The organism is Sulfitobacter profundi, from assembly GCF_042661425.1.
In the GTDB taxonomy this organism is placed as follows: Bacteria; Pseudomonadota; Alphaproteobacteria; order Rhodobacterales; family Rhodobacteraceae; genus Sulfitobacter; species Sulfitobacter profundi.
Genome location: NZ_JBHSWA010000001.1, coordinates 1,895,001 through 2,008,767 on the forward strand (window position 1 = coordinate 1,895,001; position 113,767 = coordinate 2,008,767).

The 113,767-nt window shown below is 60.4% G+C and carries 105 protein-coding genes, 1 tRNA gene, 2 rRNA genes and 15 pseudogenes (2 of these 123 only partly in view); 89 read left to right on the plus strand and 34 right to left on the minus strand.

Going from position 1 to position 113,767, the window contains the following annotated elements; genetic code table 11:
* The 13 genes and pseudogenes from ACFQAU_RS09870 to ACFQAU_RS09930 form a co-directional block, all read left to right on the plus strand.
* Positions 1-1,869: ribosomal RNA gene (locus ACFQAU_RS09870) — 23S ribosomal RNA — on the plus strand; it begins 962 nt to the left of the window's first position.
* Between the two features lie 119 nt (positions 1,870-1,988).
* Positions 1,989-2,103: ribosomal RNA gene (gene rrf, locus ACFQAU_RS09875) — 5S ribosomal RNA — on the plus strand.
* Between the two features lie 448 nt (positions 2,104-2,551).
* Complete coding sequence (locus ACFQAU_RS09880) at positions 2,552-2,908, plus strand: hypothetical protein (protein ID WP_386281963.1); 357 nt, start codon at positions 2,552-2,554, stop codon at positions 2,906-2,908.
* Positions 2,909-2,984: 76 nt separating this feature from the next.
* Positions 2,985-3,182: a preprotein translocase subunit SecE gene (gene secE / locus ACFQAU_RS09885; protein ID WP_007118815.1), complete on the plus strand. Its 198-nt coding sequence runs from the start codon at positions 2,985-2,987 to the stop codon at positions 3,180-3,182.
* Between the two features lie 208 nt (positions 3,183-3,390).
* Entirely contained in the window at positions 3,391-3,924 is a 534-nt protein-coding gene (nusG, locus tag ACFQAU_RS09890; protein ID WP_132446970.1) for a transcription termination/antitermination protein NusG, read from the plus strand.
* 146 nt (positions 3,925-4,070) lie between these two features.
* Positions 4,071-4,496, plus strand: coding sequence for a 50S ribosomal protein L11 (rplK, locus tag ACFQAU_RS09895; protein WP_067622128.1), 426 nt, complete (start codon positions 4,071-4,073; stop codon positions 4,494-4,496).
* Position 4,497: 1 nt separating this feature from the next.
* Positions 4,498-5,196, plus strand: a complete 699-nt coding sequence (rplA, locus tag ACFQAU_RS09900) for a 50S ribosomal protein L1 (RefSeq protein ID WP_067622131.1) — start codon at positions 4,498-4,500, stop codon at positions 5,194-5,196.
* 272 nt (positions 5,197-5,468) lie between these two features.
* On the plus strand, positions 5,469-5,984 hold the full coding sequence (gene rplJ / locus ACFQAU_RS09905) for a 50S ribosomal protein L10 (RefSeq protein ID WP_007118819.1): 516 nt from the start codon (positions 5,469-5,471) through the stop codon (positions 5,982-5,984).
* A 74-nt stretch (positions 5,985-6,058) separates the two neighbouring features.
* A complete protein-coding gene (gene rplL / locus ACFQAU_RS09910) occupies positions 6,059-6,430 on the plus strand; it encodes a 50S ribosomal protein L7/L12 (protein ID WP_007118820.1) in 372 nt (123 codons plus the stop codon).
* A gap of 245 nt (positions 6,431-6,675) precedes the next feature.
* Positions 6,676-10,812, plus strand: coding sequence for a DNA-directed RNA polymerase subunit beta (rpoB, locus tag ACFQAU_RS09915; protein WP_132446968.1), 4,137 nt, complete (start codon positions 6,676-6,678; stop codon positions 10,810-10,812).
* A gap of 94 nt (positions 10,813-10,906) precedes the next feature.
* Positions 10,907-15,157: a DNA-directed RNA polymerase subunit beta' gene (gene rpoC, locus ACFQAU_RS09920; protein WP_067938323.1), complete on the plus strand. Its 4,251-nt coding sequence runs from the start codon at positions 10,907-10,909 to the stop codon at positions 15,155-15,157.
* Positions 15,158-15,342: 185 nt separating this feature from the next.
* Entirely contained in the window at positions 15,343-15,747 is a 405-nt protein-coding gene (locus ACFQAU_RS09925) for a response regulator (RefSeq protein WP_067622145.1), read from the plus strand.
* 168 nt (positions 15,748-15,915) lie between these two features.
* Positions 15,916-16,802 (plus strand): annotated as a pseudogene (locus tag ACFQAU_RS09930) (DMT family transporter).
* Here the strand turns inward: ACFQAU_RS09930 and ACFQAU_RS09935 are convergent.
* Positions 16,775-17,578, minus strand: coding sequence for a putative rhamnosyl transferase (locus ACFQAU_RS09935; RefSeq protein WP_132446966.1), 804 nt, complete (start codon positions 17,576-17,578; stop codon positions 16,775-16,777). The pseudogene ACFQAU_RS09930 and the gene ACFQAU_RS09935 overlap by 28 nt on opposite strands.
* Before the next feature lie 399 nt (positions 17,579-17,977).
* On the opposite strand from ACFQAU_RS09935, the gene rpsL reads away from it, so the two are divergent.
* From rpsL to ACFQAU_RS09975, 8 genes and pseudogenes are all read left to right on the plus strand, one after another.
* On the plus strand, positions 17,978-18,349 hold the full coding sequence (gene rpsL / locus ACFQAU_RS09940; RefSeq protein ID WP_007118826.1) for a 30S ribosomal protein S12: 372 nt from the start codon (positions 17,978-17,980) through the stop codon (positions 18,347-18,349).
* An 87-nt stretch (positions 18,350-18,436) separates the two neighbouring features.
* Complete coding sequence (gene rpsG, locus ACFQAU_RS09945; RefSeq protein ID WP_007118827.1) at positions 18,437-18,907, plus strand: 30S ribosomal protein S7; 471 nt, start codon at positions 18,437-18,439, stop codon at positions 18,905-18,907.
* A 65-nt stretch (positions 18,908-18,972) separates the two neighbouring features.
* A complete protein-coding gene (gene fusA / locus ACFQAU_RS09950) occupies positions 18,973-21,099 on the plus strand; it encodes an elongation factor G (RefSeq protein WP_120351871.1) in 2,127 nt (708 codons plus the stop codon).
* 86 nt (positions 21,100-21,185) lie between these two features.
* Positions 21,186-22,361 carry an elongation factor Tu gene (gene tuf, locus ACFQAU_RS09955; protein ID WP_132446964.1) on the plus strand — a complete coding sequence of 392 codons (1,176 nt, stop codon included), beginning with the start codon at positions 21,186-21,188 and terminating at the stop codon, positions 22,359-22,361.
* 379 nt (positions 22,362-22,740) lie between these two features.
* Positions 22,741-23,060 (plus strand): annotated as a pseudogene (gene rpsJ, locus ACFQAU_RS09960) (30S ribosomal protein S10).
* Between the two features lie 17 nt (positions 23,061-23,077).
* Positions 23,078-23,955, plus strand: a pseudogene (rplC, locus tag ACFQAU_RS09965) (50S ribosomal protein L3).
* The gene (gene rplD, locus ACFQAU_RS09970) at positions 23,952-24,569 is read left to right on the plus strand and encodes a 50S ribosomal protein L4 (protein ID WP_067622160.1); all 618 of its coding nucleotides are present in this window, start codon (positions 23,952-23,954) and stop codon (positions 24,567-24,569) included. Before rplC ends, rplD begins: the two are co-directional and overlap by 4 nt.
* Entirely contained in the window at positions 24,566-24,862 is a 297-nt protein-coding gene (locus ACFQAU_RS09975) for a 50S ribosomal protein L23 (RefSeq protein WP_007118833.1), read from the plus strand. Before rplD ends, ACFQAU_RS09975 begins: the two co-directional genes overlap by 4 nt.
* Positions 24,863-24,896: 34 nt before the next feature.
* On the opposite strand, the gene ACFQAU_RS09980 is transcribed toward ACFQAU_RS09975, so the two are convergent.
* On the minus strand, positions 24,897-25,322 hold the full coding sequence (locus ACFQAU_RS09980; protein WP_120351870.1) for a DUF1801 domain-containing protein: 426 nt from the start codon (positions 25,320-25,322) through the stop codon (positions 24,897-24,899).
* A gap of 173 nt (positions 25,323-25,495) precedes the next feature.
* On the opposite strand from ACFQAU_RS09980, the gene ACFQAU_RS09985 reads away from it, so the two are divergent.
* From ACFQAU_RS09985 to rplP, 9 genes and pseudogenes are all read left to right on the plus strand, one after another.
* Entirely contained in the window at positions 25,496-26,527 is a 1,032-nt protein-coding gene (locus ACFQAU_RS09985; protein WP_120351869.1) for a fatty acid desaturase family protein, read from the plus strand.
* 240 nt (positions 26,528-26,767) lie between these two features.
* Positions 26,768-27,916, plus strand: coding sequence for a PRC-barrel domain-containing protein (locus ACFQAU_RS09990; protein WP_132446962.1), 1,149 nt, complete (start codon positions 26,768-26,770; stop codon positions 27,914-27,916).
* Between the two features lie 202 nt (positions 27,917-28,118).
* Complete coding sequence (gene istA, locus ACFQAU_RS09995) at positions 28,119-29,648, plus strand: IS21 family transposase (RefSeq protein WP_132447149.1); 1,530 nt, start codon at positions 28,119-28,121, stop codon at positions 29,646-29,648.
* Entirely contained in the window at positions 29,638-30,429 is a 792-nt protein-coding gene (istB, locus tag ACFQAU_RS10000; protein ID WP_386279912.1) for an IS21-like element helper ATPase IstB, read from the plus strand. Before istA ends, istB begins: the two co-directional genes overlap by 11 nt.
* Positions 30,430-30,734: 305 nt before the next feature.
* A pseudogene (gene rplB, locus ACFQAU_RS10005) lies at positions 30,735-31,576 on the plus strand (50S ribosomal protein L2).
* A 3-nt stretch (positions 31,577-31,579) separates the two neighbouring features.
* On the plus strand, positions 31,580-31,858 hold the full coding sequence (gene rpsS / locus ACFQAU_RS10010) for a 30S ribosomal protein S19 (RefSeq protein ID WP_007118838.1): 279 nt from the start codon (positions 31,580-31,582) through the stop codon (positions 31,856-31,858).
* A 3-nt stretch (positions 31,859-31,861) separates the two neighbouring features.
* Positions 31,862-32,242, plus strand: a complete 381-nt coding sequence (gene rplV / locus ACFQAU_RS10015) for a 50S ribosomal protein L22 (protein ID WP_067267968.1) — start codon at positions 31,862-31,864, stop codon at positions 32,240-32,242.
* The gene (gene rpsC / locus ACFQAU_RS10020) at positions 32,242-32,949 is read left to right on the plus strand and encodes a 30S ribosomal protein S3 (RefSeq protein ID WP_067936359.1); all 708 of its coding nucleotides are present in this window, start codon (positions 32,242-32,244) and stop codon (positions 32,947-32,949) included. The genes rplV and rpsC overlap by 1 nt, the downstream gene beginning before the upstream one ends.
* 13 nt (positions 32,950-32,962) lie before the next feature.
* Complete coding sequence (gene rplP / locus ACFQAU_RS10025; protein WP_007118841.1) at positions 32,963-33,376, plus strand: 50S ribosomal protein L16; 414 nt, start codon at positions 32,963-32,965, stop codon at positions 33,374-33,376.
* An 84-nt stretch (positions 33,377-33,460) separates the two neighbouring features.
* Here rplP and ACFQAU_RS10030 read toward each other — a convergent pair whose 3' ends face one another.
* Positions 33,461-33,826, minus strand: a complete 366-nt coding sequence (locus ACFQAU_RS10030) for a hypothetical protein (protein ID WP_386281994.1) — start codon at positions 33,824-33,826, stop codon at positions 33,461-33,463.
* An 80-nt stretch (positions 33,827-33,906) separates the two neighbouring features.
* Entirely contained in the window at positions 33,907-34,392 is a 486-nt protein-coding gene (locus tag ACFQAU_RS10035) for a DUF2806 domain-containing protein (RefSeq protein WP_386281997.1), read from the minus strand.
* A gap of 132 nt (positions 34,393-34,524) precedes the next feature.
* Here ACFQAU_RS10035 and ACFQAU_RS10040 point away from each other — a divergent pair, with 132 nt between their 5' ends.
* Positions 34,525-34,725 (plus strand): hypothetical protein, encoded by a 201-nt coding sequence (locus tag ACFQAU_RS10040; protein WP_132444193.1) that lies wholly within the window; start codon positions 34,525-34,527, stop codon positions 34,723-34,725.
* A gap of 15 nt (positions 34,726-34,740) precedes the next feature.
* On the opposite strand, the gene ACFQAU_RS10045 is transcribed toward ACFQAU_RS10040, so the two are convergent.
* Together ACFQAU_RS10045 and ACFQAU_RS10050 are read right to left on the minus strand one after the other, a co-directional pair.
* Entirely contained in the window at positions 34,741-35,250 is a 510-nt protein-coding gene (locus ACFQAU_RS10045) for a hemerythrin domain-containing protein (protein WP_386282001.1), read from the minus strand.
* A 77-nt stretch (positions 35,251-35,327) separates the two neighbouring features.
* On the minus strand, positions 35,328-35,948 hold the full coding sequence (locus ACFQAU_RS10050; protein ID WP_132444195.1) for a TIGR02466 family protein: 621 nt from the start codon (positions 35,946-35,948) through the stop codon (positions 35,328-35,330).
* 183 nt (positions 35,949-36,131) lie between these two features.
* Between ACFQAU_RS10050 and rpmC the strand changes: the two are divergent.
* From rpmC to ACFQAU_RS10195, 29 genes and pseudogenes are all read left to right on the plus strand, one after another.
* Positions 36,132-36,334: pseudogene (gene rpmC / locus ACFQAU_RS10055) on the plus strand (50S ribosomal protein L29).
* Positions 36,335-36,348: 14 nt separating this feature from the next.
* A complete protein-coding gene (gene rpsQ / locus ACFQAU_RS10060) occupies positions 36,349-36,594 on the plus strand; it encodes a 30S ribosomal protein S17 (protein WP_093927143.1) in 246 nt (81 codons plus the stop codon).
* A 63-nt stretch (positions 36,595-36,657) separates the two neighbouring features.
* Positions 36,658-37,026: a 50S ribosomal protein L14 gene (gene rplN / locus ACFQAU_RS10065; protein ID WP_005621870.1), complete on the plus strand. Its 369-nt coding sequence runs from the start codon at positions 36,658-36,660 to the stop codon at positions 37,024-37,026.
* A gap of 2 nt (positions 37,027-37,028) precedes the next feature.
* Positions 37,029-37,340, plus strand: a complete 312-nt coding sequence (gene rplX, locus ACFQAU_RS10070; RefSeq protein WP_067267981.1) for a 50S ribosomal protein L24 — start codon at positions 37,029-37,031, stop codon at positions 37,338-37,340.
* A complete protein-coding gene (gene rplE / locus ACFQAU_RS10075; protein WP_067622246.1) occupies positions 37,333-37,896 on the plus strand; it encodes a 50S ribosomal protein L5 in 564 nt (187 codons plus the stop codon). The genes rplX and rplE overlap by 8 nt, the downstream gene beginning before the upstream one ends.
* An 18-nt stretch (positions 37,897-37,914) precedes the next feature.
* The gene (gene rpsN / locus ACFQAU_RS10080; RefSeq protein ID WP_007118851.1) at positions 37,915-38,220 is read left to right on the plus strand and encodes a 30S ribosomal protein S14; all 306 of its coding nucleotides are present in this window, start codon (positions 37,915-37,917) and stop codon (positions 38,218-38,220) included.
* Positions 38,221-38,232: 12 nt separating this feature from the next.
* On the plus strand, positions 38,233-38,625 hold the full coding sequence (gene rpsH / locus ACFQAU_RS10085; RefSeq protein WP_067622243.1) for a 30S ribosomal protein S8: 393 nt from the start codon (positions 38,233-38,235) through the stop codon (positions 38,623-38,625).
* A 10-nt stretch (positions 38,626-38,635) separates the two neighbouring features.
* A complete protein-coding gene (rplF, locus tag ACFQAU_RS10090) occupies positions 38,636-39,169 on the plus strand; it encodes a 50S ribosomal protein L6 (protein WP_067622240.1) in 534 nt (177 codons plus the stop codon).
* An 11-nt stretch (positions 39,170-39,180) separates the two neighbouring features.
* Positions 39,181-39,540 carry a 50S ribosomal protein L18 gene (gene rplR / locus ACFQAU_RS10095; protein ID WP_067622237.1) on the plus strand — a complete coding sequence of 120 codons (360 nt, stop codon included), beginning with the start codon at positions 39,181-39,183 and terminating at the stop codon, positions 39,538-39,540.
* 168 nt (positions 39,541-39,708) lie between these two features.
* Positions 39,709-40,289, plus strand: a pseudogene (gene rpsE, locus ACFQAU_RS10100) (30S ribosomal protein S5).
* Positions 40,290-40,291: 2 nt separating this feature from the next.
* Positions 40,292-40,480: a 50S ribosomal protein L30 gene (rpmD, locus tag ACFQAU_RS10105; protein ID WP_007118856.1), complete on the plus strand. Its 189-nt coding sequence runs from the start codon at positions 40,292-40,294 to the stop codon at positions 40,478-40,480.
* A gap of 634 nt (positions 40,481-41,114) precedes the next feature.
* Positions 41,115-41,597: a 50S ribosomal protein L15 gene (gene rplO / locus ACFQAU_RS10110; protein ID WP_067622231.1), complete on the plus strand. Its 483-nt coding sequence runs from the start codon at positions 41,115-41,117 to the stop codon at positions 41,595-41,597.
* A gap of 119 nt (positions 41,598-41,716) precedes the next feature.
* Positions 41,717-43,099, plus strand: coding sequence for a preprotein translocase subunit SecY (gene secY, locus ACFQAU_RS10115; RefSeq protein WP_120351861.1), 1,383 nt, complete (start codon positions 41,717-41,719; stop codon positions 43,097-43,099).
* Positions 43,096-43,743, plus strand: coding sequence for an adenylate kinase (locus ACFQAU_RS10120; RefSeq protein ID WP_132444197.1), 648 nt, complete (start codon positions 43,096-43,098; stop codon positions 43,741-43,743). The genes secY and ACFQAU_RS10120 overlap by 4 nt, the downstream gene beginning before the upstream one ends.
* A 260-nt stretch (positions 43,744-44,003) precedes the next feature.
* The gene (rpsM, locus tag ACFQAU_RS10125) at positions 44,004-44,372 is read left to right on the plus strand and encodes a 30S ribosomal protein S13 (protein WP_007118860.1); all 369 of its coding nucleotides are present in this window, start codon (positions 44,004-44,006) and stop codon (positions 44,370-44,372) included.
* A gap of 15 nt (positions 44,373-44,387) precedes the next feature.
* Positions 44,388-44,777 (plus strand): 30S ribosomal protein S11, encoded by a 390-nt coding sequence (gene rpsK, locus ACFQAU_RS10130; protein ID WP_067622222.1) that lies wholly within the window; start codon positions 44,388-44,390, stop codon positions 44,775-44,777.
* 114 nt (positions 44,778-44,891) lie between these two features.
* A complete protein-coding gene (locus ACFQAU_RS10135; RefSeq protein ID WP_386282017.1) occupies positions 44,892-45,932 on the plus strand; it encodes a DNA-directed RNA polymerase subunit alpha in 1,041 nt (346 codons plus the stop codon).
* Positions 45,933-46,070: 138 nt separating this feature from the next.
* Positions 46,071-46,487 carry a 50S ribosomal protein L17 gene (gene rplQ / locus ACFQAU_RS10140; RefSeq protein ID WP_132444198.1) on the plus strand — a complete coding sequence of 139 codons (417 nt, stop codon included), beginning with the start codon at positions 46,071-46,073 and terminating at the stop codon, positions 46,485-46,487.
* Positions 46,488-46,671: 184 nt separating this feature from the next.
* The gene (locus ACFQAU_RS10145; protein WP_386282021.1) at positions 46,672-47,988 is read left to right on the plus strand and encodes a trypsin-like peptidase domain-containing protein; all 1,317 of its coding nucleotides are present in this window, start codon (positions 46,672-46,674) and stop codon (positions 47,986-47,988) included.
* Between the two features lies 1 nt (position 47,989).
* Positions 47,990-49,295 (plus strand): annotated as a pseudogene (locus tag ACFQAU_RS10150) (replication-associated recombination protein A).
* 31 nt (positions 49,296-49,326) lie between these two features.
* Positions 49,327-49,680, plus strand: a complete 354-nt coding sequence (locus ACFQAU_RS10155) for a fluoride efflux transporter FluC (RefSeq protein ID WP_120351821.1) — start codon at positions 49,327-49,329, stop codon at positions 49,678-49,680.
* Positions 49,677-50,722 (plus strand): annotated as a pseudogene (locus ACFQAU_RS10160) (RluA family pseudouridine synthase). The gene ACFQAU_RS10155 and the pseudogene ACFQAU_RS10160 overlap by 4 nt, the downstream one beginning before the upstream one ends.
* A pseudogene (locus ACFQAU_RS10165) lies at positions 50,719-51,401 on the plus strand (HAD-IA family hydrolase). The pseudogenes ACFQAU_RS10160 and ACFQAU_RS10165 overlap by 4 nt, the downstream one beginning before the upstream one ends.
* Positions 51,398-52,110 (plus strand): annotated as a pseudogene (locus ACFQAU_RS10170) (ATP12 family chaperone protein). Before ACFQAU_RS10165 ends, ACFQAU_RS10170 begins: the two co-directional pseudogenes overlap by 4 nt.
* 192 nt (positions 52,111-52,302) lie before the next feature.
* Positions 52,303-53,319 carry an amino acid ABC transporter substrate-binding protein gene (locus ACFQAU_RS10175; protein ID WP_067622203.1) on the plus strand — a complete coding sequence of 339 codons (1,017 nt, stop codon included), beginning with the start codon at positions 52,303-52,305 and terminating at the stop codon, positions 53,317-53,319.
* A 217-nt stretch (positions 53,320-53,536) separates the two neighbouring features.
* Positions 53,537-54,118 carry an ABC transporter permease subunit gene (locus ACFQAU_RS10180; protein ID WP_386282026.1) on the plus strand — a complete coding sequence of 194 codons (582 nt, stop codon included), beginning with the start codon at positions 53,537-53,539 and terminating at the stop codon, positions 54,116-54,118.
* Positions 54,115-54,750 carry an ABC transporter permease subunit gene (locus ACFQAU_RS10185; RefSeq protein WP_386282029.1) on the plus strand — a complete coding sequence of 212 codons (636 nt, stop codon included), beginning with the start codon at positions 54,115-54,117 and terminating at the stop codon, positions 54,748-54,750. The genes ACFQAU_RS10180 and ACFQAU_RS10185 overlap by 4 nt, the downstream gene beginning before the upstream one ends.
* A 3-nt stretch (positions 54,751-54,753) precedes the next feature.
* Positions 54,754-56,052 (plus strand): amino acid ABC transporter permease, encoded by a 1,299-nt coding sequence (locus ACFQAU_RS10190; protein ID WP_120351817.1) that lies wholly within the window; start codon positions 54,754-54,756, stop codon positions 56,050-56,052.
* 14 nt (positions 56,053-56,066) lie between these two features.
* A pseudogene (locus ACFQAU_RS10195) lies at positions 56,067-56,833 on the plus strand (amino acid ABC transporter ATP-binding protein).
* Between the two features lie 62 nt (positions 56,834-56,895).
* Here ACFQAU_RS10195 and ACFQAU_RS10200 read toward each other — a convergent pair.
* From ACFQAU_RS10200 to rpmH, 11 genes and pseudogenes are all read right to left on the minus strand, one after another.
* A complete protein-coding gene (locus ACFQAU_RS10200) occupies positions 56,896-57,390 on the minus strand; it encodes a SixA phosphatase family protein (RefSeq protein ID WP_132444202.1) in 495 nt (164 codons plus the stop codon).
* Between the two features lie 65 nt (positions 57,391-57,455).
* Positions 57,456-58,318, minus strand: a pseudogene (gene argB / locus ACFQAU_RS10205) (acetylglutamate kinase).
* A 37-nt stretch (positions 58,319-58,355) separates the two neighbouring features.
* Positions 58,356-59,006, minus strand: a complete 651-nt coding sequence (gene yihA / locus ACFQAU_RS10210) for a ribosome biogenesis GTP-binding protein YihA/YsxC (protein ID WP_120351813.1) — start codon at positions 59,004-59,006, stop codon at positions 58,356-58,358.
* Positions 59,006-59,587, minus strand: a complete 582-nt coding sequence (locus tag ACFQAU_RS10215) for an MOSC domain-containing protein (RefSeq protein WP_386282035.1) — start codon at positions 59,585-59,587, stop codon at positions 59,006-59,008. The genes yihA and ACFQAU_RS10215 overlap by 1 nt, the downstream gene beginning before the upstream one ends.
* Before the next feature lie 154 nt (positions 59,588-59,741).
* Positions 59,742-61,611 (minus strand): annotated as a pseudogene (gene yidC / locus ACFQAU_RS10220) (membrane protein insertase YidC).
* A gap of 284 nt (positions 61,612-61,895) precedes the next feature.
* Positions 61,896-63,212 (minus strand): putative bifunctional diguanylate cyclase/phosphodiesterase, encoded by a 1,317-nt coding sequence (locus ACFQAU_RS10225; RefSeq protein WP_386283868.1) that lies wholly within the window; start codon positions 63,210-63,212, stop codon positions 61,896-61,898.
* Entirely contained in the window at positions 63,182-63,436 is a 255-nt protein-coding gene (locus ACFQAU_RS10230; RefSeq protein ID WP_386282037.1) for a hypothetical protein, read from the minus strand. The genes ACFQAU_RS10225 and ACFQAU_RS10230 overlap by 31 nt, the downstream gene beginning before the upstream one ends.
* A gap of 107 nt (positions 63,437-63,543) precedes the next feature.
* A complete protein-coding gene (gene ttcA / locus ACFQAU_RS10235) occupies positions 63,544-64,323 on the minus strand; it encodes a tRNA 2-thiocytidine(32) synthetase TtcA (RefSeq protein WP_386282040.1) in 780 nt (259 codons plus the stop codon).
* Between the two features lie 155 nt (positions 64,324-64,478).
* Positions 64,479-64,691, minus strand: a complete 213-nt coding sequence (gene yidD / locus ACFQAU_RS10240; RefSeq protein ID WP_386282044.1) for a membrane protein insertion efficiency factor YidD — start codon at positions 64,689-64,691, stop codon at positions 64,479-64,481.
* A gap of 4 nt (positions 64,692-64,695) precedes the next feature.
* Entirely contained in the window at positions 64,696-65,118 is a 423-nt protein-coding gene (gene rnpA, locus ACFQAU_RS10245; RefSeq protein ID WP_132444207.1) for a ribonuclease P protein component, read from the minus strand.
* A gap of 26 nt (positions 65,119-65,144) precedes the next feature.
* Entirely contained in the window at positions 65,145-65,279 is a 135-nt protein-coding gene (rpmH, locus tag ACFQAU_RS10250; protein WP_007118882.1) for a 50S ribosomal protein L34, read from the minus strand.
* A 318-nt stretch (positions 65,280-65,597) separates the two neighbouring features.
* On the opposite strand from rpmH, the gene ACFQAU_RS10255 reads away from it, so the two are divergent.
* From ACFQAU_RS10255 to ACFQAU_RS10270, 4 genes are all read left to right on the plus strand, one after another.
* On the plus strand, positions 65,598-66,332 hold the full coding sequence (locus tag ACFQAU_RS10255) for a TVP38/TMEM64 family protein (RefSeq protein WP_132444208.1): 735 nt from the start codon (positions 65,598-65,600) through the stop codon (positions 66,330-66,332).
* Complete coding sequence (locus ACFQAU_RS10260) at positions 66,329-67,750, plus strand: dihydrolipoyl dehydrogenase family protein (RefSeq protein ID WP_132444209.1); 1,422 nt, start codon at positions 66,329-66,331, stop codon at positions 67,748-67,750. Before ACFQAU_RS10255 ends, ACFQAU_RS10260 begins: the two co-directional genes overlap by 4 nt.
* An 8-nt stretch (positions 67,751-67,758) precedes the next feature.
* Entirely contained in the window at positions 67,759-69,144 is a 1,386-nt protein-coding gene (locus ACFQAU_RS10265) for a sensor histidine kinase (RefSeq protein ID WP_132444210.1), read from the plus strand.
* 76 nt (positions 69,145-69,220) lie between these two features.
* Positions 69,221-69,297, plus strand: a tRNA-Arg gene (locus ACFQAU_RS10270).
* Positions 69,298-69,446: 149 nt separating this feature from the next.
* Here the strand turns inward: ACFQAU_RS10270 and ACFQAU_RS10275 are convergent.
* A pseudogene (locus tag ACFQAU_RS10275) lies at positions 69,447-69,976 on the minus strand (DsbA family protein); the annotation flags it as partial.
* A gap of 439 nt (positions 69,977-70,415) precedes the next feature.
* Here ACFQAU_RS10275 and ACFQAU_RS10280 point away from each other — a divergent pair.
* Together ACFQAU_RS10280 and ACFQAU_RS10285 are read left to right on the plus strand one after the other, a co-directional pair.
* On the plus strand, positions 70,416-70,589 hold the full coding sequence (locus ACFQAU_RS10280) for a M24 family metallopeptidase (RefSeq protein WP_132444211.1): 174 nt from the start codon (positions 70,416-70,418) through the stop codon (positions 70,587-70,589).
* A complete protein-coding gene (locus ACFQAU_RS10285; RefSeq protein ID WP_260010321.1) occupies positions 70,586-70,711 on the plus strand; it encodes a hypothetical protein in 126 nt (41 codons plus the stop codon). Before ACFQAU_RS10280 ends, ACFQAU_RS10285 begins: the two co-directional genes overlap by 4 nt.
* A 92-nt stretch (positions 70,712-70,803) precedes the next feature.
* Here ACFQAU_RS10285 and ACFQAU_RS10290 read toward each other — a convergent pair whose 3' ends face one another.
* Positions 70,804-71,283, minus strand: coding sequence for a hypothetical protein (locus ACFQAU_RS10290; RefSeq protein WP_386282055.1), 480 nt, complete (start codon positions 71,281-71,283; stop codon positions 70,804-70,806).
* 87 nt (positions 71,284-71,370) lie between these two features.
* Between ACFQAU_RS10290 and ACFQAU_RS10295 the strand changes: the two genes are divergently transcribed.
* Positions 71,371-71,565, plus strand: a complete 195-nt coding sequence (locus tag ACFQAU_RS10295; RefSeq protein ID WP_386282060.1) for a hypothetical protein — start codon at positions 71,371-71,373, stop codon at positions 71,563-71,565.
* A 1,573-nt stretch (positions 71,566-73,138) separates the two neighbouring features.
* Here the strand turns inward: ACFQAU_RS10295 and ACFQAU_RS10300 are convergent.
* From ACFQAU_RS10300 to ACFQAU_RS10320, 5 genes are all read right to left on the minus strand, one after another.
* A complete protein-coding gene (locus tag ACFQAU_RS10300) occupies positions 73,139-76,660 on the minus strand; it encodes a hypothetical protein (RefSeq protein WP_386282064.1) in 3,522 nt (1,173 codons plus the stop codon).
* Positions 76,657-77,490 (minus strand): hypothetical protein, encoded by an 834-nt coding sequence (locus tag ACFQAU_RS10305; protein ID WP_386282067.1) that lies wholly within the window; start codon positions 77,488-77,490, stop codon positions 76,657-76,659. Before ACFQAU_RS10305 ends, ACFQAU_RS10300 begins: the two co-directional genes overlap by 4 nt.
* Before the next feature lie 118 nt (positions 77,491-77,608).
* On the minus strand, positions 77,609-80,242 hold the full coding sequence (locus ACFQAU_RS10310; RefSeq protein WP_132444214.1) for a beta strand repeat-containing protein: 2,634 nt from the start codon (positions 80,240-80,242) through the stop codon (positions 77,609-77,611).
* A 58-nt stretch (positions 80,243-80,300) separates the two neighbouring features.
* Positions 80,301-80,813 (minus strand): hypothetical protein, encoded by a 513-nt coding sequence (locus ACFQAU_RS10315; RefSeq protein WP_132444215.1) that lies wholly within the window; start codon positions 80,811-80,813, stop codon positions 80,301-80,303.
* 418 nt (positions 80,814-81,231) lie between these two features.
* Positions 81,232-81,852 carry a response regulator transcription factor gene (locus ACFQAU_RS10320; protein WP_067624320.1) on the minus strand — a complete coding sequence of 207 codons (621 nt, stop codon included), beginning with the start codon at positions 81,850-81,852 and terminating at the stop codon, positions 81,232-81,234.
* 251 nt (positions 81,853-82,103) lie between these two features.
* Here ACFQAU_RS10320 and ACFQAU_RS10325 point away from each other — a divergent pair, with 251 nt between their 5' ends.
* From ACFQAU_RS10325 to ACFQAU_RS10370, 10 genes are all read left to right on the plus strand, one after another.
* Positions 82,104-82,586: a putative pterin-binding protein gene (locus ACFQAU_RS10325; protein ID WP_132444216.1), complete on the plus strand. Its 483-nt coding sequence runs from the start codon at positions 82,104-82,106 to the stop codon at positions 82,584-82,586.
* A 75-nt stretch (positions 82,587-82,661) separates the two neighbouring features.
* Positions 82,662-83,072 carry a hypothetical protein gene (locus ACFQAU_RS10330; RefSeq protein ID WP_386282085.1) on the plus strand — a complete coding sequence of 137 codons (411 nt, stop codon included), beginning with the start codon at positions 82,662-82,664 and terminating at the stop codon, positions 83,070-83,072.
* Positions 83,030-85,201, plus strand: coding sequence for an ATP-binding protein (locus ACFQAU_RS10335; protein WP_386282088.1), 2,172 nt, complete (start codon positions 83,030-83,032; stop codon positions 85,199-85,201). Before ACFQAU_RS10330 ends, ACFQAU_RS10335 begins: the two co-directional genes overlap by 43 nt.
* A gap of 533 nt (positions 85,202-85,734) precedes the next feature.
* Positions 85,735-86,703, plus strand: a complete 969-nt coding sequence (locus ACFQAU_RS10340; RefSeq protein WP_132444218.1) for an iron-siderophore ABC transporter substrate-binding protein — start codon at positions 85,735-85,737, stop codon at positions 86,701-86,703.
* A 5-nt stretch (positions 86,704-86,708) separates the two neighbouring features.
* A complete protein-coding gene (locus ACFQAU_RS10345; RefSeq protein WP_386282093.1) occupies positions 86,709-86,936 on the plus strand; it encodes an iron chelate uptake ABC transporter family permease subunit in 228 nt (75 codons plus the stop codon).
* Positions 86,936-87,703: a FecCD family ABC transporter permease gene (locus ACFQAU_RS10350; RefSeq protein ID WP_386282096.1), complete on the plus strand. Its 768-nt coding sequence runs from the start codon at positions 86,936-86,938 to the stop codon at positions 87,701-87,703. Before ACFQAU_RS10345 ends, ACFQAU_RS10350 begins: the two co-directional genes overlap by 1 nt.
* On the plus strand, positions 87,700-88,731 hold the full coding sequence (locus tag ACFQAU_RS10355) for a FecCD family ABC transporter permease (protein ID WP_132444220.1): 1,032 nt from the start codon (positions 87,700-87,702) through the stop codon (positions 88,729-88,731). The genes ACFQAU_RS10350 and ACFQAU_RS10355 overlap by 4 nt, the downstream gene beginning before the upstream one ends.
* Positions 88,728-89,552, plus strand: coding sequence for an ABC transporter ATP-binding protein (locus ACFQAU_RS10360; RefSeq protein WP_132444221.1), 825 nt, complete (start codon positions 88,728-88,730; stop codon positions 89,550-89,552). The genes ACFQAU_RS10355 and ACFQAU_RS10360 overlap by 4 nt, the downstream gene beginning before the upstream one ends.
* A 97-nt stretch (positions 89,553-89,649) precedes the next feature.
* Positions 89,650-91,746 carry a TonB-dependent siderophore receptor gene (locus ACFQAU_RS10365; protein WP_132444222.1) on the plus strand — a complete coding sequence of 699 codons (2,097 nt, stop codon included), beginning with the start codon at positions 89,650-89,652 and terminating at the stop codon, positions 91,744-91,746.
* A gap of 60 nt (positions 91,747-91,806) precedes the next feature.
* Complete coding sequence (locus ACFQAU_RS10370) at positions 91,807-92,850, plus strand: siderophore-interacting protein (RefSeq protein ID WP_132444223.1); 1,044 nt, start codon at positions 91,807-91,809, stop codon at positions 92,848-92,850.
* A 7-nt stretch (positions 92,851-92,857) separates the two neighbouring features.
* Here the strand turns inward: ACFQAU_RS10370 and htpX are convergent.
* The 3 genes and pseudogenes from htpX to ACFQAU_RS10385 form a co-directional block, all read right to left on the minus strand.
* Positions 92,858-93,779 (minus strand): annotated as a pseudogene (htpX, locus tag ACFQAU_RS10375) (zinc metalloprotease HtpX).
* A gap of 175 nt (positions 93,780-93,954) precedes the next feature.
* Positions 93,955-94,203 carry a DUF6552 family protein gene (locus ACFQAU_RS10380; protein ID WP_132444225.1) on the minus strand — a complete coding sequence of 83 codons (249 nt, stop codon included), beginning with the start codon at positions 94,201-94,203 and terminating at the stop codon, positions 93,955-93,957.
* Complete coding sequence (locus ACFQAU_RS10385) at positions 94,193-94,897, minus strand: SDR family oxidoreductase (protein ID WP_120351790.1); 705 nt, start codon at positions 94,895-94,897, stop codon at positions 94,193-94,195. Before ACFQAU_RS10385 ends, ACFQAU_RS10380 begins: the two co-directional genes overlap by 11 nt.
* Positions 94,898-95,015: 118 nt before the next feature.
* Here ACFQAU_RS10385 and ACFQAU_RS10390 point away from each other — a divergent pair, with 118 nt between their 5' ends.
* Positions 95,016-95,903, plus strand: a complete 888-nt coding sequence (locus ACFQAU_RS10390; RefSeq protein WP_132444226.1) for a LysR substrate-binding domain-containing protein — start codon at positions 95,016-95,018, stop codon at positions 95,901-95,903.
* Positions 95,904-96,386: 483 nt separating this feature from the next.
* On the opposite strand, the gene ACFQAU_RS10395 is transcribed toward ACFQAU_RS10390, so the two are convergent.
* Positions 96,387-97,976: an ATP-binding protein gene (locus tag ACFQAU_RS10395; RefSeq protein ID WP_132444227.1), complete on the minus strand. Its 1,590-nt coding sequence runs from the start codon at positions 97,974-97,976 to the stop codon at positions 96,387-96,389.
* A 293-nt stretch (positions 97,977-98,269) separates the two neighbouring features.
* Here ACFQAU_RS10395 and ACFQAU_RS10400 point away from each other — a divergent pair, with 293 nt between their 5' ends.
* On the plus strand, positions 98,270-99,124 hold the full coding sequence (locus ACFQAU_RS10400; RefSeq protein WP_067622831.1) for a fumarylacetoacetate hydrolase family protein: 855 nt from the start codon (positions 98,270-98,272) through the stop codon (positions 99,122-99,124).
* Positions 99,125-99,184: 60 nt separating this feature from the next.
* Here the strand turns inward: ACFQAU_RS10400 and ACFQAU_RS10405 are convergent, their stop codons facing one another.
* The 4 genes from ACFQAU_RS10405 to ACFQAU_RS10420 form a co-directional block, all read right to left on the minus strand.
* Positions 99,185-101,257: a sensor histidine kinase gene (locus tag ACFQAU_RS10405; RefSeq protein ID WP_132444228.1), complete on the minus strand. Its 2,073-nt coding sequence runs from the start codon at positions 101,255-101,257 to the stop codon at positions 99,185-99,187.
* Positions 101,258-101,426: 169 nt separating this feature from the next.
* Positions 101,427-101,765, minus strand: coding sequence for an alpha/beta fold hydrolase (locus ACFQAU_RS10410; RefSeq protein WP_386282108.1), 339 nt, complete (start codon positions 101,763-101,765; stop codon positions 101,427-101,429).
* Entirely contained in the window at positions 101,714-102,256 is a 543-nt protein-coding gene (locus ACFQAU_RS10415; protein WP_386282111.1) for an alpha/beta fold hydrolase, read from the minus strand. The genes ACFQAU_RS10410 and ACFQAU_RS10415 overlap by 52 nt, the downstream gene beginning before the upstream one ends.
* Before the next feature lie 28 nt (positions 102,257-102,284).
* The gene (locus ACFQAU_RS10420) at positions 102,285-102,422 is read right to left on the minus strand and encodes a hypothetical protein (protein WP_162931873.1); all 138 of its coding nucleotides are present in this window, start codon (positions 102,420-102,422) and stop codon (positions 102,285-102,287) included.
* A 110-nt stretch (positions 102,423-102,532) separates the two neighbouring features.
* Here ACFQAU_RS10420 and ACFQAU_RS10425 point away from each other — a divergent pair, with 110 nt between their 5' ends.
* The gene (locus ACFQAU_RS10425; RefSeq protein ID WP_067622839.1) at positions 102,533-103,138 is read left to right on the plus strand and encodes a helix-turn-helix domain-containing protein; all 606 of its coding nucleotides are present in this window, start codon (positions 102,533-102,535) and stop codon (positions 103,136-103,138) included.
* Between the two features lie 12 nt (positions 103,139-103,150).
* On the opposite strand, the gene ACFQAU_RS10430 is transcribed toward ACFQAU_RS10425, so the two are convergent.
* Positions 103,151-103,372: a hypothetical protein gene (locus ACFQAU_RS10430; RefSeq protein ID WP_132444230.1), complete on the minus strand. Its 222-nt coding sequence runs from the start codon at positions 103,370-103,372 to the stop codon at positions 103,151-103,153.
* Positions 103,373-103,656: 284 nt separating this feature from the next.
* Between ACFQAU_RS10430 and ACFQAU_RS10435 the strand changes: the two genes are divergently transcribed.
* Genes ACFQAU_RS10435 through ACFQAU_RS10445 form a run of 3 tightly spaced genes read left to right on the plus strand, consistent with a single transcriptional unit; the run spans position 103,657 to position 106,812 of the window.
* The gene (locus tag ACFQAU_RS10435) at positions 103,657-104,559 is read left to right on the plus strand and encodes a PAS domain-containing protein (protein WP_386282118.1); all 903 of its coding nucleotides are present in this window, start codon (positions 103,657-103,659) and stop codon (positions 104,557-104,559) included.
* Entirely contained in the window at positions 104,544-106,172 is a 1,629-nt protein-coding gene (locus ACFQAU_RS10440) for a PAS domain-containing sensor histidine kinase (RefSeq protein WP_386282120.1), read from the plus strand. The genes ACFQAU_RS10435 and ACFQAU_RS10440 overlap by 16 nt, the downstream gene beginning before the upstream one ends.
* A gap of 1 nt (position 106,173) precedes the next feature.
* Positions 106,174-106,812 carry a response regulator transcription factor gene (locus tag ACFQAU_RS10445; RefSeq protein WP_120351783.1) on the plus strand — a complete coding sequence of 213 codons (639 nt, stop codon included), beginning with the start codon at positions 106,174-106,176 and terminating at the stop codon, positions 106,810-106,812.
* 103 nt (positions 106,813-106,915) lie between these two features.
* Here the strand turns inward: ACFQAU_RS10445 and ACFQAU_RS10450 are convergent, their stop codons facing one another.
* Positions 106,916-107,818, minus strand: a complete 903-nt coding sequence (locus ACFQAU_RS10450) for a S1C family serine protease (protein ID WP_386282124.1) — start codon at positions 107,816-107,818, stop codon at positions 106,916-106,918.
* Between the two features lie 379 nt (positions 107,819-108,197).
* Here ACFQAU_RS10450 and ACFQAU_RS10455 point away from each other — a divergent pair, with 379 nt between their 5' ends.
* The 6 genes from ACFQAU_RS10455 to ACFQAU_RS10480 all read left to right on the plus strand — a co-directional run.
* Positions 108,198-108,869: a winged helix-turn-helix domain-containing protein gene (locus tag ACFQAU_RS10455; protein ID WP_120351781.1), complete on the plus strand. Its 672-nt coding sequence runs from the start codon at positions 108,198-108,200 to the stop codon at positions 108,867-108,869.
* Complete coding sequence (locus ACFQAU_RS10460) at positions 108,866-110,215, plus strand: HAMP domain-containing sensor histidine kinase (protein WP_120351780.1); 1,350 nt, start codon at positions 108,866-108,868, stop codon at positions 110,213-110,215. Before ACFQAU_RS10455 ends, ACFQAU_RS10460 begins: the two co-directional genes overlap by 4 nt.
* An 87-nt stretch (positions 110,216-110,302) precedes the next feature.
* Positions 110,303-111,751, plus strand: coding sequence for a cytochrome ubiquinol oxidase subunit I (locus ACFQAU_RS10465; protein ID WP_132444233.1), 1,449 nt, complete (start codon positions 110,303-110,305; stop codon positions 111,749-111,751).
* Between the two features lies 1 nt (position 111,752).
* Positions 111,753-112,760 carry a cytochrome d ubiquinol oxidase subunit II gene (gene cydB / locus ACFQAU_RS10470; RefSeq protein ID WP_067629754.1) on the plus strand — a complete coding sequence of 336 codons (1,008 nt, stop codon included), beginning with the start codon at positions 111,753-111,755 and terminating at the stop codon, positions 112,758-112,760.
* A complete protein-coding gene (locus ACFQAU_RS10475) occupies positions 112,760-112,870 on the plus strand; it encodes a DUF2474 family protein (protein WP_082849496.1) in 111 nt (36 codons plus the stop codon). Before cydB ends, ACFQAU_RS10475 begins: the two co-directional genes overlap by 1 nt.
* A gap of 83 nt (positions 112,871-112,953) precedes the next feature.
* Positions 112,954-113,767, plus strand: the 5' portion of a protein-coding gene (locus ACFQAU_RS10480) for an NADPH:quinone oxidoreductase family protein (RefSeq protein WP_132444234.1). It continues 152 nt past the right edge of the window; 814 of the gene's 966 nt are visible here — the first part of the coding sequence; the start codon lies at positions 112,954-112,956; its stop codon lies beyond the right edge, outside the window.

A 113,767-nucleotide genomic window follows, 5' to 3' on the forward strand; every position in this document is an offset into this window, starting at 1 on the left:
GCAGACACACGGCGAATGCTAACGTCCGTCGTGAAGAGGGAAACAACCCTAACCTCCAGCTAAGGCCCCTAATTCATGGCTAAGTGGGAAAGCAGGTGAGACGACCAAAACAACCAGGAGGTTGGCTTAGAAGCAGCCATCCTTTAAAGATAGCGTAACAGCTCACTGGTCTAAATAAGTTGTCTTGCGGCGAAGATGTAACGGGGCTCAAGCCATGAGCCGAAGCTGAGGATGCATTTATTGCATGGTAGCAGAGCGTAGTGTGACATAGTTCCATGTGTCCTTACCTACTTAGGTAGGATTGGACACAAGGAGCTTTCTGTGAAGCTGGCGCGTGAGCGATCCGGTGGAGAGATCACTAGTGAGAATGATGACATGAGTAGCGACAAAGAGTGTGAGAGACACTCTCGCCGAAAGTCCAAGGGTTCCTGCTTAAAGCTAATCTGAGCAGGGTAAGCCGACCCCTAAGGCGAGGCCGAAAGGCGTAGTCGATGGGAACCAGGTTAATATTCCTGGGCCAGATGGAAGTGACGGATCTCGAGGGTAGTTCATCCTTATCGGATTGAATGGGCTGCTTAGAGGTCCCTGGAAATAGCTCCATCGCTAGATCGTACCCTAAACCGACACAGGTGGACAGGTAGAGAATACCAAGGCGCTTGAGAGAACTATGTTGAAGGAACTCGGCAAAATACCTCCGTAAGTTCGCGAGAAGGAGGCCCGGTTTCTAGGCAACTAGAGGCTGGGGGCACAAACCAGGGGGTGGCGACTGTTTATTAAAAACACAGGGCTCTGCGAAGTCGTAAGACGACGTATAGGGTCTGACGCCTGCCCGGTGCCTGAAGGTTAAAAGGAGGGGTGAGAGCTCTGAATTGAAGCCCAGGTAAACGGCGGCCGTAACTATAACGGTCCTAAGGTAGCGAAATTCCTTGTCGGGTAAGTTCCGACCTGCACGAATGGCGTAACGACTTCCCCGCTGTCTCCAACATAGACTCAGCGAAATTGAATTACCGGTCAAGATGCCGGTTACCCGCGGTTAGACGGAAAGACCCCGTGCACCTTTACTACAGCTTCACACTGGCATTAGGCCGAACATGTGCAGGATAGGTGGTGGGCTTTGAAACCGAGACGCCAGTCTCGGTGGAGCCTCCCTTGAGATACCACCCTTGTTCTGCTTGATGTCTAACCGCGGACCGTTATCCGGTTCCGGGACCCTGTGTGGCGGGTAGTTTGACTGGGGCGGTCGCCTCCTAAATCGTAACGGAGGCGCGCGAAGGTTGGCTCAGAGCGGTCGGAAATCGCTCGTTGAGTGCAATGGCAGAAGCCAGCCTGACTGCGAGACTGACAAGTCGAGCAGAGTCGAAAGACGGCCATAGTGATCCGGTGGTCCCAAGTGGGAGGGCCATCGCTCAACGGATAAAAGGTACGCCGGGGATAACAGGCTGATACTGCCCAAGAGTCCATATCGACGGCAGTGTTTGGCACCTCGATGTCGGCTCATCTCATCCTGGGGCTGGAGCAGGTCCCAAGGGTACGGCTGTTCGCCGTTTAAAGAGGTACGTGAGCTGGGTTTAGAACGTCGTGAGACAGTTCGGTCCCTATCTTCCGTGGGTGTAGGATACTTGAGAGGAGTTGCCCCTAGTACGAGAGGACCGGGGTGAACGATCCACTGGTGGACCAGTTGTTATGCCAATAGCAGTGCTGGGTAGCTATGATCGGACAGGATAACCGCTGAAGGCATCTAAGCGGGAAGCCCCCTCAAAACAAGGTATCCCTGAGAGCCGAGGTAGACCACCTCGTCGATAGGCCAGAGATGTAAGCGTGGTAACACGTTCAGTTGACTGGTACTAATTGCTCGATAGGCTTGATTTGATCCAGTAGAAGCAAGACTGCTTAACTGGGCAAAAGCATACACATACAATCAGTTGTACATGACTTGGAACACGCTCTGCGTCGCAACGCGCAGAGCGCTTTATCAGGAATTTATTTGGTTTGGTGATCATAGCGCGAGCAAAACACCTGGTCCCATCCCGAACCCAGCCGTTAAGTGCCGTAGCGCCGATGGTACTGCGTCTTAAGACGTGGGAGAGTAGGTCATCGCCAAACCTAATAAGTTCCTGATAAAAAAAGTATCTCTCGACGATCAACAGAATAACAAAACCGCCGCAGCTATAAAGCTGCGGCGGTTTTGTCTTTGGGGGCGGGGCGCAAAACCACTATGCCCAAGAACTGTCCATTTTCCGCCCTGCAGGGGGCGCAATAGATCGGTAACTCTTTCGCAACTGTCTAAAGAGATCGATAAGATGACCCCCACAGATAAGGTTGCCCCTTCGTCAGCATCTGAATTGGACCCCACCGCGCTGTCTGCGATCCGAAACGTGATGGCGGAGGGGCATGCGGGCACCGGGATGGACACACCGGAGCCCCCGCCAAACATCGGCAGTCCGGACGCAATGCCTTTCCCGAGCTGCCGGAGCCGGAGGTTGCCAAAGCCAAATCCGAAAAACGTTTGCCGCTCAAGATACCTAAGAAACGACCGTCGCCTCGGGCGGTGATGCTGAGCCTGCTTGCGCTCGCTGTGATTCTGCGGCCTTGGTTAGTACTGGGCGTGGTTTTCATCGCGGTGTTTGTCACGCTGGGGGTCTTTCTCGCCCTTGGTTATGACGGGTTTTGGGGGCGGGCATTGACGCTTGGGCGCTGGTATGCCGCGCGGCGGCCGGACCGGGCGGCGGCGCTTCATGCACGTTTGGATGCTTTCGCGATGAAATGGGATGCGGTGCTTGATCGCTTTCCCGAAGGGACGGTCGACGGGCTTTATCTGCCGGACTTTGGCGAAATGGCAGCGGCTGACACCCGCCATGATGAGGCCCTCGATCGCCGGTTTGACAGTCTGCGCAACTCCGAAGCCTAGGCCGGACGCGATGGTGTCTTGAAACTAGGGGGCGGACCCGTTACATCCGCCCAATCGGGCAACAAGGAAAGATGTCATGGCCACCACCAATCCGCTTCAGTTCATCCAGCAGGTTCGTACCGAAGTTGCCAAGGTTGTTTGGCCGACCAAGCGCGAAGTGATGCTGACCACTGTGATGGTCTTTATCCTTGCCGCGCTGACGGCGGTTTTCTTTGCGATCGTAGATATCCTGATCCGCGGCGGTCTACAGCAGATCCTTGGGATGTTCGGCTAAGCATCGCCCGCTCGGGTGAATTTATCTTTACACCCTTGAAACCTGCGTCTGCGCGGGCTATTGCGCAGACCTGACCTGAAAAGGGGCGTGCGGCGATTCGAGTTGCGCGCCGATTTTTTGTTCAGATGTTGCGGGGCCGAGGCTCCGTGTGATTGACGAATTTACATGCCGGGGCAGCCCGCATGGCAAGACAGGGACCAGAGTTCAGATGGCAAAACGGTGGTATTCGGTCAGTGTCCTGTCGAACTTCGAAAAGAAGATCGCCGAGCAGATCCGCGCATCCGTGGCCGAGCAGGAACTTGAAGACCAGATTGACGAAGTGCTGGTGCCCACCGAAGAGGTGATCGAGGTCCGGCGCGGCAAGAAGGTGACAACCGAGCGTCGCTTCATGCCCGGCTATGTGCTGGTGCATATGGAAATGTCCGACGCGGGCTATCACCTGATCAACTCGATCAACCGCGTCACCGGTTTCTTGGGCCCGCAAGGCCGTCCGATGCCGATGCGCGATGCCGAGGTTCAGGCGATCTTGGGCCGTGTGCAGGAAGGCGAAGAAGCCCCACGCACGCTGATTCACTTCGAGATCGGCGAGAAGGTCAAGGTTGCCGACGGTCCGTTCGAGGATTTCGACGGCATGATCGAAGAGGTCGACGAGGACAATCAGCGCCTCAAGGTGTCGGTGTCGATCTTTGGCCGGGAAACGCCGGTCGAATTGGAATTCACTCAGGTCAACAAGCAGGTCTGAGTGCGCGGCGGGCTCAGGTCCGCCATCCCGGCGCCTCAAGGGTGTCGGTCATTGTGGGAGGCGAGGGCGCCGCGGCGCCCAATCCGGACCACGCAACGAAGATCCCGCGGGGCGCGCCCCAAGGGTGTTGAAAGGAGAATGGTCAGATGGCCAAGAAACTCGTCGGTACGATGAAGTTGCAAGTTAAAGCGGGTCAAGCAAACCCGTCCCCGCCCGTTGGTCCGGCCCTCGGTCAGCGCGGCATCAACATCATGGAATTCTGCAAGGCGTTCAACGCCAAGACCGCAGACATGGAGCCGGGCGCACCGTGCCCCACCGTGATCAGCTACTATCAGGACAAGTCCTTCACCATGGACATCAAGACGCCCCCGGCGTCCTACTACCTGAAAAAAGCTGCCAAGGTGAACTCCGGCGCGAAAACGCCGAGCCGTGAAACCGTCGGCACAGTGACCACCAAGCAGCTGCGCGAGATCGCAGAAGCAAAAGCCGCCGACCTGTCCGCGAACGACGTGGAAGCGGCGATGAAAATCATTCTGGGCTCTGCCCGGTCCATGGGCATCGAGGTGAAGTAAGATGGCAAAACTTGGTAAACGCACCCGCGCCGCCCGTGAAGCCTTTGCTGGTAAAGAAGAGATCACCGTTGAAGAAGCGGTAAGCCTCATCAAAGCAAACGCAAACGCAAAGTTCGACGAAACCATCGAGATCGCGATGAACCTCGGTGTTGACCCACGCCACGCAGACCAGATGGTCCGCGGTGTTGTCGGCCTGCCCAACGGCACCGGCAAAACCATGCGCGTTGCTGTCTTCGCCCGTGGCGCGAAAGCTGAAGAAGCCGAAAAGGCTGGCGCAGATATCGTTGGTGCAGAAGACCTGATGGAAACCGTGCAGTCCGGCAAGATCGACTTTGATCGTTGCATCGCGACACCCGACATGATGCCGATCGTTGGCCGTCTGGGTAAAGTGCTTGGCCCCCGTAACCTGATGCCGAACCCCAAGGTTGGCACCGTGACCATGGATGTCGCCGACGCCGTGAAAGCGGCCAAGGGCGGTGAAGTTCAGTTCAAAGCCGAAAAGGGCGGTGTCGTCCACGCAGGCGTTGGCAAACTGTCCTTCGACGAAGCCAAGCTGGCCGAAAACATCCGTGCTTTTGTTGGCGCGGTGTCCAAAGCCAAGCCTGCCGGTGCCAAAGGCACATATATGAAAAAGATCAACCTGAGCTCCACAATGGGCCCGGGCGTGTCGGTCGCTGTCGAGAACGCAACCGCCGAGTGATCCAGTGGGGTGGGGGCCAGCCTCCCACCTTACGACCCGAGATTTGGCGGCTTCGGCCGTCAGATACGCAAGGACCAAAAGATCGGTCCGCGCGTCTGTCCGAGACGGAGGGTTTGGGCCTTGGCCTGAATAATTCCTTCCTGAGATGGGAAACCGGAAAAATTCTGCCCTCGGGCGGTTTTGGCCGGGACCCTGACATTGGACCCGAATGGGATGCAAAAGATCGCATCCTGAACTGAGCCGGGGGCAACCCCCAAATTTGGAGTGAAACTGTGGATAGAGCACAAAAAGAACAGCTGGTCGACGAACTCGGCCAGATCTTTGAAAGCTCTGGCGTCGTTGTGGTTAGCCACTACGTCGGTTTGACAGTTGCCGAAATGCAGGACCTTCGGGCGCGCGCACGCGCTGCCGGTGGGGCCGTGCGTGTTGCCAAAAACAGGCTCGCCAAGATCGCCCTTGAGGGCAAGCCATGCGAAAGCATCGCTGACCTTCTGACGGGTATGACCGTTCTGACCTATTCTGAGGATCCTGTGGCTGCGGCCAAGGTTGCTCAGGAGTTCTCCAAGGAAAACCCAAAGCTGGTGATCCTTGGTGGTTCCATGGGTGAGAACGCGTTGGACGCCGCTGGTGTCGAAGCCGTGTCGAAAATGCCTTCGCGGGAGGAGCTTATCTCCACCATCGCGGGCATGCTCGGCGCACCTGCTTCGAACATCGCCGGGGCCATTGGCGCACCTGCAAGCAACATCGCATCCATCTTGTCCACGATCGAGGACAAGGCGGCTGCGTAAGGCATATCGTCAAGCCGGCGCTCGGGTTGAACACGCGCGTTGGAACACACATATCGTAACGGAAAGAGCTAAACATGGCTGATCTGAAAAAACTGGCAGAAGACATCGTTGGTCTGACTCTGCTTGAAGCACAAGAACTGAAAACCATCCTCAAAGACGAGTACGGCATCGAGCCCGCCGCTGGCGGCGCAGTGATGATGGCTGGTCCTGCTGATGGCGGCGCTGCCGAAGAAGAAAAGACCGAATTCGACGTCGTTCTGAAGAACGCCGGCGCATCCAAGATCAACGTGATCAAGGAAGTCCGCGGCATCACAGGTCTCGGCCTGAAAGAAGCCAAAGACCTGGTCGAAGCCGGTGGCAAGATCAAAGAAGGCGTCGACAAAGCCGAAGCCGAAGAGATCAAAGGCAAGCTGGAAGCAGCTGGCGCCGAAGTCGAGCTGGCCTAAGCCAGAGGTGCGCGGCAACGTGCACCACGCATGAACAAGGGCTGGACGGGAGTTTTCCTGTCCAGCCTGACCTGTTTTGACGAATGTTCCGTCCGGCGGAGTATTTCTCTGGAGAGGTCCATGGTCGGAAGGGATGCAGTGGGACGCATTCCAAGAATTGACCCGGATTTTCCGCTCTTATGGGCGCGCACCACGGCCCCGGTGGTTGATGCGCTCGGCAAGAGACACGAAAGGTGACACGACACATGGCACAATCCTTCCTTGGCCAGAAACGTCTGCGTAAATATTACGGCAAAATCCGCGAAGTGCTGGAGATGCCGAACCTCATCGAGGTTCAGAAATCCTCTTACGATCTGTTCTTGAATTCCGGCGACGCCGAGACCCCCACCGATGGTGAAGGTATCACAGGCGTTTTCCAGTCGGTCTTCCCGATCAAAGATTTTAACGAGACCTCCGTGCTTGAATACGTCAAGTACGAGCTGGAAAAGCCGAAATACGATGTTGAGGAATGTCAGCAGCGTGACATGACCTACAGCGCGCCCCTCAAGGTGACGCTGCGCCTCATCGTGTTTGATGTAGACGAAGACACCGGCGCCAAGTCGGTCAAAGACATCAAAGAACAAGACGTGTTCATGGGCGACATGCCCCTGATGACGCCGAACGGCACTTTCGTCGTGAACGGCACCGAGCGTGTGATCGTATCCCAGATGCACCGCTCCCCGGGCGTGTTCTTTGACCACGACAAGGGCAAAACCCACTCTTCGGGTAAGCTCCTCTTCGCCTGCCGCATCATCCCCTACCGCGGTTCCTGGCTGGACTTTGAATTCGACGCCAAAGACATCGTCTTTGCCCGGATTGACCGCCGCCGCAAACTGCCTGTGACGACCTTGCTCTATGCCCTCGGGCTGGACCAAGAGGCGATCATGAACGCCTACTACAAGACGGTCACCTACACGCTTGAGAAGAACAAGGGCTGGGTTGCACCCTTCTTCCCCGACCGCGTGCGCGGCACCCGTCCGACCTATGATCTGGTGGATGCAGCGACAGGTGAAATCCTGTTCGAAGCGACCAAAAAGGTCACCCCTCGCGCCGTCAAAAAACTGCTCGACGAAGGCAAGGTCAAAGACCTGCTGCTGCCTTTCGATCACATCGTTGGCAAGTTCGTCGCGCGTGACATCATCAACGAAGAAACCGGTGCGATCTACGTCGAAGCCGGTGACGAGTTGACGCTGGAATACGACAAAGACGGCACCCTGATCGGCGGCACCGCGAAAGAGCTGATCGACGCGGGCATCACCGAGATTCCGCTGCTGGACATCGACAACGTCAACGTCGGCCCCTACATGCGCAACACCATGGCGATGGACAAGAACATGAACCGCGACACCGCGCTCATGGACATCTACCGCGTCATGCGTCCGGGCGAACCGCCCACCGTCGAGGCCGCGTCTGCGCTCTTTGACACGTTGTTCTTTGATAGCGAACGCTATGACCTCTCGGCTGTTGGCCGCGTGAAAATGAACATGCGTTTGGCGCTTGATAAGCCCGACACACAGCGCACGCTCGACCGTGACGACATTGTCGCTTGTATCAAAGCGCTGGTTGACCTGCGCGATGGCCGTGGCGACATCGACGACATTGACCACCTCGGCAACCGTCGTGTGCGTTCCGTCGGCGAATTGATGGAAAACCAGTACCGCGTTGGCCTGCTGCGCATGGAGCGTGCGATCAAAGAGCGGATGTCCTCCGTCGAGATCGATACGGTGATGCCGCAAGACCTGATCAACGCCAAGCCGGCCGCGGCTGCGGTGCGTGAATTCTTCGGCTCGTCGCAGCTGTCGCAGTTTATGGACCAAACCAACCCGCTGTCCGAAGTGACGCACAAGCGTCGTCTCTCGGCGCTTGGGCCTGGCGGTTTGACACGTGAGCGTGCGGGCTTTGAAGTGCGCGACGTTCACCCGACCCACTATGGTCGGATGTGCCCGATTGAAACGCCGGAAGGGCCGAACATTGGTCTGATCAACTCGCTGGCCACTTTTGCCCGCGTGAACAAATACGGCTTCATCGAAACGCCTTACCGCGTGGTCAAGGACAGCACCGTCACCGACGAAGTGCACTACATGTCCGCAACCGAGGAAATGCGCCACACCGTGGCTCAGGCGAACGCCAACCTCGACGAGAACATGAAGTTCGTCAACGAACTGGTCTCGACCCGTCAGTCCGGTGACTACACGTTGGCCCCGACGGAAAACGTGGACCTGATCGACGTTTCGCCCAAGCAGTTGGTCTCGGTCGCTGCTTCGTTGATCCCGTTCCTCGAAAACGACGACGCCAACCGCGCTCTCATGGGCTCGAACATGCAACGTCAGGCGGTTCCGCTTCTGCAAGCCGAGGCGCCGCTCGTCGGCACCGGCATCGAAGAAGTTGTGGCACGCGATTCCGGGGCGGCCTACACGGCACGCCGCGCGGGTATCATCGACCAAGTCGATGCTTCCCGTATCGTGATCCGGGCCACCGAAGACCTTGAGCTGGGCGACGCGGGTGTGGACATCTACCGCATGCGCAAATTCCAGCGCTCGAACCAGAACACCTGCATCAACCAGCGCCCGCTGGTGAAAGTGGGCGAGAAGGTCACGAAAGGTCAGGTCATCGCAGATGGCCCGTCGACCGATATGGGGGAACTGGCGCTCGGCAAGAACGTCGTCGTCGCCTTCATGCCGTGGAATGGCTACAACTACGAAGACTCCATCCTGATCTCCGAGCGGATTTCCCGTGATGACGTCTTCACCTCGATCCACATCGAGGAATTCGAAGTTGCCGCGCGTGACACGAAGCTTGGGCCAGAAGAAATCACCCGCGACATTCCCAACGTCGGCGAGGAAGCTCTGCGAAACCTCGACGAAGCCGGTATCGTGTACATCGGTGCGGACGTAGAGCCGGGCGACATCCTTGTGGGTAAGATCACCCCGAAGGGCGAAAGCCCGATGACGCCGGAAGAAAAGCTTCTGCGCGCCATCTTTGGTGAGAAAGCCTCTGACGTGCGCGACACCTCGTTGCGTGTGAAGCCAGGCGATTTCGGCACGGTTGTCGAAGTGCGTGTCTTCAACCGTCACGGTGTCGAGAAAGACGAGCGTGCGCTGCAGATCGAGCGTGAGGAAGTCGAACGTCTGGCCCGTGACCGGGACGACGAGCTGGCAATCCTCGACCGCAACATCTATGCGCGTCTCAAGGACATGATCCTTGGCAAAATCGCCGTCAAAGGCCCGAAAGGCGTGAAGGCGAACAGCCAGATCACCGAGGAACTGCTGGAAACCCTGACCCGTGGTCAGTGGTGGCAGCTGGCCCTCGAGGACGAGGATGACGCGAAGATCGTCGAAGCCCTGAACGAGCAGTACGAGATCCAGAAACGGACCTTGGATGCACGTTTCGAGGATAAGGTCGAAAAAGTACGTCGTGGTGACGATCTGCCCCCGGGTGTGATGAAGATGGTCAAAGTGTTCGTGGCGGTGAAGCGTAAGCTGCAGCCGGGCGACAAGATGGCCGGTCGTCACGGGAACAAGGGTGTGATCTCGAAAGTGGTGCCAATGGAGGACATGCCGTTCCTCGCCGATGGTACCCCGGTCGACTTCTGCCTTAACCCTCTGGGCGTGCCTAGCCGGATGAACGTTGGTCAGATTCTTGAGACGCATATGGGTTGGGCCGCGCGCGGTCTGGGCCTGAATGTCGACGAGGCGCTGCAAGAGTATAAGCGTTCCGGCGATCTGACACCTGTGCGTGAAGCAATGCAGCTGGCTTATGGCGATGATGTCTACGAAGAGGGCATCACCGGCATGGACGAGGACACGCTTCTTGAAGTGGCCGACAACGTGCGCCGCGGCGTGCCAATTGCCACGCCGGTCTTTGACGGTGCCAAGGAAGCGGACGTGAACGACAGCCTCAAGCGTGCTGGGTTCGACACCTCCGGTCAGTCGGTGCTGTTCGATGGTCGTACAGGTGAGCAGTTTGCCCGCCCCGTGACTGTCGGCGTCAAGTACCTGCTCAAGCTGCACCACCTGGTGGACGACAAAATCCACGCACGTTCGACAGGGCCGTACTCCCTCGTCACACAGCAGCCGCTGGGTGGTAAGGCACAGTTCGGTGGCCAGCGCTTTGGTGAGATGGAAGTCTGGGCTCTTGAAGCTTACGGCGCCGCTTACACATTGCAGGAAATGCTGACCGTCAAGTCGGACGACGTCGCGGGCCGGACCAAGGTCTATGAAAGCATCGTCAAGGGCGAGGATAACTTCGAAGCGGGCATTCCAGAGAGCTTTAACGTTCTCGTCAAAGAAGTGCGCGGCCTCGGCCTGAATATGGAACTCCTGGATGCGGAGGAGGATGAGTGACGCGGTAAACGGGATTTTTAAAAATCCCGGCCCGTTTTCTTCATAAGAAAACGGGTCCGGTCCCTCCCAACGCACCCCTTTCAAGGATTTGAAAATGAACCAGGAACTGACAAACAACCCGTTCAACCCGCTGACGCCGCAAAAAGCGTTTGACGAAATCAAGGTCTCTTTGGCCTCGCCCGAGCGGATCCTCAGCTGGTCCTTCGGTGAGATCAAAAAGCCGGAAACCATCAACTACCGGACGTTCAAGCCCGAGCGTGACGGCCTGTTCTGCGCGCGTATCTTTGGCCCGATCAAAGACTACGAATGCCTTTGCGGTAAATATAAGCGGATGAAGTATCGCGGCGTTGTCTGCGAGAAATGTGGTGTCGAAGTGACGCTGCAAAAGGTCCGCCGTGAGCGCATGGGCCACATCGAACTGGCATCGCCAGTTGCGCATATCTGGTTCCTCAAGTCGCTGCCTTCGCGCATCGGCCTGATGCTGGACATGACACTGCGTGATCTGGAACGTGTTCTCTACTTCGAGAACTACGTGGTGATCGAGCCGGGCCTTACCGATCTTCAATACGGTCAGATGATGACCGAAGAAGAATACATGGACGCCCAAGACGCCTATGGCATGGACGCTTTCACCGCCAACATCGGTGCCGAAGCGATCCGCGAAATGCTGGCCGCCATCGATCTGGAAGCCGAAGCCGAGACCCTGCGCGCCGATCTGAAAGAGGCGACAGGCGAGCTGAAGCCTAAGAAGATCATCAAGCGTCTGAAAGTGGTTGAGTCCTTCCTCGAGTCGGGCAACCGTCCTGAGTGGATGGTCATGACCGTGATCCCGGTGATCCCGCCAGAACTGCGCCCGCTGGTGCCGCTGGATGGTGGCCGTTTCGCGACCTCTGACCTCAACGACCTGTACCGCCGCGTGATCAACCGGAACAACCGTTTGAAGCGTCTCATTGAGCTGCGCGCGCCTGACATCATCGTCCGCAACGAAAAGCGGATGCTGCAGGAATCCGTCGACGCTCTGTTCGACAACGGCCGCCGTGGCCGCGTCATCACCGGTGCCAACAAGCGCCCGCTGAAGTCGCTCTCAGACATGCTGAAAGGCAAGCAGGGTCGCTTCCGTCAGAACCTTTTGGGTAAGCGCGTCGACTTCTCGGGCCGTTCGGTCATTGTGACCGGTCCTGAGTTGAAGCTGCACCAATGTGGTCTGCCCAAGAAGATGGCCTTGGAGCTGTTCAAGCCGTTCATCTACTCGCGTCTGGAGGCCAAAGGTCTGTCCTCCACCGTGAAACAGGCGAAGAAACTGGTCGAAAAAGAGCGTCCCGAAGTTTGGGACATCCTTGATGAGGTGATCCGTGAACACCCCGTCATGCTCAACCGCGCGCCGACGCTTCACCGTCTTGGCATTCAGGCGTTCGAGCCCGTGTTGATCGAAGGTAAAGCGATCCAGCTTCACCCGCTGGTCTGCTCGGCCTTTAACGCTGACTTCGACGGTGACCAGATGGCCGTTCACGTGCCGCTCTCGCTGGAAGCCCAGTTGGAAGCGCGTGTTCTGATGATGTCCACGAACAACGTTCTGTCGCCTGCAAACGGCGCCCCGATCATCGTGCCATCGCAGGATATGATCTTGGGTCTCTACTACACGACCCTTGAGCGTAAAGGCATGGTTGGCGAAGGCATGGTCTTTGGTTCGGTTGATGAGGTGCAGCACGCCCTCGACGCCGGTGCGGTTCACCTGCACACCAAGATTAAAGCCCGGATCAAACAGATCGACGCCGAAGGCAACGAAGTGATGATGCGCTTTGACACGACCCCCGGTCGTGTACGTCTTGGCGCCTTGCTACCGCTGAACGCCAAAGCACCGTTTGACCTAGTCAACCGTCTGCTGCGGAAGAAAGAAGTGCAGCAGGTCATCGACACCGTCTACCGTTATTGCGGTCAGAAAGAGTCGGTTATCTTCTGTGACCAGATCATGACGATGGGTTTCCGCGAAGCTTTCAAAGCGGGCATCTCCTTCGGCAAAGACGACATGCTGATCCCAGACTCCAAATGGCCGCTGGTTGAAGAGACCCGCGAGCAGGTGAAGGACTTTGAACAGCAGTACATGGACGGCCTGATCACTCAGGGCGAAAAGTACAACAAAGTCGTCGATGCATGGTCGAAGTGTAACGACAAGGTCACGGACGCGATGATGGGCTCCATCTCGGCCACCACGTACCACGAGAATGGTTCCGAAAAAGAGCCGAACTCGGTTTACATGATGGCCCACTCCGGTGCCCGTGGCTCGGTCACGCAGATGAAACAGTTGGGCGGGATGCGCGGCCTGATGGCGAAGCCGAATGGCGACATCATCGAGACGCCGATCATCTCGAACTTTAAAGAAGGTCTGACCGTTCTTGAGTACTTCAACTCGACACACGGTGCGCGGAAAGGTCTGTCGGATACTGCTTTGAAAACAGCGAACTCCGGCTACCTGACACGCCGTCTGGTGGACGTGGCGCAAGACTGCATCGTGCGTCAGCATGACTGTGGTACTGAGACTGCGATCACTGCCGAAGCCGCGGTTAACGACGGCGAAGTCGTCTCCTCGCTGGCCGAGCGTTTGCTGGGCCGTGTTGCGGCGGATGATATTCTGGTGCCCGGCACCGAGGATGTTCTGGTGCCCGCAGGCTCGTTGATCGACGAGCGCATGTCGGATGCCATCGACGAAGCCGGGGTGCAGTCCGCACGGATCCGCAGCCCACTTACCTGTGATGCCGAAGAGGGTGTCTGCGCCATGTGCTATGGCCGTGACCTTGCACGCGGTACGCTGGTTAACCAAGGTGAGGCTGTCGGCATCATCGCGGCCCAGTCGATTGGTGAACCCGGTACTCAGCTGACGATGCGGACCTTCCACATCGGCGGCGTTGCTCAGGGTGGTCAGCAGTCCTTCCTCGAGGCCAGCCAGTCCGGCAAAATCGTGTTCGACAATGCGCAGACGCTTGAAAACAGCGCCGGTGAAATGCTCGTCATGGGCCGGAACATGAAACTGTCGATCGTCGATGAGAACGGCGATGAGCGCGCCAGCCACAAGATCGGCTACGGCACCAAGCTTCACGTCAAGGAAGGCGACAGCGTGGCACGCGGCGACAAGCTGTTCGAATGGGATCCCTACACCCTGCCGATCATCGCCGAAAAACCTGGTATGACCAAATACGTCGACCTTGTTTCGGGCATCGCGGTCAAAGAAGACACCGACGAAGCAACCGGCATGACTCAGAAGATCGTGATCGACTGGCGCGCGGCCCCCAAGGGCAACGAGCTTAAGCCCGAGATCATCTTGGTGGGTGAAGATGGCGAACCGGTCCGCAACGATGCGGGCAACCCGGTGACCTATCCGATGTCGGTGGATGCGGTTCTGTCCGTTGAGGACCAGACCGAGGTTCAGGCCGGTGACATCATCGCGCGTATCCCGCGTGAAGGTGCCAAGACCAAGGACATTACCGGTGGTCTGCCGCGTGTTGCCGAACTCTTTGAGGCACGTCGCCCCAAAGACCACGCCATCATCGCGGAAATCGACGGCTATGTGCGCTTCGGCAAGGACTACAAGAACAAGCGCCGCATCGCGATCGAAAGCTCGGATGATCCGGACGTGAAGGTTGAATACATGGTACCCAAGGGGAAACACATCCCCGTTGCCGAAGGCGACTTCGTGCAGAAGGGTGACTACATCATGGACGGCAACCCCGCGCCGCATGACATTCTGGCGATCATGGGCGTTGAGGCCTTGGCCGAATACATGATTGACGAAGTGCAGGACGTTTACCGCCTGCAGGGTGTGAAGATTAACGACAAACACATCGAAGTCATCGTGCGTCAAATGCTGCAGAAGTGGGAAATCCAGGAAAGCGGCGACACCACGCTGCTCAAGGGTGAACACGTCGACAAGCAGGAATTCGATCAGGCCAACGAAAAGGCCCTGTCGAAGGGTGGCCGTCCTGCCAAGGGCGAACCGATCCTGCTGGGCATCACCAAGGCGTCGCTGCAGACCCGCAGCTTCATCTCTGCCGCGTCCTTCCAGGAAACAACGCGCGTGCTGACCGAAGCTTCGGTTCAGGGCAAGCGGGACAAACTGGTCGGTCTGAAAGAGAACGTCATCGTGGGCCGTCTGATCCCGGCGGGCACTGGTGGGGCGACCCAGCAGATGCGCAAAGTGGCGACAGACCGCGACAACGTCGTGATCGAAGCGCGCCGCGAAGAGGCCGAAGCCGCTGCCGCCTTGGCAGCACCTGCGGCCTCTGCGGATGACGACATCGTCGGTGGCGATGTGTTCAACACGCCGGTCGGTGACGACGAGAGCCGCGATTGATCGCCGCTCTGACCTGACAATCAAAAGCCCCCGCAGTGAAAGCTGCGGGGGCTTTTTAATGCGCGGTGCCGCAGCATCGATTGCACATTGCCAGCGAGATGGCCGGGAATTTGCCGCCGTAGCCTTACATCCGCCACATAGTGGCAATAGGTTTGCGAAAGCTTAACCGTCGTAAGGTTCTTCAGATGACGTCTCGCATTCTACATATCGACGATGATCCGATCATTCTGGAATTGGTAAAGATGATCTTTTCCGACGACAGATCGCTGACCTTTGTCTCTTGCCTGAACGCCCGCGATGCGCTGGCGGTGGTGAATGACCTGAAGCCCGATTTGATCATCAGTGATATCTCCATGCCCGATATGGGCGGTTTGGAATTGGCGCACCGCTTTGGCGAAAACCCCGCCATCGCCGGAACGCCTATTATCTTCCTCAGCGGCCGCACCCGCGATCTTGAGGTTTATGACGCCTTTCGCAATCTGGCCGCGACGGTGATGCAAAAGCCTGTCGAGCCGGGGTTGCTGCGCAGCACGGTTCGGAACCTGTTGGCCAGTCAGCAACAGCCGGTGGCGCAGGCGTCCAACCAGTAAGGCCGGGCAACTGCTGGGCACCCGTCTTACGCAGCCGCCATGCCGCATTTGAGGGGCGCAAGCCGCTGTCCTGCATAGCCGCCCGTTCTTGACAGCTCCCGCGCCCGCTGCCAGTCATTCGGGAGCGGCATCGATATAAGCCGCGCGGTTTTTTCCCGGAGCGCTTTCATGTCCCCCAATACCATCGGCGCGCTGCTGATGATTGCCTCGATGGCCTGTTTCACGTTTAACGACACGCTGCTGAAAATGACCGACGGGGCCCTGCCGCTGTTTCAGCTTTTGTTCCTGCGGGGGTGACGACCTCGGTCCTGATCTTGGCCCTCAGCCGCCAGCTTGGCCGGATTGATTTCCGGCTCCAGCCGCGGGATTGGCGGGTGATTGGCCTGCGCTCGGTGGCCGAGATTGCAGCGGCTTATTTCTTTCTCACCGCGCTGTTCAACATGCCTTTGGCCAATGTGACCGCCATCCTTCAGGTGGTGCCGCTTTCGGTGACGCTGGCCGCCGCGTTGGTGTTTCGGCAGGCGGTGGGCTGGCGGCGGTTGGTGGCGATCGGGATCGGTTTCTGCGGTGTCCTGCTGATCGTGAAGCCGGGCGCGGAAGGGTTCAACATTTGGTCGATCTACGTCTTGATAGCTGTGCTTTGCGTGACGGTCCGTGACCTGTCGACCCGCGCCTTGTCGCCTGCGGTGCCTTCCATGACCGTCACCTTGGTGACCGCGCTGTCGGTGATGACGGCGGCGGGGCTGGCATCCCTCAGCGGACCATGGGCGCCGGTGACCCCGTCGGTGGCGGCGCTGATCGGCGGCTCCGGGGTCTTTGTGTTGGGCGGCTATTTCTTTTCGATCCAAGTCATGCGGGTCGGCGATATCGGATTTGTCGCGCCGTTTCGCTATACTGGCCTGCTTTGGGCGCTGCTGCTGGGCTGGGCGGTCTTTGGGGAATGGCCGGGTGTCTTGACGCTGGTCGGCGCCGGCATTGTCGTGGCCACAGGGGTCTTTACCCTCTACCGCGAGCGGAAGCTGAAGGTTCAGGCGGAGAAGACCCGCCGTACTTGATCGTTGTCGATGGCAAAGCGCGTTCGAAACAGCGCTTCGCCTTCGGCATCCAGCGGGGCCACGTCCACATGCCGTGCAAGCCCTTGGCGCGAATCGTTCGATCCGTTGTGGCTGCGCACGAACATCGCCGAGTCGGGCAGGCTGACGCAGGGCATGAAACGCGGCAGTTTCTCATGGGCGAAGTTCATGATCGTGACCGGGCTGCCGCCCTTCACATACATCGCCAAGGCCGCCACATTGAGGGGGCGAAACACTTCCGCCGCGCGGATGCCGCCCTGCCCAAACTCCGCGATATACCCTTTGGGCCAGTCGAAAGCGACCGAGCGTTGACCCGCCAAAAGCCCCGCGCTGTCCTCAACCGTACGCCGCAGCCGGGCAATGAAGTCGACCGAGACCGCATCGTCATCGTCATAGCGGAATTGCAGGCAGGGTTCTTTGGGGTTGATCCGCGCGGCGTTCAGCACCTCTTTCATCACCTCGCGGTGCTGGCGGGGCGGCTCGCGGTGGATCACCGCTTGCGGCAGGTCGGCGAGGAGCGATTCGAGGCGGCGTGCGTGGTGGTCCGGGAACTGGTCGCCGATCACGAAGATCATTGAGAAATCCGGGTCTGACTGTGCTTTGAGGCAGGGCAGGGCGACGGCCTCAAGCAAGCGGAAGCGCTCCTCAAGCCGGGCGTCGTCATAGAGGTAGGCGATACGTTCCTCGGTGGTGTCGTGCCCCACCTGAAATCCACCAAGGGCGGGGTAAGAAAAACGGCACAGGCCGATGGCTTGCATGGTATTGCCCCTCAAGGAAAACTTCGACGAATATGGCGACAGGGGAGAGCCGCTGGCAAGGGGGCTCTGCGAGGGAGGGGGCCACATGGCGCATCCAGAGCACGCGATCTACTGCTCTGGCCGGCGCCGGGACGGGCCCTGCTGTTGACAGCCCCCGCGCAACGTCCTATACGCCCGCTATCTCGGAGGTGGAGGCCGCTCTGCCAATCCGAACTCATAACTCAAGTGGTCACGATCCGGCCTACTACTGGCCCGATCCTCTGTTAACCCACCGCGTCGTTTTCCTCGGTACGGGAACGTTGCGGTCATTTTGCTTTGTGGACGCATGAAGTAACCGAAATTAGCCGCATGGGGGATCCCCCGTGTACAAAATCTGAGCGATACGGGGATATATCCGGAATGCCAACGATCCAACAGCTGATCCGCAAGCCGCGGCAGCCGAAAGTCAAACGTTCGAAATCCATGCACCTGCAGGAGTGCCCGCAAAAGCGTGGCGTCTGCACACGGGTTTACACAACAACACCCAAGAAGCCGAACTCGGCCATGCGTAAGGTTGCCAAAGTGCGCCTGACCAATGGTTTCGAAGTCATCTCCTACATCCCGGGTGAGAGCCACAACCTTCAGGAACACTCTGTGGTTCTGATCCGCGGCGGTCGTGTAAAAGACCTTCCCGGTGTGCGTTACCACATTCTGCGCGGTGTTCTCGATACCCAAGGTGTCAAGGACCGGAAGCAGCGCCGCTCCAAGTACGGCGCGAAGCGTCCGAAGTAATCTCGCAGTGGTGGGGCATGCCCCCACCAATCCATCCGATGTTGGGTGGGGCATGGCCCCACCACCCGCCAAGAGGAAGACACTGACATGTCACGCCGCCACGCCGCTGAAAAACGCGAAGTCCTGCCAGACGCCAAATACGGCGATCTGGTTCTCACCAAATTCATGAACAACCTGATGATCGACGGCAAAAAATCTGTCGCCGAGCGTATCGTCTACAACGCGATGACCCGCGTCGAAGACAAGATCAAGCGCGCCCCGATCGAAGTGTTCCACGAAGCACTTGAAAACATCCAGCCGTCCGTCGAAGTCCGTTCGCGTCGCGTTGGTGGTGCCACCTATCAGGTGCCAGTCGAAGTGCGCCCCGAGCGCCGTCAGGCGCTGGCGATCCGCTGGTTGATCAAAGCCGCGCGCGCCCGCAACGAAAACACCATGGAAGAGCGTCTTGCAGGCGAACTGATGGACGCTGTCCAGTCCCGTGGTACTGCCGTTAAAAAGCGCGAAGATACGCACAAGATGGCCGACGCCAACAAAGCGTTCAGCCACTACCGCTGGTAATTTCAACGTCGCGCCCGGTTTCGGGCGCGATCTGTTCGTACTGATATTTTCGAGGAAGCAGCCCCATGGCACGCGACTATCCGCTCCAACGCTACCGCAACTTCGGCATCATGGCTCACATCGATGCCGGCAAAACCACATGTTCCGAACGCATCCTGTTCTACACCGGCAAAAGCCACAACATCGGTGAGGTGCATGACGGCGCCGCAACGATGGACTGGATGGAGCAAGAGCAGGAACGCGGGATCACCATTACATCCGCCGCGACCACCACGTTCTGGCAGCGCCAGGAAGAGCCCACAGCCGATGCGACATCTGACACCAAGTTCCGGATGAACATCATCGACACCCCCGGCCACGTTGACTTCACCATCGAAGTTGAGCGTTCGCTGGCCGTTCTCGACGGCGCGGTTGCCGTTCTTGACGCCAACGCCGGTGTTGAGCCGCAGACCGAAACCGTGTGGCGTCAGGCTGACCGCTACAAGGTGCCGCGCATCGTGTTCGTCAACAAGATGGACAAAATCGGCGCTGACTTCTTCAACTGCGTGAAGATGATCAAAGACCGTACAGGTGCCACACCTGCTCCGATCCAGATCCCAATTGGCGCCGAGAACGAGCTTGAAGGTCTCGTTGACCTCGTCACAATGAAGGAATGGGTCTGGTCCGGTGAAGATCTGGGTGCCGGCTGGGAACAGCGCGAGATCCGTGACAGCCTGAAAGAGTCCGCTGATGAATGGCGTGCCAAGCTCATCGAGACCGCGGTCGAGATGGACGATGAGGCGATGGAAAACTACCTGATGGACGGCGCCGAGCCGGACGTCGACACCCTGCGCGCGCTGATCCGTAAGGGCACTCTGGCGATCAAATTCATCCCTGTTCTTTGCGGCTCTGCCTTCAAGAACAAGGGTGTTCAGCCGCTGCTTAACGCCGTGATCGACTATCTGCCCAGCCCGCTGGACGTTGTCGATTACATGGGCTTCAAGCCGGGCGATGAGACAGAAACACGTAACATCCCGCGTCGTGCGGATGATGACATGGCGTTCTCTGGCCTTGCGTTCAAAATCATGAACGACCCCTTTGTTGGCTCGCTGACTTTCACCCGCGTTTATTCGGGCGTGCTCAAGAAGGGCGATACCCTCTTGAACTCGACCAAAGGTAAGAAAGAGCGCGTCGGTCGTATGATGATGATGCACTCGATCAACCGCGAAGAGATCGAAGAAGCCTTTGCGGGTGACATCATCGCGCTTGCCGGTCTGAAAGACACCACCACAGGTGACACGCTTTGTGCTGCCAATGATCCGGTGGTTCTGGAAACCATGACCTTCCCCGATCCGGTCATCGAGATCGCGGTTGAGCCAAAGACCAAGGCCGACCAAGAGAAAATGTCTGCAGGTCTGGCCCGTTTGGCCGCCGAAGACCCCTCTTTCCGCGTCGAAACCGATCTGGAATCCGGTCAGACCATCATGAAGGGCATGGGCGAACTTCACCTCGACATTCTGGTGGACCGTCTGAAGCGCGAATTCAAAGTTGAAGCGAACATCGGTGCACCGCAGGTGGCATACCGTGAGACGATCAGCCGCGAAGCCGAGATCACCTACACCCACAAGAAACAGTCGGGTGGTTCGGGTCAGTTCGGTGAAGTTAAGATGATCCTGATGCCGACCGAGCCGGGCGAAGGTTACTCCTTTGAGAGCCGCATCGTCGGTGGTGCCATTCCCAAGGAATACATCCCGGGCGTGGAAAAGGGTATCAAATCGGTTCTGGACTCCGGTCCGCTGGCGGGCTTCCCGGTCATCGACTTCAAGGTTGCTCTGATCGACGGTAAGTTCCACGACGTTGACTCCAGCGTTCTGGCCTTCGAAATCGCCGCCCGTATGGGTATGCGCGAAGGCATGAAGAAAGCTGGCGCAAAGCTGCTGGAACCGATCATGAAGGTCGAAGTTGTGACACCGGAAGAGTACACCGGTGGCATCATCGGTGACCTGACATCCCGTCGGGGTCAGGTGCAGGGTCAAGACACGCGCGGCAACGCCATCGCGATCGACGCCTTCGTGCCGCTGGCCAACATGTTCGGCTACATCAACACTCTGCGTTCGATGTCTTCCGGTCGTGCGAACTTCACCATGCAGTTCGACCACTACGAGCCTGTGCCGCAGAACATCTCCGACGAGATTCAGGCCAAATTTGCATAACCGGGATGGCGGGGTGAACCCCGCCCTACCCAATCTGTAGGGTGGGTTTTTAAGCCCACCACCCAACATCTAAAGGAGCCAACACCATGGCAAAGGCAAAGTTTGAACGTAACAAGCCACACGTCAACATCGGCACAATCGGCCACGTTGACCACGGTAAAACCACGCTGACCGCGGCGATCACCAAATACTTCGGTGACTTCCAAGCGTACGACCAGATCGACGGCGCGCCCGAAGAAAAGGCCCGCGGCATCACCATCTCGACCGCGCACGTTGAGTATGAGACCGAAGCACGTCACTACGCCCACGTCGACTGCCCCGGCCACGCTGACTATGTGAAAAACATGATCACCGGTGCCGCTCAGATGGACGGCGCGATCTTGGTTGTGAACGCCGCCGATGGCCCAATGCCCCAGACTCGTGAGCACATCCTGCTCGGCCGTCAGGTTGGCATCCCCGCCATGGTCGTCTTCATGAACAAAGTTGACCAGGTCGACGACGACGAGCTGCTTGAGCTGGTTGAGATGGAAATCCGCGAGCTGCTGTCTTCCTACGACTACCCCGGCGACGACATCCCCGTTGTGCCCGGTTCCGCTCTGGCAGCCATGGAAGGCCGTGATGAGGCCATCGGCGAAAACGCGATCCGCAAGCTGATGGAAGAAGTCGACAACTACATCCCGACACCAGAGCGTGCGGTTGACCAGCCGTTCCTGATGCCCGTCGAAGACGTGTTCTCGATCTCTGGTCGTGGTACCGTTGTGACTGGCCGTGTTGAGCGTGGCGTGATCAACGTTGGCGACGAGATTGAAATCGTCGGCATCCGCGACACCAAGAAAACCACCTGCACCGGTGTGGAAATGTTCCGCAAGCTGCTGGACCGTGGTGAAGCTGGCGACAACATCGGCGCGCTGCTGCGTGGCGTTGAGCGTGACGGCGTTGAGCGCGGTCAGGTTCTCTGCAAGCCCGGTTCCGTGAACCCGCACACCAAGTTCGAAGCCGAAGCCTACATCCTCACCAAAGAGGAAGGTGGCCGTCACACGCCGTTCTTCGCGAACTACCGTCCACAGTTCTACTTCCGTACAACTGACGTGACCGGCACCGTTCAGCTGGCAGAAGGCACCGAGATGGTTATGCCCGGTGACAACGTGTCCTTCGGCGTTGAGCTGATCGCACCGATCGCCATGGAAAACGGTCTGCGCTTCGCGATCCGCGAAGGTGGCCGTACGGTTGGCGCCGGTGTTGTTTCCAAAATCACTGAGTGATTTTGGGCGGGGCCTTCGGGCCTGACGTCTGAGAGATTCGAAAGGCCGCAGCGTTTGCTGCGGCCTTTTGCTTTTGTGGGGGAGGGGGCTTTTGGGGACGCTTCGGTGAAACGGGAAAGCTAAGTGTGGTTTTCGGTGGTGATTGAACGTTGGCGGGGTGCGCTGTCACGCCGTGGCCGGCGTGACTTTGCGCACTGGTTCTAAAAACACGGGGGTTTTTAGAACCCTCTTGCCACCTGTTGCGATTCCCCTATAGGACGCCCATTGAACCGGGGTGCGTTAGACGCGCCCCGTTTGATTTAATACCAAGGCGCGATGAGGGGGCCGGATGAGCCTGCTTCCTCCAATCCGTTAGAATCCCAAAACAAGGGATATGCATATGGCCGTTCAAAGCCAGAACATCCGCATTCGCCTCAAGGCGTTTGACTACCGGGTGCTCGATGCCTCCACTCAGGAAATCGTCAGCACCGCCAAGCGCACAGGCGCTTCGGTTCGCGGTCCCATTCCGCTGCCGAACAAAATCGAGAAATTCACCGTTCTTCGTGGTCCCCACGTTGACAAGAAATCCCGTGACCAGTTCGAAATCCGCACGCACAAGCGTCTGCTGGATATCATTGATCCGACCCCCAGACCGTAGACGCGCTGATGAAGCTCGACCTCGCTGCTGGCGTGGATGTCGAGATCAAGCTGCAATCGTAAGCCGGGAGGGTAATCATATGTTGCGCTCAGGCGTTATTGCAAAAAAGTCGGCATGACCCGGCTGTTCATGGAAGACGGCAAGCAGATTCCTGTGACCGTTCTTCAGTTGGACAAGCTTCAGGTTGTCGCACAGCGCACCGCAGACCGTGACGGCTACACCGCCGTTCAGCTGGGTGCCGGTTCGGCGAAAGCCAAACGCACAAGCCAAGCCATGCGTGGCCATTTCGCAGCTGCGAAAGTGGAACCCAAGCGCAAGGTTGCTGAGTTCCGCGTCGATGCGGACGCGATGCTGGACGTTGGTGAGGAAATCATCGCGGACCATTACTTCGCGGGTCAGTACGTTGACGTTGCAGGCACTTCGATCGGTAAAGGTTTTGCCGGTGCGATGAAGCGTCACAACTTCGGCGGTCTGCGGGCGACACACGGTGTCTCCATCAGCCACCGTTCGCACGGCTCCACAGGCCAGTGTCAGGATCCCGGCAAGGTTTTCAAAGGTAAGAAAATGGCCGGTCACATGGGCGCTGCCCGTGTTACCACGCAGAACCTCGAAGTCGTCAAGACCGACAGTGCGCGTGGCCTGATCATGGTCAAAGGCGCCGTTCCTGGCTCCAAAGGTGGCTGGGTCACCGTCAAGGATGCGGTCAAAAAGCCGTTCCCCGAAGACGCGATTCTGCCCGCCGCTCTGAAATCCGCCGCTGAAGAAGCCGCGAAAGCCGCCGAAGAGGCAGCCGCCGCAGCCGCAGCAGAGGCAGAAGCCGAAGCCAAGCGTTTGGCCGAAGAGCAAGCCGCACAGGAAGCCGAAGCGCTGAAGGCCGCTGAAGCTGAAATCGCAGCTGAAGGTTCGGATGCCGATAATTCCGATGCCGACGCTGACAAGAAAGAAGGTGACGCATGAAACTCGATGTCATCAAACTCGACGGTGGCAAAGCCGGGTCCGTAGACCTGGACGAAGCACTGTTCGGCCTTGAGCCGCGTGCCGACATCCTGCACCGCGTCGTGCGCTGGCAGCGTAACAACGCGCAGCAGGGTACGCACAAGGTCAAGACCCGGTCCGAGACCAGCTACTCGACCAAGAAGATCTATCGCCAAAAAGGCACCGGCGGCGCACGCCACGGTGACCGTAACGCGCCGATCTTCCGTAAGGGTGGTATCTACAAGGGTCCGACCCCGCGTAGCCACGGCCACGAGCTGACCAAAAAGTTCCGCAAGCTGGGCCTGCGCCACGCGCTGTCCGCCAAAGCAAAAGCCGGTTCCTTGGTCATCATCGACGAAGCCACATCCGAAGGCAAAACAGCCGCTCTGGCCAAACAGGTGTCGAACCTGGGCTGGAAGCGCGCGCTGGTCATCGATGGCGCTTCGGTCAACGAGAACTTCGCACAGGCCGCGCGCAACATCGAAGGGCTGGATGTCCTGCCGTCGATGGGCGCAAACGTCTATGACATCCTCAAGCGTGACACTCTGGTGATCACCAAAGCGGGGATCGAAGCATTGGAGGCACGCCTGAAATGAGCGCCAAGCATGAACACTACGACGTGATCCGCAAGCCGATCATCACCGAGAAAGCAACCATGGCGTCCGAACAGAACGCTGTCGTTTTCGAAGTGGCGATCGAAAGCAACAAGCCGATGATCAAAGAGGCCGTTGAGGCGCTCTTTAACGTCAAGGTGAAGGCCGTGAACACGTCCATCACCAAAGGCAAGGTCAAGCGTTTCCGGGGCCAGATGGGCCGCCGTAAAGACGTGAAAAAGGCTTATGTGACGCTCGAAGAGGGCAACACAATCGACGTATCCACCGGGCTGTAAGCTTTCGGTACCGACATTTAGAAAAGGCCTCCGCTCAGCGGGGGCCTTTTTCGTTTCGACGGTGGTAGGTCAGCGCCTGGGCGATCAAAAGGGCCAGGGGCGTATTGGCGACCTCGGTCTCTGCATCAAAGAGGACAGCGCGATTGCCGTCATAGGTGAAGGCATCTCCGAAGACCGCACGGGCGTCTGAAATTATGGTTGTCTGGCAGTGCACGAAGACCGCGTAACCGCCAGACTTTGGCGCCCCAATGCGCAGGGTCGTGCCGGATTTGCTTTCGGATGTGAGATAGGCGGGCTGACCCCATTTCAGGGTTTCATCGATGGGTCCCACATTCTCGGTCGCCGCGACTTCGAAGATGAGGTGCCGTACTTCCAAGAGGCCGGGGCGTACCTTATCTGGAAAGTCGGCGAAGGCGCGGGTTACGGCGTCGGTTTGAAAGGGCAGGTCGGGCAAAGTCATGCGCAAGCGTAGGCGTGGAGACCGATAGGATCAATCACTCGGGGCCAGCAAGGCGACCTATCTCGACAGTTATTTGCCGCGTGAGCGGAAACCCCGCGTTAATACTCAACGGATAAGTTGCTTGCTGCGCGCTTTCCTTTACAAGGCATGAAGCAACGATAAAAAGCAGCTCTATGTCCCACGAAAAATCTACCTCCGGCGCGTCTGCGGACGTGTCGAACGCGCGCGACTGGGTGCGCGTGCTGGCCCGCTACCGCGAGCCAAGCACTTGGCGAAGCAGTTTTGAACTGGCGATCACGCTTGGGCCGTTTGTCCTTCTCTGGGCACTGGCTTGGTGGGCGTTGTCGATCAGTGGCTGGCTGACGCTCGGCATTTCGCTGGTGAATGCAGGCTTCCTGCTGCGCCTCTTTGCGATTCAGCATGACTGCGGCCATGCGGCCTTTTTCAGCAGCCGTCGCACCAGCGATTGGGTGGGCCGCGTCCTGGGGGTGCTGACACTGACGCCCTATGACGTTTGGCGCCGAACCCATTCGATTCACCATTCCTCGGCCGGGAACCTTGGCCGTCGCGGGATTGGCGACATTCACACGCTCACCGTTGCAGAGTATCGCGAGCTTGGGCTGCTTGGGCGGTTGCAGTACCGTCTCTACCGCAATCCGGTCGTGCTTTTTGGTCTTGGGCCGAGCTACCTGTTTTTCGTGCAGAACCGCGTCCCGCTGGGGCTGATGGCGCAAACCCGTTATTGGCTGAGCGCGATGGGCACCAACCTGACGATCCTCGCAGCACTTGCGGTGATCTTCTATTTTGGGGGGATCATGCCCATTCTGCTTATCTTCGTCCCCAGCACCCTGTTGGCGGCCACGGCGGGCATGTGGCTGTTCTATGTGCAGCACCAGTTCGAGACGACCCATTGGGAGGAGAACGAAGCCTGGGATTTGCATGACGCGGCCTTTCACGGCTCGTCGCATTACATCCTGCCCCGGCCCTTGCAGTGGCTGAGTGCCAATATTGGCATTCACCATGTGCACCACCTTTACAGCCGCATCCCGTTCTATCGCCTGCCGGAAGTGCTGCGTGACCATGTGGCCTTGGCCGAGGGGAACCGCATGACCATTCGCGAAAGCCTCGCCAATGCGCGGCTGCATCTGTGGGATGAAAAGAGCAAGCGCCTGTTATCCTTCGCACAGGCGCGCCGCGCCGCTTAAGCCCTAACATATCGCTGATGCAAGACCCCCGCTCCGGCGGGGTTTTTGCGTTTTTAGGGGGAGGCATTACCCATGCGCGATCCCGTCGAGGCCTGCCTCAATCATGTGGCGACCCATAAAAAGTTCCGAAAAAAGGCTATCAATTTTCTTGGAACAGAGCAGAAAGCTGCCGGTTGTCTCACCGTGGAAGACGGGGTGCTGGGCGCCCCAACTATCTTAAACGAATACGGGAGAGACCTAATGATCTATACCAAAACACTCATGGCCGGCGTATCCGCCGTTGCCCTTTTCGCAGCCGCTCCGGTTCTGGCGCAGAACGCGACAGACAAAGTCGAAGAGACCATTGAGCGCAACGCCGAAGCCGAGATGGAAGCAGAAGCTGAAGTCGAAGTTGAAGGTGACGCAGCCGCGACCGCCAATGTGGCCGGCGGCCAAGTGGTTGTCGAGCAGGAAGACGCCGAAGTTGACGTGACCGTGCCCGAGCCCGACGTAAACGTTTCGCAGGACGCCCCCGTGGTAACGGTTGAGCAGGGCCAGCCCGAAGTGACCGTCGCTGTGCCCGAGCCGACTGTTCGCGTGCAGCAGCAGGCGCCGATCATCACCGTTGAGCAGGCACAGCCGCAGGTGACCGTGCGCATCCCTGAGCCGGTCGTGACCGTGCAGGTTCCCAAGCCGCAGGTCGATGTGGAAACAGGTGAGCCAATCGTTGACCTGGAGCAGCCCGAACCCGTCGTGAAATTCGTTCGTCCCGAGCCGAAAGTGACCATCGAAGAAGCCGAGCCGCGCGTGACGGTTGAGCAGGCCGAAGCCAATGTGAACGTGGCTGAATCCGAAGAGGCCCGCGTCGCTGTTGAGCAGGAAGAAGCCAACGTGAACGTGCAGCAGGGTGAAGACGCGAATGTCGTCGTCGAAGAAGCCGAAGCGCCGCAGGTCAACGTTGAAGGTGCCGAAGGCGCCGAGATCAACGTCGAGCAAGAGCAAGCCCGCGTGCTGATGGAAGACTTCAACGCTGACGAGCAAGGCAATATGGCCGAAGAAGACCGCACCCGCTATCAGGAGAACGTGCAGCGTCTGCCGATCTTTAACCTGACCGCCGAAGAACTGACCGGCCGCAGCGTCGCCACCGAAACCGGTGAAGACGTTGGCGAGATCGACTTTATCGGCGTCCGTGGCGACACCGTTGTTGCGATCATCGGCGTTGGCGGTTTCCTTGGGATGGGCGAAAACGAAGTCGCCATTCCGGTTGAGAAGCTGATCATGCGTGAAGACGAAGTGATCGTCCCCGGCGTCACCGAAGAGCGTCTGGAAAGCATGCCGGAATTCAACGAAGCAGAAGTTGAAATCCTTGACCCCGGTATGCGTCTGGCCGAGAGCATTGGCCTTGACTAATACCCGCTTTGGGTAATCGGTAAACCTACGGAAGAAGGCGCTTCGGCGCCTTCTTTTCTTTTGTGCGGGCAGTGGGAGAGGAATTTCGCTGTTGATTGTCACCGAGAACTGACCCGGCAACTGCAGAAATTGTCATTGAGAATTGACCCATGTGTAACCTTGCCCCTGCTTGAATCAGCTGGGAGCTATTGGAGTGTTAGACATGGGATTTCTGAGGATTATTCGGAAATGGGCTCTGCGAGACAAGATGCCCATCCGCGAGATTGCGCGCCGGACAGGGGTGTCTCGCAACACGATCAAGAAGTATCTGCGGACAGGGATAGTTGAGCCCGAGTTCCAAATTTTGGACCGACCGAGCAAGTTAGACCCTTATGCTGAGAAGCTGACAGGCTGGTTGCTGTCTGAGCAGCGTAAATCACGCAAGGAACGGCGAACGGCCAAACAGATGCATGCAGATCTGGTTCAGCTCGGCTTTGATGGTTCATATGAGCGTGTCGCGGCCTTCGTGCGGAACTGGAAGGGCGAACGCCAGCGTGCTCAACATACGACTGACCGGGGTGTTTTCGTGCCCTTGGTCTTTCAGCCGGGCGAGGCGTTCCAATTCGATTGGAGCGAGGACTGGGCCTATGTCGGCGGCGAGCGCCTCAAGCTTCAGGTCGCTCATATCAAGCTGTCGCACAGCCGCGCATTTCTGGTGCGGGCCTATCTACTGCAAACGCATGAGATGCTGTTTGATGCCCACTGGCATGGCTTTCGGGTGTTTGAGGGTGTTCCGGGGCGTGGCGTCTATGACAACATGAAGACAGCCGTTGACCGGATTGGTGTCGGCAAGAAGCGCGATGTAAACGCACGGTTCCTTGCGATGACCAGCCATTATGTCTTTGACCCTGAGTTCTGCAATCCTGCGGCAGGGTGGGAGAAAGGTCAGGTTGAGAAGAATGTGCGCGACGCCCGCCATCGGCTTTGGCAACTCATGCCCGCCTTTCCGGACCTCAATGCGCTGAATGAATGGCTGGAGGAGCGCTGCAAGCTTCTCTGGGCCGAGACACCGCATGGCAGATTGCCTGGCAATATTGCGGATATCTGGGACGCCGAGAAGGCCGCGCTGATGCCACTGCCCACAATGTTTGACGGCTTTGTCGAGCAGAGCAAGCGGGTATCCCCCACTTGTCTGATAGCATTCGACCGTAATCGCTACTCAGTGCCTGCCAGCTTTGCGAACCGCCCTGTCAGTCTCCGCATCTATCCTGAACGGCTGGTCATCGTCGCCGAAGGCCATGTGGTCTGCACGCATGAGCGCATTATTGAACGCTCACACCGTCAGCCAGGGCGCGTTATTTATGACTGGCACCATTATCTGGCGGTGGTTCAACGCAAACCCGGCGCGCTGCGCAACGGGGCGCCCTTCGTTGAGATGCCAGAAGGGTTCCGGAAGCTGCAGGATCATATGTTGCGTAGGCCAGGTGGTGACCGCGAGATGATCGACGTCCTATCCTTGGTCCTCCACCATGACGAACAGGCCGTGCTTTGCGCAGTAGAAATGGCGCTGGAGGCGGGCGTACCAACAAAAACCCATGTCTTGAACCTACTTCACAGGCTGGTGGATGGCGCACCGATAGACCAGCCCGATGTGACCCCGCCTGCGGCCCTTTCTTTGAATAAGGAGCCCGAGGCCAATGTCGCACGATATGACGGGCTACGCACCACGGGAGGAACACGTCATGCGTCATGATCCCGCCGGTGCTGCCATCGTCATCATGATGCGTAGCCTGAAGATGCCAGGCATGGCTCAGGCCGTGCAGGACCTGCATGAGCAGGGATCGCCTGCTTTCGATGCAGCGATCCCCATGTTGTCGCAGCTGCTTAAAGCCGAGATTGCTGAACGTGAGGTGCGTTCCATTGCCTACCACATGAAGGCAGCACGCTTTCCGGCATACAAAGACATCTCTGGCTTCGACTTTGGCGCCAGCGAAGTCCGTGAAGCTTTGGTCCGCCAACTTCACCGATGCGAGTTCATGGACGCGGCTGAGAATGTAGTGCTGATCGGAGGCCCTGGAACGGGAAAATCGCATGTCGCTACCGCCCTCGGCATTCAAGCAATCGAGCATCATCGCAAGCGTGTGCGCTTCTTCTCCACGGTCGAGTTGGTCAATGCGTTGGAGCAGGAAAAGGCCCAAGGCAAGGCAGGAAAGATCGCCGAGGTGCTGGTGAAAGCCGATTTAGTGGTCTTGGATGAGCTGGGATACCTGCCGTTCAGCGCTACGGGTGGCGCGTTGCTGTTCCACCTTCTAAGCAAACTCTACGAGCGCACCAGCGTCGTCATCACAACCAACCTGAGCTTTAGCGAATGGGCCAGCGTGTTCGGTGATGCAAAGATGACCACCGCGCTCCTCGACCGCCTCACACATCGTTGCCACATTCTCGAGACCGGCAATGACAGCTACCGGTTCAAGGCCAGCTCCGCGACAGCCAAACAGAAACGAAAGGAAAAAGCGGCATTGACGCCATCATAACGCAAAGAACATAACAACTGGGTGGGTCAAGTCTCGGTGAAAATGCCGGGTCAGTTCTCGGTGACAATCAACAGAATTTCGCCATGCCCACTGGACGGGCAGAATTGAACCTGCTAGGTCGCCACATCGGCTCAAGCCCCGGATTCGTCCGGGGTTTGGCTATTTGAACGATCCCGGTGGTTGGGATGCCTGCCTCGCAAGAGATTTCAGCCCACCCACCACTCCTACAGGGGACCTTCGGGGCCCTACAACCAACGCGCTTTCATCTCGGTGGATGCGTGCCAAGCAAACGGAAGACAGAGAACATGGCACTCAAGTCGTACAAACCGACGACGCCAGGCCAGCGTGGACTGGTACTGATCGACCGTTCGGAGCTGTGGAAAGGCCGCCCGGTCAAAGCCCTTACTCAGGGTTTGACCAAATCTGGCGGTCGGAACAACACCGGACGAATCACAATGCGTCGTACAGGTGGTGGTGCAAAGCGCCTCTACCGTATCGTTGATTTCAAGCGTAACAAGCTGGACATGTCCGCTGTTGTCGCGCGGATCGAATATGACCCCAACCGGACCGCTTTCATCGCACTGATCCAGTACGAAGACGGCGAGCAGGCTTACATCCTGGCCCCCAGCGTCTGGCCATCGGCGACAAAATCATCGCCGGCGCCAAAGTGGACATCAAACCCGGTAACGCGATGCCTTTCTCGGGCATGCCAATCGGTACGATCGTCCACAACATCGAGATGAAGCCCGGCAAGGGCGGTCAGATCGCACGTGCCGCCGGCACCTACGCCCAGTTCGTGGGTCGTGACGGTGGCTACGCTCAGATTCGTCTGAGCAGCGGCGAGCTGCGTCTCGTGCGTCAGGAATGCATGGCCACCGTTGGTGCTGTGTCTAACCCCGACAACTCCAACCAGAACTACGGTAAAGCGGGCCGCATGCGTCACAAGGGCATCCGTCCTTCTGTACGTGGTGTGGTGATGAACCCGATCGACCACCCGCACGGCGGTGGTGAAGGCCGGACCTCTGGTGGTCGTCACCCGGTTACTCCTTGGGGTAAGCCGACGAAGGGTGCCAAGACCCGCAACAAGAACAAAGCGTCCAGCAAGCTTATCATCCGCTCGCGTCACGCCAAGAAGAAGGGGCGTTAATCAATGGCTCGTTCAGTATGGAAAGGTCCTTTTGTTGACTCTTATGTCCTCAAAAAGGCAGAGGCTTCCCGCGAGGGCGGCCGTAACGAAGTGATCAAGATCTGGTCGCGCCGCAGCACGATCCTGCCCCAGTTCGTGGGTCTGACGTTTGGCGTGTACAACGGTCATAAGCACATCCCTGTTAACGTCAGCGAAGACATGATCGGTCAGAAGTTCGGTGAGTACTCCCCGACTCGGACCTACTACGGTCATGCCGCCGACAAAAAAGCGAAGCGGAAATAAGCCATGAGCAAGGATAAGAATCCCCGCCGCGTGGCAGACAACGAAGCAATGGCAAAACTGCGCATGCTTCGCACAAGCCCGCAGAAACTGAACCTGGTTGCAGCCCTGATCCGTGGCAAGTCCGTGGACAAAGCGTTGACCGATCTGACCTTCTCCAAGAAGCGAGTCGCGCAGGACGTGAAGAAATGCCTTCAGTCCGCGATTGCCAACGCCGAGAACAACCACAACCTGGACGTCGATGAACTCATCGTGGCCGAGGCCTATGTGGGTAAGAACCTGACCATGAAGCGCGGTCGCCCGCGTGCCCGTGGCCGGTTCGGCAAGATCATCAAGCCGTTTGCCGAGATCACGATCAAAGTGCGTCAAGTTGAGGAGCAAGCCTGATGGGTAACAAAGTCAATCCGATCGGTATGCGTCTTCAGGTGAACCGCACCTGGGATAGCCGCTGGTACGCCGACACCAAAGATTACGGTGATCTTCTGCTCGAAGATCTCGCAATCCGCGACTTTATCAAGAAAGAGTGCCACCAGGCCGGTATCGCTCGTGTGATCATCGAACGTCCGCACAAGAAGTGCCGCGTCACGATCCACACAGCACGCCCCGGTGTTATCATTGGCAAGAAAGGCGCGGACATCGAGACGCTGCGCCAGAAGATCGCCAAGATGACCAACTCGGAACTGCACCTCAACATCGTTGAGGTCCGCAAGCCCGAGCTGGACGCACACCTTGTTGGTGAGAGCATTGCACAGCAGCTGGAGCGCCGGGTGTCTTTCCGCCGCGCCATGAAACGTGCCGTGCAGAACGCCATGCGCATGGGCGCACTGGGCATCCGCGTGAATCTCGCGGGTCGTCTTGGTGGGGCCGAAATCGCGCGTACCGAATGGTACCGTGAGGGTCGCGTGCCGCTGCACACATTGCGTGCCGACATCGATTACGCACATGTCGAAGCGGCCACCGCTTACGGCATCATCGGGATCAAGACATGGATCTTCAAAGGCGAGATCATGGAACACGACCCCGCCGCGCGTGACCGTAAGGCACAGGAACTCCAAGACGGCCCAGCACCTCGCGGTGCCGGCGGTCGTCGCTAAGGGGGAATGAGAAATGCTTCAACCAAAGCGTACTAAATTCCGCAAGCAGTTTAAGGGCTCGATCAAGGGTCTGGCAAAGGGCGGGTCTGACCTGAACTTTGGCACCTACGGCCTGAAGGCACTGCAGCCGGAGCGGGTTACAGCCCGTCAAATCGAAGCGGCACGCCGCGCCATGACGCGTCACATGAAGCGTCAGGGCCGTGTCTGGATCCGCATCTTCCCGGACGTACCGGTCACCTCCAAGCCCGTCGAAGTTCGTATGGGTAAAGGTAAAGGTTCCGTCGACTTCTGGGCAGCCAAGGTCAAGCCGGGCCGTATCATGTTCGAAATCGACGGTGTCGGTGAAGACGTGGCACGCGAAGCTCTGCGTCTGGCAGCCATGAAGCTGCCGATCAAAACCCGGGTTGTTGTCCGCGAGGACTGGTAAGCCTGTCACCCTGTCAGGGGTGATTGCGAAGAAATCAGAAACCCCCGCCGAGCGATCGGTGGGGGTTTTTCTATGATATGACAGTTAGAACAGTATTTTCGGCTGTGGCATTATGAGATTTGGTCCATCTTGGTAAATTTCGCCAAACCCAAAATGTTCAGCGCCTTTAGATTTGGCCTGTTCACTTAAAGCGGCGAATTCGAAAGGCGGCTGAACTACCCGGAGCAAATCTCGCCCTGCTCTCGAAAGAAGGCCGACCTTAAAAGCGAGTTCATTGCCCTCGCCTAACTGGACGAAAAAGCCTTCTTCTCCGCGAGTTCTTTGCACCGCTCGCTGGCCATTTTTCGTGGAAAAAGTCAATATTTTGTCCGCCGTCCAGAAGCCCGATTGCTCCAAGTAGGTAATTTCCTTTACGGTCAAATTTGGTTTGATACACTCAAGCAGTGTCATGCCATCGTCTAGGGTGAAGGGGAGAACACGTTGAATGAGATCAGCGACGTCTTTCTCTAGCATGGAAACAAAATGAAGGGTTAATGGTGCCACTGATCGGGGGCTCGCAATTCGCCCGCTAATAGGCGGCCAAACATCGCTTGAAGCTCTTCATCGCTGGCGTCTTCAGCATAACTCTCGAACTTGGACATCCAACTATCCGATGGCGCCTCGTTTTCCTTCTCAGATGGATGAACCTGAAGTTCTTCGATAGCTATTTTCGCTACAGCGTCTTTATTGCGTTGTGTTCGGTAAGCTTTGCTCAGCATACTATTCATTGCCCGCTCAAGAACTTTAGGATCTGTTGAAGCTTCGCAAGCAACTTTTGCGGATAGAATTTCAGAAATTGCGCTACGAGCTTGCGTTTTATCTCGCGTGCCTTGAGCTATGCCCTCCAGCCAAACAGCCGGAATCTCAATTCCCGCACCGATTAAACGGCTTATCGCTTTGCCAGCTGGACCAGCAAGCAGTTGAGGGATTCCACCTTCAATCGCTGCCTTTAAAAAATGTGGTTCACCTTCACCCATTTTACTTCCTCAAAATGCTAAATCTTCAACCGTAAATGTAAAAAACCTATGGAGAAGGTATGTCACTGAAAGGTGGTAGCCAAGTGATATGCGGCAAACTACAAATAGAGGGAACACTGGAGGCCCAGTCCTATGAAGCACGTCCCCAAACCCAATACCGACGAAGACTTGATCCGCGCCTTTCTCGATAAGGGTGGCGAGGTAAAGAAGGGCAAGACCAAGCCGATGCCCAGTGATCTCGGGCTCAGCAACAATCAGTGGGGCAACAAGCTGACCAAGGAAGAGAAGGCAGCGGTCAAAGCGCAGGAAGAGGCGGCGAAGAAGCTAAAATAGCCGCCGGGAGGTGCCTTAGATGTCGACCTGATAGACGCCCAATGCCTCGGCCAAGGCGGTCTCTTCGAATTTGAAATGCGAGCGCACCACTGCGACCAGTTGGTCGAATATCGCGCGGGTTTCGGCGAATTGTTCTGAGCTTGGTGCCTCGGACAATCCGCCCGCCGCCGCGCCCAGCCGTTCGAGAAGCGCGTGAACGACCTCATGTTCGGCCCGCAGCCGGTCCACGATTGCACGTACGGGTTCAGAGCCGCGGGCGTGCAGCTGCGGGAAAATGCTTTGTTCTTCGATATTGTGGTGCATCGTCAACGCCCAGCATTGCTGACCGCAGAGCGTCCCGGCGGCGGCGAAATTCTGGGCCATCTGGCTATGCAGGACGATATGTGCAAGCTCAGCCGGGGGCGCGTCTCCGGCCTCAATACGGGTCATCACCTGAGCGATTTGTGATAGATCGCTGAGGTAGTGACGGTGGATCGCCGCAAGGTGCCGCCCAGCTTGTCGCTGTGCCTCGGTGACGTCGCCCATGTCGGGCAGGGGCGGGCGGGTCTCGGCGTCGATTGTCAGGTCCGACAGGGGAGGGCGCTCACGTCCTCGGCCATCGGTCAGGCCCAGTTGTAGTTGAACGAGACCGAAACGCGGTCTTCTTCGATCATGTTCATCGGCACCTCATGGCGCAGCCAGCTTTCCCACAGCAGCACATCGCCAGCTTCGGGTGCGACATAGATGAAGGGGCGCAGCTCTTCGCGGGTGTCTTTCACCCGGCCCGGCGCGGCCATCATCATCGGCAGGCGCGGATCCTCGAAACGGATTGCGCTGGCGCCTTCGGGCATGGTGACATAGGTCGTGCCAGAGATCACGGAGTGGGGGTGGATATGCGAGGTGTGGATGCCGCCTTCGGGCAGGATGTTCAGCCACAGAGAATCCAGCACCAGCTTGCGATCGCCCAAATCGAAGTCGAGATCCTTGGCAAAGGCGGCCACATGTTTGTCCAGCACCGCGACCAGATCTTTGAAGATCGGAAAGCGGTAGGGCAGGTCGTCGAGCGACGCATAAGAGGTGTAGCCCGCATAGCCGTTCTCTTCGCACCAGTCCTGCCCGGCCTCATCATCCTCGGCGATCGAGAAACAAGAGGCGGCCAGTTCATCGGTGTCGATGGGTTTGCCATGGTCCGACAGGGCGGCGTGATAGAGGCGGGTGGCGAAAAGCGATTTGATGTTTGACATAGGCCCTTCTTATGCGGAACATGTTCCTATCGCCAGCGTCTTTCCCGCCTAATTCACAGGCGCCGGGCCATCGGGGGTTGCCATGTGCGACCTCAGCGCGTATTGGCACCTTTCATCATGAACTCCACCAGAATCATGGTCACCCTGACAGGGGCCTACTGGTGATGTTGAAAGGAAGAGGCCGTGAAAGCCAGCGAACTGCATGACAAGACGCCGGACCAGCTCCGCGACGAACTTGTGAACCTGAAAAAGAATCCTTCAACTTGCGTTTCCAGCAGGCCACCGGCCAGTTGGAAAACCCCGCACGTCTGAAGACTGTTAAGCGTGACGTGGCCCGTGTCCACACCGTGCTGAACCAGAAAGCCGCTGCTGCGGCAGCCGAATAATAGGAGCCTGAAACATGCCCAAGCGTATCCTTACAGGCACCGTGACATCGGACGCCAACGCACAAACAGTTTCCGTTTCCGTAGAGCGCCGCTTTACGCATCCGGTTCTGAAAAAGACCATCCGTAAGTCCAAGAAGTACCGGGCTCACGATGAGAACAACACATACAAAGTGGGCGACAGCGTTCGCATCATCGAGTGTGCACCAAAGTCGAAAACCAAACGTTGGGAAGTTCTGACTTCGGACAAGACCGAAGCCTGAGCCCCTTAAACGAAACCCTGGGATGAGGGCCGCATCGCCCCCCAGAAGGTCGGGAGAAACCAAATGATCCAGATGCAGACCAACCTGGATGTTGCTGACAACAGCGGCGCGCGCCGTGTTCAGTGCATCAAGGTCTTGGGTGGTTCCAAGCGTAAATACGCATCCGTCGGCGACATCATTGTCGTGTCGGTCAAGGAAGCCATCCCGCGCGGTCGTGTGAAAAAAGGCGACGTCCGTAAGGCCGTTGTCGTTCGCACTGCCAAAGAAGTTCGTCGTGAAGATGGCACCGCCATCCGCTTCGACCGCAACGCTGCTGTTATCCTGAATAACAACAACGAGCCTGTCGGCACCCGTATCTTCGGGCCGGTTGTTCGTGAGCTGCGTGCGAAGAACTTCATGAAAATCATCTCGCTCGCTCCGGAGGTGCTGTAATCATGGCTGCTAAACTTCGCAAAGGTGACAAGGTCATCGTCCTGTCCGGCAAGGACAAGGGCAAGACGGGCACCATCTCGTCTGTTGACCCCAAGTCGAACAAGGCCATCGTTGACGGCGTGAAAATCGCCATCCGCGCAACGCGCCAGACACAGACATCTCAGGGCGGCCGCATCCCCAAGGCGATGCCGATCGACCTGAGCAACCTCGCACTGGTGGATGCCAATGGCAAAGCCACGCGCGTAGGTTTCAAAATCGAAGGCGACAAAAAAGTGCGCTTTGCCAAGACCACGGGGGACGTGATCGATGCTTGATACCGCAACCTACACACCCCGCCTTCAGGCCGAATACCGCGAGAAGATCCGCGCCGCCCTGAAAGAGGAATTCGGCTACAAGAACGACATGATGATCCCCAAGCTGGACAAGATCGTTCTGAACATCGGCTGCGGTGCCGAAGCCGTGCGCGACAGCAAAAAAGCCAAGTCGGCTCAGGAAGACCTGACCGCGATTGCAGGCCAGAAGGCTCTGACAACCGTGGCCAAGAAATCCATCGCTGGTTTCCGCGTGCGTGAAGACATGCCTTTGGGTGCGAAAGTTACCCTGCGTGGCGACCGCATGTACGAATTCCTTGATCGTCTGATCACGATCGCAATGCCCCGTATCCGTGACTTCCGCGGCATCTCGGGCAAGAGCTTTGACGGCCGTGGCAACTACGCCATGGGCATGAAAGAGCATATCGTGTTCCCCGAAATCGACTTCGACAAAGTTGACGAGACTTGGGGTATGGACATCGTGATCGCCACCACGGCGAAAACCGACGCTGAAGCCAAGGCGCTGTTGAAAGCTTTCAACATGCCCTTCAATTCATAAGCGCGGGAAGGATTAGAAATGGCTAAGAAATCCATGATTGAGCGCGAGAAGAAGCGCGAAGCACTGGTCAAAAAGTACGCTGAGAAGCGCGCGGCTCTGAAAGAGATCGTGAGCGACGAAAGCAAACCGATGGAAGAGCGTTTCCGCGCTTCCCTGAAACTGGCGAAACTGCCGCGCAACAGCTCTGCTGTGCGTCTGCACAACCGTTGCCAGCTGACGGGCCGCCCGCACGCCTACTATCGTAAACTGAAAATTTCGCGGATCGCGCTGCGGGACCTCGGCTCTTCGGGCCAAATCCCCGGCATGGTCAAGTCGAGCTGGTAAGGAGCGCATCAGATGAACGATCCTATCGCAGATATGCTGACACGCATCCGTAACTCTTCGCTGCGCGGCAAATCCACCGTCTCCACACCGGCTTCCAAGCTGCGTGCATGGGTCTTGGACGTGCTGGCCGACGAAGGCTACATCCGCGGCTACGAAAAAGTCACGGGCGCCGATGGCCACCCCGCCATCGAGATCAGCCTCAAGTACTACGAAGGCGAACCTGTTATTCGTGAACTGAAGCGGGTTTCCAAACCCGGTCGTCGCGTCTACATGGCCGTCAATGACATCCCCGTTGTCCGTCAGGGCCTCGGCGTGTCGATTGTCTCCACCTCCAAAGGTGTGATGTCGGACGCATCTGCACGCTCTGCCAATGTTGGCGGCGAAGTGCTCTGCACCGTATTCTAAGGAGAAGACAATGTCTCGTATTGGTAAGAAACCAGTCGCCATGCCTTCGGGCGTCTCGGCATCGGTGAGCGGTCAGACGATCGAAGTGAAGGGCCCCAAGGGCACCCGCAGCTTCCGCGCAACTGACGACGTGACCCTGACGGTCGAAGACGATGCAATCTCTGTGACACCGCGTGGCAAGTCCAAGCGCGCACGTCAGCAGTGGGGCATGTCCCGCACCATGATTGAAAACCTCGTGACCGGCGTCACCGAGGGCTTCAAGAAGGAGTTGGAAATCCAGGGTGTTGGTTATCGTGCGGCCGTCAATGGCAACACGCTGAAACTGAACCTCGGCCTCAGCCACGATGTTGACTACGTTGCGCCCGAAGGCGTCACCGTAACGGCACCGAAGCAGACCGAAATCGTTGTGGAAGGCATTGACGAACAGCTTGTTGGTCAGGTCGCCGCGAACATCCGCGCATGGCGCAAGCCCGAGCCCTATAAGGGCAAAGGCATCCGCTATAAGGGTGAGTTCGTGTTCCGCAAAGAAGGCAAGAAGAAGTAAGGAACGGAAAGATGGCAAACACCAAAAGACAGCTGTTCCTGAAACGCCGCATGCGCGTTCGGAACAAACTCCGCAAAGTGAACGCCGGGCGTCTTCGCCTGTCGGTACACCGTTCGTCCAAAAACATCTCGGCTCAGCTGATCGACGATGTGAACGGCGTGACACTGGCTTCCGCTTCCTCGATGGAAAAGGATCTGGGCGTTTTCGGCAAGAACAACATCGAAGCAGCGACCAAGGTCGGTGCCGCGATTGCCGAACGTGCCAAGAAAGCTGGCGTCGAAGAAGCATACTTCGACCGTGGCGGCTTCCTCTTCCACGGCAAGGTGAAGGCTCTGGCCGACGCCGCGCGTGAAGGCGGTTTGAAGATCTGATTGTGCGGTGCGTGGGCAACCACGCACCTGCTTTCATATGGAGGCTGTGCCCCGCGCATAGCTTTCCTGCGAAGAGGGCCGGGTTGGCCCTCTCGATGATCCGGGGGCCAAGGGCTCACCAGGATTGATCCTAAGGGCCTCAGGGCCACAGAAAAAGGAAGATGCCAGATGGCAAGAGATGACAACCGTGGGGGCAACCGCCGCAACCAACGCGACGAAACCCCGGAATTCGCTGACCGTCTGGTCGCGATCAACCGCGTGTCCAAGACCGTTAAGGGTGGTAAGCGTTTCGGCTTCGCCGCACTCGTGGTCGTGGGTGATCAGAAAGGCCGCGTGGGCTTTGGTAAGGGTAAAGCGAAAGAAGTACCCGAGGCCATCCGCAAGGCGACTGAGCAAGCCAAGCGTCAGATGATCCGCGTTCAACTGCGCGAAGGCCGCACCCTGCACCACGACATGCATGGTCGCCACGGCGCAGGCCGCGTTATCATGCGTACAGCACCTGAAGGTACCGGTATCATCGCCGGTGGTCCGATGCGTGCCGTGTTCGAGATGCTGGGCGTGAAAGACGTTGTGTCCAAATCGGTCGGTTCGCAGAACCCCTACAACATGATCCGCGCCACTCTGGACGGTCTGAAAAAGAGCAATCGCCCCGTTCCGTCGCGCAGCGTCGCGGCAAGAAAGTGGCTGACATTCTGCCCAAGCGTGAAGACAACGTAGAGTCCTCCGCACAAGTGGCTGAGGAGGCATAAGCATGGCCAAGACACTCGTAATCAAGCAGGTCGGCTCGCCGATCCGCCGCCCCGCCAAGCAAAAGGCAACTTTGGTTGGCCTGGGTCTGAACAAAATGGGTCGTACCCGTGAGCTGGAAGATACACCTTCCGTCCGCGGCATGATCAACAAGGTCTCGCATATGGTTGAGATCGTCGAAGAGAAAGGCTGAACTTTGGTTCAGCGGTAGGGTGGGGGACCACTCTACGAATGCGCCTCGCAGGGAACTGCGGGGCGTTTTGCTATTTGCGGCTTCACGTACTGTTCCGGACCGATGTGTCGGAGTGATGGTGGACGCCTTCATCGCGTCTTACGGAACCATGAGGCTATCACTGCTGCCGTAACAACGGGATTTTGTACACTTGTTAATATTTAGTTAACATTTACCGTTGAGTGGCCTCGTAGATTTTTGCGGGGGCGTTAACGTATTGGATAAACGATGAAAGCCTTTTCAGTTTTAGTACTCATTATTGCGACGTTCGGCATGCCATCCTTCGCGTCAGCTCACACGCAAAGGGCCACACCCTATACCTCCGAAGTTCCTTCGCATGGCGGCGGATGCCGGAAATCTTCACCGCCCGGTCAATGCTGCCATGCTGGGTCAGAGCCATACCACTGCCATTAAGCAAACGGATTGCGCAGGTAGGGGAGGATGACGTCCTACCTGCGTTTACCCACCCCCTTGTCACGCCTCCCGCCATCCCCTATACGCCCCCGGTGGCCCGTGTTGGGTCGCAATGGAATCGAAACGCCGCGTTTGGCCACTCCCGTCGCTGGGGGCCATTTCCGGCATTAGGAGAAGCGACATGAAACTGCACGAACTTTCCGACAACGAAGGCGCAACCAAGAAGCGTATGCGCGTTGGCCGTGGTCCCGGCTCTGGCAAGGGTAAAATGGGTGGCCGTGGTATCAAGGGTCAAAAATCCCGTTCCGGTGTCAGCATCAACGGCTACGAAGGCGGCCAGATGCCAATCTACCAGCGTCTGCCCAAGCGTGGCTTCAACAAGCCGAACCGCAAGTCTTTCGCTGTCGTGAACCTGGGCCTGATCCAGAAATTCATCGACGCCAAGAAGCTCGACGCCGGCAACACCATCGACGGTGCCGCCCTGATCGCGTCCGGTCTGGTCCGTCGTGAGCTGGACGGTATCCGCGTTCTGGCCAAGGGTGACATCACCTCCAAGATCGACCTGAACGTCGCTGGCGCCTCCAAGTCCGCCATCGAGGCGGTCGAGAAGGCAGGCGGCAAGGTGACCGTGACCGCCCCCAAGGCGGCCGAGGCATCCGAGTAAAGCGGCCTTAAGGCTTGTGAGCGGCGCGCCAGCCGCTTACATATCCTCAAGTTTTCCCGAACGCCGCCCGCCGGAAAACGGCCCGGGCGGCGTTTTCGCAACAAAAGAAGAGACCCCTCATGGTATCTGCCGTCGAAAACATGGCCGCGAACACGAGCTGGGCCGCATTGGGTAAGGCAACAGACCTGCGCAATCGGATCCTGTTCACACTCGGGCTGCTTATCGTTTACCGCCTTGGCACCTTTATCCCGGTGCCCGGCATCGACGGCGGCGCCCTGCGTGACTTTATGGAGAGCGCGGGCCAAGGCATCGGCGGCATGGTGTCGATGTTCACCGGCGGCGCGCTTGGCCGGATGGGTATCTTCGCTCTGGGCATCATGCCCTATATTTCGGCCTCGATCATCGTTCAGTTGCTGACCTCCATGGTCCCGGCGCTGGAACAGTTGAAGAAAGAGGGCGAGCAGGGGCGCAAGAAGATCAACCAGTACACGCGCTACGGCACCGTGGCGTTGGCGACCCTGCAGTCCTACGGTCTTGCGGTCAGCCTCCAGGCCGGTGACATCGTGGCCGATGGGCAGATGGGCTTTAGCTTCATCGCCGCCTGTATGATTACCCTCGTCGGCGGCACCATGTTCCTGATGTGGTTGGGTGAGCAGATCACCGCACGCGGCATCGGCAACGGCATCTCGCTTATCATCTTCGTCGGCATCATCGCCGAGGTTCCCGCCGCCATCGCGCAGTTCTTCGCCTCGGGCCGCTCGGGTGCGATCAGCCCTGCGGTGATCGTGGGTGTGCTGGTCATGGTGATTGCGACGATCATGTTCGTGGTCTTCATGGAGCGCGCGCTGCGGAAGATTCACATCCAATACCCCCGCCGTCAGGTCGGGATGAAGATGTATGACGGCGGCACCAGCCACCTGCCCGTAAAAGTGAACCCGGCGGGCGTGATCCCGGCGATCTTTGCCTCGTCCTTGCTGCTGCTGCCGGTCACCGTCAGCACGTTTTCGGGCAATTCCACCAGCCCGGTGATGTCGTGGCTTCTGGCGAACTTCGGCCCCGGTCAGCCGCTTTACCTGCTGTTCTTCGTGGCGATGATCGTCTTCTTTGCCTATTTCTATACCTTCAACGTCAGCTTCAAACCTGATGACGTGGCCGACAACCTGAAGAACCAGAACGGCTTTGTCCCCGGCATCCGCCCCGGCAAGCGCACCTCTGAGTATCTGGAGTATGTGGTCAACCGCATCCTCGTCCTCGGCTCGGCCTATCTGGCGGCGGTCTGTGTTCTGCCCGAGATTTTGCGCGGCCAGTTCGCCATTCCCTTCTACTTCGGTGGCACCTCGGTGCTGATCGTCGTCTCGGTCACCATGGATACGATCCAACAGGTTCAGAGCCATCTGCTGGCGCACCAGTATGAAGGTCTGCTTGAGAAGTCTCAGCTGCGCGGCAAGGGCGCGGGCAAAGGCAAAGGTACACGCAAGAAACGGAGCCCCGTACGTCGATGAATATTATCCTACTCGGGCCTCCGGGCGCAGGCAAAGGCACCCAAGCACGTTATCTGGTCGAAACCCGCAACATGGTTCAGCTCTCCACCGGCGACATGCTGCGTGAGGCCAAGGACAGCGGTACGGAGATGGGCAAGATCGTGGCTGATGTCATGGACCGCGGCGCGCTGGTCACCGATGAGATCGTCATCGGTCTGATCCGCGAAAAGCTCACCGACAAGGCCGAACATGGCGGCTTTATCTTTGACGGTTTCCCCCGCACGCTGGCGCAGGCCGACGCGCTGGCCGATTTGATGCAGCAAGAGGGCCAGACCCTCGACTCCGTGATCGAGATGAAGGTCGACGATGAGGCGCTGGTCGCTCGCATCACCGCACGCTCCACCTGCGCGTCCTGCGGCGAGGTTTACAACGACCTGACCAAGCCGATCCCCGAAGATGGGAAATGCAGCAACTGCGGCGGGACCGAGTTCAAGCGCCGCGCGGACGACAATGAGGAAAGCCTCAAAACCCGTCTGATGGCCTACTACAAACAGACCTCTCCGCTGATCGGCTATTACTACGCCAAAGAGATGCTCAGCGGTGTGAATGGTCTGGGTCAGATCGAAGAAGTCCGCGGCGCCATCGCGCAGATTCTCGACAAGTGATTTCCCGGCGGTGGGGGCAGGGGCGACGCTGCCTTTCGCTCCGCGCCGCCGATCCTACGGGAGTTTTGTGCAAGGCTTGACGCCCTGCGCAAAACCTCATAGTCACCCCTATCTCGCAAGAGAATCAAATTGCGGCAAGGGTTCCGCCCAGCCCCGTAAGATCACCTGATCAGCCTCAGCCCGATGGCCCAAACGCCTCGGGCTTGTGTTGTGAAAAAGGGTCTGGAACGACGGACCCGCAACGAAAAGGAATAGCTAACGTGGCACGTATTGCCGGCGTAAACATCCCGACTGCAAAGCGGGTTCCAATCGCCCTCACCTATATCACCGGTATTGGCACTTCCTCCGCCAAAGCCATCTGCGAAGCCGTTGGCATCGACGCGACCCGTCGCGTTAACGAACTGTCCGACGCCGAAGTTCTGGCCGTGCGTGAGCACATCGACGCCAACTACACCGTCGAAGGCGACCTGCGTCGTGATACGCAGATGAACATCAAGCGTCTGATGGACCTTGGTTGCTACCGTGGCCTGCGCCACCGTCGTAACCTGCCCGTCCGTGGTCAGCGTACCCACACCAATGCTCGCACCCGCAAAGGCCCCGCTAAGGCCATTGCTGGCAAGAAGAAATAAGGGAGGGTCTGATCAATGGCACGCGATAAGACAAAGACCAAGCGTAAGGTCTCCAAGAACATCGCCGCAGGCGTGGCGCATGTGAACTCGAGCTTTAACAACACCAAGATCCTGATCTCGGATGTTCAAGGCAACGCAATTTCCTGGTCCTCCGCTGGCACCATGGGCTTCAAAGGGTCGCGTAAATCGACACCCTATGCCGCTCAGATGGCCGCAGAAGATGCTGGCCGCAAGGCGCAGGATCACGGTGTCAAGACGCTGGAAGTCGAAGTTCAGGGCCCCGGTTCGGGTCGTGAATCCGCACTCCGCGCTTTGGCGGCTGCCGGTTTCAACATCACTTCGATCCGTGATGTGACCCCGATGGCCCACAACGGCTGCCGCCCGCCCAAACGCCGCCGCGTTTAAGCCGGGACTGTTTTACATGGGGTCGCGCCTTGCGTGCGGCCCCATACCGCTTTTCAGAAACCTCGAGCGTTTGTGTCATTTGGACATGAGGCACAAACAAGGATGGAGGGACGCATGATCCACAAGAATTGGGCTGAATTGATCAAGCCGCAACAGCTTGACGTCAAGCCGGGCAATGACCCCGCGCGTCAGGCGACCGTCATGGCCGAACCGCTGGAGCGGGGCTTTGGCCTGACCCTCGGCAACGCGCTGCGCCGCGTGCTGATGTCCTCGCTGCAGGGCGCGGCGATCACATCTGTGCAGATCGACAACGTGCTGCACGAGTTTTCCTCCGTCGCCGGTGTGCGCGAAGACGTGACCGACATCATCCTGAACCTCAAAGGCGTCAGCCTGCGCATGGAAGTCGAAGGTCCCAAGCGCCTGTCGATCTCTGCCAAAGGTCCGGGCGTTGTGACCGCCGGTGACATCTCCGAATCCGCCGGTATCGAGATTCTGAACCGCGAGCATGTGATCTGCCACCTCGACGATGGTGCAGATGTCTACATGGAGCTGACCGTCAACACCGGCAAGGGCTATGTCTCGGCTGACAAGAACAAGCCTGAGGATGCGCCCATCGGTCTGATCCCGATCGACGCGATCTATTCGCCAGTCAAGAAGGTCTCCTATGACGTGCAGCCCACCCGTGAGGGGCAGGTGCTGGACTATGACAAGCTGACCATGAAAGTGGAAACCGACGGGTCCATCACGCCGGATGACGCCGTGGCCTTTGCCGCGCGCATCCTGCAGGACCAGCTGGGCATCTTCGTCAACTTTGACGAGCCGGAATCGGCGTCCCGTCAGGACGACGACGATGGTCTTGAGTTCAACCCGCTGTTGCTCAAGAAAGTCGACGAGTTGGAACTGTCCGTACGTTCGGCAAACTGCCTGAAGAACGACAACATCGTCTATATCGGCGATCTGATCCAGAAGACCGAAGCCGAAATGCTGCGCACGCCGAACTTTGGCCGCAAGTCCTTGAACGAGATCAAGGAAGTGCTGTCGGGCATGGGCCTGCACCTTGGCATGGATGTCGAAGACTGGCCGCCAGAAAACATCGAAGACCTCGCCAAGAAGTTCGAGGATCGTTCTAAGAGACACGGACCCGGAAACTTTTAAAGTTTCCGGGCCGATTTCTCCAAAAGAAATCGGGCACCGTTACGACCGGGCGCAAGCCCCAAGGAGAGCCCCTGACACGCATCGCGGGCCAGACAAAGCAAAACCGCCCGTAGAGGGCATCACGATTGGAGTAAGACAATGCGTCACGCACGTGGATACCGCCGCCTGAACCGTACACATGAACACCGCAAGGCGCTGTTCTCGAACATGGCAGGCTCGCTCATCGAGCATGAGCAAATCAAAACAACCTTGCCGAAAGCCAAGGAACTCAAGCCGATCATCGAAAAGATGATCACGCTGGCCAAACGTGGCGATCTGCACGCCCGCCGTCAGGCCGCAGCCAAGCTGAAAGAAGACCAGTATGTCGCGAAACTGTTCGACATCCTCGGCCCGCGCTACAAAGACCGCCAAGGTGGTTACGTCCGCGTTCTGAAAGCTGGCTTCCGCTATGGTGACATGGCGCCGATGGCGATCATCGAATTCGTCGACCGCGACCGCGACGCCAAAGGCGCCGCAGACAAAGCGCGTGTGGCCGAAGAAGACGCCGCAGAATAAGATTTCGCAGATTGCGGAATGGAAAGCCCTGCCATTTGGCGGGGCTTTTTCGTTGTCGCGGCGGAGATTTCAAGATCATTCCGAAATGGGAGTTGCGCCAGCCGGGGCGGCTGCGCATATCTGACGGCATGAAATATTTGCTGATGATCCTAACGCTGCTTGCCGCCCCCTAGCGGCGCAGCAGGTGCCCAGTTCCGCCGCGCAGATGCAGTTGAGTTTCGTGCCACTGGTCAAACAGGCCACCCCCGCGGTGGTCAACATCTACGCCCGCTTCCTGACCAAGCCACAGCGCACGCCGCTTCAGGCCGATCCATTTTTCGAACGGTTCTTTCGGGATCCCTTCTCAGAGCGGCCCCGCGTGCAGAATTCGCTCGGCTCCGGGGTGATTCTGTCGGCGGATGGCATCGTGGTGTCGAACTATCATGTGGTGGGCACGGCGACCGATATCCGTGTGGTCCTGAATGACCGGCGCGAGTTCAGTGCCCATGTGCTTTTGGGGGATGCGGAGAGCGATCTGGCGATTCTCAAGCTGGAAGGCGCGGCGGACCTGCCGTTTCTTGAGTTGCGCGACAGCGACGCGGTGGAGGTGGGTGAGCTTGCCTTGGCCATCGGCAATCCCTTCGGCGTGGGGCAGACGGTGTCGAGCGGGATCGTCTCGGGCCTTGCGCGGTCGGGGGCGGCGGATAATGGCGGGCAGGGCTATTTCATTCAAACCGATGCGCCGATCAACCCCGGCAACTCGGGCGGGGCGCTGATTGACATGGCGGGGCAGCTTATCGGGGTGAACACCTCGATCTTGACGCGCTCGGGCGGCAGCAACGGCATCGGTTTTGCGATCCCCGCTGATCTGGTCGCGGCCTTTGTCGCGCAGGCCCGCGCAGGGGAGGTGGCGTTCAGCCGCCCTTGGGCGGGTTTGGCCGGGCAGCCGGTGGATGCAGATATGGCCGGCCCGCTGGGGTTGGATCGACCGGGCGGGATCATCGTCTCGGGGCTGCATCGCGCCAGCCCCTTCAACGCGGCGGGGCTGCAGGTGGGGGATGTCATCGTCAGCGTCGATGACCAGCCGGTCAACACGCCGTCAGAGATGATCTACCGCATGTCGGTCGCCGGTCTTGGGCATTCCGCGCGTGTGGGCGTCAGGCGCGATGGCGTTCTGCAAGAGATGACGGTGGCGCTGATCGCCGCCCCGGATGAACCGGACCGGGCCGAGGTCACGTTGGGCACCCGGAGCCTTTTGCCCGGATTGCGCGCTGCGCGAATCAATCCGGCGGTGATTTCGGAACTGAACCTGCCGCTGGAAAGCAGTGGCGTCGTGGTCATGGATGCGGGCCGCTATGGCCCGCGTGTGGGGCTGCGGGATGGTGATGTGATCCTTTCGGTGAATGGGGTAGAGGTGGCAGAGACGCATAGTTTGGCCGCCCTGCTGTCGGGCGAGGTGCGGCGCATTCAAATGGTCATTCAACGCGGCGACCGGCGTGTCGCACTGCGGTTCAGGGGGTAGCGTGGCGGATCTATTTGGTGACGGCGACCCAGCGGCAGAGGCTGGGCACCGCCCCTTGGCGGACCGGCTGCGGCCGCGCGCGCTGTCCGAGGTGATTGGGCAAGAAAAAGTGCTTGGCCCCGATGCGCCGCTGTCGGTGATGTTGGCCGCGGGCGCGCTGTCTTCGCTGATCTTCTGGGGGCCGCCCGGCGTGGGCAAGACCACCATCGCGCGGCTTCTGGCGGATGAGACCGATCTGCATTTCGTGCAGATCAGCGCGATTTTCTCGGGCGTGCCGGAACTGCGCAAGGTTTTCGACGCGGCCAAAATGCGGCGGCGGCAGGGGCAGGGGACGCTTTTGTTCGTCGACGAAATCCACCGTTTCAACAAAGCGCAGCAAGATGGGTTCTTGCCGCATATGGAGGATGGCACGATCCTTCTGGTCGGTGCCACCACCGAGAACCCGAGTTTCGAATTGAACGCCGCTGTGCTGTCCCGCGCGCAGGTGCTGGTGCTGGAACGCCTGCCGCTCACCGATCTGGAGCGATTGGCGCAGCGGGCCGAGCGCGAGTTGGGCAAGCCCCTGCCGCTGCAGCCCGAGGCGCGCGAGGCGCTTTTAGAGATGGCCGATGGCGACGGGCGGGCGCTGCTCAACCTGATCGAGCAGGTCACGGCGTGGAAAGGCGCTGCGCCGCTCGACAAGGCGGGGCTGTCGAAACGCCTTATGCGGCGGGCCGCGCAATACGACAAATCGGGGGATCGCATTACAACCTGATTTCCGCCCTACACAAATCCATGCGCGGCTCGGACCCGGACGCGGCGCTTTATTGGCTGGGCCGGATGCTGGAGGGCGGGGAGGACCCGCGCTACCTGATGCGGCGTATCACCCGCATGGCGGTTGAGGACGTTGGCCTCGCCGATCCGCAGGCGCAGGCTTTCTGCCTTCAAGCATGGGAGACCTACGAACGGCTTGGCAGTCCCGAGGGGAGTTGGCCATCGCGCAGGCGCTGACCTACATCTGCCTCGCGCCGAAATCCAACGCCGTCTACAAAGCCTACAAGGGTGCCCGCAGGCTGGCCCGCAGTACCGGGTCAGAGCCGCCGCCCAAGCATATCCTCAACGCGCCCACTAAGCTGATGAAGGAGCAAGGCTACGGCAGCGGCTATGCCTATGACCACGACGCCGAAGACGGGTTCTCGGGGCAGAACTACTTTCCCGACACGATGGAGCGCCCCAGCCTCTACGAGCCGGTGGAACGTGGCTTCGAACGGGAGTTGAAAAAGCGACAGGATTACTTCGCGGGGCTGCGGGCCAAGCGGAAAACTTGACTCCGGGCCGCGCCCGCGCGATGGGGTGTCGATGATGAAAACACTGATCATGGTGGCGCTCGGCGGCGCTCTGGGCGCGTGCTTGCGCTACCTTGTCGGTCTGACCGTCGGCTTCCCGCTGGGCACGCTGGCAGTGAATGTCGCGGGCTCGCTCGCAATCGGGGTGGTCTGGGTCGCACTGGCGGATAAGGCGCTGTTGCTGCCCTTTCTGATGACCGGCCTGCTGGGCGGCTTCACCACCTTTTCGGCGTTTTCACTCGACACGATGCGGCTGCTTGAAACAGGCCGCGCCGCTGTCGCATTTTCATATGTGGGGGCCTCGGTGATCTTGTCGCTGGCCGCCTGTTTGCTGGGCCTCTGGGTGGCCCGAGAGGTATTGGCATGAGCCGCGTACAAACCATTACCGTCGCCGAAGGCGATGGAGACCAGCGGCTGGACCGTTGGTTCAAGCGGATGTTTCCGCAGATCAATCAGGGGCTCATCGAAAAGATGTGCCGCAAGGGCGAGATCGCGTCGATGGGGGCCGGGTCAAGGCCAACACGCGGCTCGAAGCCGGCCAAGAGGTGCGCGTGCCGCCGCTGCCCGACAGCGCCCCGCCGCCCCCGCCAAAACGGACGCGCATTACCGATGCTGATGCCAAGATGATCCGCAACTGCGTGATTTACCGCGACGAGCATGTCATCGCCCTGAACAAACCGCCGGGTCTGGCCGTGCAGGGCGGCTCGGGGCAGGCGGATCGCCATGTCGATGCGCTGTCTGAGGCGTTGATCTTTGACGCCGAGGAAAAACCGCGTCTGGTGCACCGGCTTGACCGTGATACCTCGGGCGTGCTGCTGCTGGCGCGGACCCGTTTGGCGGCCAAGGCGCTCACAGCGGCGATGCGGCACCGCGAGACGCGCAAGATTTACTGGGCCATCGTCGCCGGTGTGCCGACGCCGTACTTGGGCGAAATCAAATACGGTCTCGTTAAAGCTGGCGGTCATGGCCGCAGCGGCGAGGGCGAGAAGATGATCGCCGTGCATCCGCGCGATATGGATGACACGCCGGGCGCGAAACGGGCGCATACGCTCTATGCCACGCTGTTCCGCGTCGGCTCGCGCGCGTCTTGGGTGGCGATGGAGCCAGTCACCGGCCGCACGCACCAGCTGCGCGCGCATATGGCCGAGATCGGGCATCCGATTGTCGGCGATGGGAAATACGGCGGCTCGGGGCAAGAGAACCTCGGCGACGGCTGGGGCGCGCAACTGGGCGGGATCATCTCGAAAAAGCTGCACCTGCACGCGCGGATGATGCGGTTTGAGCATCCCCATACCCGCAAGACGGTTACCATCACCGCCGAGTTGCCCGAACATATGGCGCATAGCTGGGACACCTTTGGCTGGACCGAAGATCTGGCCGACGAAGACCCATTTGAGTCGCTGCAATGAGCAAGCCACTGCGTTTGGTGATCTTTGACATCGACGGCACGTTGGTCGACAGCCAAGGCGATATCGTGGCCGCGATGACGGCGGCCTTTGCGGCTGTCGACGCGCCCGCGCCGAGCCGTGCCGAGATCCTGTCGATCGTCGGCCTGTCGCTGGACGTGGCAATGACCGTGCTGGCGCCCACACGCCCAACCGGCGATCACCTTGCGATGGTGGAGGCCTATAAGGCCGCCTATATGACCCTGCGGGCCGAGGCGGGCGTGGCGCAATCCTCGCCGCTTTATCCCGGCGCGCTGGACACGTTGCGGCGCCTTCACGGCGAACCGGAGGTGCTGTTGGGCGTTGCCACGGGCAAGTCGAAACGCGGGCTTGACAAGCTGATCGCCGGGCACGGGCTGGAGGGGCTTTTTATCACCCAGCAGGTCGCGGATTTTCACCCTCCAAGCCGCATCCGTCGATGATCCATCAGGCGATGGCCGATGCCGGGGTGGGGCCGGAGGCGACGGTGATGATTGGCGATACCTCTTTCGACATGGACATGGCCGCCGCCGCCGGGGTGGCCGGGATCGGGGTCAAATGGGGCTATCACGGTCCGGAACGGTTGGCCGCCGCCGCGCATCTGGTTGAGGAATTCGCGGCGCTGCCCGCACTGCTGGAACAAATCTGGAGCATTCCCGCATGAGTGACTGGAAAGCCAAACGCTTTTGGAAAGACGCCGCCGTGGTCGCGGTCGAAGACGGTTTCACCGTAGAACTGGATGGCCGCCGGGTGAAGACCCCGGCCAAGCGCCCCTGACCCTGCCGACCCGCGCCATGGCCGATGCCGTGGCCGCCGAATGGCAGGCGCAGGAAAAGCAGATCGACCCCCGCACAATGCCGGTGACCAAAACCGCCAATGCCGCGATCGACAAGGTCGCGGTGCAAAAGGCCGAGGTCGTCGACATGCTGGCGGCCTATGGGGACAGTGACTTGCTGTGCTACCGCGCCGACAGCCCCGAAGAGTTGGTCGCCCGGCAAGCAGCGCAGTGGGATCCGATGCTGGATTGGGCGGCAGAGACACTCGGCGTCCGTTTGGAGCCGCGACAGGGCATCATGCATGCCCCGCAAACGCCCGAAGCCTTGGCCGAGTTGCACCGCCGGGCGGCGCGGCTCGTTGCGTTCGAACTGGCGGCATTTCATGACCTCGTCAGCCTGACCGGTTCGCTGATCCTTGGCTTTGCCGCGCTGGAGCAAGCCTTTGACCCCGAAGAGATTTGGGCCTTGTCGCGGCTGGATGAGAATTGGCAGGCCGAGCAGTGGGGCCGCGATGACGTGGCCGAGCAAGAGGCCGAAATCAAGCGACAGGCGTTTTTACATGCATGTGCAATTATCGTGCTTTGCAAAGCTGCTTAACTTGATAAAAGCTTTGCCACGCGATGTGAAAACCCGCCCTGATTTTGCCCATCGCGCCCTTGACCTTCAAACCTGAATCCGCCCACACTGCTTTTCATTGAGCAGGGGAACCCTGCGCAAGATCGCTTTCGGCGTCACCTGACGTCGGATTAACCGCCAGTGAACGTGGCGGACTATCAGGAAGAGGTAAAAATGAAAAAAACCGTAATTTTTGGCGCGCTGACCGTTGCTGGCCTTGCGGCCGGTGCTGCTGGTGCCGCCACGCTTGATGACGTCAAGGCCCGCGGCAAGCTGAACTGTGGCGTGACCACAGGCCTTGCAGGCTTTGCCGCGCCGAATGCCAACGGCGAATGGGAAGGTTTCGACGTGGCTGTGTGCCGTGCCGTTGCCGCCGCCGTACTGAGCGACAAGAACGCCGTGGAATTCGTGCCGACAACCGGCAAGACCCGCTTCACCGCGCTGGCCTCGGGCGAGATCGACTTCCTCGCACGGAACACCACATGGACCTTCAGCCGTGACACCGACCTGAAGTTCGACTTCATCGGCGTCAACTACTACGACGGTCAGGGCTTCATGGTCCCCAAAGCGCTTGGCGTTTCCTCGGCCAAGGATCTGGACGGCGCGACCGTCTGCATCCAGACCGGCACAACAACCGAGCTGAACCTCGCGGACTTCTTCCGCAAGAACAACATCAGCTATGAGCCGGTGCCTGTCGAAACCAACGCCGAAGGCCAGCAGCAGTACCTTGCTGGTGCCTGCGACACCTACACCACAGACGCATCCGGCCTTGCCGCGACACGCGCCACTTTTGAGAACCCCGGCGAGCACGTGCTGCTGCCCGAGATCATCTCGAAAGAGCCGCTCGGCCCGCTGGTCCGTCACGGCGACAACGACTGGGGCGACATCACCCGCTGGGTGCTGAACGCGCTGATCGCTGCTGAAGAACTGGGTGTCACATCCGCCAACATCGAAGAGATGACCGGCAACACCAACAACCCTGAGATCGCTCGTCTTCTGGGCACCGAAGGTACCTTGGGTGAGATGATCGGCCTCGACGCCGAGTGGGCCAAGCGCGCCATCATGGCCGAAGGCAACTACGGCGAGATCTTTGCCAAGAACATCGGCGAAGAGACCCCGATCGGTCTGGCACGCGGGCTGAACGCCCAGTGGACAGACGGTGGCCTGCTCTACGCACCGCCCTTCCGCTAAATAGCAAGCCAAGGGGCGCAGGAATTCCTGCGCCCTTTGTGCCTCTGGAGGCGCGAAGTGCCTTTGCGACACGAAAAACGGTCTAAAAACGACTGACAAAACCCCAACGAGACAATAAAAGCCCACGATCGAAGAAACGATCAACGACCAAAAATGATTCGGCCAAGGTGCGCCAAATGCACCAATAAAAAACAAGCCGGAACACAGGGATACATACATGACGACATTCTCCGACCCTCCCAAGGAGTCGTTCCGGCCATCTATGCTGTTGAGCGACACCCGCTATCGGTCGATTACCTTTCAGGTTATCGCACTTGCGCTGCTGGTCACGGCGATCTGGTATCTGGGATCGAACCTTGCCGCGAACCTTCGCGCCGCCGGGTTGAACATCTCTTTCCAGTTCCTCGGTAACCCCGCGGGCTATGACATCAACCAAACGCTGATCCCCTACACCAGCCAGTCGTCGAACCTTCAGGCGGCATGGGTCGGCATCATCAACACGCTGCTGGTGTCCCTCCTTGCCTGCGTGACGGCCACGATCTTTGGCGTCGTCGCCGGGGTTCTGCGCCTGTCGAACAACTGGCTCATCCGCAAGCTGATGGCAGGCTATGTCGAGATCTTCCGCAACATCCCGGTGCTGATCTGGATCCTGATCATCTACACCATCATGACCGCCGCGATGCCCGCGCCTTCGGCCTTCCGGGGCGATGATCCGGCGTCGAGCATGATGCTGGGGTCTTTGCCTTTACCAACCGGGGCGTCTATATCCCCGGTCCGGTCTGGGGACCGGGCTCGATGATCGTGGTGGCGACCTTTGTCGCCTCGGTGATCGGCGTCTTTGCCTACCGCCGCTATGCGACGAAACTGCTTTACGACACCGGTCGCCTGCTGCCGATGCTTTGGCCCTCGGTCGCGATCTTGTTGCTGCCGACGATCATCATGTTCTTCATCATGGGCATGCCGATCGGGCTGGATTACCCCGCGCTCAAAGGGTTCAACTTCCGCGGCGGCATCCAGATTGGTGCACCGCTGATCGCGTTGTGGTTCGCCCTGTCGATCTACACCGGTGCTTTCATCGCCGAGAACGTCCGCGCGGGCATCCAAGCCGTCAGCAAGGGGCAATCCGAAGCCGCTGCTGCCTTGGGGCTGCGGTCGGGCCGGATCATGAACCTTGTGGTGCTGCCGCAGGCGCTGCGCGTAATCATCCCGCCGCTGATCTCGAACTACCTCAACATCACCAAGAACTCCTCGCTGGCGATCCTCGTGGGCTATGCCGACATCACCGCCACACTGGGCGGGATCACCCTGAACCAGACCGGGCGGGCGATCGAATGTGTCGTCTTGTTGATGCTCTTCTACCTCGTCATCTCGCTGGGCATCTCCATGGTGATGAACGTCTACAACAACGCAACGAAGCTGAAGGAGCGTTAAGCCATGTCAGACACACATGCTGAATCCATCGCCTTCGTGCGTGAAACCTCACTGCCGCCTTCGGCACCGCCGGACAAGGTGGGCGGCCCGGTAAAATGGGTGAAAGACAACCTCTTCCCGACTTGGGCGAACGCCCTGCTGACGGTGGTGGCGCTTTATTTTCTCTATCTGTTGCTCGCCGGTTCTCTGCCATGGCTGTTGAACGGCGTTTGGTCGGCAAGCAGCCTGTCTGAATGTCGCGAGGTGCTGGACGGGGCCACGGGGGCCTGTTTCTCGGTGCTGAGCGAGCGTTGGCATCAGCTCTTGTTCGGGTTCAAATATCCCAGTGATCAATACTGGCGTCCGACCCTCGCGCTGGTGCTGCTGTTCCTTGCGGTGGCCCCGGTGCTCTTCATCGACCTGCCGCGCAAGCTGCTTTATTTCACTGGCGTCTACCCGTTTCTGGCCTTCTGGCTGATCTGGGGCGGTCCAATCTGGGGGCCGATCTTTGCCCTCGTGGGCGTGATCGCGGGCTATATCGTCTATAGCCGTCTGGTGCAGAAAAGCTTTGCCATGGCGCTGGCGGGTGGCCTCGTTGCTGCGGTGTTCGTCTGGTATATCGGTGGCTTCATCGGGGAGGCTTTGCGCCCCGCCTCGCCACTGCTGCAAGCGATCCCCAGCCGTGACCTTGGTGGCTTCATGCTGAACATGATGCTGGGCATCACCTGTGTGTCGCTGTCGCTGCCGATCGGGATTGCGCTGGCTTTGGGGCGTCAGTCCCACCTGCCAATCGTCAAAGGCATCTGCGTGGTCTTCATCGAATTCGTCCGGGGCGTGCCGCTGATCACGCTCTTGTTCGTGGCGAACGTGATGCTCGCCTATTTCTTCCCGCCGGGCTCAGGCGTTGACCTCTTCATCCGCGTCGTGATCATGATCACCATGTTCTCTTCGGCCTATATCGCCGAGGTGATCCGGGGCGGTCTGGCCGCGTTACCAAAGGGCCAATACGAGGCCGCAGACAGCCTTGGCCTTGATTACCCGCAGGCGATGCGGCTGATCATCCTGCCGCAGGCACTGAAGATCTCGATCCCGGGCATCGTCAACATCGCGGTGGGCCTGTTCAAGGACACCACGCTGGTCTCGGTGATCTCGCTCTTCGATATCATCGGCATGATCCGCGGCCCGATCTTGGCCTCGACCGATTGGAACGGCGTCTACTGGGAGCTTTTCCTCTTTGCTTCCGTGCTGTTCTTCATCGTTTGCTACGGCATTTCTCAATACTCGCAGTGGCTGGAACGCCGTCTTGCGACTGACCATCGTTAAGGGAGGGTTCTCGCATGGCTGAGACCGCACAAATGAAAGTATCCGACGAAGTCGCGATTCGGATCGAGAACATGAACAAGTGGTATGGCGCGTTCCATGTGCTGCGTGACATTGATCTGACCGTGCACCGGGGCGAGCGGATCGTGATTTGCGGGCCTTCGGGCTCCGGCAAGTCAACGCTGATCCGCTGTATCAACGCGTTGGAGGAGCACCAAAAGGGGAGCATCGAAGTCGACGGCACGCTCCTCAGCTCGGACCTTAAGAACATCGACAAGATCGCTCCGAGGTCGGCATGTGCTTCCAGCACTTCAACCTCTTCCCGCATCTGACGATCCTTGAGAACTGTACGCTGGCGCCGATCTGGGTGCGTAAAACACCCAAGAAGGAAGCTGAGCAAACGGCGATGCACTTCCTCGAAAAGGTGAAGATCCCCGATCAGGCCAACAAGTATCCCGGCCAGCTTTCGGGCGGTCAGCAGCAGCGTGTGGCGATTGCCCGCTCGCTCTGCATGCGCCCGCGCATCATGCTTTTCGACGAGCCGACATCGGCGCTTGACCCTGAGATGATCAAGGAAGTGCTCGACACGATGATCGAGCTTGCCGAAGAAGGTATGACGATGCTCTGCGTGACCCACGAGATGGGCTTTGCACGTCAGGTGGCGAACCGGGTGATCTTCATGGACGAAGGCCAGATCGTTGAACAGAACGAGCCCGAAGCCTTCTTTAACAACCCACAAAGCCCGCGCACACAGTTGTTCCTGAGCCAGATTCTGGGGCACTAAGCCGCGTTACAGCATGATAACCAACCAAACGCCCCGGCCAATCGGTCGGGGCGTTTTGCGTTTCAGACCAGTTGCTTGGGCACGGTAAAGGCGCGCAACCCGCCGCTGCCGGGGGCGAGGTCGGCCCAACTGTCGATATCGAAATCCATTACCGTGGTCGCCCCCGAGGGATAGCGACCGAACGCATCTTGGTCGGGCGTGTCCTGCAACAGCGCCACCGCGGCGGCGGCAATGCCGGGGTTATGCGCGATAAGCAGCAGGGTGTCGCCAGACGTCCGCTGGCGCAGGGTCGCTATGATCTCATCAGGCTCGGCGAGGTAAAGCTGGCGGAGATGCGTCACAGTGCAGCTTTCAGGTAGGTTCAAAAGCGCGCAGGTTTCGCGCGTGCGCGCCGCCGTGGAGCAGAACCCCACATCAGGCACAAACCCTTCCGCCCGCAGCCAGTTGCCAAGCGCTTCGGCTGCGCCACGCCCACGGGGGTTCAGGGGGCGATCATGGTCGCTGGTGCCGTGGGACCAGTCCGATTTCGCGTGTCGCATTAGGATCAGGCGGCGCATGTCATTCCTTTCACTGCTCGGCCCATCATAGGCGCGAAGCAGGGGCAGGGGGCAAGCGCTTTGCCTTAGCCTTTGCGAATGATGCTTCCCGCGCCGTGTTCTGTGAAAAGCTCCAGCAAGCAGGCATTGGGCGCCCGCCCGTCAAGGATCACCGCCGCGCGCACGCCGCCTTCGAGCGCATCTAGTGCTGTCTGAACCTTAGGGATCATCCCGCCTGCAATGATGCCATCGGCGATCATGTCGCTGATCTGGCTCGCCGTCAGGTCGGTCACCACCTCACCCGCGCCATCTTTAACGCCAGCCACGTCCGTGAGCAACAGCAGGCGGTCGGCCTTCAGCGCGCCCGCTATGGCGCCTGCGGCGGTGTCACCATTGATGTTATAGGTCTCACCGCCCCGGCCCATGCCAAGCGGTGCGATGACGGGAATGATGCCCTTGTCGGCAAAGTCACGCAGGATGCGGGGGTTCACCTGTGTCGGGTTGCCGACGAGGCCCAGAGCGGGGTCTTCGGGCTCGCAAACGATCAAACCGCTGTCCTTTCCCGAGACGCCAACGGCGCGTCCCCCTGTTCGGAAATCGCCTGCACGATCCGCGCATTGACGAGGCCCGACAGCACCATCTCGACCACTTCCATTGTCGCGGCATCGGTGACCCGCTTGCCATTCACGAATTCGGATTTGATGTTGAGCCGCGCCAGCATGTCGTTGATCATCGGGCCGCCGCCATGGACGATCACCGGGTTCACACCCACCTGCCGCATCAGCGCAACATCACGGGCAAATTCGTCCATCGCCGCGTCGCTGCCCATCGCATGACCGCCCAGTTTGATGACCACGGTGGCATCGGCATAGCGTTGCAGGAAGGGCAGTGCTTGGCTGAGGGTTTGGGCAGTGGCGATCCAGTCGCGGTTCATGTCTTGCGTTCTCATCTGTTGACCCATGGGAAGCCGATAGCGGCGAAAAGTGCTATTCCAGCGTGGCGATGATGGCACGCAGGGTAGGGATGCCCCAGCCCTTTTCCGAAGACGTGACCACAATCTCGGGATAGGCGGCGGGGTGTTTGCTTAGCGCGTCTTTCACCTGCGTCAGGATTTTCTCACGCTCGGCTTCTTTGACCTTGTCTGCCTTGGTCAGCACGACCTGAAAGGTCACGGCAGAGCTGTCGAGCAGGGACATGATTTCGTTGTCGACCTTTTTGACGCCATGACGCGCGTCGATCAGCACAAAGGCGCGGCGCAGAGTTTGACGGCCCGAAAGGTATTGCTTGAGCAGACGCTGCCATTTCTCGACCACCGGCAGCGGCGCGTTGGCATAGCCGTAGCCCGGCAGGTCAACGAGGTAATGCTCTTCGCCGGCCGTGAAGAAGTTAATCTCCTGCGTACGGCCGGGCGTGTTCGAGGCCCGCGCCAGTGCTTTCATGCCCGTCAGCGCGTTGATCAGCGTCGATTTCCCGACGTTGGAACGGCCCGCAAAGCAGACCTCCATGCGGTCTGGGGGCGGCAGCCCGTCCATCGCCACCACGCCTTTGACGAATGTCGTCTCACCGGCGAAAAGCATCCGGCCTTTTTCGGCGCTCGGCGCGTCCGGCTCCTCGGCAATGGTGTAGTTCACTTGCATCAAATCAGCTCCAGTTCGTCGCCCACGGCGATCTCTCCGCCGGTGGTGACGGTCAGGGTAACACCGAAGTCTCGGTGACCCAATTGGTCAAGCGCGGCGAGCGTATCCACGTCGTGCGCGCCGGTGTCGGTGTTCACGGTTGTAGCAAGGCAGCGGGTGATGCGTTTGGACACATGCAGCCGCGTCTCGCCGATTTTCAGGTCGCGTCCGATCCATTCGAACTCATCCCACGGGGCGGCCCCGTCAAACCAAATGTTGCCGCGCCAGCGGGCGGTTTGCAGCGGGCTGCCGGCAAGCGCTTCGACAGCGGCATGGGAGGCCAGGTTATTGAGCGAGAGCGTCGGTTCGGCACTGTCAGTATAGCCGCGCCCGTCGAGCCGCAGGATATCTGCGGGGGCGGCGCGGCCTTCGGCAACCAAGGGGCGCACCCAGTCGAGGAATGCGGCCTGTTCGCGATCGGGGTGAAAGGTGATTTCGCTGCGCGCCGGGTGGCGCAGGGTAAGCATCTCAGTCGTCTCATCCAGCTTGGCCGTGATCGCCTGCAGCTGCGGCGAGGACGCCCCCGCGTGAAATTCAAACACCTCGCCCAATCTCCGGGCGCGGCTTTGGATGCGTCATGGGCCACGGCCCAGAGCCGGTCATAGGGCATCGACTGCCCGGCGCGCAGGGTCACACGCTCAACCGTCTCGCGGCCATGGGCCTTGAGCGGGTGCCGGTTGAGCGCAGTGATCTGCATCACTTTTTCGACTTGCCCGATTTGGGTTTGCTATCTGCATTGGCGGCATCACCCTTGGGCGTGCGTTTAAAGCCGCCTGCGATGTTGCCCCAGAGGTCAGGCTTGTACCCTTGGCTGCGCATGATCAGATACTGCTGGGTGAAGGTGATCGTGTTGTTCGCGATCCAGTAGACCACAAGGCCGCTCGCGAAACCGCCCAGCATGAACATGAAGACCCAAGGCATCCAAGCAAAGATCATCTGCTGTGTCGGATCGGTGGGGGCCGGGTTCAGCTTTTGCTGCAGGTACATGGAAATACCCAACAGAAGCGGCAGAATACCGATGAACACCAGCGCCAGCATCGAGCCGGGCTCGGGGGCCGCATAGGGCAGCAGGCCCCAGAGGTTCATGATCGAGGTCGGATCGGGCGCGCTGAGGTCTTGGAACGGGCCAAAGAAGGGCGCGTGGCGCAATTCGATCGTGACAAAGATCACCTTGTAGAGCGAGAAGAAGATCGGGATTTGCAGAAGGATCGGCAGACAGCCCGCGGCGGGGTTTACCTTGTTCTTCTTGTAAAGCTCCATCATGCCCTGCTGCATCTTCTGACGGTCGTCGCCCGCATCTTTCTTCAGCTTTTCCATTTCGGGCTGAAGTTCCTTCATCCGCGCCATGGAGACGTAGGATTTATAGGCCAGCGGGAAGAGCAGCGCCTTAATCAGCAGTGTCAGGCCGATGATCGCAACGCCCATGTTGCCGATGAGCTGGTTGAGGTTGTGCAGTAGCCAGAAGATCGGCTTGGTCAGGAAAAAGAACCAACCCCAGTCGATGCTGTCGATGAATTTGGCGACACCGGAGGCTTGGTAATCCTGCAGGGTTTCCCACTCCTTCGCACCCGCGAAGAACTTGCTGGAGGTGCTCACGCTTTCGCCTGCCGCGACCGAGCGGGTCGGCTGGCGGGTGAAGGCACGGTAGGTGTCGGCGCGCGGGTCATAGGTGAGCGCCTGCTCAAAGGTCTCGCCCGCGTCGGGGATCAGCACGGCCTGCCAATAGTGATCGGTGAAGCCGACCCAGCCCTCGGTGACGCCTTCGGTGACCACGGCGGGGCGGCCCCAGGTGCTGTTCACGTCGGCTTCGGCGATGTCGTCCCAATCGACTTCGGAAAGCTCACCATTGGCCATGGCTACGGCGCCTTCATGCAGGATGAAGAAGCTTTTCAGGTCTTCGGGCAACCCGTGTTGCGCGATCATGCCGAAGGGGGCGAGGTTCACCGCGCCTTCGCCATTGTTGGTCACGCTCTGGGTGATGTCGAACATATATTCGTCGTCGACCGAGATGGTGCGGGTGAAGACCTGACCGGCGCCATTGTCCCAGCTTAGTGTGACGGGGCTGTCGAGGCCCAGTGTTTCGCCCTCGCTCAGGGTCCAGAGCGTATCGACACCCGGCACGGCATCGGGCGCAAGGCCAGAGCCTGCGGCCCAACCATGCAGCGCGTAATAGGCATCGCTCGATCCTTCGGGGGAGAGCAGGGTCACGATTTCGGCGTCTGCGTCGAGCGTGGTTTGGTAGTCGTTTAGTTTCAGGTCATCGATCCGACCACCCATGAGCGAGATGGAGCCGCTGACCTTATCGGTCGCAATGGCCACGCGGGGGCAGCCGCCAGAGCCGCGCGGCGGCCTTCGGGTGCGGCGCCTTCGCCATCCTCCGTGCCGGGCGCGGCAGCGGTGTCGGCGGTGGAGGCTGGGACCGAGGTGCCCTCGATGGTTTGGCTGGTCTCTGTGCCGGGTTCTAGCGCAGGGTCGGCTTCGGGGGCGGGAACAGGAGGAACCACACGAGGATGACGGCAAAGCTGAGCGCCGTGGCAAGGATGAGATTCTTGTTCTGTTCGTCCATGGGGACCGCCACCTGATGTCTTTGAATATCATGGGGGTTCAACAGAGTGCGGGGCCAAAGGTCAAGTGGAATCGGGTAAGGTTAGGGGCGATGTAGCGTGGTTTTGGCCCATCTGGCATGGGTTTTGCGGAGTTTCGCCGGGGGCGGTTGCGGGGCCTGTGGCGCTGGCTTTGACTCGGGTCGGGGCCGAAGGGGTTGGGGGCCTCGGCGCGAGGGGCGTATCATCTGTCTGGGGTAGGCACGGCACGCTACATTTGGCGCGTGCAGATCGGACGAATGTGGCGCTATGTCGCGCGCCCGTTCATGATGCGGGGCACATCTTGCAGTTTTGCATTGTGGCGGGCGATCCAATCAAGTGTTTGCTCAAAAGGCATGGGGCGGGCGATGCCGAAGCCTTGCACGTGGTCACAGCCGAGTTGGGCCAACAGGACATGCTCCCCCACCGTCTCCACCCCTTCGGCAAGGGTTTCGACGCCCAGGCGTTCGGCCATGGTCAAGATGGCGCTGATCATGCGTTGCTGATCGGGGTCGCGATCGGCCTTCATAACGAAGGAACGATCGATTTTGATCCGGCTTACCGAAAAGCGGCGGATGGACGCGATGGAGGCATGGCCGGTACCGAAATCATCAAGGTCGATGCGGCAACCGAGCTTGCGCAGGGCATTTATATTTCGGGTGATCACATCATCGGCGGCGGAAGCGACGACCGTTTCCAGTACTTCGATTGCGAGCCTTTCGGGGGATAAATCAAAACGGTCCAACTCCCACGTGATTTTGTCGATGAGCTGAGGGTTGGCAAGTTCGCCGCCTGCGAAATTCACCCCGATCTGGGGCACCTCGGTGCCGGAGCTGTCCCAAGCTTTGAGCGCTGCAAAGGAATGATACATCATCACCTCGGCCAAACGTTCCAACAGGCCAGCTTCTTCGACGGCGGGCAGGAAATCGGAGGGCGGGATCATGCCTTGGACCGGGTGGTTCCAGCGCGCCAGTGCTTCAAAGCCGGTGATTTGACCGGTGTCGGTTGAGATTTGCGGCTGGAACCATGGTTGAATCTGCCCACTGGCCAATGCCTGCGCGACCTCCTCGCGGAGTTCTGCGCGGCTTTCGGTTTCCCGGCGCATCTGGTCAGAGAAGGCGCGGATGGAAGATGGCCCGCGCCGCTGGCCGCTGCGCAGCGCCGTGGCGGCGGCGGCAAGCCAAGCGGAGCCATCACCGCCCGGGGCGCGGGTGTTGAGGCAAAATCCGACGGAGGCCGTGAGATAGATCGTGACCCCATCGACAAAGAACGGTTCTTCCAAAGTGGCCTGAAGCCGCCCGGCGAGTTGAATGCAAAGCTCAAGATCAAGCTGGCGGACCGGGGCCGTGCAGATGGCGAAACGTGCTTCGCCCATCTTGCCGATGATATCGTCATCCCGCAGGGCGCTGTGCAACCGTTCGCCGCTTTGCCGCGCAATCGTATCAGCGGCGGATTGGCCGTAACGTTCGATGATCTGGTCAAAATCCTCAAGCGCGATAAAGCACGTTGCCGACAAGCGCCCCTGTGTTCGGGCGCTTTGAAAGACCTGTTCGGTCAGCTCTTCAAAGGTGCTGCGCTGTAGTATGGCGGTGTGCGCGTCACGGGGAAACGTCGCCCCTCGCCAAACCGCTGCCCCGCAAGAAACAGAAGTGGCAGCGCGGCAGAGGCGCCAATCAATGCCATTTCACCGCCGATCCAAAACGCCAGCAGTGACATCGCGGGGAGAAAGGCCAGAGCGGCCTGACCGCTAAGCAATGCGGCGAGCGACTGGCGCAGTTGCCCGGGCCCAGTGGTGCGGTAATGTGCCATCGCGATATCCCTCTTCAATGCGCGCCATGCCTGCGCTGATGGGGGTGGGATATCGCCTTTAGGGTGTGTCGTGGGTTAACAGAGACCGGTTTTTCGCGGATTATTATCTAAAATTGTTCTTGCTCTGTACTCTTAATGTTCCGCGTAAGCCCGGCAAAGTCGAAAAGCTCGGGATCCAGCAAATGTGAGGGCCGAGCGTTCATCAGGGCGCGGAACATAACTTGCCGACGACCGGGACTATTGGCCTCCCATCCGTCGAGAATCGCCTTGACCTGCTGGCGTTGAAGCCCGTCCTGCGACCCGCAAAGATCGCAGGGAATGATCGGGTAATTCATCGCCGTGGCAAAGCGTTCGCAATCGCTTTCGGCCACATGGGCAAGTGGGCGGTAGAGGAACAGATCGCCTTCTTCGTTCACCAGCTTGGGCGGCATCGTCGCCAGCCGTCCGCCGTGGAAAAGGTTCATGAAAAAGGTTTCAAGGATGTCATCCCGATGATGCCCCAGCACCACGGCAGAGCAGCTTTCCTCCCGCGCGATCCGGTAAAGATTGCCCCGGCGCAGGCGGCTGCAAAGGGCGCAGAAAGTGCGTCCGGCAGGGATCTTGTCCATCACGATTGAGTAGGTGTCTTGATATTCGATGCGATGCGGAACGCCCATCTTTTCAAGGAATTCCGGCAGCACGGTGGCCGGAAAGTTCGGCTGGCCTTGGTCGAGGTTGCAAGCCAGAAGCTCGACAGGCAGCAGGCCACGCCATTGCAATTCATGCAGGACCGCAAGCAGGGTGTAGCTGTCTTTGCCGCCCGACAGGCAGACCAGCCATTTGGGTTTCGGCGCGCCCTCGGCGGTCGGCTCGACCATGCCGTATTGGTCAATCGCCTCGCGGGTCATGCGGACGATGCGCTTGCGCAGTTTCTTGAACTCGGTGCTTTGCGGTGCGCCGGCAAAGAGGGGTGAATCTCGTTGGTTTCGTCCAGCATCGTCGGTCTCTCACTATCTGCTTGGCTTCACCTAGGGCATTTTACCCCTTTGCCGCAAGCGTGGCGCTAGTCTGGGACGTTGTCGATCCCGCTGTGGCCCCACGGGTGGCAGCGGGCGATGCGCCGTGCGGCCAGCCATCCACCCCGCAGCCCGCCGTGTTTTTGCAAGGCTTCCAGCGCATAGGCGCTGCAGGTGGGCTGGTAGCGGCAATTGTATCCAACCCATGGGCTGAAAAGCAGCCGGTAGCCGCGCACCGGCAGGGCGAGCAGCGCCGCCAAGGGGTCATTTGCGCGCCCCGTGAAGGATATCAAGCGCGCGGGTGAGATCGGCTAGCAACTGGTCGAAGGGCAGGGCCGCTGTCGCCTCGCGCCGCCCGACAAAGACATAGTCCATGCCTGCGCGCCCCGCCTGAGGCAGCGTCAGCCGCGCGATTTCACGCAGGCGGCGCTTGGCGCGGTTGCGGGCCACGGCGTTGCCGACCTTTTTCGAGCAGGTAAATCCCACGCGAATGGGCGCCGCGCTGGGCTCATCCTCCCGGCGGGGTCGCATTTGTAGGATGAATCCCGGGGTCGCTACACGTTTGGCGCGGCTGGCACGCTGAAAGTCCGCCCGTTTGGTCAGGATTTCCAAACGCAGAGAAACCGCCGGGGCAGGGTTCCCTTTTGTGGCGCAAATGCCATTCAAGGGTGCCTCCGGCGGTGTCATATTCTGGTTCCGAAGATCGAAGGCGCTTACGCGCTCAGCGATTTCCGGCCCTGTGCGCGGCGTGCATTGATGATCTTACGGCCGGCTTTGGTGGCCATGCGCGCGCGGAAACCATGGCGCCGCTTGCGCACGAGGTTCGAGGGTTGAAAGGTGCGTTTCATCGCTCCGTCTCCATCTAAAGCTGGCTGGGCACGGAATCACTTGAAGGGTTCCACCGCGGCCAGCGTCAATTCAAGCCCGTCCTCTAATGCGGCGGGGCGCGCAAGTCAAACCCCCTGAGGCGGAAAAACTGCGCTTTGCAACAAAATGCCGGTCAGAAGGGGGCGGTTTGTTTCAGTTCGCCCTTCTACCCTGCGAAATCGGGGCTCTCGGCACAAGTCCTATCAAGCGCGCGTGAGGAGCCTGTTCCTGCGCGCTGCTTCACGCCATCATTAAGGAAACGGAAAATGGTCTGATGTAGGCCTAATAAAAGTGTTGAAATGAGCCGCAAAGATCAAAGTAAGCCCGCGCTGATGCGTTACCTGCCCCTTGCGGTGATCCTAGCGGTCGCCGCCATCGGCGCGTTTACCCTGCGTGATTACCTGAGTTTCGACGCCCTGCGTGAGAATCGCGAGGCGCTGATCGCCTTTCGCGACAACAACTACCTGCTGACCGCGCTGGCCTTTGTCGCCGCCTATGTAGTGATCGTGGCATTCTCCCTACCGGGGGCCACAGTGGCGACATTAACTGGCGGCTTTCTGTTCGGGCTGTTTCCCGGTGTCCTTTATAACGTGGGTGGGGCCACACTCGGCGCGATCGTGATCTTTCTGGCCGCGCAATGGGGCCTCGGCGACCGGCTGAAAGAACGGATGGATGCCTCAGAGGGGGTGGTGCGCAAGATCAAGGCAGGGATCGACGATAACCAATGGTCGATGCTCTTCTTTATCCGGCTCGTGCCGGTGGTGCCGTTTTTCGTTGCGAATCTGGTGCCTGCTTTTCTTGGCGTGCCGCTGTTTCGCTTCGCGATCTCGACGTTTTTCGGCATCATGCCAGGGGCGCTGGTCTTTACCTCTGTCGGGGCGGGGCTAGGTGCGGTTTTTGCCCGAGGTGAGACGCCGGACCTCGGGATCATCTTTGAGCCCCATATTTTGCTGCCCATTCTGGGTCTTTGCGTTCTGTCGCTGCTGCCTGTGGCGATCAAGACATTTACCGGCAAGAAGGATCTGCTGAAATGACCAACCGTATCAAGACCGACGTTCTGATCATCGGCGCAGGCTCTGGCGGGTTGTCGGTGGCGGCGGGGGCCGTCCAGATGGGCGCGGATGTGACCCTACTTGAAGGGCATAAAATGGGCGGTGATTGCCTGAACTATGGCTGCGTGCCTTCAAAGGCGCTGATCAAGACTGGCAAGACCGCCCATGCCCAGCAGCGCAGCGCGCAATATGGGGTCGAGAATGCCGCCGGTACGGTGGATTACGCGGCGGCCAAGGATCACGTGGCCGATGTCATCTCGCAAATCGCGCCGGTCGATTCGGTTGAGCGCTTTGAAGGCTTGGGCGTGCGGGTGATCCGTGAATACGGGCGTTTCATTTCCGATAAAGAGGTGCAGGCGGGTGATACGATCATCACCGCGCGGCGGATCGTCGTGGCCACCGGGTCATCCCCGCTGGTGCCGCCGATTCCGGGGCTGAATGATGTGCCCTATGAGACCAACGAAACCCTTTTCGATCTACGGGAAAAGCCGGAGCATATCATCATCATCGGGGGTGGCCCCATCGGCATCGAGATGGCGCAGGCCCATGTGCGAATGGGCTGCAAGGTGACGGTGATCGAAGGCGATCGGGCGCTTGGCAAAGATGATCCGGAGCTGGCTGAGGTGGTTCTTCAGACCATGCGCGACGAAGGCGTCGCTTTTGAAGAGGGCAGCAACGCCGCGAAGATCAGCGGTGAAGCGGGCGCGATTACGGTTGAAACTGAGGTTGGCCGTGTCATCAAAGGCTCGCACCTGATGATGGCCGTGGGGCGCAAGAGCAACATTGAGCGTCTCGACCTTGATAAGGCGGGAGTGGAAACCACCAAAGCAGGCATCAAGGTCGATGACAGCCTGCGCAGCAGCAACCGCCGCGTCTATGCCATTGGCGACGTGGCAGGCGGGCTGCAATTCACCCATGTGGCGGGCTATCACGCTGGGGTGGTGATCCGCTCGATCCTCTTTGGCCTGCCGAGCAAGACCAAATTACACCATATCCCATGGGTCACCTATGCCGCGCCGGAGCTGGCGCAAGTCGGGCTGACCGAGGCGCAGGCGCAAGAGGAGCATGGCGACAAACTGGAGGTCGTGCGTTTTCACTATAACCACAACGACCGCGCCATCGCCGAACGCCAGACCAAAGGGTTCATCAAGGTCATGGTGGTCAAGGGCCGCCCGGTCGGGGCCAGCATCGTCGGCCATCAGGCGGGCGAATTGATCACCCTGTGGTCACTTGCGCTGGTCAACAACATGAAGATGAGCCAGATTGCCGCTATGGTCGCCCCTTACCCCACGATCTCGGAAATCAACAAACGCGCGGCGGGGGCCTATTTCAGTCCGCGCCTCTTCGAAAGCGCGTTGGTTAAAACGGTTGTGCGCGCCGTGCAGCGCCTGTTGCCCTGAGATAGCACATGATTCACTCGCTCTCTGGCCGTTTGCTGATCCTCACCACCATCTTTGTGATGCTGGCCGAAGTGCTGATTTTCGTCCCCTCCATCGCGCGGTTCCGCGAGGAATATATGCTGACCCGGCTAGAGCGGGCGCAGATCGCGTCGCTGGCGCTTTTGGCTGACGATATGCTCGACCCGGAGTTGGAGGCGGAGTTGCTGCGCAACGCCGAGGTCTTCAACGTGGTACTGCGCCGGGACGAAGCGCGGCAATTGGTGCTGGCGTCCCCCATGCCGCGCTCTGTCTCGCAAACCTATGACCTGCGCGATGCCTCTGCGATGGTTCTGATTCGTGACGCGATGCTGCGGCTGTTCCGGCCGGGGAATGAGGTGGTGCGCGTGATCGGCGCCCCGGTGCGCGAGGCGGGGCTGCTGATCGAAGTCACGATGGAAACGGCACCGATGCGCGTTGCCATGCTCGACTACGGGATTCGCATCTTGATGCTTTCGGCGGTGATCTCCGTCATTACGGCGGTGCTTTTGTTCTTTGCCATGCGGGCTTTGCTGCTCAAGCCGATCAAGCGGGTGGCAGGGCATATGCAGCGCTACGCCGCCGCGCCCGAGGACGCCCGGCGGATTATTGAGCCCTCCGCCAGTGTCACCGAATTGCGCGAGGCTGAAGTGGCGCTTCAGAAGCTCCAGACGGACCTGACACAGGCGCTGAAACAGAAAGAGCGTTTGGCCCAATTGGGCAGCGCGGTCAGCAAGATCAGCCATGATCTGCGCAATATCCTCACCTCGGCGCAGCTGTTCACCGACCGGATCGAGATGTCCGAAGACCCAACGGTCAAACGCATGGCGCCCAAGCTCGTCAGTTCCATCACCCGTGCGGTGCACCTATGCGAATCGACACTGGCTTTCGGCAAGGCCGAAGAGCCGGGGCCGACGCTGACCCTCATGCTGCTGGAAGATCTGGTGGAAGAGGTCATCGACGGCGAACGCCTTGCCGACCCTGAAAGCGACATCAGCTTTGCCGCCGACATCCCCGCGAATCTGACCGTGCGTGCGGACCCCGAACAAATGTACCGCGTGCTGGCCAATCTGATGCGGAACGCCCGGCAGGCGATTACCGCCACCGGCAAACCGGGCGAAGTCTATTTGCGGGCCGAGGATATGAGCGATGCGTGGTGCGTCACCGTCAGCGACACCGGCCCCGGCCTGCCACCGAAAGCGCGAGAGCACCTTTTTACCGCGTTTCAGGGCGGTGCGCGCAAAGGTGGGTCGGGCTTGGGTCTGGTGATCGCATCCGAACTGGTGCGCGGCCACGGCGGCACCTTGGCCCTGCGCAGCAGTGGGCCGGAAGGGACTGTTTTTGACATAACGCTGCCCAAGGGGGACGGCACCCTATAGATTTTCGCAGAAAATTGCATTTCCTCAAAACGAGGGCTTGCAACTCCCCGGGGCTAAGACTAAACCCCCGCTCAGTGGACCGATAGCTCAGCTGGATAGAGTACCTGACTACGAATCAGGGGGTCGGGGGTTCGAATCCTCCTCGGTCCGCCACTACCCAAAATTGAAGAACGCAGTGCTTTTGGCGCGTCTCACCCGTCTTTCGGCGGGTTGTAAAAGCCCGTGTCGCGGTAGGGTTGGTCAAAGGCGTGATCCATCAATTCCAGATGGTCTTGGCCGTAATACATGTCTCCATTCAGAAAATAGCTGGGCGAGCCGAAGATGCCGCGGGCGATCGCCTCTTCGGTGTTCTCGGCGTGAATGGTCTGAACGTCTGCATCCGTCGCCTGCGCGATCAGAGCGTCACTGTCGGGATCAATCGCAGCGGTCGCGCGGCGCAGATGCTCGGGATCGCGAGATCGATATCATCGCGCCAATGCGCCTGAAGAATCGCAAAGGAAAGCGCATCGACATCGCGCCCAGCCCGCGCGGCGGCGATCAGGTAACCGTTTGAAAGGTCGAGCGCATTGTCGTGATGCGTGGGGCGGTGGTTGAGGATGTCCAGCCCGCGATACTGAGCCCAACGGGTGATCTCTCTGCCAAAGAAATAGTCGATATAATGGGGGGTAAAGCCACGAAAATGGGACACCCGACCCGCTGCGATCACCGGATAAAGATCAAATGGTTGGTGGATGAGCTTCGCACCACGGGCGGCGCAAATCTCCAGCAGTTTGCGATGCCCAAGATAGGCGTAAGCGGAATGGGCGGAATAGAAATATTCAATGGTGTCCAACGTCGGCTCCCTCTGTTGCGCGCATCATGGCGGAAACCGATGTGCAGGCAAGGACGGGGGCCGAGAGGTAAGGGTAGAATCACGAAAGCGCTAAATGCAGAGCACTTAAATCAGCGATAGTCACTCAATACCGACGTTTGGGTGTGGTGTTTGCCCGCGGGCGGGGCGCAATCGCGCGGGCCTGCCGGGGCTGGGGGCGCTGCTTTGCCACGAGAGCCAAGGCCACCACGCCTGCGACCAGTATCAGGAATTCATACGTCCACATGAGCCATTCCTCCTTGGGCATGTTCATAAGGTTAACGACGCTTATGCTCGCTGGGTTCCGCCCTCCTGCCGGAGGCGGCGGTCTTTGGCCGAGGCCGTAATGAACAACGCCGGCGCATGCCAGCGGATGGCCTTATCGGTTCAACTGTTGTTCAGGGATCAGGCCATCTGGCGCATGACGGCCATCGTAGCGACGGCGGGCTGGGGGAGCAGCGATGTGGTCACGCAGGCAGGGTACGATGCGATTGTCCTGCACCGCCCGGGCCATGGTCTTGGCAGTGACGTACATGAGCCGCGTAAAGTCGCTGCGCATTCCGACCCGGTACTGGCCGAGGGAATGTCTTTTTGATCGAGCGGGGCATTTATCTGGAGTGCAAATTCGCCGTACGCTTGGAGAAGATCGTGATCCTGCGCGCCGATGGTCTGGAAATCTTCTCGGAAATGCCGCGCGAGGTGCAGCGCCGCAGCTAAAAAAGTGGCCAAAGCGGCGAAAATACGCACGCTTTGGCCTGGAGGGAGACAGACAGAGAGAGAGAGAGAGAGAGAGAGAAGGGGGCGCGTGGTTAGGAGGTGCCGCGGGCCATGTTTTCAAAAATGCTTTTCATATGGCTGTCGAACTCATTCCACGTGATGACGGCCCGGTTGCCCGCATGGCCGTGATAATAAGACCGGCCCGTTGACGTGGGCAGCCCGGCCCAGATGCGGGCGAGGTTCTCCATAAAGCGATGGCGGCTGATCTTGCCCTTCATGAAGGGGGTAAAGCCCGCATCTTCGAGCAATAGGTCGGCCAACAGGTCTTGGACCCGTGGGGTAAAGACGTCACTTTTGCTCAGCCCGGCTTCGGCGACGAGCGTTTTCAAGGTGTTGGGGATGAACTGGTAGCGCCCAATGGCATGGGGCTGGCCGGGGGTGGCCGCGATCCAGCGGTAGATTTCGCCGATGGTCATGCTTGTGGGGCGCTTCGGCGGCTTGACCCGTGCCCCGTGTTGCACCGCGTCATAGCCTTTGCCCCCGGCCTCAGCCGACGCGATGACATGGCGCACGGCGGCGGATGGCCCCCGCGCGTGGGAATGGCAAGCTTGCGCGGTGCGCGTTTGGCGGTCGTCTTGATCATGCTGCGGTTAAGGTAAATGCGGTCCTCCGAAGCGGAGGGCGACAGGGCGAAATTCAAGCCGGCGACGGCGATCTTCCTGCTGTCGAAACGGGCGAAATCATTTGCATTTGCCGCACCGGAAAGGGTGGCGGCGATCAGGCAAAAGGCAGTGCTGGCAGCGAGCTTTTTCATCTGGGTTTCCCATCTGGGTTGGATGTTGCGTTGGCCCTGATCATGCGCGCTTAAAATCGATATTTCATTAATGCGGACAGCTAGTTAGCGTCTCGAAAGGATAGTTGGTCCGGCACTAGGAATAGGCCAGGTCACCTTTGGAGCGCAGCAGCGCTCTGAAAGAGGAATGAGCCACGTTCCAGATGCGCTTGGAACGTGGCTCTCCCTCGGGGCTGAGTCTCCCGGTCAGCTTCCGAGGAACTGGTCGAACTGGGTCCAGAGTGAGTTGTCCAACAGCAAGTTGAACCGGAAATAGAACCCTTCGTCATAGAGGCCGCTTTGCCCTGCCACCCGGCCACGGGCCTTGTTGTAGCCGAGCGCCAGCAGGATACCTTCGCGCGGGGTGAAGCCGAATTCGGCGCCGATCCCGTTGGAAGAGTTGCCCTCGCTGTCCCACAGGTGCGTGGCGTTGAGGCCGAGTTGGAAACGGTCGTCGCCAAATTCGTAGTTCAGACCGCCTTGAATCAGCTGCGTGGTGGTATTGGCCGCCGCGCCGGCATGGGTGCCGATCTTTTGGTACTGGCCGGCATATTTGCCGTTGATCCGCAGGTCGGCATCGATCTCGTAATTCGCATCGATCGACCATAGGTGCGTTTCCGTGCTGGCGTGTTTCTCTTCCAGCCGGTGTTCGTACCACGCCAGCACATCAAGGCGGGCATTGTCCTTGGGGCGATAGGCTGCGCCGATGCGGGTGCGCATACGGCGGGAGTCTTCGCTATCCCGCCGATCAAGCGCGGCACGGCTGCGCGCCAGAACGGTGAGGTCCGGGGTGACATTGCCCGCGATGCCGATGCTGGCGTAGTGGGTTTTGCCGGATTCTTCCCATGTGGTCTCCAGTTCGGCATCGCCGACCCAATCCCCATCCGCCGATTGCCAGCTTGTGCCGATTGCGAATGATGTCAGCTCACCGTCATCGGTCTCAAGGTTCCGCGAATGCTCAAGATCGGCGCGCAGATTGGTGCTTTCGTTGATATCCCAATCGACCGACAGACCCTGCACCATGGTGGTGTCGCTTGTGCCGCCGGCTTTGGTCATCTCGGTTCGGCCAGTGACCCATTCGTTCAGCGTGTAGGTGAACCCATAGGCGGCGCGGGTGACCAGCTCGTCACTGCCGAATTGAAGCTCGATCTCATTATAGACGCGCCAGCCGTTCTTGGGCTCGTCATAGAGGCCGAGGGTCAGTTCAGTGGGGGCGTCGCCACCGAGCGGCGCGCGCAGCTGGGCTTCGATCACGGTGCCGGGGCGGGCCGCCGGGGTCCAATGTGCACCCAGGATCAAGGCCGTGTCGCTTTCGCTTCCGGAGGCGGTGCGGTCGCGGCTGTATTCAAGACCAATCTCGCCGCGCAGGGTCTTGCTCAGATGCCGCGAATAGATCGCATCCACGGTCAGCCGAGCGCTGTCGTTGACCCGGTCACGTGTGTATTCCGCGCCAAAGGCGATGTCGCTGCGCTGATCGATCTCTTCGCCATAGCTTAGGCGGACTTGGCTGGTACCTGGGCGGGCCAGTCCGCCCTGAGCGTAGAAATCGCGCCCGGTGTGGATCGCCTCGAAAGCGAAATGGCGGGTCTCGGTCTTCAACTCATAGGACAGGCGCGCGGCGGTGTCGTTCTCGCCCATGGCGTTTTCCGAGCGGGCGACTTCGGCCTCCCACAGGCCGCCTTGGCGGTCTTCGTGCTGGATATAGGCAGAGTGCATCCGCTGGCGGGCCGTGTTGCCAAGGGGGCGTCGGCATGCACCGCACGGGCGCCGATGGAGGTCCGCTCGGACAGGGCATAGTTCACCTCGCCTCCGTAGAGCCAATAGGCCTCGGCGCCCTCGGCTTCGACCTCATAGGTCACGCGGATTGACACGGGGTTGCCGTCAAGGTCGAACTGGCGCACCGGCGTGTCGAAGGTGATCGTGTTGCGGAAGAAGTCGAGCAAGTAGTCGGTGCCGCGCAGCAGGGGCGTGGCCGACAGGATATCGCCGCCATCTTCGTCCCGAACAAGGATTTCCACACGCTCGGACCCCTGCACATAGCCGCTCAGGTCAAGGTCATAGGGGCCAGAAACACCGCGCCCGCGGATTTCCTGTTCCTGCTGCTCCTGCGCGGTGCGGGCCGCAAAGACGGTGACCGATACGCGGTCGTTCTCCCAGTGACCTTTGGCGCCGGTGGCCACACGTTGCAGGCCGCCCAGTTTCAGCGCGCTGGCCTCAGGCTCGATGGCGATATCGCCGTAGAGCACGTAAGAGCGGCCCTTCTCCACCTTCACGAAAAGGTTGGATGAAGATTGCGCATCGGCACCGCGTTCGGAATTGTCGCCATAGACGGGGTAGTATTCCTCTCCGCGGATGTCGCGGAACAGGCTGTCTTCGGTGTCACGGTCCGAGCTGTAGCGCAGGGTCAGCAGGGCGTCGCCACGGATCACCCCTTTGAGGTAAAGCTCACCGCGGATCCCGGTTGTGGTGTCTTCGAAAGCGCTGATGCGGTCTTCTTCGATGACATTACCCGCGTCCCCGCTCAACGATACCGCGCCTTCGATCACGCCGATCAGAACCCGTTCGTTCAGATCCGGGGTGAAGGTCAGCCGCGCTTCAGCCTCGCCAAAGGACGACCGTACGGTGATCAGATCGGGGCCAGAGGCCTGCGGTGGGATGAGGTTAAAGGTCGCCTCACCATTGTCGAGATAGGCCTGCACGCCGGGCGCGCTGCTGCGGATGTCGGTCACATCCCAAAGCGACCGGCGGGCCGAAAGGGTCACCGTGCCGGACGCGGGCACCGGGCGACCCCGGGCGTCGAGCACGCGCACCACCACCGGCACCACAGAAGCGGGATTGGCCGCGGCGGTTTCCGGCAAGAGGATCTCAATCCGGGCGGGTTTGCCGGGCGCGGTAAGGCGCAGTTCCTTGCGGACACGTTCGATGCCGAAGCCGTCACGGCCCACCAGCGTCAGCACGTTCTCGCCCGAGCCCAGTTTCACCGCCACATATTCCAGCGCCTGCACGTTGTTCTTTTCCAGACTGGTGCGCTCTCCTACCCGGTCGCCGCCAAGCTCGCGGCCATTCACCAAAAGCGTCAGCGTCAAGTCAGCCTTGCCCTTAATCCGGATGTTCTGGGTGGCGCGGGTGACGGCGGTGTCTTCGGCAAAGTCGACAAAGCCGGGGGCGCTATCAAGGTTAGGGATCATGCTGTCGAGCGTTTGGCGCTGCGCCGAGGCACGGGCGGCTTGAGCCACAGAGGAGGCGTCGACCCCGGCCTCTTCGTTTTGTGCGGCGACCATGCCGGGGGTCAGCTGGGTGGTGGTGGCGATGCCAGCCTCGCCGCGCACCGACCGGGTGCTGCTGCGCTGGCCGTCGATCGGCAGATCGGTTGCATTCACGCCCGGGGTCTGACGTTTTCCGGCGAAATGATCACGACGTTTGCTGACTTCTTTGAGCGCTTCGGGGGTGCATTGGGCCACGGCAAAGTTCTCGGTTCTAAGCTCGCCCTTTTTCAGTGGCACCACGCGCGACCCACCGCGGCGCAGATCGTTGGTGCGGGTCACTTGCACCGCACTCCCAGCGGGGAGGGTTTCGGGCTGCACGAGGAAAGCGTGGGTCACCGGGCGCATGCCGTTGAGCGAATAGGCACCATTGATATCGGTCACAACAAAGAGCCCTTCTTGGGTCACGATGCGCACGCCGGGAATGCCCGGCTCATCCTCGGCGCGGTCGCGCAGACCGTTGCCGTTGCAATCCATGAACACGGCGCCCAGGACGGTGCCCTGCCGGGCAAAAACACCGCCCGAATTGTCGAGCCGTACCATCGCGCGGGCGGTCTGCGACTGCTGCAGCGCCCCGGTGCCTGCTTGGCGGCCCGACAGGATCGCGGTGTTTTCAATGCGGCCTTCGCGGGCTGCTGCAGAGAATTGCATCACATAGGACAGCTCATGGCTTGTCAGCGGCTCAAGCATGCCCACGTCAAAGCGCAGATCGCCGTTGCCGATCTCTTGCGGATCGTCCAGCGGCTCGCCGTTAAGGGTGACCGTGCCGGGAACAAAGTTCACACCATAGGCCGGGCGGTCGAGGATCTCGCCACCGATCAGGGCCTGATGCATGTTGTTGGTAAAGCTGAGCGTATAGGTGACGAATTCACCATGGCCCACGCTGTCGAGGTCCGCAGCCTTGTCCAAGGCCAGCGGCGTGCCGTAATTCGGATCCACCGGAATATCGGAGACAAAAAGCGCGCCGCCTGCGTGGTTGAAGGCGTTGCCCCAACCTGCATCCATCACCTTGCGGCCCATCCCGGCATAGTCCAGCCGGGCGGAGGGGAAGACCCAAGTGGGCGCATCCATCACGGCATAGCGGTAGTCGCCTTCGGGCATTTCGGAAAAGGTAAAGAACCCGCGTTGGTCAGTCTGCGTGCGGGCCATTTCATTGCCCGTACGCGCATCGACAAGGGCGACAGACACATCGGAAACCGGGGCGTTGGAGACGGAGTTGAACAGGAAGTTGCCGGGGTTGATCATCAGATCGTCCTCAAGCACCTCACTGTCGCAGGTCGCCGTGGCGATGAAGCTGTCGCCAAAGTCTGTGGCCATGACCTGATCCCCGGCGACGGCGGGCGACATCTGCGCCAACGGCAGGGCGGGGGTGAGGAAGATGCCGGTATTCGCGCCGGTCTCGGTCGCGATGATCGTTTCCACGTCGCCGGTCAGCATGCTGCGGATCGTCACCGCTGTGCTGTCGACCTCGGTGCTGACGTTGCAAGTGCCTGAGGTGAGACGCAGACGGGTGTCGCTGCCCGGTGTGCCATAGGGTTGATCGGCGCCGGTTTCGGGGTGCTCGAACACCAATGTGCCAGCTGTCTCCGACTCGCGGTCATAGATCACGGTGTTGGAGGCCAGCAGTAAGGTGCTCTCTTGGTTGTTGTAAAAGGCGGAGGCGGTGTTGTGCACCTCGACCTTGCCCAAGGCGGCAGGCACGCGCACCGAAAAGCTGGGATCGGTGGCATGGCCGATGGCGTAGTCGCCCTCATGAAAGAAGGCCACCGCATCTACATCGTGGGAAAGCCCTGCGGGGACCACGCTGAGGTATTGGTGCGCGGGGGCGCCGCGCATATGGACAAGGGCCGTCATGGTCCCCGATCCTGCACCGTGTTAAACACGGTATTCAGCGGGATCGCATCGCGCAGCAAGACACCGGTCCGGGGTGTGCCGTCGATCACGATGGGCTGGCCGTCGATCTGCGGATAGCCAAAGGCGTCCCGCTCGGAGTCGTTGCGCAACCGCAGGGTGTAGGTGATGAGCGCGCCTTCGTCGTTTTCCGAGACGACCTGCTCTTTGGAAACTTCGAGCCCGCCTTCTTCGACGCGCGAGACCCCCACCGCTTCTTCGCTCAGGCTTTGGCCATCTTCGGTCACGGCAGAGGCCGTCAACATGCTGGCGAACTGGGTGCTTACAGGGGTGTCTGCGGAAATGCGGAACTCATAGATCAGTTGCAGCCGCTCTCCCGCCGCGAGCATGATGGGCGCGGACATGTCGACCGCCCGGTCTTCGACATCGATCAGGCCGTTGCCGTTCAGGTCGGGGAAAAGCGATTGGCGGGACATCATTTGGGCGCTGCCCTGTTCGCCAATGCTGAGCGATGTGGAAAGCGGCACGTTGCCGGTGTTGATCACGTCGAAATGGTAGCGGCCAAAGGCGCCGCGGGTCAGCAGAAGGTCGGAGTAGCCGGTCACTTCCAGCCCGGGAACTGCGGCGACTTCGGCCCGAACCGGGTTTGAGAAGACACGTTCCATGATGCCAAGGGAGGTATTGAAATAGCTGACTGCTGCCACGTTGCGGATGAAAGATCCGGCGGGGGCCGGGGCGGCGGCGGCGGTGTGGGGCAGAAGGCTCAGGCTCATTGCGGAGGCGCTGATCAGGGCCAGAGCCGGGCGGGCTTTAGACATAAGGAAACTGCGCATCAGCTTGCTCCTGTGCGATCCCTAGAAAGGGCATGAAATAATTGGGGAGACGAAAACGGGGGTAGAAGGGGTGCCCCCGGGTGAGCGTTGCTCAGCCCGGGGGCACCGGAGAGGTCGGTTAGTCGTCGACCCGCACGGTGAACTCTACCCGGGCAAAGCCGCCGGGAAGGATCGTGCCATGTGTGCTCGATACGTTGGTCGAGGTGACGGTGGCCGTGCTGGTGCCCGGGAACAGGCTCTCTGGGCAGGCACCGCCACAGTTTGTGACCGCGGTATAGGCCGGTGCGGCGTCCGAGATGATCACGTTGTCCGCCGCAGAGGCGCCCGTGTTCTCGGCTTCGACCATGTAGCGGATGCACTGGCCGGGCTCGACATCAAGACGGGTCTTGGTGAAGGTGCCCACGGTGCCATCGCAGCCCGCGTCGATATACTGATACTTGCTCAGTGTGACATCGCCCGAGATGATGACCACGCGGTCTTCGACGGCGTTGTTGGTCTGGTCGATATCGGTCCCGGTGCCGTTCAACGTGTTGTTGATCGAGATCGTGCCGACTTCGGAGACACCTTGGGTGGCTGTCGATGGCGTCTGCACACGGTAGATCAGCGAGATGCTGTCGCCCGGAGCAAGTCCGTTGACACCCGGCGAAACACCGTCGGTCAGGTCATCGAAGTTGTCGATCACCGGCTCGGATGGATCGATCACGCCATTGCCGTTCTGGTCCCAGAAGATCGCGCCTGAGAAGTTGGTCAGACCGGATTCGGTGATCGACGCCTCGGTGATGGCCACGTTCCCTTCGTTCGAGATGGTGTGGAGGATGTCCACGATACCACCCGGCGAAGCCTGCGCGCTTTGGTTGTCGATGATCTTCACGTCGTAGATTTCGTTGACCGTGACTTGGTTGACGATACGGTCACCCTGTCCCGAGACGGAAGAGACGACCGCGATGTCGACCAAGGTATCGCCGGGCAGGGCGTCATCGGCCGGGGTGATCACCGCACGGATGGCCTGCGAATCACCTGCAGGGATGGTGCCTGTGTTCGACACGATCGACCCGTCTGGCAGTTGGAACTCAACCGTCCAGCCTGCGGGCAGGGCCTGATCCAGCGACAGGTTGAAGCTGTCCGAGGTCGGGCCGTTGTTTTCGACCAGCATGTCAAAGACGACAGGTTCACCGGGGTCCGCCGTTTCGGTGATCCATGGGTTGCCACCGTTTGTCGGGGCCGCGCCATCACCTTCGGAACCGACCACGGCGTTTTCAAGGTCAACCGAAGCTGCCAGCACCGCGCCTGAGAATTCAGCGGTCGATACGTCAGAGACGCCCGAGTTGTCCGACGTGGTGGTGATTGTCGCGGTGTAGTTGGTGGTCGCGGTTGGTGTGACGTCTGATGGCAATGTGGCAATCAACGTCACCTTGGCGCTTTCCCCGATGGCCAGCGGACCAACAGAGCTTACCACCGGTGTGACACCATCCGCACCGACAAAGCGGAAGGTGGTACCGTTCGGGAAGTCCACATTGGCCACGTCGAGCTGCAGGCTGTCCGGGCTGTTGGAGAGGTTGGTCAGCACGAATTCCTGACGGATCACGCCGCCTTGGTAGACATCGCCGGTTTCCGTGACGACATCGTTGCTCGCGGCGTCATCGTCGGTGCCCGAGGCAATCGCCGCATTGGCGGTGCCGTTGGAGTTGATTGCCGTATCGGCAATCGCCACTGCATATTGGTTGTCCACGGTGACAGAGGCGGTGTTCGACGGCGGGAAGGCTGTGCCGTCAACGTCTTGGGTCGCCACGTTGGTGATGATGCCCGCATTGGCGGTATCCGCGATCACGGCACGGAAGGTCACCTCACCCGAGCGGCCAGAGCCGACAGAGGAGATCAGGAAGTTGACGTTTTGGCCGTCATCATAGTCCCAAGCGATTGTCTCGCCGGAGCCGTTTGTGGTGTCCACGACGGTGGAACCGTTGTCATCGTCCAGCGGTGTAGCAGAGTCAGACCAGCGGGCCGAGCCGGGAACGTAGGCCAGGCGGCCATCGAGCACGTCCTGCACAGAGTAGTTGTTGGCGGCAGCGAGACCGGTGCTGGAGTAGGTCAGCGTGATGGTCACTACGTCGCCCGCGTCGATGATGTTTGGATTGGCGCCGCCTGAGGGGTCTGCTGTCATCGATTTGACCAACTCGACAATCGCGTCGTTAGAGATTGTCAGCGTGTCCGTGTTGGTGCTCAGCACGGTGCCGTCGAGGGTCGAGGCCGCCGTCACGGTGATCGTGTCAGAGCCGGTCGCCGTGGAGGCGACGGAGGCTTCGATCACGATGCCGAACTGCTCACCCGGGGCAAGGGTCGGAGTCTCGGTCAGCGGTGTGGCGCTATCGGCCACGCCGTCCATATTGGCGTCGGGGTAGAAGACCAGTTGCGACGTATCAAGCGTGCCGGTGTCGGTTTCCACCGCGGTAAGAGCGAAGGCATCCGGGCCGTTACCATCGTTGGTAATGATGTGCGGCAGGAAGGCCTTGCCGCCGGGGGCGATCGTCTCGGAGTTGTCGGAGGTCAATGTCACGCCGGCAACTTGCTGAACGATCGTCTCAACGGTGTTGGAGGTTACCGTGATCGTGTCGCCCGCCGCGTTGGTATAGGTCGCGACGGCTTGGTTGCCGATGACCGAGCCCGCTTCGGGTGCCGCGAAAGCGACAGTGCCGATCACGGCGGTCAGAGCAACAGCGCTCACGGAGCGCAGGAAGGTTGTATGGTTTTTCACGTTAATATTCCCTAGTTCTATAGTAGTTGGAGAGAGAGAGGAGAGAGAGGCGCCGGAATTAGTTCAGGCGCACGCGGTAGCTGTTGAAGGCGGAGGCGCCTGCTTCGAGCGGTTCCGAGAGGGTCCAGCGCACGGCGGCGACGGCTTCTTCGGGAAGAGGCTCTTCGGTCATGTTGCCATTGGCATCGACGACCTTGCGGGTGGCGGGAACGGTCGACCATTCCAGCCCTTCCTGCTCTGGGTCCATCTCGGCCTGGACTTCAAAGACCGCGGCGACAGAGGTCACTTCGGCCCCAAGGGCGAGAGAGACGCCATCAGGAACCGGGGCGGCGATGACGAGCCCCTCCATCGCGCCTTCGGTCGTGTTCTGGTGGCGCAGCTCATAAGAGATCACCTCGCCCGGGCGGATCGTTTCACGCTCAACGAGGACTTCTTCGCCCTCGGCATTGGTTTCCACCACGCGGAAGGAGAATTCGCTCGTGAGCGCGTCGGCGGCAGCCGCGAAACCCGCGAGGGACAAGGCCGTACTCGCAATGAGTGTCTTGGATAATTGGGAGATATGGATACGCATCTAGTAGTTCCCTTGTGGGCCGGTGAAGAGCCGGCAGTTGCAATGAACGGACACGCTCATTGCGTTGTCCTGTTCTCATCTTCGGGGAATCGAATACCGATATCATCTGAGCGAAGGGTTAACTCGCTGAGCCTCTGGTCAGACGGTTAGTCGAAAGGATAGGCGCCCCTATCGGGTCGCGCCCCGGCCTATCATTTGGCGCGGGGATGGCGCTGGGGGCGGGGCGGATAGATGGTTAATTTTGCAGGGAAAAATGCAGTTTCCGAATCTTTGATCCGGTGCAAAACGCCATAGGCTAAACGCAAAAACGCCCGCGCGGGGCGGGCGATTATGGTTTACAAGCCAGAGGGCAAATTGGGCGCGCTACGGGGGCCGCGCAGGGTCCGGGCCGGGGCGTTTCAGGCGGCGAAAACGGGCCTCAAACGAAGCCCGCGTCGCGCGCAATGATCGCTGCATCCGTACGATTCTTTGCGTCCAGTTTTCGGCAAAGTGTTTTCACGTGCAGTTTGATCGTCACTTCTTGCAGATCGAGGTCGCGCGCGATCTCTTTATTCGACTGCGCGCTCATCAATCCGCGCAGCACTTGGCGCTCACGCTCGGACAAGGCTTTCTCGAAATCCGTCTCTTCGGGATTGTCTTTGCCCGACATGAAGGTGACCGGGGCATAGGTCTCCCCGGCGGCCATAAAGCGGACCGCGTTGACCAGTGACTTGGCGGGCAGGGTTTTGGGCAGAAAGCCGATTGCCCCCATTTCCAGCGCCTGTTCGGCGATCAGCCGGGTGGCGGTGCCAGAAATCAGCCCGACGGGGCGGCCCTCGTTGATACCAAGCACGGTTTGCAGGCCCTGCAACCCCTTCATACCGGGCATCGTATAATCGAGCAGAACCAGATCGTAGGGCGGCTCGGACTTGATCTTGTCCAAGGCACCGGCCAGATCGCATGCCGCTTCGGTGACGGTCGCCCCATCGGCATCAAGGAACATGGCAATGGTCTCTCGAACCATGTCGTGATCATCGGCAATTAAAATACGCAAAGACATAATAGATCTCCTGAAGCCCAAATGGCCGGCGTTCTCTAATGGGTAGAGTGTGCCCGTTCGAAAAGAAAGATGAAAGCCCAAGGAACAAGGGACGCAAAGGCATGCGCCGCTATCCTTTGGTATGGCAGGGCGGGGCGCTCCGGGGCAGGCGCGCCTATCCTTTGGTATAGGGGGGATGCGCTTCTGCGCATTCGCGCCTCTCATTAGGTCAGGGTATGGTCAGGTCATAACGCCAGATAAGGAACCAAGACATGATTTTTCAGAATCTTAGCAAGACCATCAACGCAGCCGCGCTCACAATGGGCCTTGCTTCGGCGGTTGCCGCCCAAGACGAAGAGGCCGTGCTCAACGTGACGCTGGCCGGTGAAACCCATAAATTTACCCTGTCTGACCTGCAGTCGATGCCGGTTTCAAGCTTTGAAACGACAACCATCTGGACCGATGGCTCGCAGGAGTTCGAAGGCGTTTCCCTCAAGGATCTGTTCGACACGTTGAACGTCGAAGACGGCACGATCACCGCGACGGCCATCAATGACTATGCTGTGGAAATCCCGATGTCCGACGCCGTCGAAGGCGGCCCGATCATCGCCTACTACACCAATGGCGAGGAAATGTCGCGCCGGGACAAGGGGCCACTTTGGGTCGTCTACCCTTACGACAGTGACATCGCCTACCAGACTGAACTGGTCTACAGCCGGTCGATCTGGCAGCTTGACCGCATTAGTGTCGAGTAACTGACAATGGCGCAGAGGGCTTGGATGAACGACGCAGGAAAATTCGGACCCGCGCGCGCCAGAAGCCGACAGGTATTGATGCTTATCCTCGTGGCGGGGATGAGCATCGCCGCCTATCTGGCCTATAACGTCTGGGATCGGATTCAAGCGCTCGACAGTGCGCAACAGGACCACGCCGAATGGGTTTTTACCCAGATTGAGATCGAGTTCCTCAAGACTGACCGCGCATTGGCGCAGGCGAAATCCGCCACGCCCGAGGCGCTGAAAGAGTTCCGCAAGCGGTTCGACATCTTCTACAGCCGCGTTTTGCTGGCCGAACGGATGCGCAATAACGCAAAGGCCAAACCCAAGATCGCGAACTGCGCATCCTGCTGGATGGGTTCTTACCGGCGATTGATGGCACTGACGTCGAACTGGCCGCAGCGCTTGATGATATCGATACGATGCTGCGCAGCGTCGAGGATGTCCCGCGTGAGATTGCCTTGACCTCTATCGCCATCGCCAACGAGATGTCCCAGAACGAACGCCATGAGATCGTGCGACTGATCGAAGTGATGGCGGCGATCGTGTTGATCGTCACCCTTGCCTTGGTCGGCGCGGTCTACCGCCTGTCGCGGCAGGCCAGCCGGTTGAACCGCACCTCGCAATTGGTTGAAGAAAACCACCTGCGCCTTGCCACCACCCTTCAAGCATCGCTCGACGCCATCGTCGTTATCAACGACCACGGCGAGATCGAAGATTTCAACGGCTCCGCCGAAGAGATATTCGGAATCACCCATGAGGCCGCAAAGGGCAGGGACTATATCAGCCTGTTGATCCCGCCCGCCGACCGCAGCGTGCACCGCGAACGGCTTGAGAAATTCCGCCAGACTGGAGAGACGGAGGTCGCCGATAAGGGCCGCCGCGAGTTTGAAATGATCGACCAAACCGGGCGCATTTTCCCGGTCGAGATGTCCGTGTCGCAATCGCCCATGGGGCAGGGGGCGCTGTTCATCGCTTATATCCGGGACATCACCGAAAAACGCCTCCGCGAGGCCGAGATTATTGCCGCGCGTGACGAAGCCCTTGTTGCCTATCAGGAAAAGTCGCGCTTCTTCGCCATGATGAGCCACGAGATGCGCACGCCCCTCAATGGTGTGATCTCGGCTTTGCAACTGCTGCAAGATGACCGGCTCGACGATGAGCAAAAGCGCTATCTCGATGCGGGGATGACCTCGGGTGAGATTTTGTTGGGCCATATCAACGACGTGCTGGCCATCGAGCGCAGCGAGGCGGGCACCTATGAACAGGTGCGTCAGACCTGTGACATGACGGTGCTGATGGCGGGAATCATCAACACGATGGACCCTCTGGCCGAGGCCGGGGGCACGCGGCTGCACCTAGATTTGACGCAGTTGGACGACAAGGCCATCGTGACGGACCCACGGGCGATCCAGCAGATTTTGGTCAACCTTCTGAGCAACGCGATCAAGTTTAGCCCCGGCGGTGATGTGACATTGCGCGGGTGGTTCGCCGAATCTGGCTCAGAGGGGGAGGAGTTCCACCTTCAGGTCGAGGATGACGGACCCGGCATTCCGGCGGGGGATATCGACCGTATCTTCGAAGACTTCGTCTCGCTCGACAGCCGCTATGAGCGGCGCACTGGGGGCACCGGTTTGGGGCTTGGGATCGTGCGTCGTTTGGTCAAACGTTTGGGCGGCGAGATTACCTGCGACTCGACCGTGGGAGAGGGGGCATGTTTCACGCTGCGCTTGCCGGTGAAACTTGCTGATCTGGCAGAGATCGACTGCGACGCCGCCCCCGACCCACAGAAAAAACGCGTCGAGATGCTGCCAGCAAAGCGGCTCAACCTGCTGCTGGTGGACGACAATGAGATCAACTGCGAACTGATCATGGCAATGCTGGAGAAAATCGGCCATGATGTCACCCTTGCCACCGGTGGGCGCGCGGCGATCGAGCTTGCCGAAGACGCGCCCTTCGATGCGATCCTCATGGATATCTCCATGCCCGAGGTGAATGGCATTCAGGCGACCAAGGCGATTCTCTCCGGCGATGGCCCCAATCGGGAGACGCCGATCATCGCCGTGACCGCCCACGCCTTGCCGAAAGAACGGGCGGAGTTCAGCGCGGTCGGGATGTCGGGGTTTTTGCAAAAGCCGCTGGATATGAAAGTGCTGCGTGCAAAGCTGCGCGAGCTTTCGGGGCGTGAGGTGATGCCGGAACAGGCCCTGCCAGAGCGTTTGGCCAGCGCGCAGACATCGGTGCAGGCGAAATCCGCGAAACGGCCATTGTTGAACGAACAACAGATCGCGGACCTGATCGACCTATTGGGCGTGGAGAAGCTGCGGGAGCGGATGGAAAAGCTTGGCCAGAAGGGCGCGGATGACCTGCCCGCATTGATGGCCGCCGATGGCCTGCCCGATTTGCAGGCGCAGGCCCATGCCATGGCCGGGATGTGCGGCATGCTTGGGGCGGACCGGCTGCACGGCCTGCTCAAGGAGATCGAGACCGCCTGCAAGACCGGCAAAGACGGCGAAGCGCGCGGGCTGTCAAAGGCTTTGCCCGAAACTTGGGACGCGACGCTGGCGGCAATGAAGGCGCAGGTCGGTCTGTAACGGGGGCGTGTCTGACCGGGGGGCGGCAACCTATCCTTAAGACTAGCCCGTTTATACCCCCGCCCAGATGCAGCGATGCAAAGCGCGACCTATAGTTAGACATACCCGCCGATAGACGGGTCTGCACGAAGGCGTCATTGACCAGAACAATGACCGCGTCCCAAGCTGGCAACCGGTTCATTTCGACCGTTTGGCCTGAGAACATGCTTCACGACGCGGGCCTTCTCGGGAGCTGCTGCCCGTTCCCCTACCCCAGGGAGTGGCTCCTCGATAGACTTGCAGCGATGCGCCCCACCGGTTTTCCTGTCCCTCCCCTCGGGGGAAACCGGGGGCGCATACGGGCGGTCTGGCGGGGCTGTTTCACCTATCTGTGCGTTTATCACGCTTGTCGCAGCGGCATCTGGGCCGACCGCGCGCACCTTCGCTTTGGCACGGCCCAACCCCACGATCCGATGAACTGCCCTGTTGCATCCCCGCCCACTGGGGCATAACAGACAATAGTTTACTAAAAGAATCGGATTAAGGGGGCCGCAGTGCTCAGAACATTGTCATTCATTTGCTTGGCCTTTGGCGCGACTGCCGCCTCGGCACAGGACTTTCCCGTCACCGTTGAACACGCCTTTGGCGAAACCATCATCGAAGAGCGGCCCGAACGGGTGGCGTCTGTCGGCTGGGCCAATCACGAGGTGCCCTTGGCGCTCGGGATCGTGCCCGTCGGTTTTGCCCGCGCCTCATGGGGGGACGACGATGGCGATGGGCTGCTGCCTTGGGTGATCGAAAAGCTTGATGAATTGGACGCAGAGGTGCCCACGCTTTTTGACGAGGGCGATGGCATTGATTTCGAAGCCGTGGCCAGCACCCAGCCCGATGTGATCCTTGCCGCCTATTCCGGTCTGTCGCAGTCGGAATATGAAACGCTCAGCCGCATCGCGCCGGTCATCGCCTATCCCGAAGCCGCATGGACGACGACATGGCGCGAGATGATCCGCCAGAACGCGGCGGGCCTTGGCATGGCCGAAGAAGGTGACGCGATGGTCGCCGAGATCGAAGAGCGTATCGCCACCGCCCGCGAAGAATATCCCGAACTGGCTGGCAAAACCGGGATGTTCGTCACTCACCTCGATCCGCGCGACCTCAGCACCATCGGTTTCTACGCCGCCGCCGACCAGCGGGTGCAGTTCCTGACCGACATCGGCATGGCAACGCCCCAAGCGGTGCGCGAGGCCAGCGAGGCCGGGAAATACTCGGGCCGTGTGAGTGCCGAGCGGATCGATCTGTTCGAAGACGTGGATGTCGTGGTCACCTATGGCGATCAGGCGCGGTTGGACGAACTGGCCAAGAACCCGCTGATCGCGCGTTTCCCCGCCGTCGCCCGTGGCTCGGTCGTGCTACTGGCGAATGACCCGATGGGCACCGCCGCGAACCCGACGCCGCTGTCGATCGACTATGTGCTCGACGATTATCTTGCACGGCTGAGCGCGGCCGCCACGCGCGGGGAATAATGCAGGTGCAGCGCCCCCAACGGCTGGCTGGTCTCGCGCTTTTGCTGGGCCTGCTGCTGCTGATGACCGGCCTGTCGCTGACCGTGGGCGCGCGTTCAGTGCCTTGGGCCGAGACCTGGGCGGGCATGACCGGCCGGATTGAGACCATCGGCGCTGCGGCGGTCGCGGTGCGGATGCCGCGCACGGCGCTGGCCATTCTCGCGGGGGCGCGCTTGGCCTTGCGGGGGCGGTGATGCAGGGCATCAGCCGCAACCCACTGGCCGATCCGGGTATTCTGGGCGTGAATGCGGGCGCGGCGCTTTTCGTCGTGGTGGGCATCGCTTGGTTCGACATCAGCGGCGCGCAGAGCTTTCTGTGGCTCGGCATCGCCGGGGCCGGGGTGACGGCGGTTTTCGTCTATCTGATCGGCTCCGCCGGGCAGGGCGGGGCGACCCCGCTGAAGCTGACCCTTGCTGGCACGGCGACCTCTGTGGCGGTGTCGGCCTTTATCATCGCGGTGGTCCTGCCGCGCAATGACATCGCGGGCTCTGTGCAATCTTGGCAGGTGGGCGGCATCGGCGGCGCGAGCTTTGAGACGCTCTTGCCCGCCTTGCCCTTCGCGCTGGTCGGGTTTGCGCTAAGCCTCGCCTCGGCCCGGGTGCTCAACGCATTGGCCTTGGGCGAAGAGCTTGCCACCGGCCTTGGTCAGAGCGTCGCCTTGGGCCGGGTCATGGCGGCGGCGGGGGCTGTGATCCTCTGCGGCACGGCGACGGCGCTTTGCGGGCCGATTGGCTTTGTCGGGCTGGTGGTGCCGCATCTGTGCCGGATGATCGCAGGCGTTGATTACAAGCTGGTGTTGCCGCTCTCGGCCTTGGCGGGGGCCTCCATGCTGGGGCTATCGGACGTGCTAGGCCGGGTCATCGCGCGCCCGAATGAGTTGGACGTGGGCATCGTCACTGCCTTTGTCGGCGCGCCCTTCTTTATCTGGACGGTGCGCAATCACAGGATGCGTGGGCTATGAGCGATGTGACCTTCACCGCCCCGCGCAGCACCCGCCCCGTGGCGGCGGGCCGCCTTCAGGTGCTGGGGTTTCTGGCGGCGCTTGTGCTGGGCTTGGTGCTGCTGACGCTCAGCTGCGGACGGGGCTGCGTGCCGCCGGGCGATGTCTGGGCCGCGCTGACCGGTGCGCCGGAGGCGAATGCCGTTTTCGTGGTGACCGAGTTGCGTTTGCCGCGCGCGGTCATGGGGCTGCTCGCTGGGGCCAGCTTTGGCTTGGGCGGGGTGGCGTTTCAGATCATGCTGCGCAATTCGCTGGCCAGCCCCGACATCATCGGCATCAGCGCCAGTGCGGGGGCGGCGGCGGTCTTTGCCATCGTTATTCTGGCCCTCGATGGGTGGTTGGTGTCGCTCGTCGCGGTGGCGGCGGGGCTTGGGGTCGCGGCGCTGATCTGGGCGCTGTCCTCGCGCCGCGGCGCTGCGGGGGCGCGGCTGATCCTGATTGGCATCGGCGTCTCGGCCATGCTCGATAGTGTGACAGCCTATGTCTTGCTCGAAGCGCCCGCATGGGACCGGGCCGAGGCGATGCGTTGGCTGACCGGCAGCCTCAACGGTATGCAGCTTGTCCAAGCCCTGCCCGTGGCCGGGGCGCTGTTGGTGTTCGGAGGGCTGCTGGCCGTTACCGCCCGCGATTTGGAGGTGCTGCGCCTTGGCGATGACACCGCCGAAGCCCTTGGCGTGCGGGCCGATGCCACGCGGCTGCGGGTGACACTGGCCGCCGTCGGCCTTGTGGCCATCGCGACGGCTGCGACCGGGCCGATTGCCTTTGTCGCCTTCCTCGCGGGGCCCATTGCGGCGCGGCTCTTGCCGGGGTCCCGCGGATTGCTTCTGGCGGCCGGTCTGGTGGGTGCAGTGCTGGTCATCGCGGGTGACTTCGTGGGGCAGTTCCTTTTGCCCGCGCGCTTGCCTGTCGGCGTCGTCACCGGAGCAGTCGGCGCGCCCTTCCTTTTGTATCTCATCGTCCGCGCCAATAGAAATGGGGGCACGCTATGACCCACGACCACCGTCTTGAAACGCGCAATCTGGGCGCGGGCTATGAAACGCGCGTGATTTTGGAGGATGTCTCTCTCTCCCTGCCTGCGGGCAAGATCACCGCCATCGTGGGCGGCAATGCCTCGGGGAAGTCGACCCTGTTGCGGACGCTGGCGCGGATTTTGCAGCCCAAATCCGGCGCGGTCCTGCTCGATGGACAGTCGGTGCATCAGATGAAATCGCGCAAGCTGGCGCAGGTCATGGGGTTGTTGCCGCAATCGCCCGTCGCGCCCGAGGGGATCGCCGTGGCCGACCTTGTCGGGCGCGGGCGGCATCCGCATCAGGGGCTATTCTCGCGCTGGTCGGCAGAGGATGACCGCGCCGTGGCCCGCGCGCTCGCCGCGACCGGGACCGAAGAACTAGCCGAGCGCGATCTTGATACCCTGTCGGGTGGTCAGCGCCAGCGGGTGTGGATCGCCATGGCCTTGGCGCAAGAGACCGACCTGTTGTTGCTTGATGAGCCAACAACCTTTTTGGACGTCGCGCATCAAGTAGAGGTGCTGGACCTGCTTGTCGATCTCAACACCGCGCAGGGCACGACGATCGTCATGGTGCTGCATGATCTCAACCTCGCCGCGCGCTATGCCGACCACCTGATCGCCGTGGGCGATGGCGGCATCCGCGCCGAGGGGCCGCCCGCTGAGGTCCTGACAGAGGACCTGGTGAAAGCCGTCTTCGGCCTGTCGTGCCGTATTGTCAGCGACCCCGTTTCGCAGACCCCCTGCATGGTGCCGATCGGGCGCCATAAAATCGGGCAATCACGAAAAGAAGTCGCAGCTTAAAATAACTTACTAAATCAGTCAGATTGACTCTGGCGCCCTCCGTATCATAGGGGTAAGGAAATCCCGACTGATTCACTAGGTTATTACGGAGACCGCCATGCCCTCTTTTAAATTCATTCCCCTGCAACTAGGGCGCGGCTCTCTCAAGACGGCGCTATTGTGCTGTACGGCGCTGGTGCCCGGCGCAGTTTCCGCGCAAGCGACCTACCAGTTGGACGACGTGATCCTAGAGACCAGCGCGCAAACCTCAGGCGCGGCGGATGCCGAAACCGTGGTCGCCAGCGAACTCAGCAGCGGCGGCAAGCTGTCGGGAGAGATCATTGATATCCCGGCCAGCGTGTCTGTCATCACCAGCCGCGAGATCGAGGCGCGCGGTGCGGATAGTGTGGAGCAGGTGTTGAACTACACCGCCGGCGCCAGTACCGACAGCTATGGCGCGGACGACCGGTTCGACTATTTCATTCTGCGCGGGTTCGAGGCCTATACCTACCGCGATGGGCTGACATTAGGCCCGAACTTTGGGGCCATCCGCGAAGAGCCCTTTGCCTTTGAGCGTGTGGAAGTCATCCGGGGCGCATCGTCTTCGACCTTTGGCCTGTCCGACCCCGGCGGCTCGGTCAACTATGTCACCAAACGCCCGCGCGACGAGCGGTTTGGCAGTGTTTACACCTCGGTGGACTCCTACGGCAGCTTGGAAACCGGTGTGGATTTCGGCGACACGCTGGATGAAGAAGGCACGCTCAGCTACCGTTTCACCGGCCTGCTGCGCAACGGCGAGCTTGAGTACCCCTATTCCGAGAATGACGAGATCTTTGCGATGGGTGGCCTCACATGGCGTCCCTCCGATGCGTCTGAGCTGACCATGATCGTCGATCACCTTGACCGCGATTCTGTGCCCGGCAGCGGTGGTTTCCCGGCGGGCGGCGATTTTGACCGCAGCGACGTGTTCTACGGTGAGCCTGCCTATAACTACCGCGGCACCGAACGGACCACCGTTTCCGTTCTGGGCGCGCATGACTTTGGCAACGGGCTGAGCTTTGGCGGCACCCTGCGCTACAGCGACAGCGCGGATGACTTCGGCTATGCCTATGTCAGCGACTATACCCCGAATGACAGCATGGTGGACCGCGCGTACTTTGCCAGCGACGGCACGAGCGAGAACATGATCTCCGACCTGCATCTGACCTATGAGGGTTTCCTTGGCAGTGCGGCCAGCACCACCACGGCGGGGGTCGAATTCTCGTGGTCCGACGAGACCGATCAGCGCTTTTATGGCGCGGCGCCGTCGGTTGACCGCGACAACCCGAGCTACACAGGCCGTCCCACCAGCGTTCCGATTTTTGCCGATCTCGACACAGAGACGGAAGGCAAGGCGCTTTACCTTCAGCAAGAGCTGAACTGGAACGAACGTTTCATCGCCTCCTTCGGGCTGCGTCACGACTGGATCGACGTGACCGAAACCAACAACCTTGCCGGTACGGTGCAGACCAACGACATCAGCGAGACGACAGGCCGCGTGGGTCTGACCTATAAGATCAAGCCGAACGTTTCGGTCTTTGGGAACTACGCGCAGTCGGTCGTGCCCGCAGGCTTTGGCGTCGAGCCGGAAGAGGGCGAGCAGTTTGAGCTGGGCACGAAATGGCAGCCCATGGGCACCAATGCGCTGCTGACGGCCTCGGTCTATGACCTGTCGAAAAGCAACATCACCCGCACCAACCCGGCGACCAACCAGCCGGAAACCATCGGTGAAATCGGTGTCCGCGGCATCGATCTGGAAGCCAAAGCCGAGATGGGCGCCTATACCCTCACCGCGGCCTACAGCTATCTGGATGCCGAGATCAAAGAGAACGGCACCTCCGGCAACGTCGGCAACCGCCCCGGTCTGGTGCCTGAAAATGTCGCCTCGATCTGGGCCAGCCGGACATGGGAAAACCTTGGTCATGGTGATCTGACGGTCGGGTTGGGCGCGCGGTTCAACAGCGGCTATTACTACAGCGACAGCAACGCGACAGGCGAGACGGGCAGCTTTGTCGTGGTGGATGCGGCCGTAAGCTATGACCTGTCCGAGCAGACCACCCTGTCGGCCAATGTCACCAACCTGTTTGACGAAAAGCACACCTCCTACGGCGGTTTCTACGCTGACTTCTACAGCCCCGGCCGTGAAGTCACCGTGAAGCTGGCCCATAGCTGGTGAGCCTAAAGCGCGGCACCACCCTCGTGTGCCGCGCTTTTCTTTGACCGGGAGGAGCCCCAGATGACCATCGCCAAAGCCAAGACCACCATCCCGATGGACGCGCCGCAGGAGATGCTCTCGCAGATCCTGTCGCATCTTGTTGATGACCACGGCATGGCGTTTCGCGCCAAAGGGGCGACCGGTCATGTGTTTGAGCAAGACGGCTACCGGGTGGAGTTCGATCTTTGCCCGCGGGGGCTGGAAGTCAGCCTTCAAGCGCCCGGCGAAAACGCCATGCAATTCTCGAAAGAGGGCATGGTGCATCACGTGGCGGAGTTTGATCTCGCGCTGGCCGATCGCATCCGCTGGCAGGGCATCTCGCAAGAGGCCGGTGCCACGCCGCAGAACTTCCGCCTGCTGACTGTGTTGAACAGCGAAATCCTGTTCGAGGGGATGCAGCGCGTCACCCTGCATTACCCGGATATTGCCGAACTCGCCGCGCAGGGGCTGCATCTGCGGTTGATCCTGCCGCGCGATCCCAGCCGCGCACCCGTGTGGCCCGTGATGGGCGCCAACGGTGCGCCGGTCTGGCCAAAGGGCGCGGATGAGTTGCACGCGCGCTATGTCACGCTCAAGAATATCCGCGCCGCGCGCGAAGAGGTCGATATCGACGTGGTGCGCCATGGATCGGGCCTGATTTCGCAATGGGCGCAGAACGCCCATGCCGGGCAACGGATCGGGGCGATGGGACCGGTGGGCATCAGCGCCTTGCCCGAAGCCTCCTCCTATTTTCTGGCCGCAGATGGCACGGGGCTGCCCGCTGTGGCGCAGCTTTTAGCGCGCCTGCCAGAGGATGCGGTGGGCGATGTGGTGGCGGCCCTGCCGCGTGGCGTGTCCTATCGCGACTACCTGCCCAAGACCAAGCTGCGCGTCCATGCGCTGCCGCCCGCCGCGTTCGAGGCCGAGGTGCTAGGCCATGCGCAGGCGCTGACGGATGACGGTTTGGGCTATGCCTTTTTCGCCGGAGAGTTCCGGAACGCCCAGCAGTTGCGGGGGCATTTCAAAACCACCCTCGGCATGGATAAGACACGCCAGATTTGCACGGCTTACTGGCGGCGGGGCTGAGCGCGGCTTAGCGCCACGGCCCCGCGTCACCACGTCTGCCGGCCTTGGGGATACGGCTGCTGGTGGTGGGGCGGGCGCTCTCGGTCCGCACCGGGGCCGCCGTGGGCGTCATCGCACGCAGGGCCGCGATGCGGTTTTCCGTCGCCGGGTGTGTGGCAAAGAGGCTGTCATGTTTATGCGCGTGCAGCGGGTTGATGATGAACATATGCGCCGTGGCCGGGTTCCGCTCGGCGGCGTGATTGTCGATCCGCGCGGCGCCCATCGCGATTTTCTCAAGCGCTGAGGCCAGCCAGAGCGGGTGGCCGCAGATCTCGGCCCCGGCCTTGTCTGCGGCATATTCCCGCGTTCGGCTGATCGCCATCTGCACCAGCGCTGCGGCCAAGGGGCAAGAAACATCATCATCAGCGTGCCGATCATCCCCATCCGTTCACGCGCGCCGCCAAAAAATAGGGCGAAGTTCGCCAGCATCGAAATTGCACCCGCGAAGGTGGCCGTCACGGTCATGATCGCGGTATCATGGTTGCGGATATGGGCCAGTTCATGCGCGATGACGCCCGCCAGTTCCTCGCGGCTGAGGCTTTGCATCAGCCCTTTCGTCACTGCCACGGCAGCATTGGCCGGGTTGCGCCCGGTGGCAAAGGCGTTGGGTTGCGGCGTGTCGATCAGATAGACCTTCGGTTCGGGCAGGCCCGCGTTCCGCGCAAGCTCGGCTGTGAGGGCATAAAGCCCGGTGCGGTCATTGGGGAAACCGGCTGCGCGTTGTGCATCTTGAGCACCATGCGGTCGGAGTTCCACCACGTAAAGGCGTTCATCCCCGCCGCCACCACAAGTGCGATCAGCGCACCGCCCGATCCGCCGATCAGGTAGCCGACCCCCATGAAAAGCGCGGTCATCGCCGCCATCAGCATCGCTGTCTTTACATAGCCCATCTTGGTCTCTCGCGGTTGTCCTTTGATAGGAAATATGGGGCAGCTTTCGCGCTGTGCAAGGCAAGTGGCGGCGGGAGAGTTTGGCCCACGGTCCCGCCGCCGGATGCGATGTGCCGTTAGGCCGGGGCCGTTCCTGCGGGGCGAGTGGATCATCCCGCAGAGAACAAGGGGCCCGCTACTGGCTCGCCATCCCCGCCAGCATCGCGGCCATGGCAACGAGATGGACCAGCGTTATCGCCCGATCATTCCAAAGCACCCCGACGATCAGCCAGCCCAGAACCCCCACCACAAAGAGGTAGAGGTTCCAAGGCGTCCAGCCAAAGCCGGTGGCGGCATAGCCAAGGATCTGGATCACCGAAGCCACCCATTTGACCCAGAACGCCAGCTGCGCAGGGGCCGCGCCCGCGATCGCCTCAGACGCCACGGGTCAGCCCGCCGTCGATGCGCCAGTTCTGCCCGGTGACATAGGCGCCGCCTTCGGAGGCGAGCCAGCCGATCAGCGAAGAGACTTCAGCCTCGGTTCCATAGCGCCCCATGGGGATGCGCGCGCGGCGGTCTTCGGTCTCGGGCAGGCTGTCGATAAAGCCGGGGAGGACGTTGTTCATGCGGATGTTTTGGCCCGCGTATTGATCTGCATAGAGCTTGGTGAAACCCGCGAGCCCGGCCCGGAAGACGCCTGAGGTGGGGAAAAGCGGGTCCGGCTCAAAGGTGGCAAATGTCGAGATATTGATGATTGCGCCGCCGCCCTGCGCCGCCATGATCCGTGTCACCAGACGGGTGGGGCGGATCACGTTCATCAGATAGACATCCAACCCGCCGTGCCAGTCTTCGTCAGTCATCTCTAGGATGTCGCCTTTCGGCCCATGTCCGGCGGAGTTCACCAGCACATCGACGCGGCCCCAGCGGTCCATCGCGCCATCCACCAACTGCGCCAGCGCCTCTTGCGATTGGTTCGAACCGGTGATGCCAAAGCCGCCCAATTCGGCGCCAAGCGCCTCTCCCTTGCCGGAGGATGAGAGCACGCCGACCTTAAAGCCATCAGCGGCCAGTTTGCGGGCCGCCCCCGCGCCCATGCCGCTGCCGCCTGCGGTGATCAGGGCTACTTTTTCTGTTGTCATCGGATATACTCCATATGCTGTGCAGCGATTGCGCTGCGGTGTTATGGTCTTTTAATTAGGCACGGTACGCTGTGCTGGCCAGCCAGATGTATTGTCGTATGACTGTAGGAATTCTATCGTGCCCACAGACTTTCCACTGCCGCCCCTGAACGGCCTTCGCGCTTTTGCCGCGGCGGGGCGTCATATGAACTTCCGCGCCGCTGCGGATGAATTGGGCGTCACCCAAGGGGCGGTCGCCCAGCAGGTGCGCGGGCTGGAGGATCATCTGGGGCTGCGCCTGTTTCTACGCGAACCGCGCGGCCTTGCCTTTACCGACGAAGGGCGGGCCTATCATGCCTCTGTATCGCGGGCTTTTGAGCAGTTGAGCGAGGCGACGGATGCCCTGCGCAGTGCGCCCGCGCGGGTGACGGTCAGCGTGACACCGACTTTTGCGTCGAAATGGCTGATCCCCCGCTTGTCAGACTTCACCGAAGCCCATCCCGGCATCGACCTGCGCATCACGGCGACGGAGCGGGTGGCGAGCTTTCATGCGGATGGGATCGACCTTGCCGTGCGTCAGGCGCGTCCGCCTTTCGGTGCCAGTCTGCGGGCTGATCTGCTGTTCGCGCAGGAGGTTGTGGCGGTTTGCTCGCCCAGTTTGACGGCTGACGGCATGCCACTGGATGCGGTGGGTCTGGCGCGACTGACCCTGCTCCACGATACGCATGATCTTTGGCCGCGCTTTGCGCAAGAGGCGTTTGATAGCGCTGTAAAACCAGCGCGGCGGCTTCGGTTTAACCAAACAACGCTTAGTCTGGATGCCGCTCTCGCCGGGCAGGGGGTGGCGCTGGCGAGCCGCTTTTTGGTCCAGCGCGATCTTGAAGCGGGGCGGTTGGTTTGCCCGGTGCCTCATGTGATGGAGGTCGGGCAGGATTTCTATCTGCTTTCTCCGCGCCAAGGGGTTTCAAGTGCTGCGATCATCGTGCGCGATTGGCTTTGCACGGTGGCAAAACGCGAGGCAGGTTAGCCCGGCGCGCGGGCCTTCAGGCGTAGGAAGCTGTCCTCCCTTGCCAAAACATAGTGCTTTCGCTCTCCTCCGCGTCCAATGTGCGCTCGGATTGCTCGACCGCGCGGGTGAAGGGGCGATGTCATCTTCGGTCAGCTGATTGCGCCAACCCCACACCGAAGACGGCCTTCCCTCGTTGCACTTTCTGCTCAGCGGTCTGTCGAAACCTTTTGGTTTCACGTTTAACACTTTGCCGATCCGGTCATTGGGTAGAGGCGGAAAATATCATCGCCCATTGGGATGAGGATGTGGCGCTGGCCTTGCCAGCCCGACCGATCCGGACCCGCGCGGGGCGGTCTTATGGTGGTTTTGCCCGATCATATCGACGCTGCCGATGTGGTGCGCAACTGGCGGCGGTGGTCAGCACCCCCGCGGGGACCGACCGCACGGGGTACGCGCTCCGGGCTCTCTTGGTCTAGCGTTTGGGGATCCTACGATGTGCCGTCAGGAGGCGGCCACCGCATCGGGCCGCCCTTTGAGAGTGGGGAAATCCACGAAAAAGGTCGTGCCCTCACCCTCGGCTGTTTCAAAACGGATTTCGCCGAGGTGCTGATCCACGATGGCTTTGACGATGCTCATGCCCAGCCCATGCCCTTCTTCGACGCGGTAGCTGGACCCGCGGGAAAACCGGTCGAACAGGACCGGTTGCAGCTCCAACGGCAAGCCGCTGCCGTGGTCCTTGACCCAAAACCCGGTGCCATCCTCCGACAGGCCAAGCTGGACCGTGCCCCCTTCGTCAGAGGCTTTGATCGCGTTGGACAACAGGTTTGACAACAGCCGCATGAGCCGCCCCTCGTGCAGCCGCAAAAGCGGGGCGGGGGCCTCGGATGGGGTCATTTCCAAACCGACACCGCGCTCTTTGGCGTAGGCGACCAAGGTCTCTGAGGCTTGGGCCAACAATGGCGCCAAGGGGCGCTCAGAAAAGCCGGATTGATCCGGTCTGCGCAGGGTTTCCACATCCAGAATATCCCCCACCATCTGATCGATTGCCCGCCCGTTTCGCAGCGCAAGTTCCAGCAGCTTGCGCTTTTGCGGCGGCAGGTCGCCGGGGCTGACCTCAAGCAAGCGCAGCGCCCCGGTAAGCGCGGTCAGCGGTGTCTTCATCTCGTGGCTGACCGTGGCGATAAGCTGATCCTTGGCGCGCTCAAATTCGCGCTGTTCGCTGACATCGCGCACCACCCCAAGATAGCCCAGATGTTCGCCGCGATCGGTCTCGACCTTGGCAGTGGCGACTTGGCCTTCGAAGGTCGAGCCATCGGCGCGGCGGCAGGCAACGGAAAACGCGCCCTGCGTGCTGGCCGTGCTGGCATTTGACAGCTCTTCGCCTATGCGCTCATAGCTGCCAAGGGTCTCATAGAGAACGGCCGTCTGCCGCCCCAAAAGCGCGTCGGGGGCATAGCCGAACAGGGTTTCGACCGCCGGGTTCACCAGCGCCACGCGGCGGTTGGGGTCGGCCATGATAATGGCCTCGGGCACGGCATCCACCATTGCCTTGAGCAGCCCGCGCTGTTCGCGCAGCGCACGGCGTTCGGATTGCAGGGACAGCTCGCTGCTCAGCCACCGGGCGAGGAATTGGACGAATTGGCTCTGCGCCTTGCTGAACGGGGCCGGGCGCGGGGCGGTGCCGGAAAAGTTCAACGTCCCAAACAGCGTGTCCCCGGTTTTCAGCGGCGCCCCGATATAGCTTTCCAGACCGAAATTCTTATAACACGGATGGGTCGAAATCTCTTGCTGACCGGCGTGGTGGAAAGAGGTCACATCGGCATTGGCAAGCGTGTGCAGGCAATAGGTGCCATTGATGTCAAAGGTGCTGCCGGGGGCAGGCGCCCAGTCAGGGCCGTGGACATAGACACATTCGTAAACCGGATGATCCACGCGAGAGACGATGCCGAGTTCAAGACCAAGCGCCTCTGTGCCCAGTTGCAAGAGCTTGGCGATTTTGTCTTCGACGGAAAGATCAGGCTCGACAGCAAGCATATAGAGTTGCCGCAGCGGATCATCGAAATCCGCCAAAGCGTTGTAAAAGTCGTTCATTATTGCCTCTGTCGTGGTCTTTGCACCTGACTTGGCGAGAAGGCAGATGTTTGACCCAAGGTATCCCCCTTACGCTCTGCTGCCAATGCCGCAGCGGGTGAATTGGGGCAAGAATGGGGCTTTTCACCCCGGTAATGCAGATAATTGTGGATTATCGGACGGGAGAGGGCGGCTAAGCGCGGCAAGTCCTGCCTCAGGAGGGCAGAAACCGGTGACCTTTGCAAAGCGGTGGTCATCGCCGTTTCTATGGCTATGGTACCGCCAACGAGGGTCGCCAAAGGGGAGAGTTGACCATGCGATTGATGCGATACGGGGCGCGGGACGGGGCAAAAACGCCGGTGGTGCTGGATGCTGCAGGGCAGGCGCGGGATGTCAGCAGCCTTGTGCCAGACTTCACGCCCGAAACCATTCCGACATTGCGCAAGATGTTGGATGGCGTCGATCTGGAAAGTCTGCCGCTGGTCGAGACCCAAGGCCAGCGTATCGCTGCACCGGTCAGCCAGCCGCGCAACATCTGGGGCGTGGGGTTGAACTATTCCGACCATGCGGCGGAATCGGGCATGGACGTGCCGACCGAGCCGATCCTGTTCACCAAGGCCAGCCGCACCTATTGCGGGCCGAATGATCCGCTCCTTTACTCCAAAGAGATGAGCAAACTCGACTGGGAGGTCGAGTTGGGCGTGGTGATCGGCCATACCGCGTTGAACGTCAGCCGTGATCAAGCGCTGGACCATGTGCTGGGCTATTGCGTCGTCAATGACGTGTCGGAACGCGCTTGGCAGGCCGAACGGGGCGGGCAATGGGTCAAGGGGAAGAGCTTTCCCAACTTTTGCCCCACAGGGCCGGTTTTGGTGACGGGCGATGAGGTGGGCGATCCCGGCAAACTGTCGCTCTGGGCCGAGATCAACGGAGAACGGCTGCAAAACGGCACGACCGAGAAGATGGTTTTTGATGTGGCGACGATCGTTTCCTACATGTCCGAATTCATCCAGCTAGAGCCCGGCGATCTGATCTGCACGGGCACCCCACCGGGCGTGGGCATGGGGTTCAAACCGCCACGCTACCTTAGCCCCGGCGACCGGGTTCGGCTAAGCGTCCAAGGGTTGGGCGAGCAAGAGCAGGTGGTGGAGCGGCTGCCCGTGCGTTGAAGGGGCCAGCCGCCACGGGTGCCACCGGCGAGGGCGATGGCGGGTGACAGGATCGGGTGTCTAGGCGACCTCGGCCTCGCGCGCTTCGGCGGCGGCGACAGCGATGGCGGGGCGCAGGGGCAGGGTCAGCAAAAAGCTGCTGCCCTTGCCCATGATGCTGGTGGCGACAAGGCTGCCGCCATGGGCAGTGGCGATATCGCGTGAAATCGCTAGGCCCAGCCCGGTGCCGCCAAAGCGGCGGGTGGCGGTGGAATCGACCTGATGGAAGGGCTCGAAGACGCGCTCCAACTCGTTCTCCGGGATGCCGATGCCCGAATCCGTCACGCGGAATTCAACCACTTCCCCGCGGATGCGGCAGGTCAGCGAAATGGTGCCTTGGTCCGAGAATTTCGTCGCGTTGCTTAGCAGATTGATCAACACCTGCTGGATGCGTTTGCCATCCGCCAGCATCACTCCGGTTGCCGATTTCACGTTTAGCTCCAGCCCCTTGTCTTCGATCATCGGGCGTAGCTGATCGGCGGTAGGGGTGACGATATCGTCGATCTGCACTGGTTCCATCGCGATCGAAAGGCTGCCTGCGTCGATCTTGGCAAAATCGAGCACCTCGTTGATCAGGGTCAGCAGGTGATTGCCCGAACGCTCCACCGTTTGCATGATATCGCCCAGTTTGCCCATCGTGGCGGACAGTTTGGGCGCCAGCGTTTCACGGGTCTTGGGGTCTTCCTCAATAGCGGTACGAAGATCGCGCGCTGCCGGGGTGCGGTCGAAATGCCGCGCAAGGCGGACATGGCCCAAGATGACCGTCAGCGGCGTGCGCAACTCATGGCTCAGCACGCCCATGAAGTCGGTCTTGGCCTTGTTCGCGTCTTCGGCGGTCAGCAGCGCCTTTTTCAGATCGGTCACGTCAATGCGCAAACCCACGACGCTGCCGTCCTCCATCCGCCGGTCCGAGGTGCGGATGATGCGGCCATCGGGCATGCGCTGTTCGGTTTCAAAAGCGCCGTTCTCTCGTTTTTCCAACCAGACGCGAATCCACTCTTCTTCCTTGCCGATGGCATCGGGCACGATCCCACGGCGGATGCTGTCACGGACAATCTTTTCATAGGATGATCCGGGCTTCACCACCTCGCTATAGTTGTGGATTTCGCGGTATTTTTCATTGCAAAGCACCAAAATACCCTTGGCGTCATACATGACAAAACCATGGTCCAAAGCCTCGACGCCCGTGCGCAGACGTTCTTCGGCGAGTTTGCGGTTCTCGGCCAAGCCGATGATATACCAGGCAAAAATGGTGACCCCTAGGGCGCCTTGCAGACGCAAAATCCAGTTCAGCCAGAAGTCGGGACGATGCTCTGGCCAGCCGCCTTTGACGGTGGCGGCCAATTGCCAAGCGCCGAAAGCAAAGTTGAAGTCGAGCTCGATGGGGTCGATCAAAGTCATCTCGGGGTCGCCGATGATCGTCTGTTCGATCTCTCCCTCGGGGGTCAGCTCGCGGATGGCCAGATCGTATTTTTCGGTCAGTTCGGGGATGCGCAGCTGCGTGACGAGCGCGTCGTAATCCACAACCATGGAGAGGATGCCCCAAGGTTCGTTCGGGGCGGCGGCGGTGCTGGTTGAATCAAAGATCGGATGCCGCAGGATCAGCCCGCGCCCGCCTTGCACCAGATCAACCGGGCCGGTCACCAACCCTTCGCCGGTCCGGAGGGCCTCTTCGACCTTGGGCAGTTGCGCCGCGTTTTGGCGGTAGTCCAGCCCCAGCACGCCGCGATTGGCCTCATAGGGGTGGACGATCGTCACGACGAGATCGGGGGCCACGGCGAGGTTAATCACATCCGGGTTCTCGGCCATGAACTCGGCCGCGCGGGCGCTGAATTCGGACTGGGTGATTGTGGGGTTCTCACTGATGACCGTGGCCAACTCACGCAGCTTCAGGATCTGGTCAAAGATATCCGCGCGGATTTGTTCGCGGACTTCGATCAGCTCTAAGGTGGTATCAAGCTCCAGATTCTGCATGTAGGTCTGATATGACAGGGTCTCGATCCGGTGGCCAAAGCCCAGGACAACGCCGCACAACACGACCAGAACGATAATCCGTTTCGCACGCTGAGACAGCGCATTTCTCATTTTTTCCATGCCGGCTTTGCCCAAATCGGTCTCTGTCCTCCGCCCTCCGCGCTCCGGCCTTCTTAGTGCCGAATACGCCCTTGGGGTATTAGACTGCAGGGGGCTTTGTTGACGCAAGGAAAATACCCGGATGCAGACAAATGCTGGGCAACAGCGTCAAATTTGCAAGTGACGCCTTTTATCCTTGGGGCGATCGCCCCAGCAATTCAACCAAAACGCGGTGCAAAAGGGCGATATCCTGAGGGTTGGACATATTGGGCGCGTGGCCGCAGTCGGGGAATTCACTCATCCCGGGCCGCGGGCCGCTTTGGGTCATGCGCTCTGCAGCCTCGGGCAGCAACAGGTCCGACCGGGCGCCGCGCAAAAGATGCGTGGGCGTGGTGGTCCGGTCCCAACGGTCCCAAGTGGAAAGCTCATGGGCTGAGGCGGTGAACTGCACGGTGATGCGCGGGTCATAATGCAGGGTCAGCCGTCCGTCCCCCGGCGGCGCAGCGAAGACCGCGCCATGCGCCGCCAATAGGCATCGGCCGCCGGGCCGAAGGGGGCATAGGTCTGGCGCAGCCACGCTTCACCTTCGGCAAAGCTGCCAAAGTCTGGCAGGCTGCCCACATAGGAGAGGATCCGGTTCACCGCCGTCGCGGGCAGTTCGGGGCTGATGTCGTTCACCACCAAGGCGCTGACCCGCGCGGTCTCGGGGCCCGAAGCCATGTGCATCCCGATCATGCCGCCCAAAGAGGTGCCAAACCACGCGGCGCGCTCAATCTGGAAGTGATCCAACACCCCTGTCGCGATGCGCGCATAATGTTCGACCGAATACTCCGCCTCAGGGCTGGCCGCCCAACTTGACCGGCCCCGCCCGATCATATCGGGGCAGAGCACGTGGAAATTTTGCGACAAGGTCGCGGCCACTTCGTCAAAGTCGCGCCCGGTGCGGGCGAGACCGTGCAGCATCATCAAGGCAGGGTTCTTGCGCTCGCCCCATTCAGTGACATGGATTTCGTGTCCCATGACGGGGATGAAATGGAAACGGGGGAGGTCATCCGCGCGCGCCTTTCTGTATCAGGTTCAGCGCGCGGTTGGTGCTGCCATCCGCGCCGTCGGTGAATTGCGACAGCGGCGGTCTCCGCACCTGTGCGACCGGGGCCAGCTTGGTCATGGAACGGCGGCGATCCATCTGCGTGTCTTCATGGTATCCTCCCTAAACGGGCCAGCGCCATGTTGCGCCGTCTCCCCCGTCGACTAGCTTAAGTTTTCAGCATCCGAAAAAGAAATAAACGGAGCAAGATGGTGGAAATACGTACCGATGATTGCTTCGAGACGGGGCGCTTTGCAGAGCTTGCCTTTGTGCATGCGCCCATCGGGCTGGTGGTGACCGAGAACCGCTGCATCCGCGATTGCAACAATGCCTTTGCGCAAATGTTCGGCTATGCGCGCGCCGACCTGCGCGACCAGCTTTTCGCCATTCTCTACCCCTCGGATGAAGAGTTCGTAAACATCCGCGACCGTGGCGTGGACCAGTTGCGCAAGACCAACACCTATTGGGACGAACGCATCATGGCGCGGCGCGATGGCAGCCTGTTTTGGTGCCGTGTGCGGGGCCATTCCTTCACGCCCGAACGCCCGCTCGACCGCGCGGTTTGGAGCTTTGCCGACCTCTCCGCCGAGCGGCCCTACCTGCCGCTTACCCGGCGCGAGCGCGAGATCCTGAGCCATCTGGCAGAGGGGCTGACCAGCAAGCAAATTGCGCTCAACCTCGATATTTCGCACCGGACGGTCGAAGTGTACCGCGCGAAACTGCTCAAGAAATTCGGCGTCAGCAATACCTCTGGCCTGTTTCATTCGTTGGGCGGCATCGACAGCGATCATGTGGTGTCCAACAGTTCTAAGTGACGCGCCCGGCGCTCAGCCCGCATCACTCTGCCTGTCGGGCAGTTTTGACTGCGCCGGGGGCGGGGCCGCCGCGTGGGGCTGATCCTCATCGTCGGGTTTCTCGGCAGCCTCGGCCATTGCGTCGGCCTGAGCGTAGAGGCTGCGGATCTCCATCAGATCGGCTTTGGTTGGCGCCTTGCTCTGTTTCGTCGTTCCCTCAAAGGGATGCGAGTCTGGGGTTTCACTATTTGTCACTGGCTAATCCGAATATTGAGCTTAAATCTCACGGCCAATTCCGTGGTGGGGCACAGAGTACCGAGCCCGAATTTCGACGCCAATTGGGCAAAGCCCCAGCCAAATCAGGGTTATCCCCTACAGGGGCGAACAAGGTGCTGAAATTGAGGCAGATATTTTCACGATATCATTTCAGTCGGTCGTATTTGCATCCGAAGAAATGGTTAATGACCGCCTGTCAGGGTTTCCCCCAATAGACAGAGCGGCGGAAAAAGCCGAGGTTTCAAGGGAAAGTAGAGGTGCGCATGAGCTTGGTCGCGGCGTTCACATTGATTGCGCTGTGCGGAATCGTCTTGTCCGGCGTGATGATCGCAAAGCAGGTTGGCGATGCGGTAAACCGGTTTGCCGTGGCTGGCGAGATCGCGGTTTTGTCGATGTATATCGCCGTGGTGTTGGCGTCTGCGCCGCGCGGCGGGGCCTATAGCGACCCGGTCGAACTGGTCTTTGCGGTCGCCTCGTTTGCCGTTCTGGTGGCGCAGGTTTGGCGCGTGATGCGCAACCGACGCAAGCTTCAGGGCAGCGCCAACTCCGATGAGACCCGCAGGAAACTGCCCGATTTACTGAACGATGTGCCCGTGCAGGCGGCCTTTCTGACACCGGATATGACCTATGCCTTCGTCAATGATGCCTATAGCGCCTCCTTTGGGAGATCCGCCGAGGAGATCGTGGGCAAACACCTGTCGCAGATTATCCCGCCGGACCTGCTGGAGGAGGTGTCGGACAACCTCGAAAAGGCGCTGGCCGGGCGGCAGGTCACATGGCGTTTTGATTTCTCGCGCCCGGTTCTGGCCCGCTCCCAAGGGGCGGCGATCTATCAGCCCCTGTCCGACCGGGGGCAGGTGGTGGGGGTGCTGGTGATGATAATGGACCGCTCCGCCTCGCAGGACGCGGTGCATGACGCAGAGGTCAGCGCGGCGAAACACGCGCTCGCGGCTGAGGTGGCGGGGGTGGGCTATCTGGAATGGGATCAAGAGGGCGCGCTGGTTGATGTCTCTCCCGAGGTGGAGGGGCTCTTGGGCCGCGATGCGCAGAGTCTGCGCGAGATGTGGCAGCAGGGCCAAAGCTTTGTCGAGCCGCGCAGCCGCGCCACGATCCGCAACAACCTGCATATGGCTGGCAGCCGCCCCGCGACGTGGTCGAGAATGTAAAGTTTCTGGCCGCCAACGGTCGCCAGATCGAAGCGCGCACCTGCATTCGCCGCTTGAACCGGGGGCGTCAGGTGCATCTTTTGGCCGCGATCCAAGATGTTACGGATCAGCAGAACGTCCTCACCGATCTGGTGGAAAGCGAAACCCGGTTTCGCGATTTCACCGAAAGCGCGACCGATTGGGTCTGGGAGATGGACGCCGATGGGCGGTTCACCTTCCTGTCCGGCGGGGGCCGTCAAACCGATGCGGAAACCCCGATTTTCGCTCTGGGCAAGACCCTCGCCGAGGCCGATCTGGCGCAAGACCAAGGCGATTTCGACCAGCTTCAGCAAAGATTGGCCGCCCGGGCGCCGTTCCGGGACTTGCGGTTGGTTCTGCCCCTCGGGGATGGGCGGGCGCGGCAAATCGACATGTCGGGTAAACCCTTTTTTGACAGCCACGCTCAATTGGCAGGCTATCGCGGCACCTGTTTCGACATGACCGAAATCGCCATGGCCGAGACTGAGCGCAAAAGCGCGCTGGAGGCGCTGGCGCTGGCTTTTGAGACCATCTCGACCATGGTGGCGCTTTTCGACAGCAACGACCGCTTGGTCTATTGCAACGAGGAATACCGCGCGACCTACGCCGGGATGGACGGCGACATCATCGGAAAGCACTTTGATGAGTTGCTCGCGCATTTCACGCGAACCGGCACACTGGCCACGACCGCCGAAGGCAAGGTCCGCTGGAGCGAGCAGCGGCGCGATCGGCGCAACACCCCGGCCAAGTTCTTTCGTGCGCGGTCTTCCAAGGGGCGCTGGTTGGAGGTGACGGATTACCCCGTGGCCGCAGGCGGGCTTTTGACCATCGCATCCGACATCACCGAAAAGGTCGAGCGCGAAGAGCGGTTGCACCGCCATGAAACGGCGCTGCAACTGCTCAACCGGCGCGAGACATTGGGCCAGATGACCGCTGCCATCGCCCATGAATTGAACCAGCCTTTAGCGGCTATTCACAATTTTGCCGCAGGCTGTGTGTTGCGGGCCAAGAACGACCAGCTTGAGAGAGAGGATATGATCGCCGTGCTTAATAATATGCAAAGCCAATCGGAACGGGCCAGCGCCATCCTGCGGTCCATGTCGAACTATCTGCACAGTGACGATGCCGACCGCCATGCGGTGCGCTTCGAAGATATCCTGCGCTCGGTGCAACTGTTGATCCAGCCGGAAAGCTCGGCCACCGGCGTCGCCGTGGAGATCGACGATCAATGTGGGGAGGTCGAGTTGACCTGCGCCCGGATCGAGATTGAGCAGCTTTTGATCAACCTGATCAAGAACGGCATTGATGCCTGCCGGGAAGCGGGTCGCCCTGATGCCGAAGTTTCGGTTTCTGCGCGGTGCGAGGCGGAGGAGATCGTGATCGACGTGGCCGATGCGGGCCGCGGATTTGCCCCGGACATGCCTGCGCAGACGGCCTTCAGCGCCTTCCGCTCGACCAAGGACAAGGGGCTTGGCGTGGGGCTGGCGATTTGCGAAACGATCGTTCTGTCGCATGGCGGGACAATCGCCGTGACGAAATCCGATGCAGAGGGGGCCTGCCTGAGCGTGCGTCTGCCGCTGGAGGTGCAAAAGTAAAATGTCAGAAAACGGGATCGTTTACGTCGTTGATGATGACGCCGCGGTGCGGGAGTCTCTGGTGTGGTTGCTGGGGTCTGTCGGGCTGCGCGCGATTCCATTTGCATCGGCGGCCGCGTTCCTCGACAGCTATGAGGACAGTGGCAACTGCTGCCTCGTCAGCGATGTGCGGATGCCGGGGATGAGCGGGCTGGAACTGCAAAAGGCACTGAATGCGCGGGGGATCAAAGTGCCGCTGATCTTGATGACGGCCTTCGGCGATGTCTCTACCGCCGTGACGGCGATGAAGGCAGGCGCGGTGGATTTCATCGAAAAACCCTTCAACAACCAGAACATGCTCGACCTCATCAACACCGCCCTTCAGGCCGATGCCGCGCGGCGCAAGGGCGAAGAGGCCGAGGTAGAGAATGCGCAGCTGCTGGCCCGGCTCACCCCGCAAGAGCATCGGGTTTTTGAACGGGTGGTGGCGGGGCTCTCGAACCGTGAGATCGGCAGTGAGATGGATATCTCCATCAAAACGGTTGAGGTGCACCGCGCGCGGGTGATGCGCAAGCTTGAGGCGAATTCGGTCGCGGAACTGGTGCGCTTTCATATCCACAATGCGCCGCCCGCCTCAGCCGAAGACAGCGAGCGCGCGTAAAAAGCCCCGGCAGTGCAGGACCACCGGGGCAGGCTGCCCAGCCCCGGCGAGGGTTAAGGGCTGGGGTTTCCCGGCGGCATGAGGGGCGCCGGGAAGGCATGGATCACGCCGGCTTGGGTTCCAGCGTGCCCACGGTCACGTCGAGGGTCTGCTCAGATCCTTTGCGCAGCACGACAACCTCTGCTGCCGTCTCAGGCGTGGTGGTTGCCACCGCGCGGGTCAGGTCGCGCAGATCGTCCACCTCTGTGTCGCCAAAGGACAGGATGATATCACCTTTCTTAAGGCCCGCTTTGGCGGCGGGGCTGTCCTCGGAAACCGCTTCGATCACCGCGCCGCGCGGCTCGTCATAGCCCAGCACATTGGCGACCTCGGGGGTCATCTGCCGGATTTGCACACCCAGCCAGCCACGCTCGACCAAGCCGTCATCGGCCAGATCGGCCACGATGGTCTGCACGAGGTCAGAAGGCACCGAGAAGCCGATCCCGACAGAGCCGCCACCCGGCGACAGGATCGCGGTGTTCACACCCACAACTTCGCCATCGTTGTTAAACAGCGGCCCGCCGGAGTTGCCGCGGTTGATCGCCGCGTCGGTCTGGATGAAATCATCGAACGGCCCGGCCTGAATGTCGCGCGACAGGGCCGAAATGATGCCCGAAGTCACGGTGCCGCCAAGACCAAAGGGGTTGCCCACGGCCACGACTTCATCGCCGACGCGCAGGGTCTTGGAGGTGCCGAAGTCCACCTTGGGCAGGTCCACATCCGCGGCGACCTTTAGCAGCGCGATGTCGGTCATCGCGTCGCTGCCCACGACCTCGGCGTCAAAGCTGCGGCCATCGGCGAGCTTCACGGTTACCGTCTCGGCGCCTGCGACGACGTGGTGGTTTGTCACGATTTGGCCATCTTCGGAGATGATGAAACCGGACCCCAGACCTTGGCGCGGAGTCGCTTCGGCGCCGGGTTGGTCGGGCAGCATATGTTCAAACCGGCGGCGCAGTTCTTCGGGCATGCCGGGGGCAGTTGCTGCTGGATCTGTGTGCTTTGCTGTTTGGCGGTCACTTCGATAAAGACCACGGCGGGAGAGACGGCCTCGACCAAGTCGGCATAGCCGCCAGCCGGGACGGCCAGCGCGGCTGTGGGTGCAAGCGCCAGCATCGGGGTCGCGGCGACGGCGGCGCTCAGCGCAAGGGCGGCGGCGCGGGGGCCTTGGAAAAGGTCTGGTTCATGAGATGCTCCTTGCTGTGCATTCGGTGTTTCTGGACCCCTATTTGGGGGCCGCGTTTTACAGCTTCGTCGCAGGCGCTATACAAATCTGTGAGAATGCAGGCGGCGGGATGCGCGGGCGGCAGAATTGCCTTACCTGTTGGCTGAACCTAGATGAGACCCTGATGAAACTGCTTGTTGTCGAAGACGATACCACCACCAGCACCTATATCGCGCGCGGCCTGCGCGAAGAGGGGCATGCGGTAGATGTTGTGGCCGATGGCCGCGACGGGTTGGTGCAGGCCACCACCGGGCAATATGACGTGCTGATCCTCGACCGGATGCTGCCGGAACTTGATGGGCTGACCCTGCTGAAAACCCTGCGCGGGGCAGGCAATGCCACACCGGTGTTGCTGCTCACGGCAATGGGCGCGGTCGAAGACCGGATCGACGGGCTGAACGCCGGGGCAGATGATTATCTGGTCAAACCCTTTGCCTTTGGCGAACTGTCGGCACGGGTGAACGCACTGGCGCGTCGTCCGCAGGCGTTGGAGCAGGAGACCACCCTGCGCGCCGGGGATCTGACGATGGACCTCATCAGCCGCCGGGTGACGCGGGCCGGGCAGGACATCGACTTGCTGCCGCGCGAATTTGCTTTGTTGGAGCATCTGATGCGCCGCAAAGGCCGGGTGCAGACGCGCACCATGCTGCTAGAGGCCGTCTGGGATATCTCTTTTGATCCGATGACCAATGTGGTCGAAACCCACATCAGCCGGTTGCGCGCCAAAGTGGACCGGCCCTTTCACACCGAGTTGATCCAAACCGTGCGCGGCGCGGGCTATAGGATCGACGCATGAGGGCGCGGCTGGCGGGGCTCTGGCGGTCGATGCCGCTGCGTCTGGCGCTTTTGCTGGTGCTTTTGTTCACCATCGTCAGCCTTTTAAGCCTCGCGGCAAGCTATGCGGTCACGCAGCGGTCGTTCGAGCAGGCCATCCGCGCCGATCTGGCGCAGGACATGGCAGGCTTTCGCGCCGCCCCGGGCGCCTCGGCATTGGCGCGGCTGGTCGAGGCGGAATCGCGTGAGACTGATCCCAACCGTCTGATCCTCAGCTATATCGGCCCGAATGGGCGTATCTACGGCAACGGGGCCATCGCGCGGGACAACGAGGGCTATCACATCGTCTCAATCGGCGCGGCGCGGGCGCAGTATACCGGGGTTTATCTGACCCTGACCGACACGCTTTATGGCGGGCTTTTGACCATCGCGCGCAGCCGGGCCGAGATCACGGCCCTGCGTGAGGTTTTCGTCAACATTCTGTTGGTCAGCCTTCTGCCCACGGTGCTGATTGCGCTCTCGGGCGGGCTGATCCTTGCCCGACGCTCTAAACGTCATGTTGAGGTGATCCGCGCCACGCTGGACCGGCTCACTGCGGGCGATCTGGCAGCAAGGGTCGCGCCGGGGGCACGCTGGTCGGATGACCTGCTGCGCATCGGAGAGGCGGTGAACCAGATGGCTCGGGCGCAGGAAACCTCCGTGGCGGCGTTGCGGCAGGTGTCACTGGATATCGCGCATGATCTGAAGACGCCGATACAGCGTGTCTCGGTGCATCTGGACGATCTGGATCGGGCCGAGGCCACGGGCGAGGACCGCGCCGAGCCGCTGGCCCGCGCCCGCGCCGAGTTGGACGGTATCGCTGCCATTTTCCAATCCCTGCTGCAATTGGCGCAGGTAGAGCAGGGCGACGCCCGCGCCCATTTCGCCCCCGTCGATCTGGCCGCGCTTTGCCGCACCATGATCGAGCTTTATGAGCCCGCAGCGGGGGAGCAGGGCAAACGCTTGCTCTGCGATCTGCCGGAGACATCGACCCATGTCACCGGCGACCGGGCGCTGTTGGGCCAACTGCTGGCCAATCTGATCGAGAACGCTCTGCGCCATTCCGGCGATGCCGAAGCGGTAGAGATATCGTTGAACCAGACGGCAGGACAGGTCGTGCTCACTTTAGCGGACAGCGGCCCCGGCATTCCGGCGGCGGACCGTGACAAAGTGCTGCAGCGGCTCTACCGGCTTGACCGCAGCCGGGGCACGCCGGGCCATGGGCTGGGGCTGGCGCTGGTCGATGGGGTGGCGAAACTGCATGGGGCAAGGCTGGAACTGATCGACAACGCGCCGGGGCTGCGCGTCGTGATAACCTTCGACAGTTAGCGCGCGCAAAGGACTGCGGCAATTTAGCCTGTGCCTCTCCCTCCCCCGGTCCTATATAGGTCAGGAAACAACACGCGAGGGCTTCTCATGCTCGACGGTTACACCGCCGAAATCCTAGCGCGGGTGCAGTTTGCATTCACGGTTTCGTTTCACATCATCTTCCCGGCTTTCTCGATCGGGTTGGCGAGTTTTCTGGCCGTGCTGAACGCGCTTTGGCTGTGGAAACGCGAAGAAACCTATCTGAAGCTCTTTAACTATTGGAAGAAAATCTTTGCCGTGGCCTTTGGCATGGGGGTCGTCTCGGGCATCGTCATGTCCTACCAGATCGGCACAAACTGGTCGGTGTTTTCCGACAAGGCAGGGCCGGTTGTCGGGCCGCTGATGGCCTATGAAGTCCTCTCGGCTTTCTTCCTCGAAGCCGGGTTCCTTGGCATCATGCTCTTTGGCCGCAAAAGGGTCGGCGACGGGCTGCATATGTTTGCCACAGCGCTGGTGGCACTGGGCACGCTGGCCTCGGCGACATGGATCCTGTCGGTCAACAGCTGGATGCAAACCCCTGCGGGCTTTGGCATCAACGACGTCGGTCAATTCGTGCCCGAGGACTGGTGGGCGATCGTCTTTAACCCCTCTTTCCCCTACCGGTTGGTGCATATGGTGCTGGCGGCCTATCTGACCACGGCGCTGGTCGTGGGCGCGGTCGGCGGTTTGCACTTGCTGCGCGATCACGCCGACCGGGCCGCGCGGCGGATGTTCTCGATGGCGATGTGGATGCTTCTGTTGGTCACGCCGCTACAGATTTTTGCGGGCGACATGCACGGCCTCAACACGCTGGAGCATCAGCCCGCCAAGGTCATGGCGATGGAGGGGCATTACGACAGCCATCCAGATGGCGCGCCGTTGATCCTTTTCGGCATCCCGAACCCTGAGGAAAAGCGCATTGATTACGCGGTCGAGATCCCCAAGCTGTCTTCCCTGATCCTCAAGCATGATCTGAACGCGCCGCTGCCGGGGCTGGACACAATCCCGGACGAGGATGAGCCGCCCGTGGCAATTGTTTTCTGGTCTTTCCGCATCATGATCGCACTAGGTTTTGCGATGCTGGGGCTGGGTCTTTGGGCCGCACTCGCGCGGCTGCGGGGGCGGCTCTACGACGCGCCGCTGTTGCACCGGTTGGCGCTGCTGATGGGGCCGACCGGCTTTGTGGCGGTGCTGGCGGGCTGGATCACGACCGAGGTCGGGCGGCAGCCCTTCACGGTTTACGGGCTGCTGCGAACCTCTGAAAGCCTTGCACCGATTGAGGCACCTGCCGTGGCGACCTCGCTGATCGCTTTCATCGTGGTGTACTTTTTCGTCTTTGGCGCGGGCACGTGGTATATCGTGGCGATGATGCGCAAACCGGTTGTGGATCATGTGCTGGAAGACGAACGCGACGCGGCGCAGGATGACGCCGCGCAGGATGACGGGCCGATCCTTGCTGTCGGCGAAGAGGCGGCGGTCAGAGACAAAGCGGTCAAAAACAAGCGCGGGGATAGCTGAGATGTTTGGACTGGAACTTTCGTTCATCTGGGCCGGGATCATCGCCGGTGCCGTGCTGATCTATGTCGTCCTCGACGGGTTCGATCTGGGGGTTGGGCTGCTCTTTCCGATGACCAAGGACGAGGGCGAGCGCAACGTGATGATGAACTCGGTCGCCCCCATCTGGGACGGCAACGAGACTTGGCTGGTGCTGGGCGGCGGTGGGCTTTTTGCGGTCTTTCCACTGGCCTATGCGGTTGTCATGCCAGCGCTTTACATGCCGATCATCCTGATGCTGCTGGGGCTGATCTTTCGCGGCGTGGCGTTCGAGTACCGTTGGCGCACCAAACGTTGGAAGCCCCTGTGGGACATGGCGTTTTTCGGCGGCTCGCTGGTGGCCTCCTTCTGTCAGGGCATCGCCCTTGGCGCGCTGGTGCAGGGGATCGAGATCGAAGGCCGCGCCTATGCGGGCGGCTGGTGGGATTGGCTCACGCCTTTCTCGATCCTGACCGGGGTGGCGGTGACCGTGGGCTATGCTCTGCTGGGGGCCACGTGGCTCAACATGAAGCTTGAGGGCCGCATTCAGGCCCACATGCGCCGCCTCGCCTGGCCGCTGGCGGTGGCGACTTTGGTCTTCATGGGGATGGTCAGCCTTTGGACGCCGTTCACCGATGCCGTCTATTTCGAGCGGTGGTTCGCGTGGCCCACGGCGCTGTTCAGCGGCTTGGTGCCGCTTTTGGTGGCGCTTGCGGCCTTTGGGATGCTGCGCGGCTTGCAACGCAAGGCGGACATTCAGCCGTTCCTCTGTGCGCAGGCGCTGTTCGTGTTGGGCTTCATCGGCATCGGGATCAGCTTTTACCCGCATATGGTGCCGCCAAGCCTGACCATCGCCGATGCCGCCGCCCCCGATGAAAGCCTGATGTTCGCGCTGGTCGGCACGCTGGTGCTGCTGCCGCTGATCCTCAGCTACACGGCCTATGCCTATTGGGTGTTCCGCGGCAAGATCGACCCCGAGGAGGGCTATCACTGATGGGAAAATGGCTGAAACGCAGCGGCTGGTTCGTGGCGCTTTGGCTGGCCAGCGTCGCCTTGCTGGCGGTGGTGGCCTATGGCATCCGGCTGGTGATCATGCCCGGCTGACGCAGCGGCGCGTGCCTCGGGCCTTGCCAAGTGCGGCGGCATCTGGCCTCTTCAATCCCAAAGCAGCACGAAAGGACAGCCCGATGCGCGCCATGCAAGTCACCGCCTATGACGAACCGCTCACCTTGCAAGAGCTTGAGATGCCGATGCCGGCGCAGGGCGAGGTGCTGATCCAAGTCGATACCTGCGGGCTGAACTTTGGGGACCTGCTGATCATCAAAGGCACCTATCAGGAAAAACCGCCGCTGCCATTTACCTTGGGGATGGAGATGGCGGGCACGATCACCGCTTTGGGCGCGGGGGTCGATCACCTGAAAGTCGGGCAGCGCGTGGCGGCCTATACCGGATTTGACGGGCTGGCCGAATATGCGGCCATTCCCGCCGCGGTCTGCGTGCCGATCCCCGAAGAGATGACCGCCGTGGATGCGGCAGCTTTCCTCATCGCTTACGGCACCAGCCATGTCGCGTTGGACTATAAGGCGCGGTTGCAACCGGGTGAGCGGCTGTTGGTCTTGGGTGCCTCGGGCGGCATTGGCCTGACGGCGGTGGAACTGGGCAAGCTGATGGGGGCCGAGGTGATCGCCGTGGCACGCGGCGCGGATAAACTCGCAGTCTGCAAAGAGGCCGGGGCCGACCATCTGATCAATTCCGAGACCGACGACATCCGCGCGATCGTCAAGGAATTGGGCGGCGCCGATGTGGTCTATGACCCCGTGGGCGGCGATCAGTTCAAAGCCGCCATGCGCGCCTGCAACCCCGAAGCGCGGCTGATCCCGCTAGGTTTTGCCAGCGGTGAGGTGCCGCAGATCCCGGCGAATATCCTGCTGGTCAAGAACCTGAGCGTGTTGGGCTTTTACTGGGGCGGCTATGCCAAGATTAAGCCCTCGGTGCTGACCG

Coding starts and splice junctions, on each gene's coding strand:
- ACFQAU_RS09880 (WP_386281963.1), top strand. CDS start 2,552: ATGCTGAGCCTGCTTGCGCTCGCTGTGATTCTGCGGCCTTGGTTAGTA.
- secE (WP_007118815.1), top strand. CDS start 2,985: ATGGCCACCACCAATCCGCTTCAGTTCATCCAGCAGGTTCGTACCGAA.
- nusG (WP_132446970.1), top strand. CDS start 3,391: ATGGCAAAACGGTGGTATTCGGTCAGTGTCCTGTCGAACTTCGAAAAG.
- rplK (WP_067622128.1), top strand. CDS start 4,071: ATGGCCAAGAAACTCGTCGGTACGATGAAGTTGCAAGTTAAAGCGGGT.
- rplA (WP_067622131.1), top strand. CDS start 4,498: ATGGCAAAACTTGGTAAACGCACCCGCGCCGCCCGTGAAGCCTTTGCT.
- rplL (WP_007118820.1), top strand. CDS start 6,059: ATGGCTGATCTGAAAAAACTGGCAGAAGACATCGTTGGTCTGACTCTG.
- rpoB (WP_132446968.1), top strand. CDS start 6,676: ATGGCACAATCCTTCCTTGGCCAGAAACGTCTGCGTAAATATTACGGC.
- rpoC (WP_067938323.1), top strand. CDS start 10,907: ATGAACCAGGAACTGACAAACAACCCGTTCAACCCGCTGACGCCGCAA.
- ACFQAU_RS09925 (WP_067622145.1), top strand. CDS start 15,343: ATGACGTCTCGCATTCTACATATCGACGATGATCCGATCATTCTGGAA.
- ACFQAU_RS09935 (WP_132446966.1), bottom strand. CDS start 17,578: ATGCAAGCCATCGGCCTGTGCCGTTTTTCTTACCCCGCCCTTGGTGGA.
- rpsL (WP_007118826.1), top strand. CDS start 17,978: ATGCCAACGATCCAACAGCTGATCCGCAAGCCGCGGCAGCCGAAAGTC.
- rpsG (WP_007118827.1), top strand. CDS start 18,437: ATGTCACGCCGCCACGCCGCTGAAAAACGCGAAGTCCTGCCAGACGCC.
- fusA (WP_120351871.1), top strand. CDS start 18,973: ATGGCACGCGACTATCCGCTCCAACGCTACCGCAACTTCGGCATCATG.
- tuf (WP_132446964.1), top strand. CDS start 21,186: ATGGCAAAGGCAAAGTTTGAACGTAACAAGCCACACGTCAACATCGGC.
- rplD (WP_067622160.1), top strand. CDS start 23,952: ATGAAACTCGATGTCATCAAACTCGACGGTGGCAAAGCCGGGTCCGTA.
- ACFQAU_RS09975 (WP_007118833.1), top strand. CDS start 24,566: ATGAGCGCCAAGCATGAACACTACGACGTGATCCGCAAGCCGATCATC.
- ACFQAU_RS09980 (WP_120351870.1), bottom strand. CDS start 25,322: ATGACTTTGCCCGACCTGCCCTTTCAAACCGACGCCGTAACCCGCGCC.
- ACFQAU_RS09985 (WP_120351869.1), top strand. CDS start 25,496: ATGTCCCACGAAAAATCTACCTCCGGCGCGTCTGCGGACGTGTCGAAC.
- ACFQAU_RS09990 (WP_132446962.1), top strand. CDS start 26,768: ATGATCTATACCAAAACACTCATGGCCGGCGTATCCGCCGTTGCCCTT.
- istA (WP_132447149.1), top strand. CDS start 28,119: ATGGGATTTCTGAGGATTATTCGGAAATGGGCTCTGCGAGACAAGATG.
- istB (WP_386279912.1), top strand. CDS start 29,638: ATGCGTCATGATCCCGCCGGTGCTGCCATCGTCATCATGATGCGTAGC.
- rpsS (WP_007118838.1), top strand. CDS start 31,580: ATGGCTCGTTCAGTATGGAAAGGTCCTTTTGTTGACTCTTATGTCCTC.
- rplV (WP_067267968.1), top strand. CDS start 31,862: ATGAGCAAGGATAAGAATCCCCGCCGCGTGGCAGACAACGAAGCAATG.
- rpsC (WP_067936359.1), top strand. CDS start 32,242: ATGGGTAACAAAGTCAATCCGATCGGTATGCGTCTTCAGGTGAACCGC.
- rplP (WP_007118841.1), top strand. CDS start 32,963: ATGCTTCAACCAAAGCGTACTAAATTCCGCAAGCAGTTTAAGGGCTCG.
- ACFQAU_RS10030 (WP_386281994.1), bottom strand. CDS start 33,826: ATGACACTGCTTGAGTGTATCAAACCAAATTTGACCGTAAAGGAAATT.
- ACFQAU_RS10035 (WP_386281997.1), bottom strand. CDS start 34,392: ATGGGTGAAGGTGAACCACATTTTTTAAAGGCAGCGATTGAAGGTGGA.
- ACFQAU_RS10040 (WP_132444193.1), top strand. CDS start 34,525: ATGAAGCACGTCCCCAAACCCAATACCGACGAAGACTTGATCCGCGCC.
- ACFQAU_RS10045 (WP_386282001.1), bottom strand. CDS start 35,250: ATGGGCGACGTCACCGAGGCACAGCGACAAGCTGGGCGGCACCTTGCG.
- ACFQAU_RS10050 (WP_132444195.1), bottom strand. CDS start 35,948: ATGTCAAACATCAAATCGCTTTTCGCCACCCGCCTCTATCACGCCGCC.
- rpsQ (WP_093927143.1), top strand. CDS start 36,349: ATGCCCAAGCGTATCCTTACAGGCACCGTGACATCGGACGCCAACGCA.
- rplN (WP_005621870.1), top strand. CDS start 36,658: ATGATCCAGATGCAGACCAACCTGGATGTTGCTGACAACAGCGGCGCG.
- rplX (WP_067267981.1), top strand. CDS start 37,029: ATGGCTGCTAAACTTCGCAAAGGTGACAAGGTCATCGTCCTGTCCGGC.
- rplE (WP_067622246.1), top strand. CDS start 37,333: ATGCTTGATACCGCAACCTACACACCCCGCCTTCAGGCCGAATACCGC.
- rpsN (WP_007118851.1), top strand. CDS start 37,915: ATGGCTAAGAAATCCATGATTGAGCGCGAGAAGAAGCGCGAAGCACTG.
- rpsH (WP_067622243.1), top strand. CDS start 38,233: ATGAACGATCCTATCGCAGATATGCTGACACGCATCCGTAACTCTTCG.
- rplF (WP_067622240.1), top strand. CDS start 38,636: ATGTCTCGTATTGGTAAGAAACCAGTCGCCATGCCTTCGGGCGTCTCG.
- rplR (WP_067622237.1), top strand. CDS start 39,181: ATGGCAAACACCAAAAGACAGCTGTTCCTGAAACGCCGCATGCGCGTT.
- rpmD (WP_007118856.1), top strand. CDS start 40,292: ATGGCCAAGACACTCGTAATCAAGCAGGTCGGCTCGCCGATCCGCCGC.
- rplO (WP_067622231.1), top strand. CDS start 41,115: ATGAAACTGCACGAACTTTCCGACAACGAAGGCGCAACCAAGAAGCGT.
- secY (WP_120351861.1), top strand. CDS start 41,717: ATGGTATCTGCCGTCGAAAACATGGCCGCGAACACGAGCTGGGCCGCA.
- ACFQAU_RS10120 (WP_132444197.1), top strand. CDS start 43,096: ATGAATATTATCCTACTCGGGCCTCCGGGCGCAGGCAAAGGCACCCAA.
- rpsK (WP_067622222.1), top strand. CDS start 44,388: ATGGCACGCGATAAGACAAAGACCAAGCGTAAGGTCTCCAAGAACATC.
- ACFQAU_RS10135 (WP_386282017.1), top strand. CDS start 44,892: ATGATCCACAAGAATTGGGCTGAATTGATCAAGCCGCAACAGCTTGAC.
- rplQ (WP_132444198.1), top strand. CDS start 46,071: ATGCGTCACGCACGTGGATACCGCCGCCTGAACCGTACACATGAACAC.
- ACFQAU_RS10155 (WP_120351821.1), top strand. CDS start 49,327: ATGATGAAAACACTGATCATGGTGGCGCTCGGCGGCGCTCTGGGCGCG.
- ACFQAU_RS10175 (WP_067622203.1), top strand. CDS start 52,303: ATGAAAAAAACCGTAATTTTTGGCGCGCTGACCGTTGCTGGCCTTGCG.
- ACFQAU_RS10180 (WP_386282026.1), top strand. CDS start 53,537: ATGACGACATTCTCCGACCCTCCCAAGGAGTCGTTCCGGCCATCTATG.
- ACFQAU_RS10185 (WP_386282029.1), top strand. CDS start 54,115: ATGATCGTGGTGGCGACCTTTGTCGCCTCGGTGATCGGCGTCTTTGCC.
- ACFQAU_RS10190 (WP_120351817.1), top strand. CDS start 54,754: ATGTCAGACACACATGCTGAATCCATCGCCTTCGTGCGTGAAACCTCA.
- ACFQAU_RS10200 (WP_132444202.1), bottom strand. CDS start 57,390: ATGCGCCGCCTGATCCTAATGCGACACGCGAAATCGGACTGGTCCCAC.
- yihA (WP_120351813.1), bottom strand. CDS start 59,006: ATGCAAGTGAACTACACCATTGCCGAGGAGCCGGACGCGCCGAGCGCC.
- ACFQAU_RS10230 (WP_386282037.1), bottom strand. CDS start 63,436: ATGGCACATTACCGCACCACTGGGCCCGGGCAACTGCGCCAGTCGCTC.
- ttcA (WP_386282040.1), bottom strand. CDS start 64,323: ATGACCCGCGAGGCGATTGACCAATACGGCATGGTCGAGCCGACCGCC.
- rnpA (WP_132444207.1), bottom strand. CDS start 65,118: ATGACACCGCCGGAGGCACCCTTGAATGGCATTTGCGCCACAAAAGGG.
- rpmH (WP_007118882.1), bottom strand. CDS start 65,279: ATGAAACGCACCTTTCAACCCTCGAACCTCGTGCGCAAGCGGCGCCAT.
- ACFQAU_RS10255 (WP_132444208.1), top strand. CDS start 65,598: ATGAGCCGCAAAGATCAAAGTAAGCCCGCGCTGATGCGTTACCTGCCC.
- ACFQAU_RS10260 (WP_132444209.1), top strand. CDS start 66,329: ATGACCAACCGTATCAAGACCGACGTTCTGATCATCGGCGCAGGCTCT.
- ACFQAU_RS10265 (WP_132444210.1), top strand. CDS start 67,759: ATGATTCACTCGCTCTCTGGCCGTTTGCTGATCCTCACCACCATCTTT.
- ACFQAU_RS10280 (WP_132444211.1), top strand. CDS start 70,416: ATGACGGCCATCGTAGCGACGGCGGGCTGGGGGAGCAGCGATGTGGTC.
- ACFQAU_RS10295 (WP_386282060.1), top strand. CDS start 71,371: ATGCGGTCCTCCGAAGCGGAGGGCGACAGGGCGAAATTCAAGCCGGCG.
- ACFQAU_RS10300 (WP_386282064.1), bottom strand. CDS start 76,660: ATGACGGCCCTTGTCCATATGCGCGGCGCCCCCGCGCACCAATACCTC.
- ACFQAU_RS10305 (WP_386282067.1), bottom strand. CDS start 77,490: ATGCGCAGTTTCCTTATGTCTAAAGCCCGCCCGGCTCTGGCCCTGATC.
- ACFQAU_RS10315 (WP_132444215.1), bottom strand. CDS start 80,813: ATGCGTATCCATATCTCCCAATTATCCAAGACACTCATTGCGAGTACG.
- ACFQAU_RS10320 (WP_067624320.1), bottom strand. CDS start 81,852: ATGTCTTTGCGTATTTTAATTGCCGATGATCACGACATGGTTCGAGAG.
- ACFQAU_RS10325 (WP_132444216.1), top strand. CDS start 82,104: ATGATTTTTCAGAATCTTAGCAAGACCATCAACGCAGCCGCGCTCACA.
- ACFQAU_RS10335 (WP_386282088.1), top strand. CDS start 83,030: ATGCTGCGCAGCGTCGAGGATGTCCCGCGTGAGATTGCCTTGACCTCT.
- ACFQAU_RS10350 (WP_386282096.1), top strand. CDS start 86,936: ATGCAGGGCATCAGCCGCAACCCACTGGCCGATCCGGGTATTCTGGGC.
- ACFQAU_RS10355 (WP_132444220.1), top strand. CDS start 87,700: ATGAGCGATGTGACCTTCACCGCCCCGCGCAGCACCCGCCCCGTGGCG.
- ACFQAU_RS10360 (WP_132444221.1), top strand. CDS start 88,728: ATGACCCACGACCACCGTCTTGAAACGCGCAATCTGGGCGCGGGCTAT.
- ACFQAU_RS10365 (WP_132444222.1), top strand. CDS start 89,650: ATGCCCTCTTTTAAATTCATTCCCCTGCAACTAGGGCGCGGCTCTCTC.
- ACFQAU_RS10370 (WP_132444223.1), top strand. CDS start 91,807: ATGACCATCGCCAAAGCCAAGACCACCATCCCGATGGACGCGCCGCAG.
- ACFQAU_RS10385 (WP_120351790.1), bottom strand. CDS start 94,897: ATGACAACAGAAAAAGTAGCCCTGATCACCGCAGGCGGCAGCGGCATG.
- ACFQAU_RS10395 (WP_132444227.1), bottom strand. CDS start 97,976: ATGAACGACTTTTACAACGCTTTGGCGGATTTCGATGATCCGCTGCGG.
- ACFQAU_RS10400 (WP_067622831.1), top strand. CDS start 98,270: ATGCGATTGATGCGATACGGGGCGCGGGACGGGGCAAAAACGCCGGTG.
- ACFQAU_RS10405 (WP_132444228.1), bottom strand. CDS start 101,257: ATGGAAAAAATGAGAAATGCGCTGTCTCAGCGTGCGAAACGGATTATC.
- ACFQAU_RS10415 (WP_386282111.1), bottom strand. CDS start 102,256: ATGGGACACGAAATCCATGTCACTGAATGGGGCGAGCGCAAGAACCCT.
- ACFQAU_RS10420 (WP_162931873.1), bottom strand. CDS start 102,422: ATGGATCGCCGCCGTTCCATGACCAAGCTGGCCCCGGTCGCACAGGTG.
- ACFQAU_RS10425 (WP_067622839.1), top strand. CDS start 102,533: ATGGTGGAAATACGTACCGATGATTGCTTCGAGACGGGGCGCTTTGCA.
- ACFQAU_RS10435 (WP_386282118.1), top strand. CDS start 103,657: ATGAGCTTGGTCGCGGCGTTCACATTGATTGCGCTGTGCGGAATCGTC.
- ACFQAU_RS10445 (WP_120351783.1), top strand. CDS start 106,174: ATGTCAGAAAACGGGATCGTTTACGTCGTTGATGATGACGCCGCGGTG.
- ACFQAU_RS10450 (WP_386282124.1), bottom strand. CDS start 107,818: ATGCCCGAAGAACTGCGCCGCCGGTTTGAACATATGCTGCCCGACCAA.
- ACFQAU_RS10455 (WP_120351781.1), top strand. CDS start 108,198: ATGAAACTGCTTGTTGTCGAAGACGATACCACCACCAGCACCTATATC.
- ACFQAU_RS10460 (WP_120351780.1), top strand. CDS start 108,866: ATGAGGGCGCGGCTGGCGGGGCTCTGGCGGTCGATGCCGCTGCGTCTG.
- ACFQAU_RS10465 (WP_132444233.1), top strand. CDS start 110,303: ATGCTCGACGGTTACACCGCCGAAATCCTAGCGCGGGTGCAGTTTGCA.
- cydB (WP_067629754.1), top strand. CDS start 111,753: ATGTTTGGACTGGAACTTTCGTTCATCTGGGCCGGGATCATCGCCGGT.
- ACFQAU_RS10475 (WP_082849496.1), top strand. CDS start 112,760: ATGGGAAAATGGCTGAAACGCAGCGGCTGGTTCGTGGCGCTTTGGCTG.